Below are 113675 nucleotides of genomic sequence, written 5' to 3' on the forward strand. Positions count from 1 at the left end.
CAATATGGGGTTTAAACAGGTACTTAAGACCTGAATACATAGGGTTTTAAGAGCAAACCCGGGGAACTGAAACATCTAAGTACCCGGAGGAAAGGAAATCAATTGATACTCCCCTAGTAGCGGCGAGCGAACGGGGACCAGCCGAGCCAGATAAGTGACTAGAACACGTTGGGAAGCGTGGCCATAGCGGGTGACAGCCCCGTATAGGAAGCTTTGATGGACGTATTAAGTAGGGCGGAACACGTGAAATTCTGTCTGAAGATCGGAGGACCACCTTCGAAGGCTAAGTACTCCTTGCTGACCGATAGCGAACCAGTACCGTGAGGGAAAGGTGAAAAGCACCCCGACGAGGGGAGTGAAACAGTACCTGAAACCGAACGCCTACAATCAGTCGGAGGATCCTCGAGATCTGACGGCGTACCTTTTGTATAATGGGTCATCGACTTGGTCTTACGAGCAAGCTTAAGCCGTTAGGTGTAGGCGTAGCGAAAGCGAGTCTTAATAGGGCGCATGAGTTCGTGGGATCAGACCCGAAACCGAGTGATCTAGGCATGGCCAGGTTGAAGGTAAGGTAACACTTACTGGAGGACCGAACCCACATCCGTTGAAAAGGATCGGGATGAGCTGTGCCTAGGGGTGAAAGGCCAATCAAACTCGGAGATAGCTGGTTCTCTGCGAAATCTATTTAGGTAGAGCGTCATCCGAATACCCCGGGGGGTAGAGCACTGGATGGGTAATGGGGCCCCACAGGCTTACTGATCCTAACCAAACTCCGAATACCCGGGAGTACTAGATGGCAGACACACTGCGGATGCTAACGTCCGTAGTGGAGAGGGAAACAACCCTGACCTACGACTAAGGCCCCCAATTCATGGCTAAGTGGGAAAGCAGGTGGGACGACCAAAACAACCAGGAGGTTGGCTTAGAAGCAGCCATCCTTTAAAGATAGCGTAACAGCTCACTGGTCTAAATAAGTTGTCCTGCGGCGAAGATGTAACGGGGCTCAAGCCATGAGCCGAAGTCTAGGGATGCGTAAGCATCGGTAGCAGAGCGTAGTGTGACATAGAACTCATCCGTATTTGCATCTGTGCTGTGTAAGCAGTTGGATGTAATGACGGATTGAGTTCTTTCGATGAAGCCGGGGCGTGAGCCATCCGGTGGAGAGATCACTAGTGAGAATGATGACATGAGTAGCGACAAAGAGTGTGAGAGACACTCTCGCCGAAAGTCCAAGGGTTCCTGCTTAAAGCTAATCTGAGCAGGGTAAGCCGGCCCCTAAGCCGAGGCCGAAAGGCGTAGGCGATGGGAACTAGGTTAATATTCCTAGGCCAGGAGGATGTGACGGATCACAGGTGTAGTTCAATCTTATCGGATTGATTGGGCTGCTGAGTGGTTCCTGGAAATAGCCCTCCATCAGACCGTACCCTAAACCGACACAGGTGGACTGGTAGAGCATACCAAGGCGCTTGAGAGAACGATGTTGAAGGAACTCGGCAAAATACCTCCGTAAGTTCGCGAGAAGGAGGCCCGGTTCCTAGGCAACTAGGGGCTGGGGGCACAAACCAGGGGGTGGCGACTGTTTATTAAAAACACAGGGCTCTGCGAAGTCGCAAGACGACGTATAGGGTCTGACGCCTGCCCGGTGCCTGAAGGTTAAAAGGAGAGGTGAGAGCCTTGAATTGAAGCCCAGGTAAACGGCGGCCGTAACTATAACGGTCCTAAGGTAGCGAAATTCCTTGTCGGGTAAGTTCCGACCTGCACGAATGGCGTAACGACTTCTCCGCTGTCTCCAACATCGACTCAGCGAAATTGAATTGCCTGTCAAGATGCAGGCTTCCCGCGGTTAGACGGAAAGACCCCGTGCACCTTTACTACAGCTTCGCACTGGCATCAGGATTGTGATGTGCAGGATAGGTGGTAGGCTTTGAAGCGGAAACGCAAGTATCCGTGGAGCCTCCCTTGAGATACCACCCTTCGCACTCTTGATGTCTAACCGCGGTCCGTTATCCGGATCCGGGACCCTGCGTGGCGGGTAGTTTGACTGGGGCGGTCGCCTCCTAAAGCGTAACGGAGGCGCGCGAAGGTTGGCTCAGAGCGGTCGGAAATCGCTCGTTGAGTGCAATGGCAGAAGCCAGCCTGACTGCGAGACTGACAAGTCGAGCAGAGTCGAAAGACGGCCATAGTGATCCGGTGGTCCCGAGTGGAAGGGCCATCGCTCAACGGATAAAAGGTACGCCGGGGATAACAGGCTGATACCGCCCAAGAGTCCATATCGACGGCAGTGTTTGGCACCTCGATGTCGGCTCATCTCATCCTGGGGCTGGAGCAGGTCCCAAGGGTACGGCTGTTCGCCGTTTAAAGAGGTACGTGAGCTGGGTTTAGAACGTCGTGAGACAGTTCGGTCCCTATCTGCCGTGGGTGTAGGAGACTTGAGAGGAGTTGCCCCTAGTACGAGAGGACCGGGGTGAACGATCCACTGGTGGACCAGTTGTCGTGCCAACGGCAGTGCTGGGTAGCTATGATCGGACAGGATAACCGCTGAAGGCATCTAAGCGGGAAGCCCCCCTCAAAACAAGGTCTCCCTGAGGGCCGTGGAAGACCACCACGTCAATAGGCCGGAGATGTAAGCGCAGTAATGCGTTCAGTTGACCGGTACTAATCGCCCGATAGGCTTGATTTGATCCAGTAACAGAAAGACAAATCAAAACCAGAAGCATACACCGACCTTGACTAAGGATAGCCTCGCAGCGCCAAGCCGCGATGTTGATTGAAAACACAACCGAGTGGCAACGCACATACGCTAACTGCCACCTCGTCGCTTTCTTGCACAGCAAGAAAGTCAACATGGGCTTTTCCTCGGTTTGGTGGTCATAGCGCAAGTGAAACACCCGGTCCCATCCCGAACCCGGAAGTTAAGCACTGCCGCGCCAATGGTACTTGGGCTTAAGCCCCGGGAGAGTAGGTCACCGCCAAACCTAGCAAAAGCCCACAGTCTCTCTAACGATGAAACAAATCTGACTCTGACGCGGGATGGAGCAGCCCGGTAGCTCGTCAGGCTCATAACCTGAAGGTCGCAGGTTCAAATCCTGCTCCCGCAACCAGCGTCAGAAAATCCAAACAGCCCGTCCAGACTACAATTGATCCAACAGATCAATTGCTTAACGTCCTCACCTCGTCAGGCTCATAACCTGAAGGTCACAGGTTCAAATCCTCTCCCAAATCCACTTGGGTCGAACAAAGTGTCGAACAAGCCGCCCCAGGGCGGCTTTGTTCGTTCTGGGGTGCTCCCAAAAGTGTTTTGGGAAGTTACATTGTTGCTGTAAACTGAAAGAATGTTTTGCCCATCAAGTGGCAGGAAAATTGTTAATCCAGTGAGGGTGCTACGACCGGGGTTAGCGGACTAGAGTATAGCTTTCAAAAACCCCTTCTTTTTTAGGTTATTTCCCGCCCTCACCAATTGATAGCGGGGTTTGAGAGGCACGATATGCCCGACGAACTCGATAAATGGTTGGAATTACACAGCCTTGGTCACTACGCAGAGGCTTTCAAAAAGCAAGATGTTCGCGTATCTGATCTTCCTATTCTAACGAAGAACGATCTGATTGAGATCGGCCTTCCGATTGGGCCGCGTAGGCGAATGCTAGCCGCTATCTCGCAGATGACGCACCCGGAAACAATGGCAACCAAGGCTCCCGAACTTCGCCATCTTACGTTGATGTTTTCTGATCTTGTTGGTTCTACTCAACTTTCTGAGGAGCTTGATATCGAGTCATATAGAGATCTTCTAAACGACTACCAATCACTTTGTTCACAAGCGATAGATACTCATTATGGCCATTTGGCTCAGTTTCAAGGCGACGGTGTCGTCGCCTACTTTGGTTATCCCAAGGCAGAAGAGGACGACGCGGAGAGAGCTGTACTTGCTGGAATTGAAATCTGCCGGAAATTGGCTAAACCCGAGTTTCAAGGCCGAGAACCGATGCAGGCGCGAATAGGTATCGCAACCGGCAATGTCGTAGTTGAGGCTCGTGGTGGACATGGGCTTGCGTTAAGTGATGTCCCAAACCTAGCCGCGCGTATCCAGGCTGTAGCTGAACCAGGTACAGTTGCAGTAAGCAGCGAGACCAAAGATCTGCTTGGTCGAAATTTCGATTGTAAACCACTTGGGTCCTATGAATTCAAAGGCTTCTCCGAACCAATCGGTATTTGGCGGGTGCATGGTGTAAACGAGGCAGAATTACGCTTTGTGGCTAGGCAGCGTGGCAGTCTCGCGCAGATGGTTGGGCGCAGATCTGAGCTCCTTCAACTCAAAAAGTGTTGGAACGATGTGCGTGTGGAAGGCACCAAAGTGGTCTCGATTTGCGGCGAAGCGGGAATCGGGAAGTCAAGGATTGTTGAGGCATTCAATGAAACGGTTTCAACAAATGACAGGCTAAGACTGAACTTTCAGTGTCTGCCAAATCACTCTGGAAGCGTCTTTTTTCCCGTGACTCAGGCGATCGCCCAAGCCGCAGGAATTGCGAGAAAAGACACAGAGGCTCAAAGCCTTGTTAAGCTGCAACACCTGCTGTCCAAGTGGACCGATGATCAAAAAGCGGCGCTTCCGGTCGTTGCGCATTTCCTCTCGATCTCGCTACCAACATTGCCAGAACAACCCTCTACACCACCGGAACAATTGAAAGAACAGTTTTTGGAAGTCTTCGTGGCGGCCATACAAAGGCTAGCAGATAAAAAACCACTTGTGTTGTTGTTTGAAGATTTGCATTGGGTTGATCCGTCTTCTGAGGAGCTTATTGGCTTTATGATTGAGCATCTCAAAAGCGCCCCGGTCCTGATACTATGCACTTACCGTCCTGATTACGAACCTCTTTGGGCTGGCCATGCAAATGTCACTTCAATCACGTTGGCTCGACTTGGGGATGGCCAATCCAGGCAAATGCTAGGAAGTCTGGCGGGGTCATTCAGCATTTCTTCGGAACTCCAAGCTCGAATCATTGCCAAGACGGGCGGTGTACCTCTTTTTTTGGAAGAAATGGTGCGCATGGTTGAGCATAGGTTGACGACAACGAACTCAGACCAAGCTCAGAACGAAGCTCTCTCTTTGCCATCAACTCTCAAGGATCTTTTGACCGCGCTGATTGATAACTTAGTTGTTCCCCGAGACTTTGTTTCTGTTTGTGCTGCGATAGGTCGGACGATTTTTCCAGAAATGCTTGCTGCAGTTTCCAGCCTTTCGGAACAAGTGGTCAAGGCGCGTCTTGATCAACTGACAAATGCAAAGGTACTTGTTAGACATGCAGAAGGTGAAGGCATTTATTACATCTTCCGACATGCTCTGATTCAGGATGCTGCGTACGAACTTCTATTGCCTAGCCGTGCACGTGCTTTGCATAGAACTATTGCCGACGTTATTGCACAACAGTACCCGGAAATTGCGAGCAAAACACCTGAACAATTAGCTCGACATTACTCGCTGTCTGGAACACCAGATTTGGCACGCCATACATGGAAAGAAGCAGCCGAACGCGCTGCGCAACAATCTGCGACTGCTGAAGTTATATGCAATTTGAATGAAGCGATTTCGGAAAATACCAAGATTGACGACGCTATTGATCGAGATTCGCAGGAGCTTGCTCTACGCCGACGTCTTAACGTTGCATTGAACACTCATGCATTTGGCTCCAAAGAGGTTCGCAGCAATCGTGACCGGCTAAATCAATTGCTCAACGAAACGGACGCCAGTTTGCGCGACAGGTTTCTTGCACTAGTGGTCCAATATGGCTCGTTGTTGATGCTGGGTGATACAACCAGCGCTTTAAAGCTGTGTAAGGATATGGAGCGCATAGCAGAACTGACGGACGATTTGACCCTCAAGGCAATCTGGGCTCATAGCACAGGAATGTCCCATTTCATGTTGGGTGATTTTGACAAGGCGCTAGGTTTTTTTGATGTTGCATTAGAATTAAGAAACAGCATCGTCTCAGATAGTATACTAGAATACTATGCTGCTGATATTCGGTCTGTAGATACGGCGATGCGTGTTTGGGCTGTAGCCGTTCAAACAGGTGAATGTTTGACCCTAGCAAAAACGATGGCGTTAGTCGAAAAAGAACCGCACGAGTTCTCCAAATGCTATGCCTTGGGGGTGATGGCTGCGGCGCATCAATTTGCTGGTAATGTCGAGGCAACCCGCCATCTCAGCGAAATTGGAATGAAAATTAGTGAAGAACGCGAATTTCAATACTGGCGAGCGTGGTGCGAGATCTTGAATGGCTGGGCTAAAGCACGTTCTGGATATCCAGTCGTTGGGGCTGACCAAATAAAAGTTGGAATAGACAACTATCTTGCTACTGGATCGACTCAAATGACACTTTACGCGCGAACGCTGCTAGCCGATGCCTTTTGTGTGGCAGATGATTTCGAATCTGGATTTAGCACACTTGAAGCCATCCGCTCAGACCCGCTCGCGCAATCGATCCGGTACCAGTGTACTTTGATAGATCAAGTTGAAACTAAAATAAAAAACCGGCAACGTCGTTCCATTATAGCGGGTTCGTTGGATCAAAGTCAGCAAGAGAAAGATGGGCATTAGCATCTCGAGTATTAAGTAATAGAAGTTTCCTGAAATACTTCTCGTGCCCGATTCCATATGAGAATCATATCGTTTGTGTTACACATATAGAGTTCTCTGACAGTTGATTTTCTATGATTTAATTAGGAGTGAGAAAGATGCCGATTAGTCAAATTTCGAAATTTCTGGGTGTTTCCGCATTCGTGTTTGGCACTTTTGCCACGGCGGTCTCATCACAGGAAAGTTCGGGCGAAACGATGGTCTCGCGTAACGTATTTGCGATAATTGAAGGATTGGACAAAGAACAAAGCCTCAGCTCGTTTACCATTGAAGTGGACAGGGAACGTCAACCGCTGGATATTGCCGCCCTCGCTCAGGACGTGGTGGACGGTAAATTAGATTACCGTAGCGATGATTTTGCTCAGATCTTAGTGGACGCCAAAGACAATGAACTGATTGGGAGTGATTTGGGTGCATTGGTCGATGCATACCAGGATGGTGGCATGCATGCCGTGGCGGCAGAGCAAGTGATTGCGTTTGTGCAGGGTGGCGCCGATTGCGTTGCGAACGGAGGCGTTCTTGCTTCGGATCGACCGCGTCTGATCCGAAGTGAGATGGACCTTCATTTCAATGTTGGGCCATTGCCAGATGGAAGCAATTTCGGAAGGGGTCAGTTCGATGTCAGCTCAATTAAGGTGTTGTTGTGCGTTGTTGCGAACGCACCGGAAAACAGCTACCCAATTATTGTTGACAGGCGGTGGGTGTTTAACGTCGGTGATGAAGCACTTATCGAGCAAACTGATGTTGAGTTTCCTCCGAATTCTGGAAAGATTTACCCGTTCAACCTCAAAGCCAGTGGTGTTGGTATTGAGCTGGTTTCTTATTACGTATCGGGCGTTCGGCAACCGAGAACAAATATTCTCTATAAGAAGTCTCCCAACTCGTGCATCGACATATTTTTTAACGTTGCACCAGTTGCCGACCAGCCTGTAATGATTTCCAAGCCTGGTGATCTTGTGTTTTGCGCAGGCGGAGCTTGTGGTGGCAAGCCTCCGAAATTAGACGCGACACACTAGAGGCTGATGGAACTCGGAACGCAACTTGGCATCGATGCGCGGGCCTACAAAGTGGTGGGTTATGAACACCGAGACCACCCGAGGCGGCGTGTCTGAAATTCAAAGCGTCGCTGATCTTGGCGCATCTTTGGAAAGCTTTTGCTTTGTTGCGTTCTCCAATTATCAGTCCCGTCGGTAGCGAAAACTCAGTTTGCCTATCACCTAAACTCGTCAGGGCGAAGTGCTGCTACGGCGAATAAGCTGAACCGCCTCAGACCCCTCGCTGCGAGCGAAGCGGCTTTTTGCGTCAGCAATAGCTACGTCTGCAAAAGACTAATATGTCCGATGCGTCGACGTTGGAGTGTCAATCGGCATTGAATAATGACCCCCCATCGGCGTCCAAATTTGACCCCCCTTGGAGCTAAGAGGGGCGTTGAGGGGGTCGTGTTTAGGTTGATTCAGGAGGGGGTGGACAGCAGGTCAAACCGAAAAGAGAGCGTAGCTCGACTGAAGGTTTGACCTGCTGTCTGTTTTGAATTTATTCCCCGATTTCGAGGTTAGTCGCGGTGGTTAATTCGCCAGCTTTCGTTCCCGGTTTCGATGATATCGCAATGGTGTGTCAGTCGATCCAGGAGAGCAGTGGTCATTTTGGCATCTGTGAACACACTCGGCCATTCAGCAAATGCGAGGTTGGTTGTTAGCAGAATAGACGTTCGCTCGTACAGTTTGCTGATGAGATGGAAGAGTAATCGTCCACCAGACTCTGCGAACGGCAGATAACCGAGTTCGTCTATAATCACGAGGTCGACGCGGATCAGCTGCTCGCTGAGCCGCCCGGCGTTGCCTTCGCGATGTTCAGCCTCCAGCTTGTTCGCGAGATCCACAGCGCTGAAGAACCTGACCCGCCGGCGGTTATTGACCGCGTGGCCCCCGATCGCTGTTGCGAGATGCGTTTTGCCCGATCCGGTTCCACCGACCAGCACGCCATTCCTGGCCTGGTCCATAAAATCGCCGTCATGAAGATTGCGCACGACTTCCTCGTTGACGGGGCTGACCGTGAAGTCGAACTCAGGTAAGGACTTGCAGACCGGGAACTTTGCGGCACCCATCTGATACCGGATCGAGCGCGCAGTCTTTTCGGCCAGTTCGGCCGTGAGGAGTTCGGCCACGACCTGTTGGGGCCGCCAGTTGTTTTTGGCTGCGGCCTGCATCACTTCGTCAAAGCAGTTGACGATGCCTGGCAACTTCAGTTGACGGGCAAGTTCGAGAATTTCCTTACGCAGTTGCATGGGAGCCTCCAAGCCTGTCATAGCGAGCGCAATCCGCGATCGGTGCCATTTTCAGCTGCAGGTGGGCAGGCGGCTCAATCGCCTTTGGCGGCGGGGGATTGGTGCGCCGAGAGACAATGTTCAGGATCGCATCGGCCTTGCGCAGGCCAGATTTTAGAGCTTCTTCGCAGGCAGCCTCGACCACATCAATGTCGTGCTGGTAAGCAGCGAAAAGAATATCGGCAAGTTGCCGGTCTCCGTCGGATGTGCCCCGCAGATGGGTCCAGATCTGCGTCATTGCCGGTGGTAGGTCCCAGTCACGGAACGGTGCTCCATTGCGCAGAGCGCCAGGCTTGCGCTTGAGGACGGGCACATAGTGCCAAGGGTTGAAGATCGTTTTTCCTCGGCCGAAGCACCGTTCGTGCTCTCCGACAATCTCACCGTCTTGGCGCAGGACAATCCGCGTGGCGTAGACCTGCAACTGGACCTGACGTCCAACAGCTCTTGCCTCAACGCTGTATTTGTTTCTTTCGAAGTTGATCAGGCAGGTTCGGCTCACGGCGACCGTCTTTTCACGGAACCCGACGAAGGGCTTCTGCAGATGCGTCAGCAGCGGCTTTTCCTGCTGGAACTCCTCCCAGACCGTCACCTCCAGGTTTTCCGGATGCCGCAGTTCTTTTGCGCGTTTGATCGCGTCTTTTTGCAGCCGGGCATTCAATTCATCGAAGTCGGCCACCTCCAGACGCGGTGTAAAACTATAGGCGCGGCTCTCCTTGACCAGATTCTCAACCTGACCCTTCTCCCAACCGGCCGCGCGCGTACAGGCGATCGGGTTCACCAGATGATGAGAACACATCCGGGAGAATGCCTTGTTGAACTTTCTTTCCTTGCCCGACAGGATCGCATCGACGGCGGTCGTCATGTTATCGTAGATCCCGTTGATGCAGCCTCCACCAAAGAATTTGAAGGCCTCGTCGTGGGCATCAAAGACCATCTCCTGCGTCTCGCGCGGATAGGCAATGGAGAATGGCATGCGGCTATGGCAAAGTTTGAAATGGGCAACCTTCACGGTCGTGAGTGCACCGTCCATCAAAACCGTCTCCACACTCCAGTCGAACTGGTACGCCTCCCCAGGATCAAAGATCAGCGGGATGAACGCCTGCGCCTGTTGTCGGCCGTGCGCAATGCGCCAATTCTTTGTGTAGCGTCGAACACTGTCATACCCGCCGCCAAAACCATCATCGGAGAGTTCCTTCCAGATTTTGGTCATCCGCTTGCGGTGTTTCTTCGGAAGCGCCTCGTTCTCCTCAAGCGTTTCATCCAGACGCGCGCGCCAAGGCCCGAGCACCGGGTATGGCTGCGATTTGCGCTCATATTTGAACTCCGTCACTCCCGATCGGATTATCTTTCGAACCGTTGCACGGCTCAAATTGAGCGAACGGCAAATTTCCTTGATGCTCTTTTTTTCGATCAGGTGTAAGCGACGCACTTTTCTAATAGTTTCCACGCAAATCATCCCGCTTGCCTCTCCATCGACTGCTCAATGAAAAGGATGTCTACAACCATAGGGAGGGGTCAAATTTGGACGCCGATTTCCCCGCTTAGGGGGTCAAAATTGCACGCTTTTCTACAGCCAAGGGTTGAAGATCGTTTTTCCTCGGGCGACCTACATTCTTATGAGTGGGCACTTGCCGGTATAGAAGCAGACGAGGAAGCCGCTATCAACGCAATCGGATTGGCGCTGCAAGACAGACAAAAGATGTCGGTCGACAGACAGCCACTTATTCGCGCTTTAGCCGAGGCCGGTGAATCGCAGGTAAGATTCAAGCCTCAGATCATTCAGATATTCTCGGAAGCCTTGGAGTTGGACGCGGACCTAGCCCTGCAGATTGCAATTGCTACGCGGCAATGGGGGAGTACTCAGTTAAACCAGCAGTTTGAGGCTTTGCTTGCCCGGGCTGAAACAGATCCGGCCACTCAGTTTGCCCTCAACCTGGCTTTGGGGACCGGTGTGGCATCTGACTAAGCTGCGTTCGAACGGTGTTTGTGTTGCTTGGGTTTCGAACAACAAGGAAAGCTTGAACAGTTTGGCGAAGGGCCGGAGCAAAGTGCGACAATACAGATCGAACTGGCGGCGATGGACGTTCAAATTAAGACTGAAGCACGCTTTCCAAAAAAATTTCAAAGAAAGCAGAGACCTATGATATAGGTAAATTCTAATATGTTGTTCGCATGGGTGCCCGAAGGTACCTGACTTAATTTTTTGTATAGGGAGGTGAATATGTTTCGGCTATCCGTCTGTTTGGTTTCGCTTGTGTTGGCACCAGCAAGCGTACTGTCTGACGCGGTTCCAAGCGAAGAGGCCGCAGAAGGCTTGTTCCAGGACCAACCGTATTCACCTTACGCCAACCGAAGTTTCCCTGAACGTCCACTTTGGGGGGATACGCATCTTCACACGGGGCTATCGCTGGATGCCGGTGCGTTTGGCAACACATTGCTGCCCGATGAGGCCTGGCGCTTTGCCAAGGGAGAGCAAGTCATCTCGTCCACAGGTCAACCGGTCCGGCTGTCAAGACCGTTAGATTGGATGGTCCTGACGGACCATACTGACCTGATGGGCTTTGCCCCGGACCTTCAGGCCGGTAAGCCGGGCGTTCTGTCTGATCCCAAAGGCTTGGAATGGTACGAAGGCTACAAGGCCGGAGGAGAAGAGGCTGGAAAAACGGCCTTTGATATCATCACCAATTTTTCGCAGATGACTTTGCCCGAGGTACTTTTGGAATCCTACAGCCCGGGCGCGGACGCGTTTGCGTTTACGTGGGAACATATTGTTCTCGCCGCTGAGCGGCACAATGACCCCGGCGAGTTCACGGCCTTCATCGGGTTCGAATGGACCTCGGTCCCGAAGGGGTTCAACCTGCACCGGAACGTCATGCTGCGGGATGGCCCCATCCGGGCGCTTCAGATGGTGCCCCCGGTCACGCAACCGCCCTATGGCGATACGGACCCCAAGTCGCTCTATGCGTGGTTGGAGGAATATCAGGAAAAAACCGGTGGCCGGGCTGTGGCCTTTGCCCACAACGGCAACCTGTCGAATGGTTGGATGTTCCCGACAGAAGATACCTATCACGGCGGCAAGGTCGACGAGGACTACGTCGCAGCCCGTGCGAAATGGGAGCCACACTATGAGGTCACGCAAATCAAGGGTGACGGCGAAGCGCACCCCTTCCTCAGCCCCGATGACGAATTTGCAGATTACGAAAACTGGGACGTAGGCAATCTTGATATCACCGAGTTGAAAACCGATGACATGCTGGCGGGAGAATACGCCCGCGAAGCTCTGAAGCGCGGTTTGATGCTGGAAGAAAAGTTTGGCGTGAACCCCTACAAGTTCGGAATGGGAGGGGCCACAGACAGCCATACCTCTTTGGCTACTGCAGAGGAGGACAACTTCTTCGGCAAGTCCGTCAGTGTCGAGCCTTCGGCTTCAAGGATCAAGCATCCGTTCATTGCCTGTCGCTAACACGCGATATGTCCGGTGTATGTAACATGCGATCTGTCCGGTTCTATTCTGTCTCTGAGAGGAGGCGTTATGAACCGAGCAGAAGTGTTACAGGAAGTTCGACTGATGAAGTTTGAAGATGTGTATTCGCGGCGAAGCGCGAACAAGCTGACGCAAGAACAGGCGGCTGAGATACTGGGTGTATCCGTGCGCACCGTCAGGCGTTGGGAGGATCGATTTGAGGCGGATGGTGCAGAAGGTCTGTACGACCGTCGGCTTGGCAAACTGGCCAACAATCGTGTTGCCACGGATAAGGTCATGGAGATGCTTGAACTGTTTGATACCAAGTACTGGGATTACACGCCGAAGCATTTCCACGAGAAGCTGGTGGCCCACCATGGTTTCACACAGAGCTACAACTGGGTGCGGCTTACACTGCAGCGCCACGGCCGGGTTCAGGCAGCACCCCGACGAGGTGCCCATCGGCGCAAGCGGCCCCGCCGTCCGATGGTTGGCATGATGTTGCATCAGGACGGCTCCAGCCATGAATGGGTTCCGGGTCAGTGGTGGGATCTGATCGTCACCATGGACGATGCCACCAACCGGGTTTATTCGGCATTCTTTGTCGAGGAAGAAGGGACGATGAGCAGTTTTCAGGGGCTGACAGAGGTGATCGAGGCGCAAGGTCTGTTTTGCTCGCTCTATGCCGATCGGGGCTCTCATTACTGGCATACGCCCGAAGCGGGCGGCAAAGTGGACAAGGACAATCTGACCCAGGTCGGGCGCGCCTTGCAGCAACTCGGCATTGAGCTGATCCCGGCCTATTCACCGCAGGCCCGTGGACGGTCTGAACGCATGTTTGGCACGTTCCAGAACCGATTGCCGCAGGAACTGCGGTCCCATGGGATCACAACCATTGAAGAGGCCAATCAGTTCCTGAAAGAGGTCTATCTTCCCGAACACAATGCCCTGTTTGCAAAGGAGCCGGAGGATACGACCTCGGCCTTCGTGCCGTTTACAGGCAATGTGCGCGACACCCTGTGTGTGCAGGAAGACCGCGTCGTCGGCAACGACAATACGGTGCGCTACAAGGGCCTGGTCATGCAGATCGCGGCAGACAGGCACCGTCATCATTTCGTCAAGGCGAAGGTCAGGGTCCACGAATACCCCGATGGTCAACTGGTCATCTTCCACGGCCCGAGATGCATTGGCCGCTACCAGCCTGACGGATCACCCATCACACAGGAGGATAGCAAACACAAAGTCGCGTGACCCGCTTCGACGTGGCGCGAACGCGGTGGCCCAAATCTACGGTCGCCTACGGCTCCCTCCGAATTGGGCCACCGCGCAATCAACTGAAGCGGACAATTGGCATGTTACCTACACCGGACAATTCAGAATGTTCTCGACATGCCCTTGTAGGCACTAGCCTCATCGGTATAGAGTGTTGCTCCTTCGACGGCATGCTCGTTCACAAACCCCTGCAAGGTCTCTTTGTCTGTGCTCTCTACCACTTTGGCAACAACCTGACCCGTTTCGCGATCCCTGATACCAGCAACAGCAGCCTTGCCAACAGCGCCACGTCCAGCCTTGAGTTTCTTCTTCGCGTGTTTGTTGCCTTCCTTGCCGCCTATGTAGGTTTCATCTGCTTCGACTGGGCCATTAAACCAAGGCATGTTTGCCTCCATTGCAGCCCGAAGACGATGCAGCATGAACCACGCGGACTTCTGCGTAACACCAAGCTCACGGTGCAACTTCATCGAAGATACGCCCTTAAGGTTAGTTGTGAACAAGTAAATACCAATGGCCCATGTGCGATATGGTAGCCGGGTATTCTCAAGGATCGTGCCGACCCGAACCGTAAACATGGGTTTTTTGGAGCACTCACGACACCTGTGCGTCATGCTTGGATGCCTGATGCCTGACTGCACGTTGAAAGAACCGCAATGCGGGCAAAACGGACCATCTGGCCAATGTAGTTCCTCAATCCACTTACGCGACTTTTCTTCATTACCGAACATTGCAGCAACCTGTAGGAAGGTCAGGCCCTTGCGGTTTGATTTTCCCGGTGCTTTTGTCATTTTTACACTCCTGAATGTTATTAAAATGTAACAAATGCGTCGGAGTCCGTCAATCATAAATGTTACTTAAGTATATAATTCCCTTTTCGCACACCTGCTTCAGAAACTCGGTGTACCGAGTTTCCGAGTCCGGCAGAGTGCTCAGATCAACGATCTCCATCTTTCGCCTACGACCTGCGGCTTATCTTGAAGTCCGGTGGTGTGGCCGGACTTGCAATTTACCTAGAGTGGAACCCAACTTACCTCACGGCAATCAGGACATCACATAATTCAAAACATGACAAGTCAATGCAGGAAATGTTGTCGCTAACACGCGATATGTCCGGTGTATGTAACATGCGATCTGTCCGGTTCTATTCTGTCTCTGAGAGGAGGCGTTATGAACCGAGCAGAAGTGTTACAGGAAGTTCGACTGATGAAGTTTGAAGATGTGTATTCGCGGCGAAGCGCGAACAAGCTGACGCAAGAACAGGCGGCTGAGATACTGGGTGTATCCGTGCGCACCGTCAGGCGTTGGGAGGATCGATTTGAGGCGGATGGTGCAGAAGGTCTGTACGACCGTCGGCTTGGCAAACTGGCCAACAATCGTGTTGCCACGGATAAAGTCATGGAGATGCTTGAACTGTTTGATACCAAGTACTGGGATTACACGCCGAAGCATTTCCACGAGAAGCTGGTGGCCCACCATGGTTTCACACAGAGCTACAACTGGGTGCGGCTTACACTGCAGCGCCACGGCCGGGTTCAGGCAGCACCCCGACGAGGTGCCCATCGGCGCAAGCGGCCCCGCCGTCCGATGGTTGGCATGATGTTGCATCAGGACGGCTCCAGCCATGAATGGGTTCCGGGTCAGTGGTGGGATCTGATCGTCACCATGGACGATGCCACCAACCGGGTTTATTCGGCATTCTTTGTCGAGGAAGAAGGGACGATGAGCAGTTTTCAGGGGCTGACAGAGGTGATCGAGGCGCAAGGTCTGTTTTGCTCGCTCTATGCCGATCGGGGCTCTCATTACTGGCATACGCCCGAAGCGGGCGGCAAAGTGGACAAGGACAATCTGACCCAGGTCGGGCGCGCCTTGCAGCAACTCGGCATTGAGCTGATCCCGGCCTATTCACCGCAGGCCCGTGGACGGTCTGAACGCATGTTTGGCACGTTCCAGAACCGATTGCCGCAGGAACTGCGGTCCCATGGGATCACAACCATTGAAGAGGCCAATCAGTTCCTGAAAGAGGTCTATCTTCCCGAACACAATGCCCTGTTTGCAAAGGAGCCGGAGGATACGACCTCGGCCTTCGTGCCGTTTACAGGCAATGTGCGCGACACCCTGTGTGTGCAGGAAGACCGCGTCGTCGGCAACGACAATACGGTGCGCTACAAGGGCCTGGTCATGCAGATCGCGGCAGACAGGCACCGTCATCATTTCGTCAAGGCGAAGGTCAGGGTCCACGAATACCCCGATGGTCAACTGGTCATCTTCCACGGCCCGAGATGCATTGGCCGCTACCAGCCTGACGGATCACCCATCACACAGGAGGATAGCAAACACAAAGTCGCGTGACCCGCTTCGACGTGGCGCGAACGCGGTGGCCCAAATCTACGGTCGCCTACGGCTCCCTCCGAATTGGGCCACCGCGCAATCAACTGAAGCGGACAATTGGCATGTTACCTACACCGGACAATTCAGAATGTTCTCGACAGCATCCGTTCATTGCCAATGATCTTGGCGAAATCCCCGGCGATCTGCTTGTGGCGTCTGGATACACAGCCGTCTGGGCGACCGAAAACACGCGCGCTGCGATTTTTGACGCGTTCAAGCGCCGCGAGACATATGCCACAACCGGCCCCCGGATTGGTCTACGGTTCTTTGGCGGATGGGATTTCAGTGACGCCGATGTGGAGACCCGCTTCCTCGCGGATGTTGGCTATACCAAAGGTGTCCCAATGGGGTCGGACCTGCGTCCGCGCGAAGGGGATGGGGCTCCTTCCTTCCTGATCGCAGCGCTGCGTGACCCGGTTGGTGCCAATCTGGATCGCGTGCAGGTGGTCAAAGGTTGGTTGGATGCCGACGGCGCCATGCAGGAAAAAGTCTATGATGCAGCGTGGTCGGACGATCGCGTAGCGGACGGGAATGGTAAGATCCCTGCGGTTGGAAATACGGTCGACGTTGATACCGCCAGCTGGACCAATACAATCGGCACGGCGGAACTGGTCACCGTTTGGTCCGATCCAGATTTCGACCCGAATGAGCGTGCCTTCTACTACGTCCGGGCGATAGAAATCCCCACCCCGCGCTGGATCCTGTATGACAAACTGCGGTTCGGGGCCGAATTGCCCGAAGACGCGATCCTAACACATCAGGAGCGCGCCTATTCCTCGCCGATTTGGTACACGCCGTCCGAGTGAACTATCTTGACAACACTGCCGACCGCCGGAGTCTGGAATATCACTCCGGCGGTTCTCTTGTGCCTCACCGCAGGTCGGGCCTAGATTTGTGTGCAAACCGCTTCCAAAATCGACAGTCAGAACCTGAGTGCATTTCCTGCAGGAGCCTTCATGCGTTTGCTAAAAGAACCGCTGTTCCATTTCTTCCTGATCGGAGCGGCCATATTCATCTGGTTCCACATCATATCTCCGGAATCCGAAGCCGCCGTAGACCTTGAGCGGATAGAAATCACAGAGCAGGACGTCACGCTGCTATCTGACCAGTTCGAAGCCCGCTGGAAACGCCCACCCAACACAGCCGAGCTGCAAGCCTTGGTCGACGCCTCAATCCGGGAAGAGGTTCTGGTGCGAGAGGCGAAGAAGCTTGGTCTTGATCGTGGTGACACAGTCATCCGATCCCGACTCAGTCAAAAGATGGGCTTTCTGACCGAAGCCATTGCCGCATCGGTTGTTCCGGAAGACGAAGTGTTGGAGGCGTTTCGTCAGCAAAATCTGGATCAATACGCGACACCTCACAAGATTGCTTTCACTCAAGTCTTTCTGGGCGAAAACCCCGCTGATGGCGAAGTAGAACAGGCCCTGGACGCGTTGCGTGCGCAGCAAGAACCGGCTGATCTCAGCAGATCGACCCTTTTGCCCGCCTCGATGCCGCTGTCAGCTACACGGGTTGTCGACTCGGTTTACGGAAATGGGTTCTCGGATGGTTTGACCCACTTTGCGAAAGGGGAATGGGCCGGTCCGGTTCTGTCCGGCTACGGTGTTCATCTGGTCAAGGTCCTTGAGATTGAACCCAGCCAGAACCCGCCATTGGAAGAGATTCGCGAGGTTGTTTTGCGCGACTGGCTGCGCGCGACAAGCGAGGATTTGGCGCAGGCGCAATATGAAACACTGGCCCAAGGCTATGAAATCATCGTTCCGAATGTTGCGGAGCTGTCTGAATGAAGGCTGCACTTTGTTTTTCCTGACTTCCGACATTTTTTCGTATAAGTCATTGATATTATTATGCCTTGGTTGCCAAAAGGCACTACACGGACTTTTTTCGCCAGCGATTGTTTCGGAGTGTTGAGGGAGCTCAGGCTTTGGTCTGGCCAGTTTTTCGGGTGCGCCCGGGGGGTATCTTGAAAGGGGCTTCGTTCCAGGTCAGGCCGACGCAGGTGAGGATGCGTCTGGCATCGACCGTGGCATGGCTTGGCATGCCGTAGCGGTCAGGGGTGCCTTTGTGGCGCAGGATCGAGAGCTGCAATGCGTTCAACTCGTTGCGGATACGAGCCGGGCTCATCGGGTGTCCGAGCAGGTCCAGATGCTTGCGCAGGTGCTGCAGGCAGCAGAAGGCCATGTAGCAGATGGCGATATGGGCCCGGACCCGACGCGGCGACCAGTGATAGATGGGCCGGATTTTCAGATCGTGCTTGTTGGTGCGGAAGCAGGCTTCGATCTCCCACAACTGGTGATAGCGGGCAATGACGTCCTGTGCCTCCAGTTCGTCCGCACCATGAACAACAATGGCATGCAGCCCGTCCCATTGTGCCGCTGCCTTGATCTTTGCATCATCCAGCGTGACGTCCCCGCTGTCGGGGAAGGCCAGGAAGCGGCCATATCCCCGGCTGCTGAAGCTGCCGGGTTTGCGAGAGCGCTTGAGCTTCTTGTGCAGCTTTTCGATTGCCTTGTCGCGCTTGTGGGCATCATTGCGTGCCCGGGTGGGTGACCAGGTCACAATGACCCGCGCTCCCTCCTGGTCGATCACCTTGTACCAGCCCTTCTCGGTTGCCTCTTCAGAACCGTGTCCAGCCCAAGGCTGGCGTCCCTCCGGGCTCAAAATGTTCGCCTTCACGGCGGCCGGGGCGGACTTCATGCGATAGCCGAGGATGTAGGGCAGACCCTTGTTCTGCAACATCTGCTGGTTGTCCTTGCTGAGCATGGCGGCATCGGCCACGAACGTGACCCTGGCCACGTCGAAGCGTCCCTCCAACGCCTTCAGCGCAGCTTCCAGCGTATGACCTTCCCAGGTGTTTCCCGGGAAGAGTTCATAGCCCACAGGCAGCCCATCGGAGGTGACGATCAGCGCCAGCATGACCTGAGCGCGGTGATGCTTGCCATCCTTGCTGAAGCCCTTGGCCAGAAGATGATCCTGCTCGACCCCGTCCGCATCCTCGGCCGGGTCCTCGCGCTCGGTGTCAAAGGCCAGGGTCGTGCAATCGTAGAACAGCACGGTCACTGGCCCGCCCAGCAACTTCTCTGCCGCCGCGTGAGAGGTTTTGCAAATCCCGTCTATCACCGGCGTATTGATGTAATCCATGCTCCGATAGACCACGTCCAGATTGAGCGTGATGCCTGCCTGGTTCTCCAACGCCTCCACGGTCGCGCGCTTGCTCTCGGGCTGTGCGATCCGCGCCATAACCAGCTCTTTCACAATGCGATTGGCACTTTTACGCGCCGCCCCCAGAAGGGCCCCCCAACCCAGTTGGTCATACATCGTCCCCATGACATCCCGCAGACCCAGAGAGACCCGCGCCTCCTCACGGCACTCGGCAAGATCAACGCCAAGCTTGTCCGGCCGCGGAGCGCGGCGCACCAGCGCCTGCAGATCGGCATATTCCGTGGGCGTGAACAGTTCCATTTGCGGCGAGCGATCAATGCGTAATTGCTCCATCAAGCGGCCCGCCAGACGCTTGATATCCTCAATCTCGCTGTCGTTATGGGCCACACCCACATGGCGCAGGATCTTCTGGCGTACCTTGGAGCCGGTGCGGACGGATTCAACGATCTGGATCCGTGTGCGGTTGAGCTTTGCGTCATGTTTGGTGCGGATGAACATGGGCGAAGAGGTTAGCCATCTGAAGGCCCATGTCAATACTTTTTATAATAATGGGGCACTACAACGCGCCTCTGAGCAACCACACCTGAAAACAAACCAAAAACCCAGTCAGATCAACAAAAAGGTCGGAAGTCAGGAGGCGCAATATGAAACACTGGCCCAAGGCTATGAAATCATCGTTCCGAATGTTGCGGAGCTGTCTGAATGAAGGCTGCACTTTGTTTTTTGGTCTTGCTGCTGTTTTCATTCACGGCAGACAGGGCAACCGCGCATGCGCTTGATCCCGGATATCTGGAAATACGCCAAATCGCATCAGAGAGTTGGAGCGTTCATTGGCGCAAACCGGATGTGAATGGCCGGCCAATGGCGATTGACGCCGTTTTGCCCGACGTCTGCGCCCCGGCCCGTGGACCAGACCCGGTGGCCGGGAACAGGGCATGGGTCTCGTCGTGGATTGCAGAATGCAGCGCGGACATTGCCGGTCAGCCCATCGCGATTGAGGGCTTGGAGACCCAAAACAACGATGTTCTGGTGCGCCTGCATCCGTTGCAGTCAGAACCGCTGACCCTTCGTTTCACGCCGGATGCTGCCGTCCAGACCATACCGGTGGCACAGTCAACATGGTCCGTACTGGCCGCGTATTCCGTCTTGGGGTTCGAGCATATCCTGGAAGGCTGGGACCATCTTCTGTTCGTCCTTGCGCTGTTCATTCTGGTCCGTGATCGCTGGCGGCTGTTCGGGGCCGTCACCGCGTTTACCCTGGCGCACTCGATCACTTTGGCGCTTGCAACCTTTGGCGTTCTGAACGTTCCTGGGCCACCGGTCGAAGCCGTCATTGCGCTCTCGATCGTTTTTCTGGCGATGGAGATTGCAAAGGATGGCGAAGGCAGATTCCGACTGTCAAAGGAGAAACCATGGATCGTCTGCTTCGGCTTCGGGCTTTTGCACGGGCTGGGCTTTGCCGGGGCTCTGGCAGATATTGGTCTGCCTGCCAACGACATTCCTGCGGCCCTGCTGGCGTTCAACCTTGGCGTTGAAGCCGGGCAGCTGTGTTTCATTGGGGCTTTGGCCCTTGTGGTTGCAGTATGGCGGCAGGTTGCGTTGCCACTGGGCCAAAAGGCCACGATCGTTGCTGCCTATGGCATTGGTTCCGTGTCGATGTATTGGTTGATTGAGCGCACGGCCGGATTTTGACGCCAGGCCCTGCCTTCGGATAATGAACGCGTCTCTGCTTTTGATGACAGCTTCGCGACCTACGTCCAAAACGTGTTTCGTCAAAAAGAAAAAACAACCGGTAAAATGACGGAATCATCCGTTAAATCGTCAATTTAGTCCCTGCGAAATGACGATGTTCTCCGCCACTCTGGATTGAAAACCAGACTGAGGAGGCGCGTTATGGGCTGGAATATTTGCATCGTAGGGGCTGGAAAGATCGGGCAGATGATTGCCACGCTGTTGAAAGGGTCGCCAAACTACAGCGTCACGGTTGCGGATCATGATCTCAAGGCCTTGGGCGATATTGCTAAATTGGGCGTGGCGACCAAGCAGATTGATGCCTCGGATATTGAAGGCCTGGCGCAAGGGTTGAAGACGTTTGACGCGGTGATCTCGGCGGCTCCGTTCTTTTTGACACCGAATATCGCGAAAGCTGCTCAGCGGGCCGGGGCGCATTATTTTGACCTGACCGAAGATGTGGCCGCAACCAATGCCGTGCGTGATTTGGCAGAAGACAGCAAGACCGCATTCATGCCCCAATGCGGGTTGGCACCCGGCTTTGTCGGCATCGCGGGGGCGTCCTTGGCGGCCGAGTTTGATGAGATTGACAGCCTGCATATGCGGGTCGGGGCCTTGCCTCTCTTTCCGACCAACGCGTTGAAATACAACCTGACCTGGTCGACCGATGGACTGATCAACGAATACTGCAACCCGTGCGATGCCATCGTGAACAGCAAACGGGTGAAGACCGCTCCGTTGGAGGACTATGAGGTTCTGGGCCATGACGGGGTGGAGTATGAGTGCTTCAACACCTCAGGCGGCCTTGGCACCCTGCCCGAAACCCTTGAGGGCAAGGCGCGGGCGGTGTCCTACCGCTCGATCCGATATCCGGGTCATTGCGACATCCTGAAACTGCTTTTGAACGATCTGGGGCTGGGGCAGCGCCGTGATCTTCTGAAAGAGATTTTTGAGGCCGCCCTTCCGCGCACTGATCAGGATGTTGTACTTGTCTATTGCACTGCCAAGGGCAAGATCGATGGTGCCCTGCGCGAAAAATCCCTGATCAACAAAAGCTTCGCACGTAAGATCAATGGACAGGTCTGGAGCGCCATTCAGGTCACCACAGCCGCAGGCGTTCTGGGTGTGGTTGATCTGATGCGTACGGGCGTTCTGCCCTCGACCGGCTTTGTCCGGCAGGAGCAGGTGAAGCTGTCCGATTTCCTCAATACCGAATTTGGCCGGCTCTACCGGGCGGGCGACGTAACCCCACAGAACAAGGCGGCGTAAAAGATGAAAGACGTTGTGATGACTGCAGAAACCACTCTGGCAAACCTCGACCTGACCGCGGCGGAGCTGACAGGTGGTACGTTGGCGGTACGGTCTCCGATCGACGGGCGCACCCTGGCCGACGTGCATGAAACACCGGCCTCTGACATGGAGGCTATCCTGGCCAACGCCAAAACCGCCTTCAAAGCGTGGCGCACCGTGCCCGCCCCACGGCGGGGGGAACTGATCCGCCTGCTGGGTGAGGAATTGCGCGCCGCCAAGGATGATCTGGGCGCCTTGGTCAGCTGGGAGGCGGGCAAGATCACCTCGGAAGGGCTGGGCGAAGTGCAAGAGATGATCGATATCTGCGACTTTGCCGTTGGCCTGTCGCGGCAGCTTTACGGTCTGACTATTGCCTCGGAGCGTCCCGGCCACCGGATGATGGAGACGTGGCATCCGGCAGGTCCGGTTGGCGTGATCTCGGCCTTCAATTTCCCGGTTGCGGTCTGGTCGTGGAACGCGGCGCTGGCGCTTGTTTGCGGCGATCCGGTGATCTGGAAACCGTCTGAAAAGACACCGCTGACCGCGATGGCTTGCCAGAAGATCTTTGAACGTGCCTTGACCCGTTTCGGGGATGCGCCAGACAATCTGCTGCAAACGCTGATTGGCGGCGCTACTCTGGGTGAGGCCCTGGTGGCCAGCGAAGACGTACCAGTCATCTCAGCCACCGGCTCGACGCGCATGGGCCGTGCGGTTGCACCGATTGTGGCGGCGCGGTTCGGCAAGTGCATTCTGGAGCTTGGCGGCAACAACGCGATGATTGTCGGCCCGTCGGCCGATCTGGAAATGGCGGTGCGGGCGATTGTCTTCTCGGCCGTTGGAACGGCGGGTCAGCGCTGCACGACACTGCGTCGCCTGATCGTCCACAACTCGATCAAGGATGAGCTGGTCGCGCGTCTGAAGAAAGCCTATGCCGGATTGCCCATTGGTGATCCGATGGCCGAGGGCACTTTGATCGGCCCACTGGTCGACGAGGCGTCGGGCGCGGCGATGACAGCGGCGCTGAAGGCGGCTGAAGCCGAAGGTGGCGTGGTCTTTGGTGGAAAGCGCGTCACCGACGGCGTTCCGGGTGGCGTTTATATGGAGCCCGCCATTGTTGAGATGCCCGGCCAGACAGCAACGGTTAAAGCGGAAACCTTCGCGCCGATCCTCTATGTTATGGGCTATGACGATTTCGACGATGCCATCGAGCTTCAGAACGGTGTGCCGCAGGGCCTGTCTTCGTGCGTCTTCACCCTGAACATGCGTGAGGCCGAGCAGTTCCTGACAGCCGCCGGATCGGATTGCGGTATCGCCAACGTCAATATCGGCCCGTCCGGCGCCGAGATCGGTGGCGCTTTCGGTGGTGAAAAAGAAACCGGCGGCGGGCGCGAAAGCGGCTCGGACGCTTGGAAAACCTATATGCGCCGTCAGACCAACACGGTGAACTATTCGGCAGAGCTGCCGCTGGCGCAGGGTGTAAAGTTCGACATCTGAACGCTCGTCCGGCGGCGGGGTCACGCCGCCGGGCCATCAATCTGAAAACAGATAGTCCAGCTGCATGATGGATTGGGCTGTCTCGGTTTTCACCCCAAGGAACTTGGTGATTGCGGCCTCATTCTCGGCCCGATCCGATGTCTCGCGCAGGCGCAGATAGCCATCAATCCCGGCTTTACGGATTTCCTCGGACTCGTGTGCCAGATCATTGCGCAGGGTTGGCAACAGGCGCGCGACGGTTTCGGTCGGGCTATTTTCACCCGCCAGGCCGACACGGCGCGCATGGCCGATCAGGTAGTCGTCGGAATACTGACACTCGATCTCCAACACATGGGTCTTGGCGGCGTCACCGCAGAAATCCTGAATGGCGTCCAGATTGGCCGGATCAAGGCACAGCGCCAGTTGGTTCGATCCGAAATGATCAAATAGCATGCGCACAACAGCCCGCCTGTGGCGTGAGCGTTTGGTCAGGGTCGTCTCGATCCCGCCCAGATCCGGCAGCGGAGTGTCCTGCTCGTTGAACAGATATTCGACGCAAGGAATGCCGGTGACCGAAGCGATCTGATCCACCAGCCGCTTTGCCACATGCCACTTCTTGCAGACGATCAGAAACAGCTCTCGTTCCGGGCCCAGCGTATTCCCGGCCTCCCAGAACCGTTGACCGAACCGGCGGCCTACACGTCCGCGCCCCGCAAGGAAGGCATAGAGGTTGCGCCCCTCATCCGAGATCGGGAAATCGACACCAGTGCTGGCGTAGAGGGTTCCGAGACGCTCTTTCAGCTCTTGCGCTTCGGGGCTGATCTTGCGGGCAAACAGGTAATTCTGCCCCAGCAACATGTCGAAGTGATCATTGTAGAAGGTCACCGGCATGCCGTAGTCCGAGAACATAAGGAAGGTTAGCGTGCGGTTTTCGATTTCGTCTTTTGGGATCAGGTGCCGGACGAGCGTCTGAAAGAAAGTCTCGTCCGGGATCCAGGTAGAGGAGAAGAACCGGACCACATCGCGCCGCTGTTTCAGGAAATCCAGAATCATCTCGACCGTGCGGCGGCGCAGGCACCACCACTGGCTGCCGATCATCACCTGGATATCGTCGGGGATGTCGCGTGTGACGTTGAAGCGCTTCTGCAACTCATAAGCGGTATAGAATCGCTTGGGCTGCGTGCGTTCGTTGAAGTAATGGCGGTAAATCAGCCGGTCTTCTTTCATGCCGGTCTTGATCCAGTTGCTGGTAAAAAAGTCGTGGCTTTCGATGAAATCCGTGTCGTGTTCGTCCAGAAAGTTATGGGCGTATTCTGCTGTTTTGATGGCCATGCAATCGCCCGACAACATGTAGAAATGTGTGGCACGGGGAAAGGCGCTTTCGGCCGCTTGCAGGGCGTGCAGAGTGGCCTGCACCAAAGACCACTCGCCCCAGCCGCATTTGATGCGTTTGGCGGAGAAGGTGACGTTCGGGTTGTCCTTCAGTGCTGCACGAATGCGGTCATAGTCCGATGCCTTGGCCCGCGCATCGAAATGGATTGCCATATAGTCGCCAGCGGCGGTCAATTGCTCAGCCTGCGCGATGATCGCGTCGGGGTCCTTGTGACACAGCAATATGTAGGCAATCTTCGCCATGTGGGTCCGCTATTTCCGTTTCTGCCCGTTTGCACTCGTGATACTGAGGATGAGCGATTGAATAAACCGAATAGTTTTGGTTCTTTGCTTGTAAAACGACTTGCGCGTAACAAGTTCCGAGATTTTGAGGAGGCATAGCAGATGGGGTTCCCCGGCACCTGGATGACCGAGAGCGAAAGCATGGTTTACCGTGTTGTGCCGAAATGTGCCTGCTCGACCATTGGCCAGATCATGTACTATTCCGACCACGGCCAGTTCTTTGATGGCGACATTCATGATGCCAAGGATGGGATGCACAAATGGGCCTTTGACCATAGTCAGGGCATGATCTCGGCCAATGTGCGCAATCATGGGTCTTATGCGTTCACCTGTGTGCGCAATCCCTACACGCGGATCCTCAGCTCATTCTTCGACAAAATCTGTGGCATTCAGCGCAACGGCAAGCGGTACCGGGGCAAGCTGGTACCGACGCTGGTCTATAACTACGGGATCGAGGTTGGCGGCGACGATGGAAAGGGTGAGTTCGACCAGATCGCCAGTTTCCGCCGCTTCCTTCTGTTTGCGCGGGATACGATCCGGTGGCGCAGGCCGATGGACCCGGATATCCACTGGTCGGCCATGTCGGGGCATGTGTCGACCTTTGTGGTCAATGGCGGGCGCTACGACAACATTTTCTGGACCGAGAAGTTCAACGACGGGATGCAGCATGTTCTGGACCATATCGAAACCGCGCATCCCGTGACCCTATCCGAGATACCGAGGTTCAACGAATCCGAAGGCCACGGACCCAAGCGCGCTCACTCGGTCGAGGACTATTTCGACGATCTTTCGATGCATCTAGTCTATGAGATCTACAAACAGGATTTTGAGCTGTTCAAATACGATTTCGAAAACCCCGCAAACAAGATGCCGGTGGGTGAGATCGACTTGGATGAAATCCACGCGAAACTCGGGTCGTAGCCCTAGCTGATTTGGGGTAGGGGAATGCTCCCGCCCATCGTCAATCTCTCTGACGAGACATCTCCTCTGGTTGGGCCCGGCGCCACGCTTTGCGTGGCGCCGGGCCCAAGTCCGAACGGGGTATCGGCGTAGTCGATGGCTCGGAACGGGCGCGGGAGTATTTGGGATTGTTTCATTGGTCAACGAGGCGTCGATTCCCAGCCTAAAAGAAGTTGGGGGTCCCTCGACGTTCCGTTCGTGGGCGATGAGCTGACGCCCAGTTTCCGTATTCTGAATAGGCCCCAAGACGTGTCGGCCGCGTGAGTGTATCCCGAAGAGGGCAGTCCGATTGTGGGATTGCTCCATCCACCTCAAAAAAGGCCCCATCCGCCAGGCGGGTGGGGCCTTTGGATTTCGCTCCCGAAGACGTTACAGCTCGCGCACGGCACCTTTTGCTGCGCTGGTGGTCAGCTTGGCATAAGCTTTCAGCGCAGTGGACACTTTGCGTTTACGCGCTGCTGCCGGGGCCCAGCCTTTTTCGTCCTGAACCTTCCGCCGTTCGGCCAGATCCTCATCCGAGACCGCCAGATGGATCGAGCGGGCAGGAATGTCGATTTCGATCTTGTCGCCGGTCTGCACCAAGCCGATAACGCCACCTTCAGCCGCCTCAGGCGAGACGTGACCAATTGACAGACCCGATGTACCGCCCGAGAAACGGCCGTCAGTCAAAAGGGCGCATGCTTTGCCCAGACCTTTGGATTTCAGGTATGAAGTCGGGTACAGCATCTCCTGCATGCCCGGCCCGCCGCGCGGACCTTCATAGCGGATGACCACCACATCGCCCTCTTTCACCTTGCCGGTCAGGATGTCGCTGACCGCCTGATCCTGGCTTTCGCAGACGTATGCCGTACCGGTGAATTTCAGGATGTTCTCATCCACACCCGCGGTTTTGACTATACACCCGTCACGGGCAATATTTCCGAACAGAACCGCAAGACCACCGTCCTGGCTGAACGCGTGTTCCTTGGAGCGGATGACGCCGCCTTCGCGGTCGGTGTCCAGCTCTTTATAGCGGTTCGACTGGCTGAAGGCCTGCGTGGTGCGAACCCCGCCGGGGGCCGCTTTGAACAGCTCCTGCGCTTTCGGGTTGTTCGCAACTTTGATGTCCCAGTTGGCGATGGCCTCGCCCATGGTAGCTGAGTGCACGGTGCTGCAGTCTTCGTGCAGCAGCCCGGCGCGGCTCAGCTCTCCGAGGATCGAGAAGATCCCGCCTGCGCGGTGGACGTCCTCCATATGCACGTTCTCGGTGTTGGGCGCGACCTTGCACAGACACGGCACATTGCGGCTAAGGCGGTCCATGTCGGACATGTCGAAATCGACACCGCCCTCATAAGCGATGGCCAGCAGGTGCAGAACAGTGTTGGTCGATCCGCCCATCGCAATATCCAGCGACATCGCGTTCTCGAACGCATCAAAGGTGGCGATTTCGCGGGGCAGGAAGCCCTTCTCGTCCAGATCGTAGTGCCGTTTGGTGATCTCGACGATGCGGCGACCGGCTTCTAGGAATAGCTCTTTGCGGTCCGAATGGGTGGCAAGGGTTGAGCCATTGCCCGGCAGGGCCAGACCCAGGGCCTCAGCCAGACAGTTCATCGAGTTCGCCGTGAACATGCCCGAGCAGGAGCCGCAGGTGGGGCAGGCGTTTTCCTCGATGTGTTTGACCTGTTCGTCGGTGTACTTGTCGTCTGCTGCGGCAACCATCGCGTCGACCAGATCGATCTTCTTCACGTCCAGATCGGCGATGTCGATCTTGCCGGCCTCCATCGGACCGCCCGAGACGAAGATCGCCGGGATGTTCAGGCGCATCGCGGCCATCAGCATGCCGGGGGTGATCTTGTCGCAGTTCGAGATGCAGACCATCGCGTCGGCGCAGTGCGCGTTGACCATGTATTCCACCGAATCCGCGATCACCTCACGCGAGGGCAACGAATAGAGCATGCCGTCGTGACCCATGGCGATGCCGTCATCCACCGCGATGGTATTGAACTCTTTGGCGACACCACCAGCGGCCTCAACCTCGCGCGCAACCATCTGGCCCAGATCTTTCAGGTGGACGTGGCCGGGCACAAATTGGGTGAACGAGTTGACGATGGCGATGATCGGTTTGCCGAAATCGTCATCCTGCATACCGGTGGCGCGCCACAGGCCGCGGGCACCGGCCATGTTGCGGCCATGGGTAGAAGTTCTGGATCGGTACATTGGCATGATGCTGTTTCCCTTTTGCCCCGGTTGCGATATGCGGGGTGCATACGTTATAGCGCACGTACCACATGTGCGTTATAACGCACAACACAAATCGTTGGGCGCGGATATGGAATCGGACGAAATTACGCTGAAACTAAAGGAAGTGCGGGCGGCGTCGGGCCTCAGCCTGTCCAAAGTGGCCGAGTTGACGGGTGTCAGCAAAGCCATGCTGGGCCAGATCGAGCGTGGCGAATCAAGCCCCACCATCGCGACTCTGTGGAAAATCGCCAAGGGGTTTCAGGTTCCGCTGAGCGCCCTGATCGGGACTTCGGACGCACGCGCTCGGGGCGTGTTCCGGACCGTGACCTTTCCGGGCAGCATTCAGGTCAAGATCGTCTTTCCCTTCGATCCCGCCCTTGGGGCCGAGACCTTCCATGTCGAACTGGCCGCCAATCAAAGCCACGAATCCCCGGCCCACGCCGCCGGGGTGACCGAGGAGGTCTTCGTGTTGAACGGCGCACTAGAGGTTTTGCAGGATGGCAAATGGGTCGCCCTAAAAGCCGGTGAGGGGCTGCGCTTTGCCGCCGATCTGCCGCATGGGTATCGCGCTGGGCCAGATGGGGCGGCCTTTCTGAACATGCATCACTATTTTCAACCGGCCGAGCTGGCCTCGGTCGGGTAGCCCGGTCTTTCAGGATAATTTGCAATGACGGACGTGCTGAACAGCCTGACTATCGTGGATGCCGTGGGATCAGCCGGCGCGCTTATCGTGGTAGCGGCCTATTTTGCGACGCAGATGCGGATGATGAATTCCGACGATCTGGCCTTTCCGGTGATCAATCTGCTGGGGTCGGTGCTGATCGCCTACTCTCTGCTGCATAACTTTAATCTGGCTTCGATGCTGATCGAGGGGTTCTGGATTGTCATCAGCGTGATCGGGATAATTCAGTATTTCCGGCTGAAACGGCGTGCGGAATAGCGCTAACTCGGCTTGAATACGGCCCTTTGCGCGTATAGGGAAAACCCAACCGCGCTTAGGGGAGGCTTTGATGCAAGTCGATCCCAAAACCCTCGTTTCTACCGACTGGCTTGCCGCCCATCTAAAGGACCCGGATCTGCGGATTCTGGATGGATCGTGGTACTTGCCTGCGCAGAACCGTGATGCCAAGGCGGAATATGACGCGGCACATATCCCCGGCGCCCGGTTCTTCGATATCGATGACATTTCAGACCACCGTTCGGACCTGCCGCATATGGCCCCTCCAGTCGAGAAATTCATGTCGCGCCTGCGCGCTATGGGAGTAGGCGATGGCCATCAAGTGGTGGTCTATGACGGGGCCGGGCTGATGTCGGCCGCGCGTGTCTGGTGGCTGTTCCGGCTGATGGGGCAAGAGAATGTCGCCGTTCTTGATGGTGGTCTACCGAAATGGCAGGCCGAGGGGCGCGAGGTCGAAGACCTGCCGCCCGTGATCCGCGATCGCCATATGACGGTGCGGGTGCAGAACCATCTGGTGCGGGACGTGACTCAGGTCTCGGCGGCTGCCAAGCTGGCCGATCATGAGATCATCGACGCCCGCTCGGCCCCGCGTTTCGAGGGCACCGAGGCCGAGCCGCGCGAAGGTTTGCGCTCGGGCCACATCCCGGGATCGCGCAACGTGCCCTTTGGCCAATTGCTGAACAAGAACGGCACGATGAAATCGCCCGAGGATTGCCGCGCCGTGTTCGAGGCCGCAGGCGTGGACCTGTCGAAACCTGCGATCACCTCCTGTGGGTCGGGCGTGACGGCAGCGATCCTCAGCCTTGCGCTGGAGCGCATGGGCAAGAAAGACCACTCGCTTTATGACGGGTCATGGGCCGAATGGGGAGCCTTCCCAACCCTGGCCGTCGCAACCGGAGAGAACTGATGTTCGAGAACCTCAAGCCACAGCCAGCCGACAAGATCCTGGCGCTGATGCAGATGTACCGCGAAGACCCGCGCGATCAGAAGATTGATCTGGGCGTAGGCGTCTACAAGAACGCCGAGGGCGTGACCCCGGTGATGCGCGCCGTCAAGGCCGCCGAAAAGCGCATTCTCGAAGAGCAGGAAACCAAAGCCTATACCGGTCTGGCCGGTGATCCGGCCTATGCCGATGCGATGATCGGCCTGATCCTCGGCGACGCAGTACCGCGCGCCAATATTGCCGCCGTTGCGACCCCGGGTGGCACCGGTGCCTGCCGTCAGGCGTTCGAGATGATCCGCATGGCCAACCCCGAGGCCCGCGTTTTCGTGTCGAACCCGACATGGCCGAACCACCTGTCGATCCTGAACTATCTGGGCATGGAGACTGTCCAGTATCGCTACTTCGACGGCGAAACCCGTGGCGTCGATTTCGATGGCATGATCCAGGACCTGAAAACTGCCAAGGCGGGCGATGTGGTTCTGCTGCATGGTTGCTGCCACAACCCCACCGGCGCGAACCTCAACCTGGTGCAGTGGCAAGAGGTCGTGAGCCTGATTAACGAGCTTGGCCTCATGGCGATGATCGACATCGCCTATCAGGGTTTTGGCGACGGTCTTGAAGAAGACGCGCAGGCAACCCGTCTGGTGGCCTCGTCGGTCAAGCGCTGCCTGATCGCAGCGTCCTGCTCGAAGAACTTCGGCGTGTACCGTGAGCGTACCGGCCTGCTGATGGCGATCAGCGATGATGCGGCGCAAACCTCGCTGAACCAGTCGACACTGGCCTTCCTGAACCGCCAGAACTACTCGTTCCCGCCGGATCACGGCGCGCGCGTTGTAACCACGATCCTGACCGATGACGCCCTGCGTGCCGATTGGCAGGCCGAACTGGAAGAGGTCCGCCTGTCCATGCTGGGCCTGCGCCAGCAACTGGCGGATGAGCTGCAGCGCCTGACAGGGTCGGATCGGTTCAGCTTTGTCGCCCAACACCGTGGTATGTTCTCACGTCTGGGTGCTGCGCCCGAGCTGGTGGAGAAACTACGTGCGGACCACGGGATCTACATGGTCGGCGACAGCCGGTTGAACATCGCGGGTCTAAACGCGACAACTGTGCCTATTCTGGCAAAAGCGATCGTGGATGTAGGCTGCTAAGGCATCCTTTGGAAATCAAGAAAGCCGCGAAATTCGCGGCTTTTTTGCTTTGACGGTTAAGACTTGATCCAAGCCCACGCCTTATCAAGTTCGTCGGTGGTAAAGTGCTTTTCACCGATGTCGAGCATAGCGGCAAATTTCGCGTCGATCTCGACCAGGTGACCCAAGAACACGCTGTCAGCGACAATCGCCAGCTTACCAAGTTTCTTCACATTCTTGATGATCCATTTCAGATCAGTCATTGCGGCCTCAAATGTGGCAGAGACACCTTTGTCAACGACCACGAGCACTCTGATCTTGGCGTGATCTTTTAGTATGTCTTCGGCTTTTTCGATCAATTCACGTTCCTGCGTGATGTCGATTTTGCCGGAAATTTCTAGACCGAGGATATTGCCCTCGCTTTGGTCCAGCACCTTGTACATAACTCTCTCCCGATCTGATGTACGTCTTTGCGACCGTTGATTGGTCGGCTGTGTTCAGTGTTCAGCCATATACCAGAGTTGAGGGTGCAAGGGATCAACCAAAAGTAAAATGGCCCGGCATTGCGCCGAGCCATTCCAATGGTTTTATGAGTGGCACTTACCCTTTCGAGAACTCGGGGTAAGCTTCCATGCCCAGTTCCGCCATGTCGAGGCCGTTGATCTCGTCCTCTTCGCTGACGCGGATGCCAAGGATGGCTTTGAGGATGGTCCACAGGATCAGTGCGCCGACAAAGGTGAACACACCGTAGGCCGCGATACCCAGCAACTGGGTGCCCAGAGAGGCCTCGCCGTAGAAGATGACGGCGATGGTGCCCCAGATACCTGCGAACAGGTGAACCGGGATTGCGCCGACAACGTCGTCCAGCTTGAACTTGTCCAGCAGCGGGACAGTGAAGACCACGATGATACCGCCAACTGCACCGATCCACAGCGCACCGAACAGGGTCGGGGCCAGAGGTTCAGCGGTGATCGATACCAGACCGGCAAGCGCGCCGTTCAGGACCATGGTCAGGTCAGGCTTTTTGTACAGCAGTTGGGTCAGGATCAGGGCTGTAACAGCACCCGAAGCGGCGGCCATGTTGGTGTTGGCAAAGATGCGCGATACGTCCGTTACGTCACCCACGGTGCCCATCGCCAGCTGCGAGCCGCCGTTGAAGCCGAACCAACCCAGCCACAGGATGAACGTACCCAAAGTTGCCAGCGCCAGGTTCGAACCGGGCATCGGGTGCACTTTGCCGTCCTTGTACTTGCCGATACGCGGACCCAGAACGATCACGCCTGCCAGGGCTGCCCAGCCACCGACCGAGTGTACGACGGTCGAACCAGCGAAATCCGAGAAGCCAGCTTCAGACAACCAGCCGCCGCCCCACTGCCAGGAACCCGAGATCGGGTACAGGATACCGGTCAGCACGACCACGAAGATCAGGAAGGGGAACAGCTTGATCCGCTCGGCCACGGCACCCGACACGATGGACGCGGTTGCAGCAACAAAGACCAGCTGGAAGAAGAAGTCCGACCCGATCGAGGCATAGTCCAAAGCAGCCTCGGCAGGGTCAACACCAACCGGGTCCAGCACGGTTGGGCCACCGATGGCGAAGAAGCCGTTGAAGTCGCCCGGATACATCGTGTTGAAGCCAACCAGCCAGTACATGATTGCGGCGATGGAGAACAGCGCCACGTTCTTGATCATCTGCATGGCCACGTTCTTGGAACGCACCAGACCGCCTTCCAGCATGGCAAAGCCTGCCGCCATGAAGAAGACTAGGAAGCCCGCCATCAGGAACAGCAGGGTGGTGAAGATATACTGGGTGTGCAGCGCAGCTTCGCCTTCGGCGGCAGCCTCTTGCGCCAGACCCATCTGCGGCAGCGCGACAATCGCGGCAGCAGGGATGAGAGATTTCATCAGGTTCATAGTCAGTCCTCGAATGATAGTGAGTGTGGGCGCCTTACAGCGCCTCTTCGTTCGTTTCCCCAGTCCGCACGCGCATGGCCTGCTCGACATCGAGGACGAAAATCTTGCCGTCACCGATCTTGCCGGTCTTGGCGGTGTTGGTGATGGTCTCAACGATCTGATCGGCCATCGTTGCAGGTACCACGATCTCGAGTTTGATCTTGGGTACGAAGTTCACGGCGTATTCCGCGCCACGGTAGATTTCGGTGTGACCGGATTGCGAGCCGAAGCCCTTGATTTCGGTCACCATCATGCCGCGTACGCCCGCTTCGGTCAGTGCCTCGCGCACCTCCTCGAGCTTGAACGGCTTGATTGTCGCAATGATCAGTTTCACGTCTGTCCCCTCTACTACTCCGGATCGGGCCGGCTTGTTTGCACGTGCAGAAAAAGAGCGCGTGTCGGGGCGTTAAGGAACGATTCCCCGACGTGAAACCGGCTGAAAATGACGCAATATTGCACAATTTTTGCACAAACAGTGCTTGATGATTAAAAAATAGGCGAAAATGCGAAGGGTAGTTCCGGAAAATCGGACCTCAACATAGGCGGGACGTCAGGGTATGGTGAGGCAAAAGTATAAACGGGCAGAGTTTGAGCATGTCTGAGTCCAAGCGCCGCAAACCGACACTGGTCGCGGATAAAAGATACCCTTCGAAGGCACGCAAACCTTCGACGACCAAGCGGGCTGCCAAGCCTGCGGGCAAGAAGTCGACCGCCCGAAAAACCACGACCCGCAAGACGGCACGGAAGAAAACGCGCAAGCGGTCGGGCGGCAATGGTGGTGGCTTTTTCCGTCGTCTGTTCCGCTGGATCTGGCGTCTGGTCTGGGGCGTGACATGGCGCGTTGGGGCCGTGGTCGCCATGCTGATCGCGCTTGCGGTCGGGGTGGTCTATACCTCGCTGCCCGATGTCGATGCCTTGCTGGACGGTCGCGCTCGCGGGTCGGTGACGATGTTGGACCGTGATGGCAAGGTCTTTGCCTGGCGCGGGGACCAGTTTGGCGGGGTGATCACCGCCGATACCGTCTCTCCCCATCTCAAAAACGCGGTCATCGCGACCGAGGATAAACGGTTCTACCGCCATTTTGGCGTCAGCCCGCGCGGTGTGGCCAGTGCGGTTCGTATCAACCTGAGCGAAGGGCGCGGTCCGCTCTCGGGCCATGGCGGCTCGACCATCACACAGCAGACGGCCAAGCTGCTGTGTCTGGGTGTGCCTTATGACCCAGCCGAATGGGAGTCGGAGGCCGCCTATGAAGCGGATTGCCGTCAGGGCTCGCTCTGGCGCAAAGGCAAAGAGGCGATTTATGCGCTGGCGATGGAGGTGAAATACTCCAAGGATGAAATCCTGACGATCTACTTGAACCGCGCGTTTCTGGGAGCAGGCGCACGTGGATTCGAAGCGGCCAGCCAGCGCTATTTCGGAAAATCCGCGGCCGAAGTCTCTCCGGCAGAAGCCGCAATGCTGGCCGGTCTCCTAGTGGCCCCATCGCGCTATGCGCCGACGAACAACCTGCAGCGCTCGCAGGATCGGGCGCGACTTGTGGTTGGGCTGATGGAGGCGCAGGGCTACCTGTCCGGCGCACAGGCCAGTGAGGCGCGTGCCCGTCCCGCGCAACTCTCCGAAGCCGCTGCTGCCCGTGCAGGCGGCTATTTCGCCGATTGGGTCATGGCCAGCGGACCCGAGTTCTTCACCCGTAACACCACCGAGGATGTGGTGATCCGTACAACATTGGATCCGCGCATCCAGACCTCGGCGGAAGAGGCGCTGCAATTCATCTTTCAGGAGAAGGTCCGGGAAGGCTCCAAGGCGCAGGCCGCGATTGTCGTGATGTCGGCAGATGGGGCGGTGCGCGCCATGGTCGGTGGCCGCAAGACCCGCGTCTCAGGCGCGTTTAACCGCGCGACACAGGCGCTGCGGCAGACCGGGTCGTCGTTCAAGCCTTTTGTCTACGCTACTGCGTTGGAGCTTGGGTATTCGCCCTATGATACGGTGATGGATGAGCCCTACTGCGTGAACATCCCCGGATCGGGTCAATGGTGCCCCAAGAACTACACCAACAAATACTACGGGCAGGTCACGCTCGCGGATGCGCTCAAGAACTCTCTGAACATCCCCGCGGTGAAAGTGGCCGAGATTTCGGGCCTCGACAATGTGCGCACCGTCGCCACCGGTTTCGGGATCGCCAGCGATCTGGCGCAAGGCCCCGCGCTGGCGCTGGGCGCCTCAGAGAGCACGCTGATCGAGATGACGGGCGCCTATGCGGGTATTCTGAACGGCGGCTCGTCGGTTGAACCCTACGGCCTGACCGAGTTGAAGCTGCTGGGCGATGAAACCCCGGTGATGGTGACGACTACAGGGATTGGTGAGCGGGTGATCAATGACAAAGCCGCCAAGGAACTGATCTGGATGATGGAGCGTGTTGTGTCCGAGGGCACAGGTGGCCGTGCCCAGCTGCCGGGGTGGCAGGTTGCGGGCAAGACCGGAACAACGCAGGCAGCGCGGGATGCGTGGTTCATCGGGTTCACGGCCGACTACGTGGCCGGTGTCTGGATGGGATACGACGACAACACACCCCTGTCTGGCGTCACCGGAGGCGGGTTGCCGGCCGAGATCTGGAAAGAGACGATGCTGCGTGTGACCGAAGGGATGACGCCCACGCCTCTGCCGATGATCGCGCCAGAGCCACCGGTGCAGGTCGCGCAACCTCAGCCCCGCCGCACACAGGGTGGAGGGTTTGAGCGCGCCATCAACAACTTGATCCGGGATATCTTCGGCGGGAACTAACGCGTCGCGGTCCAAACACAAAAAAGGCGACACACTAGGTGCCGCCTTGTTCAATTCAAACGGAACGAGGATCAGACGCTGGCGTCCAGCGCGGCCAGGATCGCATCGCCCATTTCCGAGGTCGAAACCGGGGTCACACCTTCATCGGCCAACAGGTCTGCGGTGCGAACACCGTCGGCCAGCACTTTCTCGATCGCGGCTTCCAGACGGTCGGCCTCGGCCCCCTGATCAAAGCTGTAGCGCAGCGCCATGGCAAAGCTGAGGATACATGCGATCGGGTTGGCTTTGCCTTCACCCGCGATATCCGGGGCCGAACCGTGGACCGGCTCGTACATCGCCTTGGGACGGCCATTCTCCATCGGAGCACCCAGCGACGCCGACGGCAGCATGCCCAGCGAGCCTGTCAGCATGGCGGCACAGTCCGACAGGATGTCGCCGAACAGGTTGTCGGTCACGATCACGTCGAACTGTTTGGGCGCGCGCACCAGCTGCATCGCGCCGTTATCGGCATACATGTGGGAGACTTCGACCTCGGGGTAATCCTTGGCGACCTCGTTCACGACTTCGCGCCACAGAATGCCCGATTCCATGACATTGGCTTTTTCCATCGAGCACAGCTTCTTGTTCCGGCGCATCGCCAGTTCAAAGGCCGAGCGCGCAGCGCGTTCGATCTCGGATTCGGTATAGCGCTGGGTATTGACGCCCACGCGCTCATTGCCTTCTTCGAAGATGCCGCGCGGCTCGCCGAAATAGATGCCCGAGGTCAGCTCGCGCACGATCATGATATCCAGACCGGCCACAACATCGGTTTTCAGCGACGAGAAATCCGCCAGCGCATCAAAGCACTGGGCCGGGCGCAGGTTGGAATAGAGGTCCATTTCCTTGCGCAGGCGCAGCAAGCCACGTTCGGGCTTCAGGCTGAAGTCCAGATCGTCGTATTTCGGGCCTCCAACAGCGCCCAGCAGAACCGCGTCTACCTCTTGGGCTTTGGCCATGGTCTCATCCGACAGGGGTTTGCCATGGGCGTCATAGGCCGCACCGCCGACCAGATCCTCGCTCACGTCAAAGTGAAGGCCGCGATTGGTGTCGAACCATGAGATGATTCTGCGCACTTCGGCCATAACTTCCGGGCCAATTCCGTCTCCGGGCAGGATGAGGAGCGAGGGGTTGGACATCGACAGTCTCCTTGCGTTTTGTCGCAAAGGGCCTAGCGTCTGCGCCGCACCGGGTCAATGAGACGATCCGGATGAATCACGAGGAAAACACATGTTGATACCGGGAAATCCCGTTCCAGGCCTAAAAATTGAAACAGTCGGGCACGGGGTGTTCGATCTTGAGGCCGACAAAGGTGAAAACGGAACGCTGGTGATCCAGTATCGCGGCCTGCACTGCCCGATCTGTATCAAGCAGATGACCGAGGTCGAAGCGGCGCTGGATGGTTTTGCCGCGCTGGGCGTCGAGGTCATCATGATCACAACAGATACTGCCGACCGCGCGGCCGAGGCTGCTGAAAAGGCCGGTGTGTCCCGTCTGCGTGTCGGGCACAGCCTGCCGCTGGCCGCCGCGCGAGAGGATTGGGGTCTGAACATCTCAACCGCACGTGAAGGCAGTGCCGAGCCCGCTTTCTTTGCCGAGCCGGGGCATTTCTATATCGCTACGGACCGGACGCTGTACTACGCGTGGCAGCAGACAACGCCATTTGGACGTCCGGCGATGGCGGATATTGTTGGTGGTCTGAAATTCACCCTCGGCAACAACTATCCAGCGCGTGGTACCTATACAGGCCCGCTCTAGGCCTTATGGAAACGTGATATCAACCCACACCAGCCGGTGACGGCTGGCGCGCTGGGCGGTCTCGCGCATCGGGTCCTCAGGCTTGGGCCAGAACACGCCCGAGTTAACAACCTGCAGGTCGGCTGAGGGCAGGGCATAGTCCACCCTCAGCTCTCCGACAGCTTTCCAGTTTACAGTTGCGTCGTCACCCTCTGCGGTTTTGGGCTGGGGGTCTTGCAGGCGGGGGTCGGAGAGAAGCGCGGCGATGGTCTCGGTGCGTCCGTCGCTCTTGCCGGGGTCCAGATTGGCGTCGCCTGCGATGACAAAAGGGCCATCCGGAACGGGGCCAAGCCGCCCGTCCAGCAGCAGGGACCAGAACCGGATCTCATCGCGATTGCGCAGGCCATTGCGGTCCTCTGGCCCGTCGAAGACCGGTGGAGTGGCGTGAAAGGTCATCAGGTTCAGGCGACCAAAAGGCGTGTTGACGAGAACCACCCAATGCCCGGTGGAGGACAGCCTCTGCACCGCTTGCGCCTGCGCTGACGGGTAGGGTACGCCATTCACGACCGGCAGTTCAGCGCCGGGAAGCTCAGACCACAAGAGAGGCGCAAAATCCTGCGTCTCGTCCTGTTCGATCTCATAACGGGACAGAACGGCCAGCCCGCCATGACCCGTGAACAAGCCCCAACCCTGCGAGTCGCCCGGCCCTTGAGTGCGTCCGTCTCCGTCCAGATCCAGACCGCTGTCTATCCCGGTATTGGGCTGCGCGGCAAAATGATGTGGATAATCCAGCCCCGCCGCGCGCAGCGCATCGGCCAAAGCGGTCAGTGCCAGGCCATCCATATCCCAGTCGATCCCCTGCAACGCTAGAATGTCAGGCTGGACGGCCACCAAGACATCAACAACGGCCTGAACCTGTGCGTCATCGCGTTGAATATCACGCAGCAGCAACCCGGGGCCTTTGCGGCTCAGTTCGGTGTTATAGGTGGCAACGCGCACGGTCTCTGCCTGTGCGGCCAGAGGCAGCATCAGCAGGATCAGGGTACGGATCATGCGGTCTGAGTGGACTCGGTCGTGGAATAGGCGCGGCGTTTTTCGACGATCAGCCCGGCAATTCGCAGGGTCGCCATACCGCGCATGATCATACTTGCGGGCAGGAAGGCCCAAGCGCACATGGTCCAGATCAGGGTCTGAGGGTTGCTTAGTGAGATCGGGAGCAAGATATTTGTCAGTAGCTTCATCACTGCCGGGATCAAGAAGGGCAACAGAATGCCGATGCAGATGTTCAGGCGCCCATCGCGCTGCAGGCGTGTTACCACGTCACCGCCCTTGGTCGGGTCGAACAGAGGCAGGTTTGTCCACACATTGAACGCCCCGTTTCCAGTCGGCCAGCCGCGCAGTTTCACAGCATAGGCGAAGCTTGCGATGGTCACCAATGCGGCCATGTAGGCGATGCTGGCAGCGACACGCACAAGCTCAACCAGCGGCTGGGCAGCATCTGCGGGCAGCATCAAAACGATCAACCGAACCGGCGAATAGGGAAAATCGACTACATTCGCGACGGACAAGCCCATCGCGTAGGAAAAGCGGGTCATCTCAGTCGGCGCATAGGCGTTTTTGCAGATCAGCGTCAGGAACGTGACCATCGACATCAGGCCAACGAACCGCAAACGGTTCACCGGCGGCGCATCACGGAATTCGATAAAGCTGGGGAAGGCCGAGTTATATTCGGCAAAGGTCAGGATGAACGCGAGGATCGCGAGGAAGACAATGACCTCGGTCCCGTTCGTCGATGAAACTGGCAGGTACAACGCGGGGGTCAACATCATAACGGCGACCAAAATCCCACGTATCGCCGCCCCTGTCGTGCGTGCAATCACTATCCGAACCCTTTTTCAAAGGGAATTATATACTTAAGTAACATTTATGATTGACGGACTCCGACGCATTTGTTACATTTTAATAACATTCAGGAGTGTAAAAATGACAAAAGCACCGGGAAAATCAAACCGCAAGGGCCTGACCTTCCTACAGGTTGCTGCAATGTTCGGTAATGAAGAAAAGTCGCGTAAGTGGATTGAGGAACTACATTGGCCAGATGGTCCGTTTTGCCCGCATTGCGGTTCTTTCAACGTGCAGTCAGGCATCAGGCATCCAAGCATGACGCACAGGTGTCGTGAGTGCTCCAAAAAACCCATGTTTACGGTTCGGGTCGGCACGATCCTTGAGAATACCCGGCTACCATATCGCACATGGGCCATTGGTATTTACTTGTTCACAACTAACCTTAAGGGCGTATCTTCGATGAAGTTGCACCGTGAGCTTGGTGTTACGCAGAAGTCCGCGTGGTTCATGCTGCATCGTCTTCGGGCTGCAATGGAGGCAAACATGCCTTGGTTTAATGGCCCAGTCGAAGCAGATGAAACCTACATAGGCGGCAAGGAAGGCAACAAACACGCGAAGAAGAAACTCAAGGCTGGACGTGGCGCTGTTGGCAAGGCTGCTGTTGCTGGTATCAGGGATCGCGAAACGGGTCAGGTTGTTGCCAAAGTGGTAGAGAGCACAGACAAAGAGACCTTGCAGGGGTTTGTGAACGAGCATGCCGTCGAAGGAGCAACACTCTATACCGATGAGGCTAGTGCCTACAAGGGCATTGACAGGCCGCATGAGGTGGTAAAGCACTCAGTGGGTGAATATGTCCGCGATCAGGCGCACACCAACGGGCTGGAAAGCTTTTGGGCTCCTATGAAGCGGGGTTATAATGGCGTCTATCACAAGATGTCGCCCAAGCATCTGCAACGCTATGTGGACGAGTTTCAGCACCGTCACAACAACAGGCCAAAGGATACAATCGACCAAATGGGCGGCGTTGTGCATGGGATGGCTGGAAAGAACCTGCCTTACAAGAAGCTAATCGAGGATAACGGATTGAATAGCGGAGCGCGGTCATGAGCGTCGGAACTTCGCAAAGTACTGCCGGGGTATTTTCCAACACGCGCACGGTGACCGTGCCAAAGCTGGTGCTTCCCGATGTCCTTAAGCCCAACACGCGCCTTAAGATGGACGGTCTTGAGTTCCTTTCCGCTATACCTGCGGACGCAGTTCCAGTCGCATTCTTCGATCCCCAATACCGTGGCGTGCTTGAAAAGCTGGCATATGGGAACGAAGGCAAAGTTCGTGGAAAACGCCGCAGCGCCCTACAGCAAATGCCGGAGGAGGCCATCGCCAATTTTATTCGCGGAATAGATCGTACGCTTATCCCATCAGGCCATCTCTTTTTATGGGTGGATAAGTTTCACCTTTGCCAAGGTATTCACCCGTGGCTGGACGGAACGAGGCTGGACATTGTGGATCTTTTAACGTGGAACAAGGGTACATTTGGTATGGGCTATCGCACTCGGCGCAGAGGAGAATACTGCATAGTACTACAGAAACAGCCGCGTAAGGCAAAAGGCGTGTGGAAAATACATAACATTCCAGATGTAATTCAAGAACAAGTATCCCAGCGGGATCACCCACATTCCAAACCAATAGACATACAAGGTCAACTCATGGCCGCCGTGAGCCACGAAGGCGATTTTGTAATTGATCCGGCTGCCGGGTCGTTTTCGGTTCTGCAAGCGGCACGAAACCATGGCCGCACCTTCCTTGGTTGCGACTTGAACGGTTAGATTATGGCACGATTACGGGATGCCAAACCAAAGAACACATCTGGTTCTTACGCCCGGTTGTTTGGGAATGAAGCGTTAGGTGAATTGGCCAGCAAGATACAGTCAGCTGTAATCTCATCGGGGTCAGAACTGGAATCGATGATCGTGGAAGCTGTTCCCAACATCCCTAATCTGGACACCTTTTTGGAACAAGAAATCATGCCTGAGGGCGTGTTGCTTGCCCGAAAACGTGAAATTAAACGAAGTCGGACCTTGGATTTTTCGGGATCAGAGCCTGACTTTATGGTTTTCAAGCGCCGAAAAGGCGAGCAAAACTGCCATATAGTTGAGTTGAAGGACGGTCATGTGTTCGACACAAAAAAAGCTAGCGCAGAGAGGCAGTCAATGCACGGGTTCATTCAACGCAACGCCCAGCATATTCAATATCGGTTCCAGGCACACTTTTGTGCTTTCAATCAAGAAGACAAGCAAGCGATCTGGGAAGGATTCAAGAAGAGAATTTCAATCGATGAGGCAATGACAGGTCGGGAGTTTTGTGATTTGTTGGAAATTGATTACGACAGTATTGTGCGGGCGCGTCAGGCCGACGGCCCCGACAACGTAGAGTTTTTGTTGACCGAACTGGCTAAAATTGAACCAATCCAAACCCGCTTGCGAGAACTTCTCGGCTAAAACCAATGTATTCAATTTAGGAATTCGCATGACAAACCAACGTTACAATGCAGACCTGCCTGAACCCGCCGATCTGCACATCAGATCGAACAAATATCAACCGACCAAGGCTGAGTTGGAAGAAGAAATCGACATGCCTGAAATGTCATTGGATGAAATCAGGGCTGCATTCATGCGGCCAATGAGTATCAAGAAGCCTGATTAAAGAGAGCGCAGAGTGCTAAAATACCTTGCGCGGTTTTCGTTTTTATCGCGTCAATATGCGACAGTCCACTATAAAAATGTTACTTAAGTATATAATTCCCATATGAATGCGCTTGCTGTCCTCCGGCGACCACTCGGCGGCACGGGTCAAAGGCGCAAAGACAGCGCCGTTCTCCACATCCTTGCCCAGATCCCAAGGGCGCTGTTTGTTGCGCTCGCGGATCTGAAGATCGCGACGGGTCATATCCAGCGCGCATCCATAGCCATATACCGCTTCCCACGCCTCTGCAGGGGTGGCGCGGAACACGGGGCGACCGATGGCGACGGCCAGCTCCATTTCATGATGGTAGTTTTCGGTGCCCGGCGGGTACGGCACGCTGGCTCCGGTCAGAACGGCGTTTTCGGGCGACTTGGTGAAGTAGAACGGTGCCTCACGATCTACCTCGTGGCCCATTTCAGCGGCATGCGCCGCATAGTTGCGCCCAACGCAGAAAATCCGACCGATGGGATAGGTTGCCTGTTCGCCGACCACGGGGATCGAGATTGGTTCGGGTAGTGAAAACAGATGCGGCATGGCGATCCCCTGAATGTTGCGCCGCGCAGCTTATCGTCTGGCACGCAACTGGCAAGCCGTCGCGATGCGCCGGTTCACGCCGACATTTGCGGCGAGTTCAGGCGCAAAGCCGCCCAATTTCTACAGCGGCGCATCTGGGCGTATGAATCCCTTGGAAACAGGTAAAATCGGGCTAGATCGCCTATTAGATTTTAGAATTGATGGCACCCCCACCACCTGCCCGGCACAGAAGTTCTGCCGGAAAGATCAATACGACTGAAGTGACCTGAAGATACCTCTTGCGGACGGCTAAACATGTCGGCATTGGGACGTGAACGTATCGGAGACGGCAGGCGAAGACGCCCATCCCCCTGGGATTTTCGTCCGTGTTAGACCCTGTTTCCTGACTTCCGACATTTTTTCGTATAAGTCATTGATATTATTATGCCTTGGTTGCCAAAAGGCACTACACGGACTTTTTTCGCCAGCGATTGTTTCGGAGTGTTGAGGGAGCTCAGGCTTTGGTCTGGCCAGTTTTTCGGGTGCGCCCGGGGGGTATCTTGAAAGGGGCTTCGTTCCAGGTCAGGCCGACGCAGGTGAGGATGCGTCTGGCATCGACCGTGGCATGGCTTGGCATGCCGTAGCGGTCAGGGGTGCCTTTGTGGCGCAGGATCGAGAGCTGCAATGCGTTCAACTCGTTGCGGATACGAGCCGGGCTCATCGGGTGTCCGAGCAGGTCCAGATGCTTGCGCAGGTGCTGCAGGCAGCAGAAGGCCATGTAGCAGATGGCGATATGGGCCCGGACCCGACGCGGCGACCAGTGATAGATGGGCCGGATTTTCAGATCGTGCTTGTTGGTGCGGAAGCAGGCTTCGATCTCCCACAACTGGTGATAGCGGGCAATGACGTCCTGTGCCTCCAGTTCGTCCGCACCATGAACAACAATGGCATGCAGCCCGTCCCATTGTGCCGCTGCCTTGATCTTTGCATCATCCAGCGTGACGTCCCCGCTGTCGGGGAAGGCCAGGAAGCGGCCATATCCCCGGCTGCTGAAGCTGCCGGGTTTGCGAGAGCGCTTGAGCTTCTTGTGCAGCTTTTCGATTGCCTTGTCGCGCTTGTGGGCATCATTGCGTGCCCGGGTGGGTGACCAGGTCACAATGACCCGCGCTCCCTCCTGGTCGATCACCTTGTACCAGCCCTTCTCGGTTGCCTCTTCAGAACCGTGTCCAGCCCAAGGCTGGCGTCCCTCCGGGCTCAAAATGTTCGCCTTCACGGCGGCCGGGGCGGACTTCATGCGATAGCCGAGGATGTAGGGCAGACCCTTGTTCTGCAACATCTGCTGGTTGTCCTTGCTGAGCATGGCGGCATCGGCCACGAACGTGACCCTGGCCACGTCGAAGCGTCCCTCCAACGCCTTCAGCGCAGCTTCCAGCGTATGACCTTCCCAGGTGTTTCCCGGGAAGAGTTCATAGCCCACAGGCAGCCCATCGGAGGTGACGATCAGCGCCAGCATGACCTGAGCGCGGTGATGCTTGCCATCCTTGCTGAAGCCCTTGGCCAGAAGATGATCCTGCTCGACCCCGTCCGCATCCTCGGCCGGGTCCTCGCGCTCGGTGTCAAAGGCCAGGGTCGTGCAATCGTAGAACAGCACGGTCACTGGCCCGCCCAGCAACTTCTCTGCCGCCGCGTGAGAGGTTTTGCAAATCCCGTCTATCACCGGCGTATTGATGTAATCCATGCTCCGATAGACCACGTCCAGATTGAGCGTGATGCCTGCCTGGTTCTCCAACGCCTCCACGGTCGCGCGCTTGCTCTCGGGCTGTGCGATCCGCGCCATAACCAGCTCTTTCACAATGCGATTGGCACTTTTACGCGCCGCCCCCAGAAGGGCCCCCCAACCCAGTTGGTCATACATCGTCCCCATGACATCCCGCAGACCCAGAGAGACCCGCGCCTCCTCACGGCACTCGGCAAGATCAACGCCAAGCTTGTCCGGCCGCGGAGCGCGGCGCACCAGCGCCTGCAGATCGGCATATTCCGTGGGCGTGAACAGTTCCATTTGCGGCGAGCGATCAATGCGTAATTGCTCCATCAAGCGGCCCGCCAGACGCTTGATATCCTCAATCTCGCTGTCGTTATGGGCCACACCCACATGGCGCAGGATCTTCTGGCGTACCTTGGAGCCGGTGCGGACGGATTCAACGATCTGGATCCGTGTGCGGTTGAGCTTTGCGTCATGTTTGGTGCGGATGAACATGGGCGAAGAGGTTAGCCATCTGAAGGCCCATGGCAATACTTTTTATAATAATGGGGCACTACAACGCGCCTCTGAGCAACCACACCTGAAAACAAACCAAAAACCCAGTCAGATCAACAAAAAGGTCGGAAGTCAGGAGGTAAAATCGGGCTAGATCGCCTATTAGATTTTAGAATTGATGGCACCCCCACCACCTGCCCGGCACAGAAGTTCTGCCGGAAAGATCAATACGACTGAAGTGACCTGAAGATACCTCTTGCGGACGGCTAAACATGTCGGCATTGGGACGTGAACGTATCGGAGACGGCAGGCGAAGACGCCCATCCCCCTGGGATTTTCGTCCGTGTTAGACCCTGTTTCAGGGCAGACGCGCCCTCCGACACGTGGGCCGGGCCGTCGGGTAAGACGACACGCAACGGCCTTGGGCCAGGCACAGAATCCAACCCGGGTCTGGCCACCCCGCCGGAGAATTCCCCCTACCTGCTCCGGCGGGGTTTTAGCTCAGCGGCTCACTCTTTGAAGTTTTTCAGCTCGTTGAGGATATCAAGAAGCGTTTCATGCTTTTCAGGACCAAGATGCGCGCGCATGCGATCGGCCTGTTGAACAATCCCCGTCAGATTGTCCTGAATGATCTGTTCCCCCTTCGCGGTGATCTCGACAATCTGACGACGCCGATCTTTGGGGGTGACAGCGGCGCTTGATCAGGCCCTTGTCTTCCAGTTTTTGCAGGATGCGCGTCAGGCTGGGCAATAACAGGCAGGCCCGTTCCGAGATATCAGTCGGTTCGCTTGCACCTTCTTCTTTCAGCAAGCGCAGCACGCGCCACTGCTGCTCGGTCACCCCGGCATCAATCAGCAGTTTGCGAATAGGACCCATCACCCGTTCACGGGCGCGCAACAACGCGATGGGAAGGGATCGCGACACCAAGGGGAGTTGATCGGACATGCTGAATCATCGCCGAAAAAGCGGCAAGTCTCAAGTCGCCCCGAGAGATAAGGTTTGTAAAATACTGATAAGTAAAAGTTTAAAGCCAAATCCGGTAAGCTACACCCGCATCGCCTCGGCAGCTTTTGCATATCCACCCGAAGCACCATCCACGAAATGAACATGATCGTCCCGCATGGCTGAGGGGACGAAGCAGGTCATCATCGCCTCATCCTGTACATGCAGGCCGTAGCGGATTTTGCCGCGACCGCGGGCTTCATCCAGCATACACTGGAGGCGGTCCAACGTGGCAGGGTCACAGTCCAGTGTCATTTTGAGGCCATCGTCGAATTTGCGGTAGTCCGCATTTTGGCTGACCATGCGCCGATAGTGGCCGGGTTCGAACTGCCCCAGCCGCTTGCCCGTCAGAAACAACAGGGCGATCAACAGGTTCTGCCCGAGCAGTTTGAGTTTTTGCGCAAACAGATTGCCCCCTGCGCGCGAGACATGAGCATCCAGCCCAACATCCGGCGGCGGCCATGTCATCGGAGGACCGTTTTCCGGAACCGGATGCCCCGAACGATCCAGTTCGGCGGCCATGGTGACAACAGATTGCGCCAGATCCGCAAAATCCCGCTCTGTCGCCTGGGCCGTCGGCTGCACCACGACCGAAACGATCTGACCATGCTGCGCAGGACTGTTGGACCAGCGGCAGGACAGGCCGGTCAGGTTTGGCTGCGCGCTGGGCGCCGCGGGGTCGACTGAATAGTGACCGGATTTCATCTGCGCCTCGGCCCAAGCCAGGCCTCCGCCCGAGAACATGGCATAGTCCACCCCGGTGGATGGGGCATAGCGAGCCACCCTCAGGTCTTTTCCAGCCTTGCGCAACTCGGCCACTGGAACCAAGGCCGCGCGCAACGGCATCTCAAACTCTTCTTCGGCCCAGCGCCGCAGGGTTGCCAACGCTCCAGCCGCGATATCCACCGCACTGGGGGGCACGGCAAAGCCAGCCCCATCGCCACCAAAGACATAAGGAAAAGGTTTGCTTTCCAAAGCGTTGATCATAGCTGAGATCACCGCAGCACCGACCATGTTGACGGTTTTGTACCGTCCCTGGGCGATCTGCGCGGTCGAATCCACGATGTCGGCAACACCCACAACCCAATCGTCCGGAACTGAGGCAAACTGCGCCGGGTCCGACAGAAGGGTAAAATCGCGCCAAAGCGGCAGGGACTCGTAAAAATCTGAATGGAGGTCTTTCATCGTCCCCCCTTTGTTCCAATTGGAGGTTAAGCTAGCCCGAATGTGATCGCTGTCCTCCCCTTGCAACATAGTACACGTGCTTGTGCGTTTTGCCACGGCGTGCCAATCAGGGCGGTGGAAATGCGCAGGAAAGGGCCGTTCATGCAGGCAGGTTTGGTTGTACTATGTCTGGCTTATGTCCTGAGCCAGTTTTTTCGCGCGTTCCTTGCCGTTCTCAGCCTTGATCTGGCGCGTGATATCGGCGCCTCGCCCGAAGATCTGGCCTTCGCCTCGGGCCTGTGGTTTCTCGTCTTTGCCGCGATGCAGCTGCCGGTGGGCTGGGCGCTGGATCGCATTGGACCGCGGCTCAGCGCATCCGTCTTGCTGCTGATCGGCGGTGCCGGAGGGGCGCTTGTTTTTGCCGCCGCCACCAGCCCGCTGCATGTCAGCATCGCGATGGCTCTGATCGGCGTTGGCTGTTCGCCGGTTCTGATGGCGTCGTATTTCATCTTTGCGCGCGAGTTCCCTCCGGCCCGGTTCGCGACACTTGCGGCGCTGATGCTCGGAGTGGGCTCGGTCGGCAATCTAGTCGCCTCGTACCCCACCGCGCTTGCGGTCGAGATGATGGGCTGGCGCGCCACGATGGTTGGGTTGGCGGTCTTGTCCGCCGCAATCGCCTTGGGCATCTGGTTCAGCGTGCGTGATCCGAAAAAGGTCGAGACCGGCCACAGAGGATCTTTACTGGATCTGCTGAAAGAGCCTGCCTTGTGGCTCATCCTGCCGTTGATGCTGGTCGCTTACGCCCCGGCGGCGGCACTGCGCGGGCTTTGGGCGGGGCCATATCTGAACGACGTGTTCAACCTGACCACAACGCAGATCGGCACGGCCACGCTGGTCATGGGAACCGCGATGATCGCGGGAACTTTTGTTTATGGCCCGCTGGACCGTCTTCTGGGCACCCGCAAATGGGTGATTGTCGGTGGCAATGTCCTCTGTGCAGCTGCGCTTGGCCTTTTGTGCCTGTGGGTCGATAGCGCTGTCTGGGTGTCGGTCGTGATGTTGTCGCTGATCGGATTTCTGGGCGCGAGCTTCCCAGTCATAATGGCCCATGGTCGCGCCTTCATCCCGCCGCATCTGACCGGGCGCGGCGTGACTTTGCTGAACCTTTTCGGCATCGGCGGCGTAGAGCTTGCGCAATTTGCCACCGGGCAAATTCACGCCGCCTATGCGGGCTCAAGCCCCACGGCCCCCTACACGGCGATATTCGGCTTTTTCGCGGTGACCCTTGCCATTGGATGCGTGATCTATCTATTCAGCCGGGATAGCGTCGACTGACGCACCGATCAGGAGAGCCCGTTGAAAGACCCCGTCGTCATTGCCCCCAATCTCAAACGCAGGCTTTCGGGCGTGACGGCAACGATTGCGCGGCTGGTCCCTTTGCAGGTGCGACAGATCGACATCGCCGCCACCGGGCCGGGGCTGCCCGCCGACATTCCGTATATCCCGCTGGGCCGCCTGCCCTTCCTGTCCCGTCGAACGCTGCGGGTCTGGCACGCGCGCCGCAATACCGAGATGCTGCTGGGCCTGATCCTGCGCAATGTGTTCCGGTTGAAGCTGAAACTGCTGTTCACAAGCGCCTCGCAACGGGCACATACGGGTTATACGAAATGGCTGATCGACAAGATGGATGCGATTGTCGCGACTTCGCGCAAGACCGCGGGCTATCTGGAACGAGACGCACAGGTGATCATGCATGGCATCAACCTGGACGACTTTACCCCGCCTGAGGACAAAGCTGCCCTTCGCGCACGGCTAGGGCTACCAGATGGCCTTTTGCTAGGCTGCTACGGGCGCATCCGCCATCAGAAAGGCACGGATGCTTTCGTCGACGCAATGATTGATCTTTGTGCCCGGTCCAAAGATGTCTCAGGCATCGTCATGGGCCGCGCGACGGAAAAACACATGGGTTTTCTGGCCGAGCAAAAAGATAAGGTCGCCAAGGCGGGCCTACCGGACCGTATCCTCTTCATGCCCGAGGTGACGGTCGACCAGATTGCCGAATGGTATCAGGTACTGGACCTGTTCATCGCCCCCCAACGGTGGGAGGGCTTCGGCCTCACCCCGCTTGAGGCGATGGCCTGTGGCGTGCCCGTTGTCGCAACCGACGTCGGCGCGTTTTCCGAGATCGTGACCAACCCGTCTCTGGGCCGGGTGGTGACCCCCGGTGACATCCCAGCACTGGCCAATGCGGCCGCAGAAATGCTGGAAAACCGTGATTCCCTGTCTCAGGCCGGACAGGCCGCCCGCACCCATGTCGAGCAGAATTTCGATATCCGCGGCGAAGCACAGACCCTCGTGGCCCTCTACAAGCGCCTGCTGAGCGCGTGAAGCACCTCAAATCGGCGTCATTCGTTAAAATACATTGCGAAAGCTCTTTTGTCCCGACGGCAACGCGGCTATGAACGCGCGTCCTTAACTTTGGAGACATGAAATGGGCTATCGCGTCGTCGTCGTCGGCGCCACAGGTAATGTGGGCCGCGAAATGCTGAACATCCTGGCGGAACGCCAGTTCCCCGTGGACGAAATTGCTGTGCTGGCAAGCCGTCGTTCGCTGGGTACTGAGGTGACTTTTGGCGACAAGACACTCACGACCAAAGACCTGGATACCTTTGATTTCACCGGATGGGATATGGCCCTGTTCGCGGTAGGCTCTGCCGCGACTAAGGATTATGCGCCCAAGGCTGCTGCGGCGGGCTGCGTTGTGATCGACAACTCGTCGCTCTATCGCTACGACCCCGAGATCCCGCTGATCGTACCCGAGTGCAACCCGCAGGCGATCCACGACTACAAAAACAAGAACATCATCGCCAACCCCAACTGCTCGACCGCGCAGATGGTCGTCGCGCTGAAGCCGCTGCATGACCGCGCCAAGATCAAACGCGTTGTTGTCTCGACCTACCAGTCGGTGTCCGGTGCAGGCAAAGAGGGCATGGACGAGCTTTGGGAACAGACCAAGGCCGTTTACAACCCGATCAACGAGGTTGAGCCGAAGAAATTCCAGAAACAGATCGCGTTCAACGTCATCCCTCAGATCGACGTCTTCATGGAAGACGGCTCGACCAAGGAAGAGTGGAAGATGGTTGTCGAGACCAAGAAGATCGTCGATCCGTCGATCAAGGTCACGGCCACCTGCGTTCGCGTGCCCGTGTTCGTTGGCCACTCCGAGGCCGTGAACATCGAGTTCGAGGAATTCCTCGACGAGGATGAAGCGCGAGATATCCTGCGCGAAGCGCCGGGTATCATGGTGATCGACAAGCGTGAGGCCGGCGGCTACGTCTCTCCAACCGAATGCGTAGGCGATTTCGCAACCTTCATCAGCCGCATCCGTCAGGATTCGACCGTTGAAAACGGGATCAACCTGTGGTGCGTCTCGGACAACTTGCGCAAGGGTGCCGCCCTGAACGCAGTCCAGATTGCCGAGCTTCTGGGTCGTGAGGTTCTGAAAAAGGGCTGATCCCTGACCTGATATTCTTCGCAAGGGGCCGTTTCGTCAGAAGCGGCCCTTTTTCTTTGCGTGTGCTCAGCCATGATCCCGTTCAATACAAAGGACAGACACAACAATCCGTGCTAAGTTGCGTTCATAGCCTTAAGAAAACCATCCAAAGGGTTTCACTATGCGCATTTTCTCTGTTCCTTTTATAGTACTCGCCGCTCTTTCTCCGCTGTCCGCGACATCACAAGAGATCGCCGATACGATCTATTCCGGCGGTCCCATTCTGACGATCAATGATGAGCAGCCCTCGGCCGAGGCCGTGGCGGTCCGGGATGGCCGCATTCTGGCGGTTGGATCGCTCGCCGATATGGCCGCTCATCAAGGCGATGGGACCACAGTATTCGATCTTGCAGGCCGAGCAATGTTGCCTGGATTTGTCGACAGCCACGGGCACGTTGTGATGGGCGGGCTGCAAGCCTTGTCGGCCAACATGCTGGCACCTCCGGACGGAGAGGTGACAGACATCGCCAGCCTGCAGGCCACTCTGACAGCCTGGGCCGAGGCAAATGCCGAAGCCGTGGAAAACGCGAACATGATCATTGGCTTTGGGTATGACAATGCGCAACTCGCCGAGCTGCAGCATCCCACGCGCCAGGATCTGGACGCGGTTTCCACCACCATACCCGTCGTGATCATCCACCAATCCGGACATTTGGGTGTGGGCAACTCAAAGGCACTGGAAATGGCGGGCATCACTGCCGAATCCGAAGCACCGCCGGGCGGCGTTATCCAGCGGGATGAAAACGGCGAACCTAACGGAGTACTAGAAGAATACGCGTTTTTCGCTTTGTTAGTGCCTCTTCTTGGTGATCTGGGCGAAGACGGTCTGGCTGAATTTGCTCGAGCCGGCAGCGCGCTTTGGGCGCGGTTCGGATACACCACCGGGCAAGAGGGCCGGTCATCCGGCGAGATCGTCGAGGTGCTGAAAAAGGTTGGAGCCGATGGCGAACTGCCCATTGACGTGGTTGCCTTTCCCGACGTTCTGGAGGCACAAGACTACATCGGCAGCAATGTCTCAGAGGATTATACGAACAGGATCCGCGTGGGCGGCTGCAAGCTGACCATTGATGGCTCACCCCAGGGTTTCACGGCGCTGCGCGACCGTCCCTACTACGATCCGGTTGGCTCTTACCCCGCAGGCTATGCCGGCTATTCTGCGATCACGATGGAGCAACTTCAGGGCGCTGTGAACTGGTGCTATGAGAACGGCATTCAGATCCTGGTGCACTCCAATGGCGAAGGCGCATCGGATATGCTGATCGCCGCTCTGGAAGAAGCTCAAATGAAATACGGCGACCCCGGAAACCGCCCGGTCCTGATCCATGGCCAGTTTCTGCGCGAGGATCAGGTCGCCAGTTTCAAGCGCTTGGGTGTATTCCCGTCGGTCTTTCCTATGCATACATTCTATTGGGGAGACTGGCATCGCGACCATACCGTCGGCCCGATCAACGGTGAGAATATCTCGCCGACCGGATGGATACGAGAGCGTGAAATGATGTTCGGAACGCATCACGATGCGCCGGTGGCCTTGCCCGACAGCATGCGCGTTCTGGCCGCGACAGTGACGCGACGTACCCGGTCAGGCGACATACTTGGCCCACATCAACGTGTCGATGTTATGACCGCCCTCAAGGCCATGACGATTTGGCCCGCATGGCAGCATTTCGAAGAGGATCACAAGGGTTCAATCGAAGTTGTGTAGAAAAGCGTGCAATTTTGACCCCCTAAGCGGGGAAATCGGCGTCCAAATTTGACCCCTCCCTATGGTTGTAGACATCCTTTTCATTGGGGAATTATATACTTAAGTAACATTTATGATTGACGGACTCCGACGCATTTGTTACATTTTAATAACATTCAGGAGTGTAAAAATGACAAAAGCACCGGGAAAATCAAACCGCAAGGGCCTGACCTTCCTACAGGTTGCTGCAATGTTCGGTAATGAAGAAAAGTCGCGTAAGTGGATTGAGGAACTACATTGGCCAGATGGTCCGTTTTGCCCGCATTGCGGTTCTTTCAACGTGCAGTCAGGCATCAGGCATCCAAGCATGACGCACAGGTGTCGTGAGTGCTCCAAAAAACCCATGTTTACGGTTCGGGTCGGCACGATCCTTGAGAATACCCGGCTACCATATCGCACATGGGCCATTGGTATTTACTTGTTCACAACTAACCTTAAGGGCGTATCTTCGATGAAGTTGCACCGTGAGCTTGGTGTTACGCAGAAGTCCGCGTGGTTCATGCTGCATCGTCTTCGGGCTGCAATGGAGGCAAACATGCCTTGGTTTAATGGCCCAGTCGAAGCAGATGAAACCTACATAGGCGGCAAGGAAGGCAACAAACACGCGAAGAAGAAACTCAAGGCTGGACGTGGCGCTGTTGGCAAGGCTGCTGTTGCTGGTATCAGGGATCGCGAAACGGGTCAGGTTGTTGCCAAAGTGGTAGAGAGCACAGACAAAGAGACCTTGCAGGGGTTTGTGAACGAGCATGCCGTCGAAGGAGCAACACTCTATACCGATGAGGCTAGTGCCTACAAGGGCATTGACAGGCCGCATGAGGTGGTAAAGCACTCAGTGGGTGAATATGTCCGCGATCAGGCGCACACCAACGGGCTGGAAAGCTTTTGGGCTCCTATGAAGCGGGGTTATAATGGCGTCTATCACAAGATGTCGCCCAAGCATCTGCAACGCTATGTGGACGAGTTTCAGCACCGTCACAACAACAGGCCAAAGGATACAATCGACCAAATGGGCGGCGTTGTGCATGGGATGGCTGGAAAGAACCTGCCTTACAAGAAGCTAATCGAGGATAACGGATTGAATAGCGGAGCGCGGTCATGAGCGTCGGAACTTCGCAAAGTACTGCCGGGGTATTTTCCAACACGCGCACGGTGACCGTGCCAAAGCTGGTGCTTCCCGATGTCCTTAAGCCCAACACGCGCCTTAAGATGGACGGTCTTGAGTTCCTTTCCGCTATACCTGCGGACGCAGTTCCAGTCGCATTCTTCGATCCCCAATACCGTGGCGTGCTTGAAAAGCTGGCATATGGGAACGAAGGCAAAGTTCGTGGAAAACGCCGCAGCGCCCTACAGCAAATGCCGGAGGAGGCCATCGCCAATTTTATTCGCGGAATAGATCGTACGCTTATCCCATCAGGCCATCTCTTTTTATGGGTGGATAAGTTTCACCTTTGCCAAGGTATTCACCCGTGGCTGGACGGAACGAGGCTGGACATTGTGGATCTTTTAACGTGGAACAAGGGTACATTTGGTATGGGCTATCGCACTCGGCGCAGAGGAGAATACTGCATAGTACTACAGAAACAGCCGCGTAAGGCAAAAGGCGTGTGGAAAATACATAACATTCCAGATGTAATTCAAGAACAAGTATCCCAGCGGGATCACCCACATTCCAAACCAATAGACATACAAGGTCAACTCATGGCCGCCGTGAGCCACGAAGGCGATTTTGTAATTGATCCGGCTGCCGGGTCGTTTTCGGTTCTGCAAGCGGCACGAAACCATGGCCGCACCTTCCTTGGTTGCGACTTGAACGGTTAGATTATGGCACGATTACGGGATGCCAAACCAAAGAACACATCTGGTTCTTACGCCCGGTTGTTTGGGAATGAAGCGTTAGGTGAATTGGCCAGCAAGATACAGTCAGCTGTAATCTCATCGGGGTCAGAACTGGAATCGATGATCGTGGAAGCTGTTCCCAACATCCCTAATCTGGACACCTTTTTGGAACAAGAAATCATGCCTGAGGGCGTGTTGCTTGCCCGAAAACGTGAAATTAAACGAAGTCGGACCTTGGATTTTTCGGGATCAGAGCCTGACTTTATGGTTTTCAAGCGCCGAAAAGGCGAGCAAAACTGCCATATAGTTGAGTTGAAGGACGGTCATGTGTTCGACACAAAAAAAGCTAGCGCAGAGAGGCAGTCAATGCACGGGTTCATTCAACGCAACGCCCAGCATATTCAATATCGGTTCCAGGCACACTTTTGTGCTTTCAATCAAGAAGACAAGCAAGCGATCTGGGAAGGATTCAAGAAGAGAATTTCAATCGATGAGGCAATGACAGGTCGGGAGTTTTGTGATTTGTTGGAAATTGATTACGACAGTATTGTGCGGGCGCGTCAGGCCGACGGCCCCGACAACGTAGAGTTTTTGTTGACCGAACTGGCTAAAATTGAACCAATCCAAACCCGCTTGCGAGAACTTCTCGGCTAAAACCAATGTATTCAATTTAGGAATTCGCATGACAAACCAACGTTACAATGCAGACCTGCCTGAACCCGCCGATCTGCACATCAGATCGAACAAATATCAACCGACCAAGGCTGAGTTGGAAGAAGAAATCGACATGCCTGAAATGTCATTGGATGAAATCAGGGCTGCATTCATGCGGCCAATGAGTATCAAGAAGCCTGATTAAAGAGAGCGCAGAGTGCTAAAATACCTTGCGCGGTTTTCGTTTTTATCGCGTCAATATGCGACAGTCCACTATAAAAATGTTACTTAAGTATATAATTCCCATTCATATGAGCGTCAACGCCGAGGTCCGGCAGGACGCTACTTTGCATGAATTGATCTGGAAAATTGATGAGATCATCTGCCACCTGTCCGGTTTCTATCACCTGCGCCCCGGCGACGTGATCCTGACGGGCACCCCAGCCGGGGTAGGGCCGGTTGGTGCAGGGGATGAAATTGAAGGTGGGATAGACGGGTTGGAACCCATTCACCTGACCCTGACGGGCGCAGAATAGAGCCTATTTAGGCTCTTTCAGCCAGTCCTTGGCAAATTCGACCGTATCGAGACCGGCAAATCGGCGCACTCTGTCCAACTCGGAATCCAGTCGTCGCGTGCGCGCATCCGACCACCGTATCGCGCGCTCCGGCCACAGGGCTTTTACACGCAGAATACCTTCATCGCGATGGGCTTTCATGTCGATCCGGCCAATCAGCTTGTCGCCTTCCAGCAGCGGGAAAACATAGTAGCCATAGGTCCGCTTGGGCTCGGGCACGAAGACCTCGATCCGGTAGTGAAAACCAAACAACCGCTCGGCCCGGTTCCGGTCTCTCAACATAGGGTCAAACGGACTGAGAACCCGGATGCGGCCTGTTGGTGCGGGCAGATCGCTCAGACCATCGGTCAGATCGGGGCGGGTAAACAGTTTGCGCATGCGCCCATCGACACAAGCAACCTCGACCTCCTCCAATGCGCCAGATTGCAACCTTTGGGCGCACCACGCCTTAGCCTCAGCCGCGCTGACCGTGTCCCAGAACGCGGCCAACTCACCCGAAGTGGCAAAGCCAAGCCTGTCCAGCGCCGCATTGCACAGCCAATCAACTGTCGCCTCGGCGTCACAGATTAGCTGACCGGGGCAGAGATGCGTTTCGATCACCCGCTCGGTCAGATCATAGCGTTTCTGAAACCCCTCACGCCCGACAACTGTCAGCGCGCCAGAGCGCCACAGATATTCGAGCGCGGTCTTGGATGGGTGCCAATCCCACCACCCGCCAGAGCCCTTCTTTTCATTCTTCCCCACATCGGACGAGGACACTGGCCCATGGTCGCGAATGTGGTTCAGAACCGTTTCGAACTGCTGCTCAAACCCATCCCGACGCCAGTTCTTGTACCGCGATTTCAGCAGATCCGCATCGCGCTGGAACCGCAGATGCCAATGCGCGTAATACTCCATCGGTATGACGGCGGCATCGTGGGTCCAGTGTTCGAACAACGCCCGGTCCCGTTCATACAAGCGTTTGAGGTTCCCACTGCGATAGCTGGGCCTACGCGAGAACAGGATCATGTCATGCGCGCGCGCCACGGTATTGATGCTGTCGAGTTGAACGAAGCCCAGCCTCTGGATCAGATCCAGCAAATCGGTGCCCTTGGAGCCGCCCGAAGGCGGTTCAGCCAGCGCATGGCGATCCATGAAGATCGCCCGCGCCGTGCGGTTGTCCGGCTGTTTCAGCGCCACGATATCAGCGCCGTTTCAGCGTATCCCCAAAGTTGACCTTGGGGGTCAGAGTCATGCGGGTCTCGATCTCGGCATTTGGATCGTCAAGCTGCGTGGCAATGATCTTGGCCGCTTGCTGTCCGATCTCAAGCCGGCAGGCATCCATCGTCGCCAGTTTGCGGGGCAGGCCCTGCAGCAGTTCAACATTGTTGAAACCCGCCAAGCCGATCTGACCGGGAATGTCGATGCCTTGCTCTAGCAGATACAACAGCCCCCCGGCGCCGATCATGTCATTGGAATAATATAGGAAATCCAGATCAGGTGAGCGTTCCAGCATGGCTTGCGTCATCTCGCGCCCCTTGGCCAGAGCCGAGCCGCCCGAATAGAATTCCCGATCCTCGATCTCGATCCCGTGCTTGCCCATAACCTCGGTAAAGCCTTCGAAGCGCTTCCGCGCCCGGTGGTCCAACGGCATCTTGGTGCCCATGAAGCCGATATGTTCATAGCCCGCTTTCAGGATCGCCTGCGCCATTTCGCGCCCGGCGCGACGATGAGAGATCCCGACCATTGCATCAACCGGTTTGCCATCGGTATCCATGATCTCGACCACCGGAATTCCGGCCGAATCCAGCATCGCCCGCGCCGCGTCAGTATGTTCCAGACCGGCAATGATCACCCCCGAGGGGCGCCACGAGAGCATCTCATACAGCACCTTTTCCTCTTTCTCAGGCAGGTAGTCGGTGACGCCGACTACAGGCTGCAGATCGGTGTCCTCCAATACCTGATTGATGCCGGTCAGAACCTCTGGAAAGACCATGTTGGACAGGGATGGAATGATAACCGCCACCAGATTGACCCGGCTAGAGGCCAGCGCGCCTGCGATCTTGTTGGGCACATAGCCCAGTTCTTTCGCGGCGGCCAAAACGCGGGTGCGCGTCGCATCCGACACATCGCCCCGATTGCGCAGGACCCGGCTGACCGTCATCTCGGATACCCCAGAGGCCTCAGAGACATCGCGAAGGGTAAGCGGGCGTTTTGTTTCTGTGTTCACGGAGGGCACCTGCGTTGTTGTTTTATCTGATGCTAGCGTAAACACCCTGCAGTTTACAACTGTTCAGCACGCCCACAGCAAACCCACAGTAAACCCCATGACAAGCCGAAAAAACAAAGGTAGAGAGGGCTTTGCACGGCCCCGTGGCTCAACTGGATAGAGCAGCCCCCTCCTAAGGGGCAGGTTGCAGGTTCGAATCCTGCCGGGGTCGCCAAAAACACCCGAAAAATATGGCTTATTTTCAGCTTGTTGTGCAGAAGCGTGCAGAAACGCGCGTTTCGTTTTCCGCCTAATTCTCCGAAAACGACCGAAATCTCGTACAAAACCTGTACAAAATTCGCACGTCCGTGCGGCTTTTGGGGCCATCCTATGAGCTGGCGGGTGGCGAATGCGTGTGCGGAACGGAAGTTCGGGAGTGCGACGCGCAAGCAGATCATCATGTTCTTGGCAGACAAGGCATCTGACGATGGCTCTGGCATCTGGTGTTCGAAGGGGACCATCCAGCGGCACACGGAGCTTGGTGAGACCACTGTCAAACGAACGATCCGAGACTTCCTGAAGGAAGGTATCCTGATCGAGACCGGCGCGCGCGGATGCAAGAATGGATTCACCGTAGTTTACAGGATCGATCTCGCCCGGATTGAGGCGCTGGAACTGACGGCTGAACCCGAGATTGAGACGGGGGCCACAGTGGACCCCGTCCAGACCGGACCCGGAACGGGGGCCACTGTGGCCGGGGTACCGGGGCCACCACGGCCCCCAAACCATCCTAAAACCATCCATAAACCTCCTACGCGCGAGCGCGTGGCGGCGGTGGATGAAGTGGCTGAGAAGATATTGGCTGCTTATCCGTCCGACCGGTTGCGCGGAAAGACTGAGTGCCTTGGGCGGATCAAGGATATCCTGGGCGCCGGGACAGAGGCCGAAGACCTGTTGCAGGCCGTGAAGGCCTACGCGACTGAAAGCGCGGGCTTCACCCGCTCCAAGGTTTGTTTCTCCGACAACTGGTTCAAGTCGGGGCGCTGGCGTGCCTACGTAGAGGACATCGTCAAAGGCCGAGAAGCCTCGAAGGCGAAGGAAGCCGAGATGCTGGCAGGCTTGGCGAATTGGGTCACGGACAAGCATCCACTTTGCCGCCACATCACACCCGGCCAGATCGACGCGCTCTTGGCCGCAGACCTGGTGACACAGGCGCAAATTCAGGCGGCGGGCCTTAGATCATGACCGCAACCGATCCCACCGAAGTGCAAACAGCAAGGCGACCCGTGTCATACGCTGGCGCGGATGACATGGGACCTTGCGAGGGGCGGCAAGCCTCCCCTTCGAACCCCACCGGCGCGGGCAAAGCCCCCGCCAAAGAGGCGCTGACCGAGACCTTCGTCTTCCGCTGCACTGCCTCCGAGAAGGCCCAGCTGCGCGCCAAGGCCGAGGCCGCTGGACTGCCTGCCTCGACCCTTCTACGCGAGGCGCTTGGCCTCACCGAAGCCCGTCGTCGCAAGCCGGTGCCGCACGTCGATCCGGCGTTTGTGCTCGCTGTCGGACGCATCGGTGGCAACCTCAACCAGATCGCGCGCTGGCTGAACCACGCCATGAAGGTCGGGCGCACCGACCTCGACACGCTGACCGTTGCGCGCCGCCTTGTGGTGATCGAACGCCAGCTTACCGCGCTCCTCGATGAGGCGCGGCGGTGCTGATCAAGTTCTTCCCCAACGGCAAAGGTGCGGGCGCGGGGCCGGTCGGGTACCTCGTGGCCGAGCGCGTTCTGGCCTATGACGGCAACCGCGACCTGATCCGCGATGCTGACGGCCAGCCCAAGACCGTCACCCGCGACCCGCTGCCGGAGGTCCTGCGTGGCAATCCCGAGCGCACCGAAGCCCTGATCGACGCCAGCCGCCATCAATGGACCTATCGCGCGGGCGTCATCAGCTTTGCCGACAGCGACGACCCGACCGAGGACCAGCAGGTCGAAGTCATGGACCAGTTCGAGCGGCTGGCCTTCGCGGGGCTGGACCCCGAGCAATATGAGGTGCTCTGGGTCCGCCATCGCCACGAAGGCCGGGTCGAGCTTCACTTCTGCACGCCGCGCCTGGAACTGACGACGGGCAAGAGCCTCAACATCGCACCGCCGGGCTACCAAGACTCCTTTGACAGCCTGCGGGACTTGATGAACCAGCGACACGGCTGGGCCGATCCGATGGATGTGGACCGCACTCAGGAAGTCCGCGATACCATCGAGGCCCCGACCCGCGCCCAGGGCCGGGACGAGCTGCACGCCTGGATTCAGGATCAGATCGACCTTGGCCTGATCACCGACCGCGCATCCATGATCGACGCCCTCACAGAAGCGGGCTTCGACCTGCCACGCACCGGCAAGGCCTACATCACCGCCCGTGATCCCGACAGCGGCGAACGCTGGCGGCTGAAAGGAGAGATTTTCCATGAAGACTGGCAAGCCGACCCGGCTGAGCGAGAAACTGAACGCGGAACTAGACGAGATCAGGCAGGAACACGTCGCCTCGATCTCCTCCCAGCTCAAGAGCTTCAGGATCGATTTGAAGAGCATTGTGGGCGCCGCGCAGCATACCATCGCGAGCGATACGCGCCGCTTTCAGACCGAGACAGCGAGCCTGTTCGAGACGCGGCTGAGATCGATCCGCCTCTGGTTGACGATTTCACCCTGGCTGATTGCGGCGATGCTGCTGACGGGGATCGTCTCGATGATGGCCGCGAGCTTCTTCTGGACGGTGCATCTGACGCGCTCGGAACTGACCGAGATGGGCCTGACGCGGATCCAGCGGCCCGAGGGGACTTGGCTGATCCTGGACCCGTCGAAAACGCGGCTCAGGACCTGCACAATGGGCGAGCGGCACGTCACCTGCATACGGATCGAGGAGGACTAGATGACCCAACTGACAGCCTTGGAACGCGACTTGCTCGCCTGCGTCGAGCGGTTGGTGACGGCCTCAGAGGCCTCCGCGAAGGACTTGACCGCCTTGGAGACACGCTCGACCGGCAGGATCGAGAAGGAACTGGCTGGTTTGAAAGACTGCGTGACCTTGCTCATTCGTTCACAAGCCGCATCCATGAAGGCCTTGAACGGATTGCTGAACGACGAGGCGAGCTACAAAGCGCTGGACGAGAACTTGCAGCAGAGCTTGACTTTAGCGAGGGCCGCCGCAGAGAGATTGAGGGACAGCTAGACAGCCAGGAGGCGCATGCGGAAATGGGGTTAAGGCATTGAAGTGATGGCAATCGGTTCGATGCCCGAGACATCGATTTTTCTGGCCGCCAATGCCAGATCATAGTTTGTCTGCAAGTTCATCCAGTACATCGCCGTTGTGTCAAATGCTCGCGCAAGGCGCAGCGCCGTGTCCGGGGTTATCTCTGAAGTCCCATTTATCAACTGTTCCATCTTGGACCTGGGCAGTCCTAGATGATCAGCAATGGCCCTTGGCCCAATTTGGAGCGGCTCGAGATAAAGACGCTAGATGACCTCGCCTGGATGAACTTCGTTCTCAAGAATTGTCACGTTGCTTTCCCTACTCAGGGCATCATGCGTCTTGGAGAGCCTTCGCGCACTCGTCGACTACGTATTCGGGGACGCTCTCGAATTTATGTGGGTTGAGCTGCATAACGTATTCATTTTCAATATGATAAGACTCGTTGATAAACTTCGAGATCACATCATCCTGATGCTTGCCTTTGATGACACGGAACAACTGAATCTTCTCGTAGCCGACGTCAGTCTCGGCGAACTTCTGCTTCATTGCTGCAGCGTCGTTCACTTGCGCAACCAACGCATCGTAGTTGAAGGCTGGTAGCATTTTTTGGACTTCCGATTCCGCCGCGGCTTTTTCTTCTTCGCTCATGTCCCGGTTTTCCAAGGCGGTTGCAATGGTTGGTACAGGTCGGCCTTTGAACAGACTAGCCAGCAGGTTGTAGGCATGGCCGACATCGTCGATTATCTCGTAGTGCCTTCGGAGATAGATCGCTTTGACGATGGCATCCGACGCGCCGTCCATGATATCGATGCAGATTTTGGCAAAGGTGCGGATGTCTTCGCCAGCTATGGGGGTTTCCTTCAAAATCCCATTTCTGCAGGAAAGAAAGGTCGCAGTAGGCTTCGGATCTTGAAATTTGTGAGACAGACTCTTGATCACGTCGATGGCCGGTTCAATGTCATGGGTCAACATCAAGGTCGTTCGGTTGCGAAGGCTTCCTTTGCCTCGAAATAGTTGGTGCAAAATCGCAAATTTCTTGTTCTTGTCGAAAGATGAGATCGGATCGTCAAGGATTACGATGTCGGGATCTTCGCTTAAGACCTGGTGCATAAAGAGCACCAACGCAAAAGCATTCTTTTCCCCGTAACTCAAGTGGTTAGTAGCCGCTTCAACGAAATCCGAAAGATCATCGTGCTCCAGCTTCATCTTGTATGAGTCCGACTCTGAGATGATCTTCACCGAATATTTGTAGCCTGCCGATCTCAAGAACCCATTGATACTGTCTTGGTTCTCTTCAATCGTCTTCTTGATCTTGGCCTTGTGTTTGTTGATTTGCCCTTTCAGGCTTCCAACTTGCTCGATCAAACTGTTCAGTTGCGCATTGATTGGATCGGTCACCGCCCTTGATGGCTCCGAATCCAGTTTGTCGATCAAGCCAAGCTCGATCTTTAGGAGCGGCAACTTCTTGTCGATTTCGTCGACGTCTCGCAACGAGTAGAACGAGATATTCCTTAGCCCTTCCAACTGTTGGATAAGCGCCTCAATGCTGTTTTTTAGGTCATTCAGATAACTTATCTGAATAGCAGTGAGTTCCGTTTTGGCCTTGGTAATTTGGCTGAGGTTTTCTTGGCATGCGGGGCTGAAGTACGCGCCAAGCCGTTCAATAACTTCCTTCAGATTGTTGAGGTGATTGATTGCAGTGGGGTCGTACTCTTTCGCAACAGCAAGAGCAGTTTCCTTCTGTTCGGGCTTCTCTAAGGACGTCGCGCAGTAAGGACAGGTGTCGCCGAGGTCCAAGAACTCTTTCCCTTTGATCTGCCAGCCAATCCATTTTGATGGATTTTTGCTTGTCACAAATGTTTCGAATGGAAGCAGGGTATCCGGAATATTATCAATTTTGTTGCCGGAACCGAATGCCTTATGGACTTTACTAGACTTCGCAATAGAGCCGTCTTTGTTCGGCTTTCCAAAAGCGTCCCTCAAATCCTTGAGGTCTTTGATCATTTGTTCGATTTCAGGCCGATCAGCGAACGCCTTCTTGATGCCCGCAAACAGCTTCTCAATTTCTGACATCGCTGTGTCGTATTCAGGCGTTTTTATGAAGATATCAAAGCTGTTCTTGACGACCTCGTCTTGCTGGAAAACGAATAGGTTCACATACTCTTCGTCAAAAACTAAGGCTGATGAGATAGCATCAATACCTGAGACGCTTGGCTGGCCTGCTCCCTTCTTACCTCGCAACTTGAATGGGGCGAGATCAGCTAGCGAGCCATCTTGCTTAGCCTGACTGACGATGGCCTTGGCAATGGTGCTTTTTCCAATCCCATTGGGACCATATTTGATGTTGAGGCGGCCCTCAGTCACAAGAATGTTTGCGGTGTCGATGCTGTTACAGTTTTCAATTGTGACTTCAAAGTTGGCCATTGGTTTCCTCAAGCAATTCACAGCGTACCGTAACTGACCTAGGCGGGTCATTAAAGGACCTGGTGCATTTGAAGCCAGCTATCGACCAAAAGCAGCTCAAGTTTGTTTGACCCTGAGTTGCTGCGAGCTGTCGAGAACATTCTGAATTGTCCGGTGTAGGTAACATGCCAATTGTCCGCTTCAGTTGATTGCGCGGTGGCCCAATTCGGAGGGAGCCGTAGGCGACCGTAGATTTGGGCCACCGCGTTCGCGCCACGTCGAAGCGGGTCACGCGACTTTGTGTTTGCTATCCTCCTGTGTGATGGGTGATCCGTCAGGCTGGTAGCGGCCAATGCATCTCGGGCCGTGGAAGATGACCAGTTGACCATCGGGGTATTCGTGGACCCTGACCTTCGCCTTGACGAAATGATGACGGTGCCTGTCTGCCGCGATCTGCATGACCAGGCCCTTGTAGCGCACCGTATTGTCGTTGCCGACGACGCGGTCTTCCTGCACACACAGGGTGTCGCGCACATTGCCTGTAAACGGCACGAAGGCCGAGGTCGTATCCTCCGGCTCCTTTGCAAACAGGGCATTGTGTTCGGGAAGATAGACCTCTTTCAGGAACTGATTGGCCTCTTCAATGGTTGTGATCCCATGGGACCGCAGTTCCTGCGGCAATCGGTTCTGGAACGTGCCAAACATGCGTTCAGACCGTCCACGGGCCTGCGGTGAATAGGCCGGGATCAGCTCAATGCCGAGTTGCTGCAAGGCGCGCCCGACCTGGGTCAGATTGTCCTTGTCCACTTTGCCGCCCGCTTCGGGCGTATGCCAGTAATGAGAGCCCCGATCGGCATAGAGCGAGCAAAACAGACCTTGCGCCTCGATCACCTCTGTCAGCCCCTGAAAACTGCTCATCGTCCCTTCTTCCTCGACAAAGAATGCCGAATAAACCCGGTTGGTGGCATCGTCCATGGTGACGATCAGATCCCACCACTGACCCGGAACCCATTCATGGCTGGAGCCGTCCTGATGCAACATCATGCCAACCATCGGACGGCGGGGCCGCTTGCGCCGATGGGCACCTCGTCGGGGTGCTGCCTGAACCCGGCCGTGGCGCTGCAGTGTAAGCCGCACCCAGTTGTAGCTCTGTGTGAAACCATGGTGGGCCACCAGCTTCTCGTGGAAATGCTTCGGCGTGTAATCCCAGTACTTGGTATCAAACAGTTCAAGCATCTCCATGACCTTATCCGTGGCAACACGATTGTTGGCCAGTTTGCCAAGCCGACGGTCGTACAGACCTTCTGCACCATCCGCCTCAAATCGATCCTCCCAACGCCTGACGGTGCGCACGGATACACCCAGTATCTCAGCCGCCTGTTCTTGCGTCAGCTTGTTCGCGCTTCGCCGCGAATACACATCTTCAAACTTCATCAGTCGAACTTCCTGTAACACTTCTGCTCGGTTCATAACGCCTCCTCTCAGAGACAGAATAGAACCGGACAGATCGCATGTTACATACACCGGACATATCGCGTGTTAGCGACACTGAGTTGCTGCGAGCTTGTGAAGCGTCGCTGCGGGCTTTAGCATGTTCGTGGGCCCGTAGGACAAAATTGACATTTGTTCCTTATTTGTTCTACTAGAAGAAGCTCACGGCAGGAGGCGCTTATGTACGACAACGTGCACATACCATGGGAAATCTCTGAAGAACGCCGTATGCGCTACGCGACTTCTTCCAGAGAGGCTCAAGCAGCACGAAAGCAAGCAAACAAGCTGGCCGAGGCAAGCCCAGATAGTGAGCTTTCTCTAACGTACGATCCCAATGACGACATGGCAAAACTCCCATCGAATGGCCAAAGAACTCTTTCTTTGTTCAGTGGCGGTGGCGGGTTTGATCTTGGTTTTGATCGAGCAGGCTTCGAGCATTTTGCTTCTTACGAATTGCTTTCGTTCGCTGGAGTCACTCTTGGCCAGAACCGACCAGGTTGGAAAGTGCATTCCGGTGAAGATGGTGACGTGAGAAGTGCCGATTGGCGTGAGTACAAAGGTCAGATCGATGTGGTTCATGGTGGGCCGCCATGCCAACCGTTTTCAATCGCGGGTAGGCGAGAGGGTAGCCAGGATCATCGAGACATGTTCCCAGAGTTTATTCGGGCTGTTGACGAAATACGGCCTAAGGCCTTTGTCGCAGAAAATGTTCTAGGTTTTCTATCAGCGAGGTTTAAGGACTACCGAGAGAAAGTCATTACCAAGCTTTCCAAGAACTATCATGTAACAGTTTTCGTCCTTTCTTCAGCGGATTTCGGTGTTCCGCAGGTCCGCAAACGTGTTTTCATAGTCGGGGCGGCGAAGCGACTAAGAAAGAAATTTGACCCAGCTAAAATAGAGGGTAGCGGAGTTCAGCGTGGAGTTCGTGAGGCTCTTGGGTTGCGGGATATTGGGGTAGATGGATTTGCACCAACACTTAGATGCACGCTGACTGGCCCAAGGCAAACAACTTCGATTGCCAACAGCACTGCCTCCGTCGTCAAGTGGACGGAGTTTGGTATCTGGCCGCATGGGGTATCACCAGATCGTTCGATCGCCGACGCATTTCCTACAAAAAACCAGACGTATCGTTTGTGCGTGGAAGAGTGCCAGATACTTCAAGGTTTCCCTCTAGATTGGCAGTTTCATGGTGCGGTCTACCAGCGGCTAGGCCTGATTGGAAACTCCGTCTGCCCACCGGTCGCATACGCTGTGGCGCGAGGAATATACGATCAACTCTTGAGAGATTGAGAGACTAGCGCACGCAAGGTTGAGGCGTGCTCATCTGTGATTTTGGGGAATCTCTCAAGCACTTGCTTTGGTATGTGCGGATTGTTCAAAGTGCTACCACGTTCGATGACGTAGACACATCTGAGCTTGAGGATTTCAAGCATTCGTGATGGTGAGTAGCCCTGATTGAGGTCAAAGAGGTCTCTGTATTCTGCTATCTTAAGCTGCTTCTTGTGCAGCGCTTGAGCGTCTTCCAGTGAGTAGACTTCCTTTTCACCGACCAAGGCGTACATGTCTTGCGCAGTTAAGTTCTTGGCGGCTAGCTGAGCCAGTTTGAAATCAACTTCAATGTACTTTCGCTTCTCTTCAATCCACGGAGCCATCATATCTGGCGAAGCATACCTGGTGAATTTAAGCGCGTTTCCACGTGGCGTGTAAAACCCAAAAAGCCAGTGTTTGTTCTGCCACTTGAGAATGTGGTCCATTCCAAAATCTCGAACTGTAGTGACCGAGTCCTTGGTGGTGCTTTTCAGTTCGAACTCAAGGACTTGTCCAGCGATTTCCAAAGTTCCATCTGTGCCGGAACGCGACCTTTCGGTAGGTTGGCTGAGTTGGAACAATTCCAACTGTTCGAGTTCTCTTCGGTCGTCTTGTACAGCCAACTACTTACCGTCCACACTTTCCATTGAGCACTCCATTAAACCCGACTCACGCACTAATCTAGATTGTGTCCGCCCATCACCAAAGATGCCATAGCGAAAGCTACCTCAACGATGAGAAAACTTCATCACCTCGCTGCAGCACTGGCAAGCCGGCGCTCGATCCAACAAACGAAATACGTCATTCATTGGTTAGCATCCGCAGTTTGGTATTGGCGAAATGCAAGGTTAAAACTGCACCAAACAAAATTGGAATGAGTGCGCATACCGCAGCGAAGACGAGGACAAGACAAGCGCCAAGCAGGCCTAGCTCGGGACCAATGTCGAAAAGGCTCAAGTGCACAAACCCAGCAAGGTAGATCACGCTTGCTCCAAGAAAAAGATAATAAATTGGCAACAGGGGGTGAATCACGTTTCGTTCCGCTCGCTCCAATGCAGAACGGCGGATTTGTTTCCAGTTGTCGCTTGGCCTTTGCATTTGCTTACTCCCTTGCGAATTCGATCCAAGTGTGAACTTCGTCATCCGTTACATTCCGACCCTTCAATTGTGACTCGTACCAGCGCGCGGCGATGGCCCCGCGTTTCTCACTTTTTATCTTGATGCCAGCACCATCCAGGTACTGATCGAGCGAGGTCTCGATACTCTTCAGGGCTTCGAAATCGTGACCGGCACGTATGGACTGAGTGCCAAGCAGCAACCAAGCAACGTCGACCTGATATCGTCTGTGCATCTTGATCAGCGCTTCGATTGGGATGCCGCGCTTACCCTTCTCATAGCTGTGATAAGCCCGATGTGAGACGTCAATCGCTTCAGCCATCGCAGCCTGTGAAACGCCAATTTCGCTACGTGAGATGGCTAGGCGTGCACCTACTTCCGCAAATATATCAGCATCTTCTTGCGCCATTCCGACTTCCCAATTGACGAAAGCGCAATTTTGTATAAACATCGCACAAAATGACGCATATTTCCGTTTGAATCCATCTGAGCACGTCAGAAGGTACCAAGCAAGCGATTCCATGCGTACGCATGATTCAACTCAGGTGGATAAGGATGACTGAAATGGCAGAGACCGACAAATCAGACAGCTCGCAAATCCTGGGGCTTGGTAAGACGCCTGCCCAATGGGTCGAGGTTATGTCTGGCATGGGGATCGACATCTCGGAGCGCACGCTGCGCGAACGGGCCAACGATACAGGGGCATTCTACCGACTTGGGCGCACCATGCTGATCACACCCGCGCAGATCGACAAGATTTTTGAAGGAGGCCAGGCATGCCGCTCCAAATCTACAAGAGGGGTCGCTTCTACTGGGCTAAGGGCCGGGTCGAATACAACGGCAGGCCAATCGCAGGCCCATACCGGCGAAGCACTAAGGCATCTACAGAAGCGGGCGCACGGGACTGGATAAACCGCGAAACCGAGCTCCAGATACGTCGCCATGTAGTTGGCGATGAACCGAGCAAGACGTTCTCGGATGCGATCATGCTCTACAACGCCTCCCCCAAGACCGCGAAGCAGTTGATTCCAATTGTCGAAGAGATTGGCGATATGCCTTTGGGTGCGATCTCTGGGGCGCTTTTGAAAGGTCTGGGGCCGAAACTCAAACCAAAGGCATCGACCGACACTTGGTGGCGCGAGATAGTGACGCCAGCGAGTGCGGTGATCAACAACGCGCACGAGTTGGAAGGCACGCCGCTGATCCGGGTGAAGCCCTATGACAAATTCGAGCGCATTGCCCAGGACAAACGGCGAGGGAAAACCAGCCGTGTTGAACGAAAGCCCGCCGATAAGGAATGGATTGAGGCCTTTTGTCGTGCGGCCGATCCGTACAACGCGGCTTTGGTTCGGTTCATGTTCGAGACAGCGGCGCGGATCGATCAGGCTGTCTCAATCGAGCCTGACGATCTGCGGCCCGCCGAGAACAAAGTCCGAGTGAAAGCACAAAAAGGCCACCCCGAAGGCTGGATCACCGTTTCGCCTCAGATGATGGACGAGTTGCTGGCCTTGCCGCCCAAGCGGCCAAAGAACCGCAAGACAGGCAAGTTCATGAAGCCACGCGTGTTCGGCTACGGCAGCTCCACCGGCTACAACACACGCTGGAAGACGATCTGCAAGAGTGCGGGCATCCCATACCTCTCAGCACATCCCGCAGGACGGCATGGCTTCTTCACTGAATTGGTGGTGCGCCAAGGCGTCGATCCGGTCACTGCGGCCAAGGCTGGCCGCTGGTCCGACCCCAATTTGCCCATGCGCATCTATGCCCACGCAGAGACGGATGAGGCCGATGTCAGGGCCCGTTTTCGTACAAACCACGTACAGGCGGACACTGTACAAACATCCAAGAGCAAGAAATCACAGAAGGAATAGCGCTATGAACGGTTCCCTCCTAAGGGGCAGGTTGCAGGTTCGAATCCTGCCGGGGTCGCCACTGCAGATGTCGGAAATACCTTCAATCAACGGCGAAAACCTCATCTTGAGGTCGGTGTTGGCGCCAAGGCATTTTCCTCAAGCAAAGGTTTGAAATCTGGGTTAGAAATCAAACACGATGTCAATGACTGGCATTTCGCAATACACAGGTACCTTCTTGCCCAGCGGACTAGCCCCTGCCGAACTGATCGCAATCCTTGTCGCCGTGACCGACAACCAGCCGCGTGTCATGACCTTGCGGGGGGGTGAGGCGCTGCCATCGGGGCCGTTCGAATCCTCTCATCGCAGCCTACAGAGCAGCCTGCGTGCTTGGATTGAAGCGCAGACCGGCCATCCTGTGGGGTATCTCGAACAGCTTTATACCTTTGCGGACAGGGATCGCGATCCTCGGTCTGGGGATGTAGAAACCTCGCAGCGGATCTCGATCAGCTATCTAGGGCTGGTACGCGAACAGGATGCAGCCGGAGCAGGGCGCCCGTCCTGGCGCAGCTGGTACCGATACTTCCCGTGGGAAGACCATCGCGACAGTATCCCCGAGGAAGTGCCACGTATCGCTGATCGCCTGACGGCTTGGGCTGGGGCAGATCCGCTCAAGGCTCAGCGTGTCGACTATCTGTTCGGTCTGAACGGAAAGACGTGGAACGAGGAACTGGTTCTGCAGCGCTATGAGCTGATGTATGAGGCCGGTCTGGTCGATGTGCCCGAGTTTGGCTTGCCCATGGCGGGCGACAACCGCCGCATCCTTGCCACTGGCATTTCGCGGCTACGGGCCAAGATCAAATACTCTCCGGTCGTGTTCGAGCTAATGCCCGAAAGCTTTACCCTGCTTCAATTGCAGCGCACGGTCGAGGCGCTGTCGGGTCTGCACTTGCACAAACCCAATTTCCGCCGCCAGATCGACCAGCAGGAACTTGTTGAAGAAACAGGCGAAATCTCGAGCGGCACCGGCGGCCGCCCAGCGCGATTGTTCCGGTACCGACCCGCCATTCTTGAGGCCCGCATGCTGTCGGGCGCAAGGCTGCCTCTGTCCAAATCCTGAGTTGCGCTTGACATAATCTCGAATCGAGAATAATCACGGCTCGGATGTACTCGAATCGAGTATAAATGGAGGAGCCAATGAAAGATTTCCGCCTGCCAGAGTTGTACGATCGGGTTAAGCAAATCATTCCGCCAGCTGAATGGATGCAGTACGAAGAGGATCTGGAAGCCATCCTCGACCTGAAGCGGCAGAAGAATGCCGTCATCCTTGCGCACAATTACCAAACGCCCGAGATCTTTCACGGCGTGGCCGATATCGTAGGCGACAGCCTTGCCCTGGCGCGCGAAGCCGTTGAGGTCGACGCCGATGTTATCGTGCTGGCTGGCGTGCATTTCATGGCTGAAACCGCGAAGCTGCTGAACCCTGAAAAAACCGTGCTGATTCCGGATACGAGGGCGGGATGTTCGCTGGCAGATTCCATCACGCCCGAAGATATCGCACTGTTGCGCGAAGCCCATCCGGGTGTGCCGGTGATCACCTATGTTAACACGTCGGCGGCGGTGAAGGCTGCCTCAGATATCTGCTGCACCTCGGGCAACGCGGTTAAAGTGGTGGAGTCCCTCGGGGTGCCGCGTGTGTTGATGATACCGGATGAGTACCTTGCCAAGAACGTCGCCAAAGAAACCGATGTCGAACTGATGCATGGCACGGGCATTGCGAGGTGCATGAGCTGTTCTCCCCGGACGACATTCGGGCGATGCGCGAGGCATGGCCGGGTGTCACGGTGCTGGCCCACCCGGAATGTCCGCCCGAGGTCGTGGCCGAGGCGGATTTCTCAGGCTCTACCGCTGTGATGTCGGACTTCGTCGGCGAAAAGAAACCTGCAAGGGTTTGTCTGCTGACCGAATGCTCCATGAGCGACAATGTGGCGTTGAATCACCCAGACGTGGAATTCGTGCGTCCGTGCAATTTGTGCCCGCATATGAAGCGCATCAGTTTGGGCAATATCCGAAAAGCGCTGGAATTGGGTCGCCACGAAGTCACCGTCGATCCCGCCATCGCCGACGATGCGCGCCGTTCGGTCGAGCGGATGCTGGCCGTGAAATGATCCGGCTTGAGGGGCTCCATGACCGGATCGCCATCATCGGTGGCGGCATCGCAGGGCTGGTGGCTGCACTGGAACTGGCGCCGCAGCCTGTGGTGCTGATCACTCGCGCCGGGCTGGGGCAGGAATGCTCAAGCGCTTGGGCGCAAGGGGGGATTGCTGCCGCGCTGGGCGCAGATGACGATCCGACCCGGCATCTGGCTGATACGCTGCGGGCCGGAGATGGACTGTGCGATGCAACTGTCGCCTCGGGGATCCTGTCAGAGGCCGCCGAGGCGATCGCAATGCTTGAGCGATACGGCGTTCGCTTTGACAGGGCGCAGGATGGCACTTTTGCCCTGGCGCGCGAGGCTGCGCATTCCCGCCGCCGCATTCTGCATATCGGCGGTGACCGCACCGGGGCCGAGATCATGTCCGCTCTGACCCGCGCGGTGCAGCATTGCCCCTCGATCACCTGCTTATCGGGCGTCGAGGCCCGACGGCTTGTGACCGCCGATGGGTGCGTGGCCGGTATTCATCTGCAAGCGATGGGTCAAGCGGCCGTATTGCGGACAGCTCGGGTCATTATGGCGACAGGTGGGTGCGGGGGTCTGTTCGGCGCCAGCACCAACCCGTCCGGCAATTTCGGGCAAGGGCTGGTGATGGCCGCACGCGTTGGCGCAGCTCTGCGCGATATGGAATTCGTGCAATTTCACCCGACCGCACTTGATACCGCCCAAGCACCTTTGGCCCTGATCAGCGAGGCGGTGCGGGGAGAGGGGGCAACTCTGATCGATCAGAAAGGCAAGCGGTTTATGGCGCATATCGCGAATGCCGATCTGGCCCCGCGCGATGTGGTGGCCCGCGCCGTGCATCACGTCATCGCAGGCGGAGGGCGCGCGTTTCTTGACGCCCGCGCCGCGCTGGGTGCGGGCTTTGCCAAACGTTTCCCCGGCATTCAGGCCCTGTGCGCAGCCCAAGGCATCGACCCTGCTCGCGACCCGATTCCGATACGCCCGGCTGCGCACTACCACATGGGTGGCATTGCCGTTGACCAGACCGGCCAGAGCACGCTGCCCGGGTTGTGGGCCATCGGTGAATGTGCAGCGACCGGCTTGCACGGGGCCAATCGCCTTGCCAGCAATTCTCTGCTTGAGGCTGCTGTGATGGCGCGTCGCGCCGCCAGCGATGTTGCCGCCAGCACGATGCGCGCCCGGTCCTTTGTTCCCAACCCCGCTGCATTGCCTGATCCCGATCCCGGCGCTGTCCGGCCGATAATGTCGCAGCATCTGGGTGTGATCCGCCATGGCGCTGGGCTGCGGAACGCGATCTCGAACCTGTTGCCGCATGTTCGGTCATGCGAGCCTGCCTCGGACCCGGCCCTGGTGGCGCTTGCAATCGCGGTTTTTGCCGAAAAGCGCCGGGGCTCCTGCGGCGGGCACTATCGTAGCGACTTCCCTGTTCCAGAGACCAATCCGCGATCAAACCTGATGAACCTGACCGAAATCCTGTCGCATGCGGGTTCGGTCGACCAAGAGCCCCAGCTGAGGACAGCCTGACCCATGACTGCCATGCCCCTTTCCCCGTTGCCGCGCACGATGCTCGAGCCGATGATCCGGTGCGCTCTGGATGAAGATCTCGGCCTGGCGGGCGATGTCACTTCTGCCGCCGTCATTCCGCCAGATCACCGATCCGAAGTCGTCGCGAGCGCCCGTCAACCCGGTTGCATCGCCGGTCTGGACTGTGCCGAACTGGCCTGCGCCTTGGTTGATCCGGCCATCACGGTGACTCGTCACGTCAAGGACGGAGACCCTGTTGCAATCGGCACTGAAATCGCAACATTCCAAGGGCCGTCCCGCAGCCTGTTGATCGCTGAACGGACCGTGCTCAATTTCATCGGTCATCTCTCGGGCATTGCCAGTGTAACCGCTGATCTGGTGCGCCGTGTCGAAGGCACACGTGCCTCGATCGCTTGTACCCGCAAAACAACCCCGGGTCTGCGCGCGCTGGAAAAATATGCCGTGCGCGCTGGCGGAGGCATGAATCACCGCTATTCCCTAAGCGACGCGGTGCTCATCAAGGACAACCACATCGCCATTGCCGGAGGCGTCGGCCCAGCGCTGACCAGCGCGAAACAAACGGTCGGCCATATGGTCAAGATCGAGATCGAGGTCGATACGCTCGCGCAGTTGGAGCAGGTTTTGGAAATTGGTGCAGATGCTGTGCTGCTCGACAATATGACCCCGGCCACCTTGCGCGAAGCAGTGGGTATGATTGATGGGAGAGCCATTGCCGAAGCCTCCGGCGGGATCACACCCGACAGCGTGGGCGCTGTCGCTGAAACCGGGGTTGATCTGATTTCCATGGGCTGGATCACCCACAGCGCTCCCTGCCTTGATATCGGTCTGGATTTCGTCGCAAGTCACCCCTGAAAACACTGGCCGCAGAATACTGGACACTGCGGCCTTCGCCGGCCCAGAGGGTAAGCGTCCACGATATTTGGAATACAACAAGTCATAGAGTCGAGGGTTTAGTCGATCTGACTAGATCTAATCTCGTCTCAATAAGGGAGCGCGGTCATCCTCAGAATATGCTTACCCAGTAGGTCTACGTCTTGGACGCGTAAGTGATACCAGTGTTCATCCAGTTGCTGAGCAGTTCTTTGCGCTCGGGACTTTGCGACCGCCGCTGATCTTGTCCGTAGCGAGAACGATGTTTTTCCGGTGGTATAGTGGTGATCGAGGTCCTTTGGGACCTGCCCTAGGAAGTAGAAGACCCCATCTTTCACAAATGAGAAGGGAACGGTTTTGCTCTCCAGCATGTACTACGCCCTTGGTCGGTTCCATTTAAAGTTTAAGGAAAACAGTAGCTTACTTGTCGGGAGTGGTGCCCCGGGGGCTGCTGGGTTTTTCCCTCAGCTCCCGTTACAGGCACTTTCTGAGGACCTCAAGCGGGTAACCTGTCCCGTAGGAATGGCCTACACCATCTGTACGCCAACCTCCGATCTGATCGTCCACGTCTGCTGGACACTCTACGGCTCTCAGACGATCCCGCATTGAGTGCCTGAAACCGTGCATGGTGTATCCCGCTGGGACAAGCTCCTTCATCCACTTGTTCAAGGCGGCACTAGCCGCATTGGCATTTGTGGTATCGGACCTGTTGTATCTTGGGAATGCGAACTGAGACGAGCCAGCTTCTTTGAGTGTGCGCTGCGCTGCCCATCTAGCGTTTCCTTCAAGTGGTACATCACGTTCACTGTCCTGCGTCTTCAAACGACGCCATGGATGGCGGCGAACGCGAACTGAAAGAGAACCATCGTCCGCACACATGAAGTCCTCTTTTCCCAGCCCAGCAGCCTCTGCAAGCCGCATACCTGTGTCTGAAACCAAAGCCACCAACCAACGCAAGTCGTCATCAAGTTCCCTGCATTTCGCCTGAACGGTCACTATCGCTTCTCTAGGCAATGGGTTGCGGCCAGAGACCCCAGCAGAGCGGTCGTAGTAAACTCCAGAGAAAGGGTTGTGCAGCGAATGCCCCTGCTCACTCGCTGCGAAGTTGGTAACGGCTCTGACTGTACCGAAAATCCTTGTGAGGCTGCCCCCGCGAGACCACGCGCGATGAGTGTGTCGCGGATCTTGTTCGCGTCCGCTTTGGTATAGGCTTGGAGGTGTTTGTCGCCACAGGCATCAATCACGTAGCCACACGCTGTCTGAGCGCCTCGGTGAAAAGTCAAGGGGCGTCCTTGGCCCTTCTGTGTAAGACAAATCTCGACTGCCTCAGACAACAGTACAGAGGCAGCAGAAGTCTCGTTCAGAACAACTGGTGTTACGGCCGAGTTGGCTGCGCCAAGACGCAATATGTGCTTTCCAGGCAGTTCTGTATCCTGCGACCTCAGGTGAAACCAATACTCATCCAGTTGATCAGCCGCTCTTCTTGCTCTCGTCGCCGCCACGTTTGCCGCGTGAGTACGCAAAGAAAATGCGATCCGAGAAGACGAGTAGTAGCGGCAAAGCTCCTTGGGGATGCGGCGACTGAAGTAAAAAACACCCTCTTTCACGAAGGTGTACTTGGGTGAAATGGTCTCTGACATGGTCTACGGCTCCAACCTGCTGTTAAAAGCTGGAGTGAAACCAAGGGTTTGCCTGAGGAAGTGGTGCCCGGGGGCGGAATCGAACCACCGACACGAGGATTTTCAATCCACTGCTCTACCCCTGAGCTACCCGGGCACGGGAATGGCAATAGCCATTGGGTGGAGGCCTTCTATGACTTGCACCAAGCAGTGTCCAGAGGCTTTTTGACATTTTTTCAGTGCGGACGGTGGGGGATGTCTTCGGGTTCGGAAATCGCGTCCTCGATATCCTCTTCGCGCTGCGAGGGCACGGCGTAGGATCCGTTTAGCCACTTTGCCAGATCCAGATCCGCACAGCGTTTGGAACAGAAAGGACGGTATTTGGAAGCCGTCTTTTCCTGACAGATCGGGCAAGTCATTCCAGCACCTCACTCAAAGGGATGCGCCCACGTTTGCGTTGTAGCTCGAAATGGCCCAACGGTGTCCAACCTGCCAGCGTCGTTTCGATCCCATCCGCCTTGAACGCGGTGCGTAGGGCTTGCTCCAGACCATGACGGTCTTTCTTGGGCATCGGAGCCATGTCGATCGTGATTTGCCCGCCCAGACCGCGCACCCTCAGGGCGCGTGGAAGGGTCTTGGCGCAGGCGAAATTGGCTTTTGTACCGGCTGCGAGCGACGTGTCGGTGCCGGTATTCACATCCACCGCAATAAGCGCGCGGGTGGGTTCGATGTATAGATGCCCTCCGCCCGGCAGAGGCTCGGCAATGCCGCGGGCAATGTCCAGAGCGTCCAGAACGCCGTGATGTTCGAAACCACCGGCCTCGGTCACAACATCCGCCGGGTCGGTCCAGTCTCGCCAGGCCAGGATATGAGGGCCGTCACCCTCGGCCAAGGTTTCAGGCTCGGTGCCCGGATCGTTCAGGACCTGTTCGGCCTGCGTCAGCATGGCACCGATGTCTTCGGCGATGTCATCCGCGTCCGCACCAACGCAGCATGACCGCAGAATCAGGCCATAGGCGCTGTCGCCCATGACCTCGTGGGCGATTTCCAGCAGGCGGTCGCGCTCATCCTCATCTTTGATGCCGCGCGAGATGTTCAGGCCCGGAGCCTCGGGCGTGACAATCGCATAGCGGCTTTTGAACAGAACGCGGTCGGTGACCGGAACGGCTTTGCCGGGTTCAGCGAAACCTGTCACCTGCACCAGCAGAAGCGCTCCGGGTGCGAGGCCCTTGACCTGACGCAGAAAGGCGGGCCCATCCGGTGTGGTGAGGAACATGCCGCCTTGGCCTTTGACCGGGCGATCCGCGCGGGCGCGGTAGATCGTGCCGGGGGGTGGTGCGTCTCCGGCGATCAGAAAATCGTCGAGCTTGCCGTCGACCATCAGCGCGGCTGCTTCGCGGCCTTCAAAATGGTCCAGAACGATTGTGCGGCCTTTCATGGCACCTCTCTGTACAATGGGTAGCCGATTGCCTGCAAAAGTGCGGCGGTCTCGGACAACGGCAGACCCACGATGCCGGTGAACGATCCGGAAATCCAGGGAATGAACGCCCCGGCCGGGCCTTGGATGGCATAACCACCCGCCTTGCCCTGCCAGTCATCCGTCGCAAGATAGGCGTTCACCTCGACATCCGACAAGCGTTTCATCTTGACCTGTGAGACCACGTCGCGCTGCAACACCCGATCTCCGCAGCACACCGCGACCGATGTCACGACCCGGTGCCGACGCCCGGACAGAGCATGCAGGAACTCGGCCGCTTCGCCTGCGTTTTCGGGTTTGCCCAGAATGCGACGCCCCAGCGCCACCGTGGTATCTGCGCACAAGACAATATCTGCACTATCCGCCTGAACTGCCTGCGCTTTTTCGCGCGCAATACGGCTGCAATAGGGAACCGGAAGCTCGCCCTTCAAAGGCGTTTCGTCTATGTCAGGAGGGCGCACGGCATCGGGCTGCACGCCAAGCTGCGCCAGCAGGTCCAGCCGCCTTGGGCTGCCCGATCCGAGGATAAACGCCATAAGGTAGGGCGTTACTTGAAGCGGTAGTTGATCCGACCCTTGGTCAGATCGTAAGGGGTCATCTCGACCTGAACTTTGTCGCCGGCCAGAACACGGATGCGGTTCTTGCGCATCTTGCCTGCCGTATGTGCGATGATCTCATGGCCGTTTTCCAGCTCGACCCGAAACGTCGCATTAGGCAGGAGTTCCTTCACGACACCGGGAAATTCGAGCGTATCTTCCTTGGCCATGTTGTCTCCATCATTACGTTGCACTCGCAGAATCTGCGAGGATGTGCGCTTAAATGAGCCTATTTTTCCCTTATTTCAAGGGCGGAATCACTAAAGCGCGGAGAATGTGACAGATTCGACTCGGGGGGATTGCTCGTCCCAGTGGGTGCGATTCAGGACATGCCCGTCGGCGCGGACATCGGCGATGGCGCTCAGGTCGATATCGGCATAAGACCAGCCTGGTTGGTTCAACACCCCTTCGGCCAGAACGCCTGTCTGTGGAAAGCCCTTGTCAGGTGGGCCAAAAATACCGCCCGTCCCGGTGTTCATATCCACGGCTTCCGACCAGTCATTGTTCCCCACCAAGGACGCCATGACCGTAACGTATTGATTTTCCAAGGCACGCGACATCGCCCCAATGCGCACGCGCCAATATCCGGACAGCGCTTCGGTGCAGGAGGGGACAAGGATCAGATCCGCATCGCTCAGGGCGCGGCCTAGCAGGGGGAATTCGCTGTCATAGCAGATCAGTACGCCGATCTTGCCCAATGCCGTGTCGAACAGCTTGAGGGGGCCACCGGGGGCGATGTCCCATTGTTCGCGCTCGAACCGGGTCATAATCTGCTTGTCCTGATGGTCCTGACGGCCATCCGGCGCATAAAGTTCAGCCCGGTTCACCGGACGCCCTGCACCTGTTGCGACTGGGGCCGAAGCCCCTAGGATGTACGTCTTGTATTCCTTCGCCAAGCGCTGGTGCAGGTTCTGCACATCTTCCATCCGGTCCGAGACCGCCTGAATCGACCGCTCCAGATCGCCTGCCACGTCGGCCCCGTCCAGCGTCGACAGCTCCATTGCGCCGTATTCGGGAAAGACCAGCAACTCGGCCCCGTTTCCGGCGGCCTGCGCCACCCAGGCGTTCAGCTTGTCCTCATACTGCGCCCAACTGTCGAGCCAATTAAGGTCGTAGGCGGCGGTGGCGACTCTCATCGATCTGTCCTTCGATACTGATTTGTCGGGACACTAAGTGACGATGGCCGGGCGTGTACAGGCCCAACCTTTCGGTCGGACTAAACGACGACAAAGTGAATTGGAGGTCTCAGGCTCATGTGGTTTATTCGAACCCGGAGGGCAATATGCAAAAACCTGAAAGCTTCGAGAAGTTCTATTTCGCCAAGGTCGGCATGGGCGAGGCCTGCGGCTGCGCTGAACGTGTCATTGACGTCTATGAGTTCAATCGCAAACGCGGCGCCCAGAGCAAAGACAGCTTGGTCCCGAAAAAGCGCAAGACCAGGTCACTCCGCGGCTGGGCCGTCAAATACGGTTTGATCAGTCGAAGGCGTCAAGGTTGAGAACTTTGCCTCGCCTGTCTTTCAAGACTTCCTCAGAACTTTGCTGCAGTTCAAGCCTGCGTTGATTGGGTATGGCACCGGAGACTGCCGGCAAGGCTCATGCTGACAAATCACGGATCCAAAACTGCAATGGCTTGAGCGTCTCGCCCTCGTCCCCGACATCTTTCCACGAGAATTGAGCAATGGCTCCGGGCAATGGTTCATAGCCGCGGGATTTCCAGAACGTATCAAGCGGGCGATAGGTTGCAGGCCGCATGGGGTGATCTGCCGGGCGTTGGACGCTGCAGAAAGCGCATTTGGTGAAACCCTGCGCGCGGGCATGGGCCTCGCGTTGGTCGAAGAATTTGTGACCGACGCCTTGGCCTCGGTAGTCGGACAGAAGGACGGATTCGGCACAGTAGAAGATCTGTGACAGGTCCAGACCTGTGCCTTGAAACGCGGCGGCGAAATCGTCAGCGTGGTCGGTCAATGGCGCGCCCGTCGAGGCTCCGATCAGGCGGCCATTGTCGAAGGCGCCGACAACGATGGCATTGTCGCTGTCGCGATAGGATTGCAGGTAGCTGCGCTCGTATTCGAGGTCGCCATCATAGAGGTAAGGCCAGGCCCGAAACACCTCGATCCGCAGGCGCGCGACGTCGTCCAGAGCGGCCTCAAGCGCCGCTCCGGTCAGGGGCCGGACGGATGTGACCTCAGCCATTCGAGACCTGTTTGGTCCAGTCCGCAAGGTTGTAGAAGGTGGTGACGCGGGTGATCTTGCCGTCATGCAGGTCAAAGAACGAGCCTGCGGGCAGGCGGTAGGTCTGGCCATGCGCTTCGGGCAGGCCCTCGTCGGTTTCCAGATAGGTGCCGTTGACGATGAACTCGGCCGCGGCGCGGGTGCCACCTTGGGCATCGAACACCACGATATCGGTCAGGTTCTCTTTGTAGCAGCGGTTCATATGGGCACAGAAAGCTGCGAATTTCTCTTTGCCGACTCGAATTTGGCCTTCGTTCACATGATGGGCCACGTCATTGGACAGACAGGCCAGCATGCCATCGACATCGCCGGCGTTGAAGGCGTTGAAATAGGTCTTCACGGTCTGGTTCATGGGTCACTCCGTTGGTTCGCCCCAGCGGTCTTTCAGATGCTTGATGATCTGATCGCGGGTCTGTCGGTAGTGATGTAGCTTTGATTCCCGTGTCTCGCCCATCCCGGTAGGGTCCATTATTGGCCAATAATCGACATCGAGGTGGAAAATCCGCGTCAGCTCTAGCGCCCGCCGCTGACTGGCCGGGGACAAAGCGACGATCAGATCGAACGAGCTGAGGTCGTCGCCCCATTCCTGCATCTCGTCAAAGGATCGGGTGCGGTGGCGGGACAGCTCAACGCCCATTTCCTGACAGACCGCGATACAGAAGCCGTCAATGTCCAGATCGTTGCGGACGCCAGCGGACTGCACATAGGTGCCGGTGCCGTAGAACTTTTTCATGATGCCTTCGGCCATCGGAGACCGAACCGAGTTGTGGTCGCAACAGAACAGAATGGACTGCGGCAGAGGCGTCACCCGTTAGCCTCCGAAATGTAGCACGCAGATCAGCGTGAACAGGCGTCGGGCGGTGTCGGTGTCTACGTCGGCCTTGCCTTCCAGCCGTTCCTGCAGAACCCGGCTGCCTTCGTTGTGAATGCCGCGCCGGGCCATGTCGATGGTTTCGATCTGGCTGGGCGGCAGAGATTTGACCGCGTCGAAATAGCTTTGGCAGATCTGGAAATAGTCTTTTACCACCTGCCGGAACGGCCCGAGGGACAGGTGGAACTCGGCCGCTTTCTGGCTGTCTTCGGTGCTGATATCAAACACCAGTCGCTTGTCGCGGATCGAAAGCTGCAGGTGATAGGGGCCGTCGGGAATGGCGCGATCATCCCGCTGAGGCAGGTCAAAGCTGTTCTCCTCAAGCAGATCATAGATGGCGACCTTGCGCTCCTGCTCGATCTCGGGGGTCGGCGGGGGCAGGTTCCGGTCATCCAGTTCGATATGCGAGATACGGGTCATTTTAACGGTCACATCCTTCACGTCTGCTCAGACCTATAACAATGGATTTCAATGGGCAACGCACAGAAACGCTACAAGCTGGCGATCGTTGCGTCCCATCAGCCGTTAAGCCGGTTCAGACGTGCGGTGACGGACAAACCATGCGCCTCGAGGCTTTCCGATTGCGCCAATGTCTCAGCCGCGGGTCCGATGGCGCGCAGCGCTTCGGGGGTCATCTGGCTGAGGGTGGTGCGCTTGAGGAAGTCCATCACGCTGAGGCCGGATGAGAACCGCGCCGAACGTGCCGTGGGAAGCACATGGTTGGGGCCGCCGACATAGTCGCCAATGGCTTCGGGCGTGTATTGGCCAAGGAAAATCGCGCCTGCGTGGATGGTCTTCTCGCTCAGCGTCACCGGGTCTGCCACGCAGAGTTCCAAATGTTCCGGCGCGATGCGGTTCGACAGCGCGGCGGCCTCATTCAGATCGCGCACGGTGATGATCGCACCAAAGTCGCGCCAACTGGCGCCGGCGATGGCGCGGCGTTGCAGGGTCTCAAGGCGTTTTTCAACGGCCTGCGCCACGGCCTGACCGAACCCGGCATCATCCGTGATCAGGATCGACTGCGCGCTTTCATCATGTTCGGCCTGGCTGAGCAGGTCCAACGCGATCCAGTCGGGCTCATTGTCTTTGTCGGCAATCACGAGGATTTCCGAGGGGCCCGCGATCATGTCGATCCCGACCTTGCCGAACACCCGACGTTTGGCTGCGGCGACAAAGGCATTACCCGGGCCGGTGATCTTGTCGACCGGAGCGATCGTGTCGGTGCCATAAGCCAGCGCGGCGACGGCCTGCGCGCCTCCGATACGGTAGATCTCATCTACACCGGACAGTTGCGCGGCCAGCAGGACCAGCGGGTTCGCCTGCCCGTCGGGCGTGGGTACGACGATGGCCAACCGTTCAACCCCTGCCACCTTGGCCGGGATCGCATTCATCAGAACGGATGAGGGGTAGGAGGCCAAACCGCCCGGCACGTAGAGACCCGCCGCCGAGACAGCCGACCAGCGCCAGCCCAAAGTCGCGCCGGTCTCATCAGTCCACTGGTGATCCTCAGGCATCTGCTTTTCGTGATAGGCGCGGATACGCTCTGCGGCCAGTTCCAGCGCCGCGCGGTCTTCCGGGGTCACCTGTGCGACGGCTTCGGCAATTTCGTCAGCCGAAAAGGCCAGTGTCTCAGGCGTCAGTTCCAGGCGGTCGAATTTCGCGGTCAGCTCGATCACCGCCGCATCGCCACGGCTGCGGACATCGTCGATGATCCCGGCCACCACCGCATCCACATCCGGGCTGTCTTCGCGCTTGGCCGATAGAAGCGTTTGAAAGGCGGCTTCAAACTCGGGCGAGGTGGTGTCGAGGAAAACGGGCATGATCTGGCACTCCGGAGCGTTTCACGGGGACATATCGCCCGTTAGGGTTGGTCTCAACCCTTCTCGGCCGGGTGCAGCGATTTGCGCAGGGGGAATTGGGTCATCCCATGCCACTCTTCCACATCGCCTGCCGAAACCCAGCCATATCTGAGGTAGAAGGCCCGCGCTGTGTGGGTTGCATCAAGATAGGCCTGCGCACAGCCCTGATCCGCTAGCTCCTGCTCCAGCCGGGCCAGCAGGGCCCGTCCGATACCACGCCGCACATGGCCGGGATCGACATAAAGCAGTGAGATCATCGAGCCGTGGCGCAGCCCTCCGACGGCCACGATCTGTCCGTCCAACTCAGCCACCCAGATATCCGATCCGCTTTGTATCCAGCCGCGAACGGTCTGCGGGTCTTTATTGGATGTCCACAGCGCCACAAGTTCGGGGTCTTTGTGGTGATCCGCCGCGCAGAGATGGGTGATCGAGCGGATCAACACCTGGCTGATCTGGAACACATCGAAAACGGTCGCACGGCGCAGCTCCAGACCCGAGGCGGGTCCAGAGAAGGCCTGCGATATGCCGCGTTTATTCTGGATGATGCGGTGCCTGGCCCGAGGGAGCCTGATAGGGGCGCGTCACGTCTTTCAGGGTGGCTTCAATTGCCTCGACCGTCAGGCGGATCGCGCCGTCACCCGCAAGGGTCAACAGGATCTGTCCCGCGCCGTCCTCGCCCGCCTCGAAATCGACCGAGAGCAAGGACATCACCATATCCGTGTCGCGGCGGTCGATCCCCTGACTGGCAACAGACAGCACCGAGTCGAACACCAGAACCGACTGCACACGTTCAAAAGGTCGGTCGCGGCGAGTGGCGGCATCCTTGTCCTCCCACCGGAAGCGGTTCAGCAACAGCCCGAAACGGCGCTGCGAGGGCTGCCATTTCATCTCGGTCACCGGGAACACCGCATCCTGTGCAAGCGATGAGATCACCTGTAGGTCATCACCGTCTTCGGCGCCCAGATTCAGTGGCGCCTCGCGGCCGTCTTCAAAACTTGCGTCTGTCATTCGCCCTTGATCCGTTCGATTTTGGCACCCACGCCTTCCAGCTTGCGCACCACATGCTCATATCCGCGGTCCAGATGATAGACCCGGCTGACAGTTGTTTCGCCTTCTGCCGCCAGACCCGCCAGTATCAACGAGACCGAAGCCCGCAAGTCCGTCGCCATCACTGGCGCTCCTTTGAGGTTTTCAACACCGGTAACAGTCGCCGTTCCGCCATGCACTTCGATATTCGCGCCCATGCGTATCAGTTCGGGCGCGTGCATGAAGCGATTTTCGAAAATACGCTCCTCCAGAACCGAGGTCCCTTCGGCCGTACACATCAGCGCCATCATCTGCGCCTGCAGGTCGGTCGGAAAGCCCGGGAAAGGCTCGGTGACCACGTCCACGGCCCGCACGCGGCCATTCTTGCGCGCAACTTTCAGGCCCTTTTCGGTTTCCGAAACGCTGACGCCTGCGGCTTCGAGTTTTTCCACGAAGGAACTGACCAGCGACATGCGCCCGCCCAGCAGTTCTACCTCGCCACCACAGATCGCAGGGGCCAGCATATAGGTTCCCAACTCAATCCGGTCTGTCACCACCTGATGGGTGGCACCATGCAGGCGGTCGACGCCCTGAATTTCGATCGTCGAGGTCCCTTCGCCCGAGATCTGAGCGCCCATCTTGCGCAAACACTCCACCAGATCGACAATCTCGGGCTCGCGCGCTGCGTTCTTCAGAACAGTGGTGCCTTTGGCCAGGGTTGCAGCCATGACGATGTTCTCGGTCGCCCCGACCGAGGCAAAGCGCATCTCGTGCACCGCGCCCTTCAGCCCGCCCGGAGCCTTGGCGTGCAGATACCCGTCTTTCAGTTCGATCTCGGCACCCAGAGCCTCAAGCCCTTCGACATGCAAATCCATCGGCCGCGCGCCAATGGCGCAGCCACCCGGCAGCGACACGACCGCCTGCCGGAATCGCGCCAGCAACGGCCCCAGCACAAGATTCGAGGCCCGCATCTTTCGCACGATGTCATAATCCGCCGTCTGACTGGTCAGGTTATGGCTGGACATCGCGATGACCTGCCCGTCCTGCAGCGCGGACACCTCAGCCCCCAGCGATTGCAGCAGCGCTGTCATGGTCTTGATGTCGCTGAGGCGTGGCGCGTTGGTCAGCGTCAGCGGTTCTTCGCTGAGAAGAGTCGCGGGCATCAGCGTCAGGCACGCATTCTTGGCCCCCGCAATCGGCATCTGACCGTTCAGCGGGCCGTTGCCCGTCACCAGAATCGAATCCATCTGCTCTTATCCCTTGTCCTTGTCGGCTTTGTCATCCGAGGCCGCCCGCGCCTTGGCCTGCGCCTTGCGCCGTGCCATGTTGGCCTTGAGCGCCGCTTTCAGCCGCTCTTCCCGCGCATCACCGGATTTGCCGTGTTTTTTAGGTGTATCTTTGTCTGCCATGGTCTTTCTCTACAGGAGGCGAAAAAAACCGTCCAGACACCCTTGCGCCGCGTTTCGTTTGAGTCTAATCACCCGCCCACGATGCTGCTGTAGCTCAGAGGTAGAGCACTCCCTTGGTAAGGGAGAGGTCGAGAGTTCAATTCTCTCCAGCAGCACCATATAATCACCTTTGTTTTTATGGTTCCCCTTGTGTTTAAGGGTGTGACGCCGCGGTGTCTGGTACATGGAGGTGGTACATTTAAGCGAGAGAAGATAATGCCGAACCCTGTCCTACGAGGTAACGGGACCTATTACCTGTGGGTTGCGGCTCCTCCAGACGTTGCGAAAAAAGCAAAGGGGACGTTCGTGACTATGCCCATCGGCGACGCCACAACGCGAGCCAAGTTCAACACTCATGCCAAAGCGTCTCTGAGGACGAAAGAACTGACGGAAGCGCGGAAGCGGTTCCCCGCTGCATTGGCCGCATTTGAAGCCCATTGGGACAGCTTGAGGAGAGGCCAATAGAGTTGAGCCACAAACAGGCACTGGCGCTTGCTGGCGAGGTGCGGGCAGCGTTTGTGGCGGTCTTCGACGAAAACCCCGGTGAACCCCAGATGAGGCAGGACGTTTCGAGACGGAACGCGTTGGCTCAGAAAGGGCTGGTCAACGAGCTGCAGGTGGAAATCGACGACCCACTGAAGACACAAGCAACACTCGAGGCGAAGTTCGGAGGGCTAGTTGATGCGGTTCTCGGCAAGCGTCACCCGAGCATCACTTCAGCTTCGCGCATGAAATTACTGGGCCACTTGTCAACTGAAATGAACGAAGCGGCAGCAGTCAATGAGGCGAGGGCGTTTGGCGATTACTTCAGACATTGGCCAGGCGGCGAATACCCTGAATACGTTGAGCCGAAGGCACAAGAAAGAGAAAATGAAAATGTCGATACCAGCAAAACCCTAGGGTCAGGACCCATTGATTTCCGCTTGGCCGCGTAAGCCCCGGAAACGCTCTATAACTGTTGGAAGCGGTGGAGCGACAAAGGCATCTTCGCCCGGATGATGGCCTGTCTGGCTGCCGAACACGGTGAAGAGAAGACTGTGATGGTCGATGCCAACGACCTCAAGGCGCACCGTACCGCAAGCAGTTTGGACGTCAAAAAAGGGGGCGTGGACGCCTGATTCACTGCCCGGCAGGCGCATCCGGAGGATGCTGTCGAGAGGGGTCGCACTAAGGGCGGCATGAATACCAAGTTGCATGCCATCTGCGACAGCCGGGGACGTCCGCTCAACCTGTTCATCACCGCCGGTCAGGTCAGCGATTACATTGGTGCGCGGGCACTGCTAAGCGGCCTGCCGGATGTCGATTGGCTGCTCGGGGATCGTGGCTATGACGCCGATTGGTTCCGGGAAGCGTTGAAAGACAAAGGGATACGCGCCTGCATCCCTGGCCGGAAGCAGCGGAAGAAACCGGTAAAGTTCGACAAGCGTCGTTACAAACGGCACAACCGGATCGAGATCATGTTCGGCAGGTTGAAGGATTGGCGGCTTGTGGCAACCCGCTACGACAGGTGCCCGAAGGTCTTCCTGTCAGCAATCGCCCTCGCAGCACTCGTTATCTATTGGCTATGAGGCCTGAACCTAGTCTGGACCGCCCAATCCAAACCGACCAGCCGCAACAAAATCTGCAAGAACCCGATCGTTGGCCGGAGCGGCATCCTAAACAAAATCTTCAGGGTAAGGCGGGCCTGGATCGCGGCATCGCTGTACGGCACAGGTTTAAATTGCCGTTTTTATTTTGGCATGGCCATGGCAAATTTAATGGCATATCTATACGCCTATGTCGCCTCGCAGTCTTCGTAAATCCTTGCATTCGTTCGTCGCTAAACGAAAGAACCGTTCACTTCGCCAGAGGGGAGAGGAGATCCTGCGTGCGCGAGGGGAAGACCCCATGGTTATTGTCATGGTTGACGGTGGGCTTTGCTCGGCGATCACGAAGTACGTGTTGGGCGAATGTTTCAGGAAGGCCTTCGGCATGGTCATAAAGTACGATCTGATGTGGTTCGAGACCAACGGCATGGATTGCTCCAACAAGAGCAGCCGCCTGTTCACCCTGACTACGCTGTTTCCAAATATCAAAATGGACGCCGCCACGCAGGACGAGATCGATTTCTACAAGCGACATTTCTACTACAATAATCCGAAACCCTACTGGTACGACCCTGCCATCTTTGATCACCCACAGCCGCTGTATTTCGATGGTTACGCAGAACACTGGAAGTACGTGGCCGACGTCGAAGACAAGGTGCTTTCAGAACTGCGCTTCAAGGACCTTGAGTTGAACGAGGCCAACCGGGATGTGCTGTCGGATATTCATAAGGCACCCATGTCGATCGCGGTCCATGTGCGTCGTGGGGACTACTTAAGCATCGGCATGGCGATGCTTGGCGAGGATTACTACAGAACTGCCATCGATCAGATCGTCTCAGCCTCGGGTCAGGATAAGGCGAAGGTCTTCTTCTTCTCTGACGACATCGACTGGGTGCGCAGTCACCTGGCGCCGAAACTGCCGCCACACATCGAATGGCGCTGCATCGATGTGAACAATACCGAGGCCGGACACTTGGACCTTCTGCTGATCTCGGAATGCGATCACCAGGTGAGCTCGAATTCCAGCTTCGGGTATTGGGGCGGCCTGCTGAACGACAACGACAAAAAGACAGTGATTGTTCCGATGCGCTGGCTGCCAGGTCAGACACGCGGCCCGGAGCTGGCCGGTTGCGACACCGCGCATGACTACCCTGGCTTCCAGAAGCTCGAGAACGTCCCCGGCGCCAGAGAGGTTCGCCCGTTCGATGAGGCCTTGCAAAGCCGAAAGGGCCACGGCGTGCCTCAGGCTGAGACCGGAGTTATGGCTGGTGCAGCGCGTCGGAAACATCCATAGTGGCGACTGCGACCGCAGCGCCACCACAAGCTCCAAAAGGATCATGACCAAATCGTCTGTTGCCCAAGTGGCCGGGCCCAACCTGAGACTCAGGCTAATTACGCCCGCTGATGCCCCCTATGTGTACGCTCTGCGTACGAACCCGCACTACAATAGGCACCTGTCCCCGGTCACGGGTACGGTTGCGGATCAGCGACAATGGATCGAAGGCTACAAGGCCGAGGAGGCCCAGTGTCGGCAGCTTTATTACGTGATCGAGCGTCACGACGGCACCCGCTGCGGGTTGGTACGCCTGTATAAAATCGAAAAAGACCGATTCACCTGGGGCAGCTGGATCCTCGACGCCAACAAACCCAGGAAGGCCGCGCTGGAAAGCGCCTTCTTGTCATTTGGCATCGGCTTCGACCATCTAGGCCTCGGCATAGCCAAGGTTGATGTCCGGGTGGAAAACACCCACGCCGAGGCGTTCTATCGCCGTCTCGGCATGATCGAGACCAATAGGACCGCGCAAGACATCTTCTTTGACTATCCGCGCAAACTGTTCGAAGAGTTACGCGTCACATATTTACAACTTCTCAAAGGGTGACCTTTCCATGACACGAATTTCCGCGCACCAAGGCAGCGCCCGGATCATCGACCTTCCACAAATCCATGATCCCCGTGGCGACCTGACCTTCGTGGAAGGGGGTAACCATCTGCCGTTCGACATTGCTCGGGTCTATTACCTTTACAACGTACCCGTCGACTCCGAACGTGGCGGCCATGCACACCGCGATCTTGAACAGGTCATCTTTGCGCTGTCCGGCAGTTTCCGCATTAAGATCGACGACGGAGAAACCAAGACCGAATTCTGGCTGCGTGACCCGCGCAAAGGGCTTTACGTCAACCGGATGATCTGGCGCGAAATGGATGCCTTCAGTCAAGGCGCAGTCTGCATGGTGCTTGCCTCGCATGTCTATGATGAGTCCGACTATTTCCGGGACTACAATGAATTTCAGAACGCGCTGCGTGGAGGGGTCGAATGATCCCTTTCCTCGATCTGGGCGCGGCCTACCGCGAGCTGAAGCAACAAATCGACGACGCTGTGGCGCGAGTGCTAGACAGTGGTTTCTACATCCTCGGTCCCGAGGTCGAGGCCTTCGAGGCAGAATGGGCCGCCTATTGCGGCAGCAAGTTCGCCGTGGGGCTGGCCAACGGACTAGACGCTCTGACACTGGCCCTGCGTGCGCTGGACATCGGGCCGGGCGACGAGGTTATCGTGCCTTCGAACACCTATATCGCCACCTGGCTTGCCGTCTCTGGTGTTGGTGCAATACCGGTTCCGGTCGAACCTGACCCGGCCACCCACAATATCGATCCGACCCTTATCGAAGCGGCCATCACCCTGCGTACCCGCGCTGTGCTTCCGGTGCACCTTTACGGCCAGCCTGCCGACCTAGATTCTATCCTCGAGATTGCGGGCCGCCACGGGCTTCGGGTGATCGAAGATGCGGCGCAGGCGCATGGTGCGGCCTACAAGGGGCAGCGGCTTGGCGGGCATGGCGATATTGTCTGCTGGAGCTTCTATCCGGGCAAAAACCTTGGGGCACTTGGGGATGCCGGGGCGGTGACGACCAACGACGCAGACCTGGCCGCCCGGGTGGCGATACTGCGTAACTACGGCTCTCACGAGAAATACGTCAACGAAGAGCCCGGCGTAAATTCACGCCTCGATCCCGTGCAGGCGGCTGTTCTGCGGGTAAAGTTGAAGGCGCTGGACGATTGGACCGAACGGCGCCGCACGATCGCCGTCGACTATCTCAAGGGGTTGAAGGGCAGCAGCCTGATCCTGCCGCATGTGCCCGATTGGGCGGACCCTGTCTGGCACCTTTTTGTTGTCCGCACCAAAATGCGCGCTGAGATGCAGGCGCATCTGGCCGAGGCCAAGGTCGGGACGCTCATCCATTATCCGATCCCGCCGCACATGCAGGGCGCCTATGCGGATCTGTGCCTCAAAGCCGAGGCTTTCCCGATTGCCCGCCGTCTGGCACAAGAAGTGCTGAGCTTGCCAATGGGGCCTCAACTGGATAGATCACTCGTTAAAAACCGAGTCATACCCGAGATCCTGCGCGCCTGCTGACATGGGCGCTGGACGGTCAATCGCTTCAATTGAACGTCCCGTTCATGACGAGGCCGAAAAGCGAGAACTGAATGTCTCATTTGTGTTCTGTATTATGCGTCTCCTACAACCATGCGAGATTTGCTGCGGCGGGTCTGCAATCGATCTACGAACAAACCTATCGCAATATCGAAATCATCGTCCTGGACGATGGATCACCGGATAATTCGGTCGAAGTGATTGAGGCCGCACTGGCTAAGAGCCCCTTTCCGACCACTTTCATAAAGCAGGAAAATTCCGGCAATGTGCCGGCGAACTTCAACAAGGTTCTGGACGCAGCGTCGGGCGAATTTGTCACAATGATGTCGTTGGATGACCTCCTGATGCCGGACTGTATCAAAGATGCGGTCGAGGTTTTGTCGAAAGCTCGGAACATCGTCTTCGCAGCCAATACCGGTCACTACGAGATCGACGAAAACGGCCACCGGATTACGGATGCCATTCACCTTCCGCTTCCTGCGAACCACCCCGAAACGGCTCAGGACCTGATTGAGCTGGAGTATAGGAGCCTTGGCTCCTTCTACATCCAAGGTCAGGTGTTCCGCCGCGACGCCCTCATGGCTGTGGGCGGTTTTGATGACACGATGACCGGGGACGACATAGTTCTGCGGACGCGCCTGTTTCAGCACATGGTGCGACACCCCGAGTTGACCTTTTCGCTGGGGAACAAGATCGTTCTCTCCTACCGCAAACACGGAAATAATCTGCACCAGAACGCCTTCCGGCAGATCAAAACAATCGTGCAGTGGGGGGAAAAGTACTTCCCGGGCCGCGCTTACCCCGACCTGTTTTTCAGGTGGCTCGAACACTTTATCGAGCAGAGCATCAGGCAAGATCGGCCCGAAGATATCCGGAAAGCTTCGGATCTTAGCCCGCAGGTCGCGCAGTTCATTCAAAGTTACCAGAAAACGTGGACTTATCGCCGTCGCAACACTAAGCGGAAAATCCGAAAGTTGTTCGGCGCTTAGGTTCCGATCTCATAGTCAGTCGATATCGGTGAAAAAAGCTCCCGACTACATCTAGTGTTTGCGCCGGTTTATCACCGCGCCCGGTGAGTGCGGCGATTATTCGGGCTATTGGCGCACAGTTTCAGGTCGTGCCCTTGTGGGCAGACAAAAACGTCGCGCTCTGCGTCATGCGTGAAGGCCTCGTGGATCTGGTCGGGATACTGGCAAAGGGAATGCCCCTTTGGCTTATGGCCCACACAGTTGAAGGGAATCGTGGTCCCAGTGGGACCGCGCAAGCCCCGGAAACGCCCAATAACCGTTGGAAGCGGTGGAGGTGAGTGGCAAACGCCACTGGTTCGAATGCCGCCACGAACAAGGCATCTTCGCCCGGATGATGGCCTGTCTGGCTGCCGAACACGGTGAAGACAAGACTGTGATGGTCGATGCCAACGACCTCAAGGCGCACCGTACCGCAAGCAGTTTGGACGTCAAAAAAGGGGGCGTGGACGCCTGATTCACTGCCCGGCAGGCGCATCCGGAGGATGCTGCCGAGAGGGGTCGCACCAAGGGCGGCATGAATACCAAGTTGCATGCCATCTGCGACAGCCGGGGACGTCCGCTCAACCTGTTCATCACCGCCGGTCAGGTCAGCGATTACATTGATGCGCGGGCACTGCTAAGCGGCGTGCCGGATGTCGATTGGCTGCTCGGGGATCGTGGCTATGACGCCGATTGGTTCCGGGAAGCGTTGAAAGACAAAGGGATACGCGCCTGCATCCCTGGCCGGAAGCAGCGGAAGAAACCGGTAAAGTTCGACAAGCGTCGTTACAAACGGCACAACCGGATCGAGATCATGTTCGGCAGGTTGAAGGATTGGCGGCGTATGGCAACCCGCTACGACAGGTACCCGAAGGTCTTCCTGTCAGCAATCGCCCTCGCAGCACTCGTTATCTATTGGCTATGAGTCCTGACCCTGGGTTTGAGGCTTTGCCCGAGCTTCGTTGGAGAAACCCGGGCAGACGTAGGTCAAAGCGATAGTGTTTTGACACGATCGCGCAGTTGGAATTTCTGGATCTTGCCGGTTGAGGTCTTGGGAAGCGTCTCAAAAACAACTGCTTTTGGGGCTTTGAACCCGGCCAGATGATCGCGACAGAAAGCGATGATGTCCTCGGCGCTTGCCTCGGCCCCATCGCGTAATTCGATAAAGGCGCAGGGGACCTCGCCCCATTTCTCATGTGGCATTGCGACCACGGCGGCGGCCTGAACCGCGTCATGGCGATACAGCACCGCTTCGACCTCGACGGATGAGATGTTTTCGCCGCCCGAGATGATCACGTCCTTCAGCCGGTCGCGGATCTGGATGTAGCCGTTTTCATGCATCACAGCTCCATCGCCGGACCAGAACCAGCCGTCCTCGAAGGCGTTTGAGCTAGCCTCGACGTCTTTGTAATACCCGGCCATGACCGTGTTGCCCCGAATGGCGATCTCACCTTGTGTGGCACCATCGCGCGGCACCGGCGCGCCGTTGTCGCGGTCGATGACTGTGACCTCTTCGACCATCGGGAAGGCGATGCCCTGCTGCGCTTGCAATTCAGCCTGTTCCGCAGGGCTGAGATCGTTCCACTCCTCCTGCCAGAGGCATTGCGAGATGTGGCCGTAAGTCTCGGTCAGGCCATAGACCTGCATGACGTCAAACCCCATCGCGCGGGTCTTTTCCAAGACCGAAGGGGGCGGAGGCGCGCCTGCGGTTAGAACACGGATTGCGGGATCAAAGGGGGCAGCGTCGCTTTCGGCCTCGGCCAGCATTTGCAGCACGATGGGGGCGGCACCGAAATGGGTCACACCATGTGTGCGGATCGCCTCTAGAATACGGTCTGCGGCGGGGACGCGTGTAAAGACAACCGTCCCTCCGAGCATCGCCATCAACCAGGGATGGCCCCAGCCGTTGCAATGGAACATCGGCACGACGGACAGATAAACCGGATAGGGCGGCATCTGCCATGCTGTGCCCGTACCCAACGCCATCAGGTAAGCGCCGCGGTGGTGATAGACGACACCCTTGGGGCGGCCCGAGGTGCCCGAGGTGTAGTTGAGTGCAATCGCGTCCCACTCATCATCAGGCAGATCGACTGGCAGGGGCGGGGCTGTGGTCAGCGCCTCATAGGTCTGGCCTCCGAGGCTTTCACCAGTGGCGGCGGGATCGGCGATTTCGACCACAGGTATTGTGCGACCCAACAGATCAAAGGCTTTGGACAGAAGCGGCACCAGTTCCCGGTCCACGATCACCAGCTTTGTGTCCGCATGATCCAGAATATAGGCGATGGTTTCGGGCTCGAGCCTTATGTTGAGCGTATTCAGCACCCCTCCGGTCAGAGGCAGGGCAAAATGCAGCTCAAACAGTTCCGGGATGTTTGGGCTGAGGACCGCGACCGTATCACCCTTTTGCACGCCAAGCGCGGCCAACCCACTGGCCACCGCGCGAATACGGGCGGCGGTTTCCGCCCAGCTTCGTCGGATATCACCATAGATAACGGCCGTGCGCGCGCCGTGCAGGGATTCGGCGCGGCGCAGGAAGGACAAAGGTGACAAAGGCACATGGTGTAGAAAAGCGTGCAATTTTGACCCCCTAAGCGGGGAAATCGGCGTCCAAATTTGACCCCTCCCTATGGTTGTAGACATCCTTTTCATTGAGCAGTCGATGGAGAGGCAAGCGGGATGATTTGCGTGGAAACTATTAGAAAAGTGCGTCGCTTACACCTGATCGAAAAAAAGAGCATCAAGGAAATTTGCCGTTCGCTCAATTTGAGCCGTGCAACGGTTCGAAAGATAATCCGATCGGGAGTGACGGAGTTCAAATATGAGCGCAAATCGCAGCCATACCCGGTGCTCGGGCCTTGGCGCGCGCGTCTGGATGAAACGCTTGAGGAGAACGAGGCGCTTCCGAAGAAACACCGCAAGCGGATGACCAAAATCTGGAAGGAACTCTCCGATGATGGTTTTGGCGGCGGGTATGACAGTGTTCGACGCTACACAAAGAATTGGCGCATTGCGCACGGCCGACAACAGGCGCAGGCGTTCATCCCGCTGATCTTTGATCCTGGGGAGGCGTACCAGTTCGACTGGAGTGTGGAGACGGTTTTGATGGACGGTGCACTCACGACCGTGAAGGTTGCCCATTTCAAACTTTGCCATAGCCGCATGCCATTCTCCTATGATGTTTGTCCAGCGGTTTGTCTGGTATTTTTGATCTTGAAGGCTGGGAAGTCCTCGAATATCCAATTGTTTTTCAATGTGTTGTAGATGATGGTCAGGAGCTTTCGAGCGGTGGCGATGATGGCTTTTCCCGACCCGCGCCGCTCCTTGATGCGGCGGTAGAACGTGTTGAGATAGCCGGAATATCGGATGGCGCTGAGCGTGCATTGCACCAGCGTCGTACGCACCAGCTTGTTGCCCTGCTTCGTAATCCTGCCGTGTATTTCAACGCCGTTTGAGGCGGCAACACGCGGCACGATCCCCACATAAGCGGCCAGTTTGTCGGCGGTGGCAAAGTCGTTCACATCGCCAATCCCGGACAGGAAAATCGCAGCGGCCCGCGCTCCAATGCCCTTGATTGAGGTGATTTCCTCAAACCCATCAAGCGCTGCAGCGGTCTCTTCCAGCGCCTTATCCAGCCTGCGGATCGCGGCACTCAACTGCAACGCCTGATCCCGCAGCTCCGTCAGTTCGATCCGTTCGACGTCGCTGAAGCGTTCAATCTCCAAAGCGCGCAACCGTTTGTCCGAGAAACCCGCCTTCTTGAGTTTGATCCCGTGCCGATTGAACATGCCATGGATCTTGTTGAGTACCCTGGTACGCGATTTCACCAACATGTCTCGAGTCTGTGCCAGAGAGGCCAGTTCGGTTTCACCTGCACGTTTCAGGCGTGTCTCGGGGAGCATGTCTTTAGACAGGAACGTCGCCAGAGCGCGCGCATCGTTGCGGTCGGTTTTCTTCACCGATTTGCGGATCACCTGGAACTGGCGTGGGTTCACCACGACGATCCGGCCCACGCAGGGGCGAATTTCTCGGCAGAACCATGCCGAGTTGCCGGTCGCTTCTACCGCCACTTCATCCTCCGCATCCACGCTCAGGCAGAACCGCTCAAGATCAGCCGCCGCGAGTTGAAACGTCTCAAACGCCTCTGAGCCATCCCCACCAATGCGGCAGATCGTGAAGGAATTCGTATGTAAATCGACACCAATAAAGGCCATGTGCTATACTCCCATCGTTGGGAGGCGGAACCCCGGATGGGGCGTGAACGGCCAAACCAAACTCCTATTCGAGGTCAGGGCAACAGCCCACGCCTCAGGATGGTCGTTCGGAAACAGGTGAAGGGTAATCTCCTTTACAGGGTCAAACGCCCTAGATTGCTCATACATCCTGAAACCTATCCGCCTCTCCCAACTCAATAACAGAATCAGGAATTTTGACCGTTCACAGCACATTCATCCCATCTCCATTGCCTATCCGCGCGAGACGCAGGAGATGGTCTTTGATGCCCACGACGAGGCCTTCAAATTCTTTGGTGGAGGCTGCATCAACGGGATCTACGATAACATGACGACCGCCGTCGATGCGATCCTGTCGGGCAAGGAAAGAAAGTTCAACAAGGCATTCTCCCGGATGTGTTCTCATCATCTGGTGAACCCGATCGCCTGTACGCGCGCGGCCGGTTGGGAGAAGGGTCAGGTTGAGAATCTGGTCAAGGAGAGCCGCGCCTATAGTTTTACACCGCGTCTGGAGGTGGCCGACTTCGATGAATTGAATGCCCGGCTGCAAAAAGACGCGATCAAACGCGCAAAAGAACTGCGGCATCCGGAAAACCTGGAGGTGACGGTCTGGGAGGAGTTCCAGCAGGAAAAGCCGCTGCTGACGCATCTGCAGAAGCCCTTCGTCGGGTTCCGTGAAAAGACGGTCGCCGTGAGCCGAACCTGCCTGATCAACTTCGAAAGAAACAAATACAGCGTTGAGGCAAGAGCTGTTGGACGTCAGGTCCAGTTGCAGGTCTACGCCACGCGGATTGTCCTGCGCCAAGACGGTGAGATTGTCGGAGAGCACGAACGGTGCTTCGGCCGAGGAAAAACGATCTTCAACCCTTGGCACTATGTGCCCGTCCTCAAGCGCAAGCCTGGCGCTCTGCGCAATGGAGCACCGTTCCGTGACTGGGACCTACCACCGGCAATGACGCAGATCTGGACCCATCTGCGGGGCACATCCGACGGAGACCGGCAACTTGCCGATATTCTTTTCGCTGCTTACCAGCACGACATTGATGTGGTCGAGGCTGCCTGCGAAGAAGCTCTAAAATCTGGCCTGCGCAAGGCCGATGCGATCCTGAACATTGTCTCTCGGCGCACCAATCCCCCGCCGCCAAAGGCGATTGAGCCGCCTGCCCACCTGCAGCTGAAAATGGCACCGATCGCGGATTGCGCTCGCTATGACAGGCTTGGAGGCTCCCATGCAACTGCGTAAGGAAATTCTCGAACTTGCCCGTCAACTGAAGTTGCCAGGCATCGTCAACTGCTTTGACGAAGTGATGCAGGCCGCAGCCAAAAACAACTGGCGGCCCCAACAGGTCGTGGCCGAACTCCTCACGGCCGAACTGGCCGAAAAGACTGCGCGCTCGATCCGGTATCAGATGGGTGCCGCAAAGTTCCCGGTCTGCAAGTCCTTACCTGAGTTCGACTTCACGGTCAGCCCCGTCAACGAGGAAGTCGTGCGCAATCTTCATGACGGCGATTTTATGGACCAGGCCAGGAATGGCGTGCTGGTCGGTGGAACCGGATCGGGCAAAACGCATCTCGCAACAGCGATCGGGGGCCACGCGGTCAATAACCGCCGGCGGGTCAGGTTCTTCAGCGCTGTGGATCTCGCGAACAAGCTGGAGGCTGAACATCGCGAAGGCAACGCCGGGCGGCTCAGCGAGCAGCTGATCCGCGTCGACCTCGTGATTATAGACGAACTCGGTTATCTGCCGTTCGCAGAGTCTGGTGGACGATTACTCTTCCATCTCATCAGCAAACTGTACGAGCGAACGTCTATTCTGCTAACAACCAACCTCGCATTTGCTGAATGGCCGAGTGTGTTCACAGATGCCAAAATGACCACTGCTCTCCTGGATCGACTGACACACCATTGCGATATCATCGAAACCGGGAACGAAAGCTGGCGAATTAACCACCGCGACTAACCTCGAAATCGGGGAATAAATTCAAAACAGACAGCAGGTCAAACCTTCAGTCGAGCTACGCTCTCTTTTCGGTTTGACCTGCTGTCCACCCCCTCCTGAATCAACCTAAACACGACCCCCTCAACGCCCCTCTTAGCTCCAAGGGGGGGCAAATTTGGACGCCGATGGGGGGTCATTATTCAATGCCGATGTCGAGAACATTCTGAATTGTCCGGTGTAGGTAACATGCCAATTGTCCGCTTCAGTTGATTGCGCGGTGGCCCAATTCGGAGGGAGCCGTAGGCGACCGTAGATTTGGGCCACCGCGTTCGCGCCACGTCGAAGCGGGTCACGCGACTTTGTGTTTGCTATCCTCCTGTGTGATGGGTGATCCGTCAGGCTGGTAGCGGCCAATGCATCTCGGGCCGTGGAAGATGACCAGTTGACCATCGGGGTATTCGTGGACCCTGACCTTCGCCTTGACGAAATGATGACGGTGCCTGTCTGCCGCGATCTGCATGACCAGGCCCTTGTAGCGCACCGTATTGTCGTTGCCGACGACGCGGTCTTCCTGCACACACAGGGTGTCGCGCACATTGCCTGTAAACGGCACGAAGGCCGAGGTCGTATCCTCCGGCTCCTTTGCAAACAGGGCATTGTGTTCGGGAAGATAGACCTCTTTCAGGAACTGATTGGCCTCTTCAATGGTTGTGATCCCATGGGACCGCAGTTCCTGCGGCAATCGGTTCTGGAACGTGCCAAACATGCGTTCAGACCGTCCACGGGCCTGCGGTGAATAGGCCGGGATCAGCTCAATGCCGAGTTGCTGCAAGGCGCGCCCGACCTGGGTCAGATTGTCCTTGTCCACTTTGCCGCCCGCTTCGGGCGTATGCCAGTAATGAGAGCCCCGATCGGCATAGAGCGAGCAAAACAGACCTTGCGCCTCGATCACCTCTGTCAGCCCCTGAAAACTGCTCATCGTCCCTTCTTCCTCGACAAAGAATGCCGAATAAACCCGGTTGGTGGCATCGTCCATGGTGACGATCAGATCCCACCACTGACCCGGAACCCATTCATGGCTGGAGCCGTCCTGATGCAACATCATGCCAACCATCGGACGGCGGGGCCGCTTGCGCCGATGGGCACCTCGTCGGGGTGCTGCCTGAACCCGGCCGTGGCGCTGCAGTGTAAGCCGCACCCAGTTGTAGCTCTGTGTGAAACCATGGTGGGCCACCAGCTTCTCGTGGAAATGCTTCGGCGTGTAATCCCAGTACTTGGTATCAAACAGTTCAAGCATCTCCATGACCTTATCCGTGGCAACACGATTGTTGGCCAGTTTGCCAAGCCGACGGTCGTACAGACCTTCTGCACCATCCGCCTCAAATCGATCCTCCCAACGCCTGACGGTGCGCACGGATACACCCAGTATCTCAGCCGCCTGTTCTTGCGTCAGCTTGTTCGCGCTTCGCCGCGAATACACATCTTCAAACTTCATCAGTCGAACTTCCTGTAACACTTCTGCTCGGTTCATAACGCCTCCTCTCAGAGACAGAATAGAACCGGACAGATCGCATGTTACATACACCGGACATATCGCGTGTTAGCGACAGTCATTATTCAATGCCGATTGACAACATGGTTGGCCCGTGTCTTCTGAAGAGCTTCGAAATGGTGACGCATCCGGGTCCCGCCTGTCTTAGCTGTTGGGCCGCACGCGGGCGGCGGTTTTGTTGGCAAAGGCTTCCAACCGTTCGCGGGCGGCGGGCTGGGTGTTCACCACGCCTCCGACCACGGCTTCGGCATAAGCTGCATCCATGCCGGACATGTTGTTCAAATGGCTGATCGCCGAACAGATTGCAAAATTGGTCAAAGGCAGGTTCTGCGCGATTTGGTCTGCCAGTTCCATTGCCTTGGCCATGCTGCCACCGTCTTCGGTGATGTACTGCGCCAGTCCAAGATCGACAGCCTCTTGCCCCTGGTAGACGCGACCGGTCAGGATCATGTCGATCATGCGATATTTGCCGATCATGTCCGAGACGCGGATGGTTGCGCCTCCACCCGTGAAAATTCCGCGCTGACCCTCGGGCAAAGCGAAATAGGTGCCGGGGTCGATGACGCGGATATGGGCGGCGCTGGCAAGCTCCAGCCCTCCGCCAACCACCGCGCCTTTCAGGGCGGCGATGATCGGCACGCCACCATATTCCATCTTGTTGAACGCCTCATGCCAGCGCAGGCAGACATGCATGAAGTCATCGGGGCTGCGGTCGGCTTTCCAGTGTTCCACCAGATCCAGACCTGCGCAGAAGTGATCGCCCTCGCCGGTAAGCACGACAGCCCGCACGCCAGCCATACGCGCGCCGCTGAAAAAGCGGATCAGTTCCTCAATCGTCGCTACATCCAATGCATTGCGCTTGGTCGGTCGGTTCAGGGTCACGACATAGAGGCCGTTGTCACGCTCGGAAATCGCGAGGTTTTCGTAAGTGGCGGGGTTCACGACGTCATTCATGAGTCATATCCTTTTAAAGGCGTTATTCGGGGAAGGCCGCGTCAAGCAGGCTGCGCGCGCCGTGCAGGATGCGGGTGTGTTCGGCACTGCATTCGGGCAGGATGTGCTGGGCAAAGAACAGCGCGGTGGCGATCTTCTGGGTCATAAACTGTGTGTTCTGCCCGTTGTTCAACGCTGCCTGCGCCGGAGGGACACCTTTTGCCAGTTTCCAACCCGCGGCAAGCGTACCGGCCAACATCAGGAACGGGACCGAGCCCGCAAAAGCCGCGTCGATATCTTTGCGGCTGTTTTCCAATAGCCATTCCAAGGCGGCTTCATACGTGCCGCGTGCCTGCGCAAGGCTTGCGCCGATGGCTTGCGCGGTGGCATCGCCTTCTGCCAGCTCGGCTTCGGTCGCTACGATGCGGGCGGCGAACCGGCGGGCGGTCTCGCCCCCGTCGCGCATGACTTTACGGCCCAGTAGGTCGTTGGCCTGAATGGCGGTGGTGCCCTCGTAAATCGGCAGAATGCGAGCGTCGCGATAGTGCTGAGCGGCTCCGGTTTCTTCGATAAAGCCCATGCCGCCATGGATTTGAACGCCCAGAGAGGCGACCTCGACCGCGCGTTCCGAGCAGAAGCCCTTGACCAGCGGAACCAGGAACTCGGCCAGAGAGGCCATGTCCGGATCATCCTGATGGTGTGCGATGTCCAGCAGCCCGGCTGTGGCCGCCGCCATGGCGCGCCCGCCTTCTGTAAGGCTGCGCATCCGCATCAACATGCGGCGCACGTCGGGGTGTTCGATGATCGCCACCGCGTCCTTTAGCTGTCCATTCACAGGGCGGCTCTGGACCCGGTCCCGCGCATAAGCCAAGGCGCGCTGATAGGCGCGTTCTGATGTCGCGATGCCCTGAACACCAACCGAAAAGCGCGCGGCGTTCATCATGATGAACATATATTCCAGTCCGCGGTTTTCCTCACCGATTAGGAAGCCCGTGGCGTCCTTGTATTCCAGAACCGCCGTCGGGCTGGCGCGCACGCCTAGTTTGTGTTCGATGCTGACACAGTTCACCGAATTCTCGGCCCCGACCGAGCCATCCTTTGCCACCATCTTCTGCGGGACAATAAACAGGCTCAGCCCCTTCGGTCCGGCTGGCGCGTCAGGGGTGCGGGCCAGAACCAGATGAATGATGTTCTCAGTCAGGTCATGCGCGCCATATGTGATGAAGATTTTGGTGCCGGAAACGCCATAGCTACCATCTTCGCGCTGCACCGCCTTGGTCGAGACACGACCCAGATCGCTGCCCGCTTGGGGTTCGGTCAGGTTCATCGTGCCCGACCAGCGCCCAGCAATTAAAGGCTCTAAATAGGTGGCTTTTTGCGCGTCCGAGCCCGTAAGCAGCAGCGCCTCGATCGCACCGTCAGTCAGCAAGGGGCACAGGCCAAAGCTCATGTCGGCAGCGTTCAGCATCTCGACTGCCGCCGCGCCAACCGTGCGCGGCAGGCCCATGCCGCCAAATTCAGGCGGGTGTGTAAGGGCCTGCCAGCTCATCTCGACAAATTGCGCATAGGCCTGTGCGTCCCCTTCGGGCATCGTCACGCGGCCGTTGTCAAACTGTGCGCCCAAAGTGTCTCCGATATGGGATAGGGGCGCGATCTGTTCGCTGCAGAACCGGGCATATCCCTCTAGCGCAGCGCCGATATCGGTCAGGTCGAAACCCGAGTATGCGTCCAGAGTGGACACTGTTTCCCAATGGGACAGGTGTTCGATACAGAACATCAGATCCTGCACGGGTGGCTGATAAGACATGCCAGATTTCCCCGATGGTAATTGTGGTTTCACGTCATTTATCTGCCGTGTACCTTGCCGAAAAGCTCATTTATTGCCAAGTTAATATCCGATATTGCCAAACTGGGGGCGATCATGGTCAGCAATGACCCCATCTCACTTACAACCGTTTCTGCCGGTTTCATCCAGGATTGGCTTGAGGCGCTGAGGGTGTGTTGCAATGCAGATCAGATGCGGTTTCTGCTGAGCCGTTCGGGCCTGTACGCCAGTGCGTCAGAGCCTGCACAGCGCGTGACGCTTCAGGAAATCGCCCGCCTGTACCAGCTGGCCGCGCCTGAGACCGGAGACGAAATGATGGGCCTCTGGAGCCGTCCCATTCGGCCACGTGCCCTGCAGCACCTTGTGACTGTCCTGAGGGAAGCAAGCAGCCTGACCTCGGCGCTGTATCGTTTCTCGACATTCTGGAATTTGTTGCTGGATGATTTCCACCTGGACCTTCGCACCGGACCGGACGAGGCTGAACTTTCGCTCATACCGTATCGGCAGGACACGGCAGCCCAACGCTTCGGCCATATGCTGATCCTGAAACTTGCACATGGGCTGCTGTCATGGCTGAGCGGATCGGAAACGCCGGTAACAGCCGTTCGCTTTGCCTTTGCGCGGCCCGGTTTTGCGGCGGACTATGCGGTTGTCTTCCCCTGCGCGGTGACATTCGATGCCCCACAGACCAGCATTCTGTTCGATCCGCGCCGCTTTGATCCCCCGATCACGCGCAGCCCGGCTGAGGCATCCCTTTTTCTGGAGCGCGCACCGATCGACTGGATTTTCACAAACTCGCGCGCACACACGAACAGCCTGCAGGTCCGTGCGTTTCTATATCGGACGTCCTGGAAAAGCAGTCAGCTTCCCGATGCGGCCCTTGCGCTGAAGATGACACCTCGGACCCTGAACCGGCGTCTCAAGAACGAGGGCACCTCATTTCAGGACATCAAGGACGCCCTGCGCCGCGATATTGCGATCCGCGCCCTGCAGCAAAGCGGCGACAGTATCGAGCAGATTGCGTTCGACACGGGGTTCTCTGCCCCGGCGAATTTTCACCGCGCGTTCCGGAAATGGACCAACCGCAGCCCGGGTTCGTATCGCGCACAGGATCGCGCGGTCTGACCGTCGCGGCGCTTGCATGTCTCTGTCATATTGAGCCTTTATGGGTCGTTGAACAGCAGTGGTTCGGGGTGTCTGCCCAAGGGTTGGCTTTTGTATTGAAAGGGGAATGAATGTCATCGGATGAGGATACCGGCATCGGCTTCATCGAAAACCGGCCGTTTGATGAGATCAGCGTCGGAGATACGGCCGAGCTGTCCCGCACCCTGACCGCGCAGGATATCGACGCCTTTGCAGCGGTCTCGGGCGATGTGAACCCGGCCCATGTGGATGAGGCCTTCGCGCAGGAGGATATCTTTCACAAGGTGGTCGCACATGGCATGTGGGGAGGTGCACTGATATCCAATGTGTTGGGCACGCAATTGCCAGGGCCGGGGACGATTTATCTGGATCAGACCCTTAAATTCCTCGAACCCGTAGGTATCGGCGATACGGTCACTGTGCGCGTCACCGTGACCGAAAAGCAGCCCGAGAAGAAGCACGTCACTCTGGATTGCCTCTGTACGACTGGCGATGGCAAGCCTGTCATCACCGGACAGGCCGTTGTGATCGCGCCAGACAAAAAAGTCAAAAGACCCCGAATGGCGATGCCGGATTTGGTTTTGCATCACCGGGGCGCCTCCTATGACCGATTGCTGAGCGCGGCTCAGAAAATGGACCCATTGCTCACAGCCGTGGTCCATCCCTGTGATGAAAGCGCGTTGGAGGGGGCGCTCTCGGCCCGGGATTTAGGTTTGTTAGAGCTTGTTTTGGTCGGCCCGCGCAGCCAAATTCTACATGCGGCGGATGCGGCCAGGTTGGATATCGGCGGGCTCGAGATCATTGATACACCGCACAGCCATGCCTCGGCCGAACGGGCGGTGCATCTGGCGCGGGATGGTCGTGTGAAGGCCCTGATGAAGGGCGCGTTGCACACGGATGAGGTCATGTCCGCCGTTGTCTCTAAGGCCAATGGTTTGCGCAGCGAACGCCGAATGAGCCATGTCTATGTCATGGATGTGCCGACCTACTCCAAACCGCTTCTGATCACCGATGCGGCCATCAACATAGCGCCCGATCTGCAGACCAAGGCGGACATGGTTCAGAATGCCATTGATCTGGCGCGCGCCATCGGGATCGAAACGCCAAAAGTAGCGATCCTGTCAGCGGTAGAGACCATTACACCCCGGCTGCAATCCACGGTCGAGGCTGGTGCCTTGTGCAAAATGGCGGATCGCGGGCAGATCACGGGTGGTCTGCTCGATGGCCCTCTGGCCTTTGACAACGCCGTGTCGATGCGCGCGGTCACGACCAAGGGCATCAAATCCGAAGTGGCGGGGCAGGCCGATATACTGGTCGCGCCGGACCTTGAGGCCGGCAACATGATTGCCAAGCAGCTCATGTATCTGGCCGGAGCCGAGGCCGCAGGGATTGTTTTGGGCGCGCAGGTTCCGATCATGCTGACCAGCCGCGCCGATGATCGCCGCACTCGCATCGCCTCGGCGGCGATTGCGGTGCTGTATGATCATTCGGTGCGGTGAATGGTCTACTACGTCGCGGGTTCGGGAAACCGGGCCCGTGTGCGGTTGGCGAAGGTAACCAGTGACAACATCACCGGTACCTCGACTAGCACACCCACCACCGTTGCAAGCGCCGCGCCGGAGTTTAGGCCGAACAGGCTGATGGCGACCGCTACGGCCAGCTCGAAAAAGTTCGAGGTACCGATCATGGCGCAAGGGGCGGCGATGCGGTGCGGAACCTTCAGGGCATAGGCGGCCCCATAGGCCAGAGCGAAGATGCCATAGCTTTGGATCAGGATCGGCACGGCGATCAAAACAATGACCATCGGCTTGGCCAGGATCGTCTCTCCCTGAAGGCCAAAAAGGATCACCACCGTTGCGATCAGACCCATGATCGACCACGGTTTGACACGGGCGGAGAAGGCGTCGATGGCCTCCTGCGAGCCCAGCCGCTTGCGGGTGATCAAACCAGCAATCAGCGGCAAAACCACATAGAGGACAGTTGCCAGAACAAGCGTTTGCCATGGGACCGAGATATCGGTGACCCCCAGCAAGAAGGCCACAATGGGCGCAAAAGCCACCACCATGATCAGGTCATTTACTGAGACCTGCACCAAAGTATAGGTCGCATCGCCTTTGGTCAGTTGTGACCAGACAAACACCATCGCGGTGCAGGGTGCGGCCCCCAACAGGATCAGACCCGCGGTGTATTGTGCAGCATCTTCCGGCTGAATCCACGGGGCGAAGACATAGTCGAAGAACAATACTGCCAGTAGAGCCATGGTGAAGGGTTTGATCAGCCAGTTGACCGCCAGCGTGACGATCAGGCCTTTGGGTTGCCGGGCCACGCCCGCGACCGCTTTGAAATCGACGCCGACCATCATCGGATAGACCATGGCCCAGATCAGCAGGGCCACGACCAGGTTGACGCTGGCCACCTCGGCCCCGGCGATCAGGCCGACCAGACCAGGCGCGGCCAGTCCGATCAGCACGCCGCCGACCATGGCGAGGGCGACCCAGATGGTCAGATAGCGCTCGAAGATGCTCATGAATATGCCTCAGTTGTTTGGTCGGTCAGCTTGCCCGAAGTGAGCGCCGCAAGGGCCACCATGACAGCCGCTGTGCCCAGCACAAGGGGCAGGCCGCCGACCTGATAGGTAAAGCCGGAAAGGACGGTGCCCAAAAGGCGGCCTGTCGCGTTGGCCATGTAGTAGAACCCGACGTCCATCGTGACCCGCTCGGACTTGGTGAAGGCGAGGATTAGATAGGAATGCAGGGATGAGTTGACGGCAAAGATTGCTCCGAACACCAGAAGACCCATAACCAGCGTGATTGTCAGCCATGTCTCCGGCCCGGAAGACAGAAAAACCGCCAGTGTTAGAGCCGCAGGAACGCAGAACAGCATTGCGGCCCAGCTGCGTGCAGCGCGGATCAAATCGCCCTCGGACCGGTCTGAGGCCCGCAGGATTTTGGGCGCGTTGGCCTGAATGACGCCATAGAGGATGATCCAGAACGCCATGAAGGTGCCGATCATGAAAAAGGCGGCGCGATTGCCCTCTTCCGTACCATCCGAGAGGACGGCGTAGAAATAGATTGGGATGCCGACCACGAACCAAACGTCGCGGGCACCAAACAGAAAGACCCGCGCGGCGGACAGCCAATTGACGTTGGCAGATTTCGAAAAGACCTCAGAGAACTTCGCGCCCTTGCGCCCCTTGGGCAGGCCGGGGGGCATAAAGCGGATGACAGCGAACAGGATCACCGCCAGAACGACTGCCATCACAATGATTGCCGCCTGAAAGCCCAGCGTTGCCAGCATCGCCGCGCCCAACAGGAAGCCTAGCCCTTTCACGGCGTTCTTTGATCCGGTCAGCACCGCCACCCAGTGAAACAGCCCACCGCCCTCGGTTGGGGCCAACAGCTTCACCGCGGATTTTGAGGACATCTTGGCCAGATCCTTGGCCACTCCGCTTGCGCCTTGCACGATCATGACGAAGGCCACAGATGCGCCAATCGCCCAATTAGGGTCTAGTTGCGTCAACGCTAGCAGCGCCACCACCTGCAACCCAAGCCCGGCATAGAGCGTTGAGGTCAAGCCAAACCGCGCCGCGATCCAGCCCGCTGCCAGGTTCGTCACCATTCCGGCGATTTCATAGAGAACAAACAGATAGGCCAGCTGCACCGGCGAGAAGCCCAGCGTATGAAAGTGCAACAGCACCAGCATCCGCAAGGCCCCATCGGTCAGCATAAAGGCCCAATAGGCCGCCGTGACCGCGATTTAGGCCGACAGCCCCTCGGGCCGGTCGGTCACAGCGAGGCCCCAACCATCAGCGCCACATCGACCAGGCGGTGGGCATAGCCCATCTCATTGTCATACCAGGCATAAATTTTCACCTGCGTCCCGTTCACAACCATTGTCGACGGCGCATCGACGATCGAGGAGCGTTCGTCATTGGTGTAGTCGGTCGACACCAGCGGCCGGGTCTCATAGCCCAGAATGCCGTTCAACTCACCTTCGGCCGCGGCTTTGAAGAAGGTGTTGACCTCTTCGACGGTGGTCTCACGCTCAACCTCGAACACGCAGTCGGTCAGTGAGGCGTTAAGTAGCGGCACGCGCACCGCATGGCCGTTCAAACGCCCTTTGAGTTCGGGGTAGATCAGCGTGATCGCCGTGGCCGAGCCGGTTGTGGTCGGGATCAGCGAGTTCAACGCCGAGCGCGCCCGGCGCAAATCCTTGGCGGGACGGTCGACGATAGTCTGCGTGTTGGTCACGTCATGGATTGTGGTCATCGAGCCGTGGCGGATCCCAGATTCTCGTGGATCACCTTAACTACAGGCGCCAGACAGTTCGTGGTGCAGGAGGCTGCGGTCACGATCTGATGGGCGGCCGGATCGTAGACGTCGTCATTTACACCCATCACGATATTGGCGGTCGGGCCGTCCTTGACCGGAGCCGAGACAACAACCTTCTTCACGCCCGCCTCGAAATAGGGGGCAAGCTTGGCCTCGGTCTTGAAGACACCGGTGCAGTCGATCACCACATCGACGCCATCCAAGGGCAGGGCACTCAGGTCCTTGGTGCCGATGAAGGGCAGACGGGTGCCGTTGATGGTGACGCTGTTCTCATCATGCGCGAAAGTGGCGTTCCAGCGGCCATGAACCGTGTCGAATTCCAACAGATGCGCGTGCATCTCGGCGTCTCCGACCGCGTCATTCCTGACTTCCGACCTTTTTGTTGATCTGACTGGGTTTTTGGTTTGTTTTCAGGTGTGGTTGCTCAGAGGCGCGTTGTAGTGCCCCATTATTATAAAAAGTATTGACATGGGCCTTCAGATGGCTAACCTCTTCGCCCATGTTCATCCGCACCAAACATGACGCAAAGCTCAACCGCACACGGATCCAGATCGTTGAATCCGTCCGCACCGGCTCCAAGGTACGCCAGAAGATCCTGCGCCATGTGGGTGTGGCCCATAACGACAGCGAGATTGAGGATATCAAGCGTCTGGCGGGCCGCTTGATGGAGCAATTACGCATTGATCGCTCGCCGCAAATGGAACTGTTCACGCCCACGGAATATGCCGATCTGCAGGCGCTGGTGCGCCGCGCTCCGCGGCCGGACAAGCTTGGCGTTGATCTTGCCGAGTGCCGTGAGGAGGCGCGGGTCTCTCTGGGTCTGCGGGATGTCATGGGGACGATGTATGACCAACTGGGTTGGGGGGCCCTTCTGGGGGCGGCGCGTAAAAGTGCCAATCGCATTGTGAAAGAGCTGGTTATGGCGCGGATCGCACAGCCCGAGAGCAAGCGCGCGACCGTGGAGGCGTTGGAGAACCAGGCAGGCATCACGCTCAATCTGGACGTGGTCTATCGGAGCATGGATTACATCAATACGCCGGTGATAGACGGGATTTGCAAAACCTCTCACGCGGCGGCAGAGAAGTTGCTGGGCGGGCCAGTGACCGTGCTGTTCTACGATTGCACGACCCTGGCCTTTGACACCGAGCGCGAGGACCCGGCCGAGGATGCGGACGGGGTCGAGCAGGATCATCTTCTGGCCAAGGGCTTCAGCAAGGATGGCAAGCATCACCGCGCTCAGGTCATGCTGGCGCTGATCGTCACCTCCGATGGGCTGCCTGTGGGCTATGAACTCTTCCCGGGAAACACCTGGGAAGGTCATACGCTGGAAGCTGCGCTGAAGGCGTTGGAGGGACGCTTCGACGTGGCCAGGGTCACGTTCGTGGCCGATGCCGCCATGCTCAGCAAGGACAACCAGCAGATGTTGCAGAACAAGGGTCTGCCCTACATCCTCGGCTATCGCATGAAGTCCGCCCCGGCCGCCGTGAAGGCGAACATTTTGAGCCCGGAGGGACGCCAGCCTTGGGCTGGACACGGTTCTGAAGAGGCAACCGAGAAGGGCTGGTACAAGGTGATCGACCAGGAGGGAGCGCGGGTCATTGTGACCTGGTCACCCACCCGGGCACGCAATGATGCCCACAAGCGCGACAAGGCAATCGAAAAGCTGCACAAGAAGCTCAAGCGCTCTCGCAAACCCGGCAGCTTCAGCAGCCGGGGATATGGCCGCTTCCTGGCCTTCCCCGACAGCGGGGACGTCACGCTGGATGATGCAAAGATCAAGGCAGCGGCACAATGGGACGGGCTGCATGCCATTGTTGTTCATGGTGCGGACGAACTGGAGGCACAGGACGTCATTGCCCGCTATCACCAGTTGTGGGAGATCGAAGCCTGCTTCCGCACCAACAAGCACGATCTGAAAATCCGGCCCATCTATCACTGGTCGCCGCGTCGGGTCCGGGCCCATATCGCCATCTGCTACATGGCCTTCTGCTGCCTGCAGCACCTGCGCAAGCATCTGGACCTGCTCGGACACCCGATGAGCCCGGCTCGTATCCGCAACGAGTTGAACGCATTGCAGCTCTCGATCCTGCGCCACAAAGGCACCCCTGACCGCTACGGCATGCCAAGCCATGCCACGGTCGATGCCAGACGCATCCTCACCTGCGTCGGCCTGACCTGGAACGAAGCCCCTTTCAAGATACCCCCCGGGCGCACCCGAAAAACTGGCCAGACCAAAGCCTGAGCTCCCTCAACACTCCGAAACAATCGCTGGCGAAAAAAGTCCGTGTAGTGCCTTTTGGCAACCAAGGCATAATAATATCAATGACTTATACGAAAAAATGTCGGAAGTCAGGAGGAGGCTGCGGTCACGATCTGATGGGCGGCCGGATCGTAGACGTCGTCATTTACACCCATCACGATATTGGCGGTCGGGCCGTCCTTGACCGGAGCCGAGACAACAACCTTCTTCACGCCCGCCTCGAAATAGGGGGCAAGCTTGGCCTCGGTCTTGAAGACACCGGTGCAGTCGATCACCACATCGACGCCATCCAAGGGCAGGGCACTCAGGTCCTTGGTGCCGATGAAGGGCAGACGGGTGCCGTTGATGGTGACGCTGTTCTCATCATGCGCGAAAGTGGCGTTCCAGCGGCCATGAACCGTGTCGAATTCCAACAGATGCGCGTGCATCTCGGCGTCTCCGACCGCGTCATTGATCCAGGCGATCTTGGCCCCTTTCTCCAACAGCGGTTTCAGGGCCAGCTTTCCCATCCGGCCCAAGCCATTCACAGCATATGTGGTCATTTCAGTCTCCGACAGAGGTTCTGCCGATGTCATCGACAGCAGATTGTAGGGTGATCCGGTCAAGGCTTTCGACCGGCAAGGAGGTGAACGCCTCAATCCGACGCTTCAGCGCGCCATAGGCGTTTTGAAAGGCGAGGCTTTTCTCGGCATCGGTTCCGGTGGCTTTTACCGGGTCCTCCATGCCCCAATGGCCGCTGATCGGTTGGCCTTCCCAGGCCGGGCACTCTTCGTTCGCGGCTTGATTGCAAACTGTAAAAACAAAATCCATTTCCGGCGCACCGTCGGCCGCAAATTCCGACATATGCTTGGAGCGCAGGACCGAGGTATCGTGCCCCTTGTCCTGCAGCACTTGCACGGCAAAGGGGTTCAACTGTGACGCGGGCTGCGTTCCGGCTGAGTAGACAGTGAACCTGTCATCCCCCAACTCGCGCAGCAGGGTTTCGGCAAAGATCGAGCGGGCGGAATTGCCCACGCATAGAAACAGGACGTTGAACTTGCGGTCAGTCATGTCTTCATTTCCCTGTGTGAAAGGCATGCAGATATCGGGACGACCCCGGCAGCAATCGACGACCAGAAAATCCAGCATTCCCTGAACTTTAGCCATGTCGACGGAATAAAGCAGAGACGTGCCAGAGCGTTCCTGTGTCACCAGCCCGGACCTTTGCAGCGCATTCAGATAGTTCGACATGGTGCTGGGTTTGATATCCAGCTCCGAGGCCAGCTCACCCGCTGGCACGGTGTCAGGAAACCGTCGCATTAACATGCGAAAGACTGTGATGCGTTGCGGATGCCCCAGAATGGCCAGCTGATCGGTGATTTCCTCTATCATATTTCATGAATTATTGAAATATATGTTGGTGGTCAACCGCGAAACCCGTTGTGTCACAGAACTTTCATGAAACCCCAGCGCGCTGATCCGGGCTTGCAGGCGCAGACCTGACGAATTAAAGAGGCCTTCGCATCCTTCCGAATTCAGTTTCGGAAGACCAACGGTGCCGCTGTAGCTCAGCTGGTAGAGCACGTCATTCGTAATTAGCGGGTCCCCGCGAGAATGGCTTGCGAAACCAAAGAGTTCGCGGCAAAGGAGTAGAACTAGTAGGGCCATAGTAGGGTCCTGAAAGCCGCTGTAGCTCAGCTGGTAGAGCACGTCATTCGTAATGATGGGGTCGGGGGTTCGAGTCCCTTCAGCGGCACCAGTTCTTCTCTAAAAATTATTCTTAATCAGAAACTTAAGGCGCCATTGAGGCGTTGCGATCGGCCTGAGGTGCTCGTGTTATTAGTCGGCCGCCCTAAACACTCTTGTGCGATGGTAGGCGGGCGGACGAAGGGCGTATGCAGGCGTTCCACGCGGCATCCTGGCGCGAACGTGCTGATCTGGTTGAAGCCTTCGAAGATGACCGTCTGCGCGAACTGGGGCGACGCATCGTTTTTCTTGAACAGCCGGAGGTGCTGCGGCCCGAACTTCGCGACGGGCTTGAGACCTGGCTGCACAATCGGCGGCACGGACGAGAAGGCGTGCAGGCTGGGCGAACGGTCCATGGCGCCCTGTCCGAGCTGCAGGAAAGCGCGCCATCTGATCCGGGTGCGCAAGCGGCGGTTTCCGACATCCGCAACTGGCTTGAAAATATGGCCTCTAGTGAATGACGGCCCTAGTTTGTAGTCTTTGAGGAATATGAACCGTGCCTCCGGTGCCAAATTAAACCCGCCAAACCAAATAAAGCAGGCGCCGAGGTAGATTCACATCGGCGCCGGACTTCTTCTGGCCAGAATTTGAGGTCAGAATGGAAATTCTGTCTCGAGCTTCCGGTTTTTTGTACCGGTCGCTTCATGGTGATCTAGTACTTCGACGCGGTATAGCAGCGACCCTGAAGGCCCTGGGCTGCTGCGCAACGTTCGACCATTTACGATACGGTCCTTATGCTTGCGCAACAGACGACCAATACTCTTTGTATTGAATTGACCGTTCCGCGTCATCGACGTCAAAGCCTGGTAAAGCTCGCTAATTTGAGGTGACTTGTTTGTTTCTGCCAGATTGCCAATGTCGGCCAAGCCGACCTCCCTTTCACCCAGCGCTGCAATCCATAGCTCGAGCAGACTCGACAGTTCAGATTTCAATGGGTCGTCCACCTTGTTGCGCTCAACCGTGATCGCCGGGTCAGGCAAGCCCAACCAGATGACTGCGTCACGAACTAGATTCCATTCATTGAAAGAACCCAGCGGCTTGGACTGCTTTGGACGACCAGCGGCGATGAATGCACGAAGAATCGTCAGGCCCGCCGACACAATTTCGCTCCGGTTTTCGGAGGCCTCTGTGCGCGGGTCGAAATCGTACTCAGCTTGTTCCGGGTTCTCCGTACGCGGATCAAGGCGGCACACCAGTATGCGACGCGCCATATCGCCTGCGACAACAAGATTGTTGCCCGTAGCCATGAAAAGGGCGTTGGTCGGAACCTTTGCCAACTCTGACTTGCCCAGGATGCGTGCGCCCCAGGTTTCGGTTGTCAACACACCGCACAACGTATCCCCGCTGATCGGGCGCTCGCAGTTGTCGAGCACCACGATTGGGTCCCCGGCAATGAGTACGGTAGAAATACGTTTTTCATCTTCTTCGTCAGATTTTCCCTGAGATATGAGCGTTGGAATGTGCCCGGTCGCAATGATGCCAATCGTCTGTGCTATGTAAGTCTTTCCACTGCCTGCTGTCGGCGCATCGACCGCAAACATAGGAGCCGTATAAAGGGACCGGCGGATAAGTGCGGTCAAAGCGGCAGTGACCAAAACGCTCTTGGAGATATCGTCTGCAAACGGGAAATCCCGAAACGGACGCAAGAGCACGGCCAATGCCTCGACGGCTTGATCGCGCGATGGCGCTTCAGGAACTGGTGCATACTCAATGCCCTGAGGGTCGTAAAGAAGGCCGGACTCGAAGTCGAAACCAGGTTCTTGGAGGATTGATCCATCCGAGCGCAACGTTGGCGTCGCGATAATACCGTTGAGCACCGGTACGCGCCACTCGCCTACCCGCGCAAGGTAGGCGGAAGCATGTTCGAAAGGTGGGTTTATTGGCTTGGTCGCTTCTTTGGTTGCCTTTTCCCAGTTCGCTGATCGTGCAAATTGCTCCCTTAGCCATGGCGGCACAATCCGTGTCAGCAGCAGTGCACCACCGGGACGCTCAACACCGTCTTCACTTATTTGTTTCGGGATTTTGCTGACGCGTACCAGTTGGTTTCCGCGCTGGTACACACCCGCGTTGCCCGAAATGAGCGCCTCCTCCGCTTTGTCGACTTCATACGGTAAATTTCCTTGCTCGACCAAAATAATTGGTTTGCCATTCGATCGCTTAACCGAACTCTTGGCGGTATCAACGTTCAACTGCAGCCATTCGCGAAGTTTTGTCTCCAAGTCTAAAATATCAAGGCGTTTACAAAGCTCAGGCAGACCCCAGACGGGTTCATCCGCTTCGATTTTCTGGCGCGTAGAGAGCGCTCTTCCACCCCGTTTAGCAGATTCCTCATCACCTGCTAGCGTTGCAACTGCAGGTATCAGAGCATCGATATCATCGTCTTCAAG

106 protein-coding genes, 5 tRNA genes, 2 rRNA genes and 9 pseudogenes (2 of these 122 running past the window's edge) are annotated in these 113675 nt (G+C 57.0%); 67 read left to right on the forward strand and 55 right to left on the reverse strand.

What is annotated here, in order from left to right; all coding sequences use genetic code 11:
- The 5 genes from ACOERD_RS23265 to ACOERD_RS23285 form a co-directional block, all read left to right on the forward strand.
- A 23S ribosomal RNA gene (locus ACOERD_RS23265) occupies window positions 1-2680 on the forward strand (it extends 184 nt beyond the left edge of the window).
- 180 nt (window positions 2681-2860) lie between these two features.
- Window positions 2861-2975: ribosomal RNA gene (gene rrf, locus ACOERD_RS23270) — 5S ribosomal RNA — on the forward strand.
- 49 nt (window positions 2976-3024) lie between these two features.
- A tRNA-Met gene (locus tag ACOERD_RS23275) sits at window positions 3025-3101 on the forward strand.
- A 383-nt stretch (window positions 3102-3484) separates the two neighbouring features.
- Complete coding sequence (locus ACOERD_RS23280; RefSeq protein WP_419740638.1) at window positions 3485-6592, forward strand: AAA family ATPase; 3108 nt, start codon at window positions 3485-3487, stop codon at window positions 6590-6592.
- 137 nt (window positions 6593-6729) lie between these two features.
- Window positions 6730-7647 carry a hypothetical protein gene (locus tag ACOERD_RS23285; RefSeq protein WP_419740639.1) on the forward strand — a complete coding sequence of 306 codons (918 nt, stop codon included), beginning with the start codon at window positions 6730-6732 and terminating at the stop codon, window positions 7645-7647.
- Between the two features lie 536 nt (window positions 7648-8183).
- Here the strand turns inward: ACOERD_RS23285 and istB (ACOERD_RS23290) are convergent.
- The gene (istB, locus tag ACOERD_RS23290) at window positions 8184-8915 is read right to left on the reverse strand and encodes an IS21-like element helper ATPase IstB (protein WP_419737606.1); all 732 of its coding nucleotides are present in this window, start codon (window positions 8913-8915) and stop codon (window positions 8184-8186) included.
- The gene (gene istA / locus ACOERD_RS23295) at window positions 8902-10410 is read right to left on the reverse strand and encodes an IS21 family transposase (protein ID WP_419737605.1); all 1509 of its coding nucleotides are present in this window, start codon (window positions 10408-10410) and stop codon (window positions 8902-8904) included. Before istA ends, istB (ACOERD_RS23290) begins: the two co-directional genes overlap by 14 nt.
- A 99-nt stretch (window positions 10411-10509) precedes the next feature.
- On the opposite strand from istA, the gene ACOERD_RS23300 reads away from it, so the two are divergent.
- From ACOERD_RS23300 to ACOERD_RS23310, 3 genes are all read left to right on the forward strand, one after another.
- The gene (locus ACOERD_RS23300; RefSeq protein WP_419740640.1) at window positions 10510-10920 is read left to right on the forward strand and encodes a hypothetical protein; all 411 of its coding nucleotides are present in this window, start codon (window positions 10510-10512) and stop codon (window positions 10918-10920) included.
- 255 nt (window positions 10921-11175) lie between these two features.
- On the forward strand, window positions 11176-12417 hold the full coding sequence (locus ACOERD_RS23305) for a DUF3604 domain-containing protein (RefSeq protein WP_419740641.1): 1242 nt from the start codon (window positions 11176-11178) through the stop codon (window positions 12415-12417).
- A 69-nt stretch (window positions 12418-12486) separates the two neighbouring features.
- On the forward strand, window positions 12487-13668 hold the full coding sequence (locus ACOERD_RS23310) for an ISNCY family transposase (RefSeq protein WP_419737631.1): 1182 nt from the start codon (window positions 12487-12489) through the stop codon (window positions 13666-13668).
- A 122-nt stretch (window positions 13669-13790) separates the two neighbouring features.
- Here ACOERD_RS23310 and ACOERD_RS23315 read toward each other — a convergent pair whose 3' ends face one another.
- On the reverse strand, window positions 13791-14477 hold the full coding sequence (locus tag ACOERD_RS23315) for an IS1595 family transposase (RefSeq protein ID WP_419739902.1): 687 nt from the start codon (window positions 14475-14477) through the stop codon (window positions 13791-13793).
- A gap of 379 nt (window positions 14478-14856) precedes the next feature.
- Between ACOERD_RS23315 and ACOERD_RS23320 the strand changes: the two genes are divergently transcribed.
- The 3 genes from ACOERD_RS23320 (at window position 14857) to ACOERD_RS23330 (ending at window position 17864) form a co-directional block, all read left to right on the forward strand.
- Window positions 14857-16038 (forward strand): ISNCY family transposase, encoded by a 1182-nt coding sequence (locus ACOERD_RS23320; RefSeq protein WP_419737631.1) that lies wholly within the window; start codon window positions 14857-14859, stop codon window positions 16036-16038.
- Window positions 16039-16139: 101 nt separating this feature from the next.
- Window positions 16140-16883: a DUF3604 domain-containing protein gene (locus ACOERD_RS23325; protein WP_419740642.1), complete on the forward strand. Its 744-nt coding sequence runs from the start codon at window positions 16140-16142 to the stop codon at window positions 16881-16883.
- A gap of 150 nt (window positions 16884-17033) precedes the next feature.
- Window positions 17034-17864, forward strand: coding sequence for a peptidyl-prolyl cis-trans isomerase (locus ACOERD_RS23330; protein WP_419740643.1), 831 nt, complete (start codon window positions 17034-17036; stop codon window positions 17862-17864).
- A 130-nt stretch (window positions 17865-17994) separates the two neighbouring features.
- On the opposite strand, the gene ACOERD_RS23335 is transcribed toward ACOERD_RS23330, so the two are convergent.
- On the reverse strand, window positions 17995-19737 hold the full coding sequence (locus ACOERD_RS23335) for an IS1634 family transposase (RefSeq protein WP_419737624.1): 1743 nt from the start codon (window positions 19735-19737) through the stop codon (window positions 17995-17997).
- Between ACOERD_RS23335 and ACOERD_RS23340 the strand changes: the two genes are divergently transcribed.
- The 4 genes from ACOERD_RS23340 to ACOERD_RS23355 all read left to right on the forward strand — a co-directional run bounded on the left by ACOERD_RS23340 (window position 19730) and on the right by ACOERD_RS23355 (window position 23754).
- A complete protein-coding gene (locus tag ACOERD_RS23340) occupies window positions 19730-19945 on the forward strand; it encodes a hypothetical protein (RefSeq protein WP_419740644.1) in 216 nt (71 codons plus the stop codon). The two genes, ACOERD_RS23335 and ACOERD_RS23340, sit on opposite strands and share 8 nt — an antisense overlap.
- 296 nt (window positions 19946-20241) lie before the next feature.
- A complete protein-coding gene (locus tag ACOERD_RS23345; RefSeq protein ID WP_419740645.1) occupies window positions 20242-20931 on the forward strand; it encodes a HupE/UreJ family protein in 690 nt (229 codons plus the stop codon).
- 201 nt (window positions 20932-21132) lie between these two features.
- Window positions 21133-22239, forward strand: coding sequence for a saccharopine dehydrogenase family protein (locus ACOERD_RS23350; protein ID WP_419740646.1), 1107 nt, complete (start codon window positions 21133-21135; stop codon window positions 22237-22239).
- A gap of 18 nt (window positions 22240-22257) precedes the next feature.
- Window positions 22258-23754, forward strand: coding sequence for an aldehyde dehydrogenase family protein (locus tag ACOERD_RS23355; RefSeq protein WP_419740834.1), 1497 nt, complete (start codon window positions 22258-22260; stop codon window positions 23752-23754).
- 36 nt (window positions 23755-23790) lie between these two features.
- Here the strand turns inward: ACOERD_RS23355 and ACOERD_RS23360 are convergent, their stop codons facing one another.
- Window positions 23791-25368, reverse strand: a complete 1578-nt coding sequence (locus ACOERD_RS23360) for a DUF5928 domain-containing protein (RefSeq protein WP_419740647.1) — start codon at window positions 25366-25368, stop codon at window positions 23791-23793.
- Between the two features lie 141 nt (window positions 25369-25509).
- On the opposite strand from ACOERD_RS23360, the gene ACOERD_RS23365 reads away from it, so the two are divergent.
- Window positions 25510-26328 carry a sulfotransferase family protein gene (locus ACOERD_RS23365; RefSeq protein ID WP_419740648.1) on the forward strand — a complete coding sequence of 273 codons (819 nt, stop codon included), beginning with the start codon at window positions 25510-25512 and terminating at the stop codon, window positions 26326-26328.
- A 408-nt stretch (window positions 26329-26736) separates the two neighbouring features.
- Here the strand turns inward: ACOERD_RS23365 and ilvD are convergent, their stop codons facing one another.
- A complete protein-coding gene (gene ilvD / locus ACOERD_RS23370; RefSeq protein ID WP_170555175.1) occupies window positions 26737-28569 on the reverse strand; it encodes a dihydroxy-acid dehydratase in 1833 nt (610 codons plus the stop codon).
- Window positions 28570-28675: 106 nt separating this feature from the next.
- Here ilvD and ACOERD_RS23375 point away from each other — a divergent pair, with 106 nt between their 5' ends.
- From ACOERD_RS23375 to ACOERD_RS23390, 4 genes are all read left to right on the forward strand, one after another.
- Window positions 28676-29230, forward strand: a complete 555-nt coding sequence (locus tag ACOERD_RS23375) for a helix-turn-helix domain-containing protein (RefSeq protein ID WP_419740649.1) — start codon at window positions 28676-28678, stop codon at window positions 29228-29230.
- 24 nt (window positions 29231-29254) lie between these two features.
- Window positions 29255-29527: a CBU_0592 family membrane protein gene (locus ACOERD_RS23380; RefSeq protein WP_419740650.1), complete on the forward strand. Its 273-nt coding sequence runs from the start codon at window positions 29255-29257 to the stop codon at window positions 29525-29527.
- A 70-nt stretch (window positions 29528-29597) separates the two neighbouring features.
- Window positions 29598-30452, forward strand: coding sequence for a 3-mercaptopyruvate sulfurtransferase (sseA, locus tag ACOERD_RS23385; protein ID WP_419740651.1), 855 nt, complete (start codon window positions 29598-29600; stop codon window positions 30450-30452).
- Window positions 30452-31636, forward strand: coding sequence for an aromatic amino acid transaminase (locus ACOERD_RS23390; RefSeq protein ID WP_419740652.1), 1185 nt, complete (start codon window positions 30452-30454; stop codon window positions 31634-31636). Before sseA ends, ACOERD_RS23390 begins: the two co-directional genes overlap by 1 nt.
- Before the next feature lie 56 nt (window positions 31637-31692).
- On the opposite strand, the gene ACOERD_RS23395 is transcribed toward ACOERD_RS23390, so the two are convergent.
- The 3 genes from ACOERD_RS23395 to ACOERD_RS23405 form a co-directional block, all read right to left on the reverse strand.
- The gene (locus ACOERD_RS23395; protein WP_419740653.1) at window positions 31693-32058 is read right to left on the reverse strand and encodes an STAS/SEC14 domain-containing protein; all 366 of its coding nucleotides are present in this window, start codon (window positions 32056-32058) and stop codon (window positions 31693-31695) included.
- A gap of 157 nt (window positions 32059-32215) precedes the next feature.
- Window positions 32216-33529: an ammonium transporter gene (locus tag ACOERD_RS23400; RefSeq protein WP_419740654.1), complete on the reverse strand. Its 1314-nt coding sequence runs from the start codon at window positions 33527-33529 to the stop codon at window positions 32216-32218.
- Window positions 33530-33563: 34 nt separating this feature from the next.
- Window positions 33564-33902, reverse strand: a complete 339-nt coding sequence (locus ACOERD_RS23405; protein ID WP_170379789.1) for a P-II family nitrogen regulator — start codon at window positions 33900-33902, stop codon at window positions 33564-33566.
- Between the two features lie 260 nt (window positions 33903-34162).
- Here ACOERD_RS23405 and ACOERD_RS23410 point away from each other — a divergent pair, with 260 nt between their 5' ends.
- Entirely contained in the window at window positions 34163-36349 is a 2187-nt protein-coding gene (locus tag ACOERD_RS23410) for a transglycosylase domain-containing protein (RefSeq protein WP_419740655.1), read from the forward strand.
- A gap of 71 nt (window positions 36350-36420) precedes the next feature.
- Here the strand turns inward: ACOERD_RS23410 and leuB are convergent, their stop codons facing one another.
- On the reverse strand, window positions 36421-37524 hold the full coding sequence (gene leuB / locus ACOERD_RS23415; RefSeq protein ID WP_419740656.1) for a 3-isopropylmalate dehydrogenase: 1104 nt from the start codon (window positions 37522-37524) through the stop codon (window positions 36421-36423).
- A gap of 91 nt (window positions 37525-37615) precedes the next feature.
- Here leuB and ACOERD_RS23420 point away from each other — a divergent pair, with 91 nt between their 5' ends.
- Window positions 37616-38143, forward strand: coding sequence for a redoxin domain-containing protein (locus ACOERD_RS23420; protein WP_419740657.1), 528 nt, complete (start codon window positions 37616-37618; stop codon window positions 38141-38143).
- Between the two features lie 3 nt (window positions 38144-38146).
- On the opposite strand, the gene ACOERD_RS23425 is transcribed toward ACOERD_RS23420, so the two are convergent.
- Window positions 38147-39175, reverse strand: coding sequence for an endonuclease/exonuclease/phosphatase family protein (locus tag ACOERD_RS23425; RefSeq protein ID WP_419740658.1), 1029 nt, complete (start codon window positions 39173-39175; stop codon window positions 38147-38149).
- Complete coding sequence (locus ACOERD_RS23430; protein ID WP_419740659.1) at window positions 39172-39951, reverse strand: hypothetical protein; 780 nt, start codon at window positions 39949-39951, stop codon at window positions 39172-39174. The genes ACOERD_RS23425 and ACOERD_RS23430 overlap by 4 nt, the downstream gene beginning before the upstream one ends.
- A 154-nt stretch (window positions 39952-40105) precedes the next feature.
- On the opposite strand from ACOERD_RS23430, the gene ACOERD_RS23435 reads away from it, so the two are divergent.
- Genes ACOERD_RS23435 through ACOERD_RS23450 form a run of 4 tightly spaced genes read left to right on the forward strand, consistent with a single transcriptional unit; the run spans window position 40106 to window position 42670 of the window.
- Window positions 40106-41074 carry an IS1595 family transposase gene (locus ACOERD_RS23435; protein WP_419737678.1) on the forward strand — a complete coding sequence of 323 codons (969 nt, stop codon included), beginning with the start codon at window positions 40106-40108 and terminating at the stop codon, window positions 41072-41074.
- Window positions 41071-41793 (forward strand): DNA methyltransferase, encoded by a 723-nt coding sequence (locus ACOERD_RS23440; RefSeq protein ID WP_419737677.1) that lies wholly within the window; start codon window positions 41071-41073, stop codon window positions 41791-41793. Before ACOERD_RS23435 ends, ACOERD_RS23440 begins: the two co-directional genes overlap by 4 nt.
- A gap of 3 nt (window positions 41794-41796) precedes the next feature.
- Window positions 41797-42465 (forward strand): hypothetical protein, encoded by a 669-nt coding sequence (locus ACOERD_RS23445; protein WP_419737676.1) that lies wholly within the window; start codon window positions 41797-41799, stop codon window positions 42463-42465.
- Between the two features lie 28 nt (window positions 42466-42493).
- Window positions 42494-42670, forward strand: coding sequence for a hypothetical protein (locus tag ACOERD_RS23450; RefSeq protein WP_419737675.1), 177 nt, complete (start codon window positions 42494-42496; stop codon window positions 42668-42670).
- 93 nt (window positions 42671-42763) lie between these two features.
- On the opposite strand, the pseudogene ACOERD_RS23455 reads toward ACOERD_RS23450, so the two are convergent.
- Window positions 42764-43243 (reverse strand): annotated as a pseudogene (locus ACOERD_RS23455) (fumarylacetoacetate hydrolase family protein); the annotation flags it as partial.
- A gap of 13 nt (window positions 43244-43256) precedes the next feature.
- Here ACOERD_RS23455 and ACOERD_RS23460 point away from each other — a divergent pair.
- The gene (locus ACOERD_RS23460; RefSeq protein ID WP_419740660.1) at window positions 43257-43502 is read left to right on the forward strand and encodes a hypothetical protein; all 246 of its coding nucleotides are present in this window, start codon (window positions 43257-43259) and stop codon (window positions 43500-43502) included.
- Window positions 43503-43736: 234 nt separating this feature from the next.
- On the opposite strand, the gene ACOERD_RS23465 is transcribed toward ACOERD_RS23460, so the two are convergent.
- On the reverse strand, window positions 43737-45479 hold the full coding sequence (locus ACOERD_RS23465; protein ID WP_419737624.1) for an IS1634 family transposase: 1743 nt from the start codon (window positions 45477-45479) through the stop codon (window positions 43737-43739).
- Here ACOERD_RS23465 and ACOERD_RS23470 point away from each other — a divergent pair.
- Entirely contained in the window at window positions 45472-45633 is a 162-nt protein-coding gene (locus tag ACOERD_RS23470; RefSeq protein ID WP_419740661.1) for a hypothetical protein, read from the forward strand. The genes ACOERD_RS23465 and ACOERD_RS23470 overlap by 8 nt on opposite strands.
- Before the next feature lie 410 nt (window positions 45634-46043).
- Here ACOERD_RS23470 and ACOERD_RS23475 read toward each other — a convergent pair whose 3' ends face one another.
- Both ACOERD_RS23475 and ACOERD_RS23480 read right to left on the reverse strand, forming a co-directional pair.
- A complete protein-coding gene (locus ACOERD_RS23475) occupies window positions 46044-46424 on the reverse strand; it encodes a MarR family transcriptional regulator (protein WP_419740662.1) in 381 nt (126 codons plus the stop codon).
- A 99-nt stretch (window positions 46425-46523) separates the two neighbouring features.
- Window positions 46524-47666 carry a DUF3095 domain-containing protein gene (locus ACOERD_RS23480; RefSeq protein ID WP_419740663.1) on the reverse strand — a complete coding sequence of 381 codons (1143 nt, stop codon included), beginning with the start codon at window positions 47664-47666 and terminating at the stop codon, window positions 46524-46526.
- Window positions 47667-47807: 141 nt separating this feature from the next.
- Here ACOERD_RS23480 and ACOERD_RS23485 point away from each other — a divergent pair, with 141 nt between their 5' ends.
- The 9 genes and pseudogenes from ACOERD_RS23485 to ACOERD_RS23525 all read left to right on the forward strand — a co-directional run.
- Window positions 47808-48980, forward strand: a complete 1173-nt coding sequence (locus ACOERD_RS23485) for an MFS transporter (RefSeq protein ID WP_419740664.1) — start codon at window positions 47808-47810, stop codon at window positions 48978-48980.
- 21 nt (window positions 48981-49001) lie between these two features.
- The gene (locus ACOERD_RS23490) at window positions 49002-50033 is read left to right on the forward strand and encodes a glycosyltransferase family 4 protein (protein ID WP_419740665.1); all 1032 of its coding nucleotides are present in this window, start codon (window positions 49002-49004) and stop codon (window positions 50031-50033) included.
- Between the two features lie 103 nt (window positions 50034-50136).
- Window positions 50137-51159, forward strand: a complete 1023-nt coding sequence (locus tag ACOERD_RS23495; RefSeq protein WP_170380274.1) for an aspartate-semialdehyde dehydrogenase — start codon at window positions 50137-50139, stop codon at window positions 51157-51159.
- A gap of 160 nt (window positions 51160-51319) precedes the next feature.
- Window positions 51320-52900, forward strand: a complete 1581-nt coding sequence (locus tag ACOERD_RS23500) for an amidohydrolase (protein ID WP_419740666.1) — start codon at window positions 51320-51322, stop codon at window positions 52898-52900.
- 169 nt (window positions 52901-53069) lie between these two features.
- Window positions 53070-54038: an IS1595 family transposase gene (locus ACOERD_RS23505; protein ID WP_419737678.1), complete on the forward strand. Its 969-nt coding sequence runs from the start codon at window positions 53070-53072 to the stop codon at window positions 54036-54038.
- Complete coding sequence (locus ACOERD_RS23510) at window positions 54035-54757, forward strand: DNA methyltransferase (protein WP_419737677.1); 723 nt, start codon at window positions 54035-54037, stop codon at window positions 54755-54757. Before ACOERD_RS23505 ends, ACOERD_RS23510 begins: the two co-directional genes overlap by 4 nt.
- A gap of 3 nt (window positions 54758-54760) precedes the next feature.
- Window positions 54761-55429: a hypothetical protein gene (locus tag ACOERD_RS23515; RefSeq protein WP_419737676.1), complete on the forward strand. Its 669-nt coding sequence runs from the start codon at window positions 54761-54763 to the stop codon at window positions 55427-55429.
- 28 nt (window positions 55430-55457) lie between these two features.
- A complete protein-coding gene (locus tag ACOERD_RS23520; RefSeq protein WP_419737675.1) occupies window positions 55458-55634 on the forward strand; it encodes a hypothetical protein in 177 nt (58 codons plus the stop codon).
- A gap of 100 nt (window positions 55635-55734) precedes the next feature.
- A pseudogene (locus ACOERD_RS23525) lies at window positions 55735-55965 on the forward strand (fumarylacetoacetate hydrolase family protein); the annotation flags it as partial.
- A 3-nt stretch (window positions 55966-55968) separates the two neighbouring features.
- Here ACOERD_RS23525 and ACOERD_RS23530 read toward each other — a convergent pair.
- Both ACOERD_RS23530 and ACOERD_RS23535 read right to left on the reverse strand, forming a co-directional pair.
- Window positions 55969-57183, reverse strand: a complete 1215-nt coding sequence (locus ACOERD_RS23530; protein ID WP_419740667.1) for a winged helix-turn-helix domain-containing protein — start codon at window positions 57181-57183, stop codon at window positions 55969-55971.
- Window positions 57184-57187: 4 nt separating this feature from the next.
- On the reverse strand, window positions 57188-58213 hold the full coding sequence (locus tag ACOERD_RS23535; RefSeq protein ID WP_419740668.1) for a LacI family DNA-binding transcriptional regulator: 1026 nt from the start codon (window positions 58211-58213) through the stop codon (window positions 57188-57190).
- Between the two features lie 137 nt (window positions 58214-58350).
- On the opposite strand from ACOERD_RS23535, the gene ACOERD_RS23540 reads away from it, so the two are divergent.
- The 4 genes from ACOERD_RS23540 to ACOERD_RS23555 all read left to right on the forward strand — a co-directional run bounded on the left by ACOERD_RS23540 (window position 58351) and on the right by ACOERD_RS23555 (window position 61454).
- Window positions 58351-58427, forward strand: a tRNA-Arg gene (locus ACOERD_RS23540).
- A gap of 224 nt (window positions 58428-58651) precedes the next feature.
- Window positions 58652-59437: a hypothetical protein gene (locus tag ACOERD_RS23545; protein ID WP_419740669.1), complete on the forward strand. Its 786-nt coding sequence runs from the start codon at window positions 58652-58654 to the stop codon at window positions 59435-59437.
- Entirely contained in the window at window positions 59434-59907 is a 474-nt protein-coding gene (locus tag ACOERD_RS23550) for a plasmid mobilization protein (RefSeq protein ID WP_419740670.1), read from the forward strand. Before ACOERD_RS23545 ends, ACOERD_RS23550 begins: the two co-directional genes overlap by 4 nt.
- A complete protein-coding gene (locus tag ACOERD_RS23555; protein WP_419740671.1) occupies window positions 59901-61454 on the forward strand; it encodes a relaxase/mobilization nuclease domain-containing protein in 1554 nt (517 codons plus the stop codon). The genes ACOERD_RS23550 and ACOERD_RS23555 overlap by 7 nt, the downstream gene beginning before the upstream one ends.
- Here the strand turns inward: ACOERD_RS23555 and ACOERD_RS23560 are convergent.
- The 3 genes and pseudogenes from ACOERD_RS23560 to ACOERD_RS23570 all read right to left on the reverse strand — a co-directional run.
- A pseudogene (locus ACOERD_RS23560) lies at window positions 61443-61679 on the reverse strand (HigA family addiction module antitoxin); the annotation flags it as partial. The gene ACOERD_RS23555 and the pseudogene ACOERD_RS23560 overlap by 12 nt on opposite strands.
- An 85-nt stretch (window positions 61680-61764) precedes the next feature.
- Complete coding sequence (locus ACOERD_RS23565; protein WP_419740672.1) at window positions 61765-63858, reverse strand: AAA family ATPase; 2094 nt, start codon at window positions 63856-63858, stop codon at window positions 61765-61767.
- A 267-nt stretch (window positions 63859-64125) separates the two neighbouring features.
- The gene (locus ACOERD_RS23570; protein ID WP_419737631.1) at window positions 64126-65307 is read right to left on the reverse strand and encodes an ISNCY family transposase; all 1182 of its coding nucleotides are present in this window, start codon (window positions 65305-65307) and stop codon (window positions 64126-64128) included.
- A 201-nt stretch (window positions 65308-65508) separates the two neighbouring features.
- Here ACOERD_RS23570 and ACOERD_RS23575 point away from each other — a divergent pair, with 201 nt between their 5' ends.
- Window positions 65509-66618, forward strand: coding sequence for a DNA cytosine methyltransferase (locus ACOERD_RS23575; protein ID WP_419740673.1), 1110 nt, complete (start codon window positions 65509-65511; stop codon window positions 66616-66618).
- Here the strand turns inward: ACOERD_RS23575 and ACOERD_RS23580 are convergent.
- From ACOERD_RS23580 to ACOERD_RS23590, 3 genes are all read right to left on the reverse strand, one after another.
- The gene (locus ACOERD_RS23580) at window positions 66600-67259 is read right to left on the reverse strand and encodes a hypothetical protein (RefSeq protein WP_419740674.1); all 660 of its coding nucleotides are present in this window, start codon (window positions 67257-67259) and stop codon (window positions 66600-66602) included. The two genes, ACOERD_RS23575 and ACOERD_RS23580, sit on opposite strands and share 19 nt — an antisense overlap.
- Before the next feature lie 178 nt (window positions 67260-67437).
- On the reverse strand, window positions 67438-67779 hold the full coding sequence (locus ACOERD_RS23585; RefSeq protein ID WP_419740675.1) for a hypothetical protein: 342 nt from the start codon (window positions 67777-67779) through the stop codon (window positions 67438-67440).
- Window positions 67739-68161, reverse strand: a complete 423-nt coding sequence (locus tag ACOERD_RS23590; RefSeq protein ID WP_419740676.1) for a helix-turn-helix domain-containing protein — start codon at window positions 68159-68161, stop codon at window positions 67739-67741. Before ACOERD_RS23590 ends, ACOERD_RS23585 begins: the two co-directional genes overlap by 41 nt.
- 155 nt (window positions 68162-68316) lie before the next feature.
- Between ACOERD_RS23590 and ACOERD_RS23595 the strand changes: the two genes are divergently transcribed.
- The 6 genes and pseudogenes from ACOERD_RS23595 (at window position 68317) to nadC (ending at window position 74178) form a co-directional block, all read left to right on the forward strand.
- Complete coding sequence (locus ACOERD_RS23595; protein ID WP_419740677.1) at window positions 68317-68664, forward strand: hypothetical protein; 348 nt, start codon at window positions 68317-68319, stop codon at window positions 68662-68664.
- Window positions 68665-68738: 74 nt separating this feature from the next.
- The gene (locus ACOERD_RS23600; protein ID WP_419740678.1) at window positions 68739-69623 is read left to right on the forward strand and encodes a tyrosine-type recombinase/integrase; all 885 of its coding nucleotides are present in this window, start codon (window positions 68739-68741) and stop codon (window positions 69621-69623) included.
- A gap of 217 nt (window positions 69624-69840) precedes the next feature.
- Window positions 69841-70722 (forward strand): NrtR DNA-binding winged helix domain-containing protein, encoded by an 882-nt coding sequence (locus ACOERD_RS23605; RefSeq protein WP_170661073.1) that lies wholly within the window; start codon window positions 69841-69843, stop codon window positions 70720-70722.
- Between the two features lie 143 nt (window positions 70723-70865).
- Window positions 70866-71770, forward strand: a pseudogene (gene nadA, locus ACOERD_RS23610) (quinolinate synthase NadA).
- On the forward strand, window positions 71767-73305 hold the full coding sequence (locus tag ACOERD_RS23615; protein WP_419740679.1) for an L-aspartate oxidase: 1539 nt from the start codon (window positions 71767-71769) through the stop codon (window positions 73303-73305). The pseudogene nadA and the gene ACOERD_RS23615 overlap by 4 nt, the downstream one beginning before the upstream one ends.
- A 3-nt stretch (window positions 73306-73308) precedes the next feature.
- Complete coding sequence (gene nadC, locus ACOERD_RS23620) at window positions 73309-74178, forward strand: carboxylating nicotinate-nucleotide diphosphorylase (RefSeq protein WP_419740680.1); 870 nt, start codon at window positions 73309-73311, stop codon at window positions 74176-74178.
- A gap of 128 nt (window positions 74179-74306) precedes the next feature.
- On the opposite strand, the gene ACOERD_RS23625 is transcribed toward nadC, so the two are convergent.
- The 9 genes from ACOERD_RS23625 to ACOERD_RS23665 form a co-directional block, all read right to left on the reverse strand.
- Window positions 74307-74567: a DUF6538 domain-containing protein gene (locus ACOERD_RS23625; RefSeq protein ID WP_419740681.1), complete on the reverse strand. Its 261-nt coding sequence runs from the start codon at window positions 74565-74567 to the stop codon at window positions 74307-74309.
- A gap of 103 nt (window positions 74568-74670) precedes the next feature.
- Window positions 74671-75117 carry a tyrosine-type recombinase/integrase gene (locus ACOERD_RS23630; protein WP_419740835.1) on the reverse strand — a complete coding sequence of 149 codons (447 nt, stop codon included), beginning with the start codon at window positions 75115-75117 and terminating at the stop codon, window positions 74671-74673.
- Between the two features lie 74 nt (window positions 75118-75191).
- A complete protein-coding gene (locus tag ACOERD_RS23635; RefSeq protein WP_419740682.1) occupies window positions 75192-75836 on the reverse strand; it encodes a DUF6538 domain-containing protein in 645 nt (214 codons plus the stop codon).
- 61 nt (window positions 75837-75897) lie between these two features.
- Window positions 75898-75972, reverse strand: a tRNA-Phe gene (locus ACOERD_RS23640).
- Between the two features lie 79 nt (window positions 75973-76051).
- Window positions 76052-76234 carry a DNA gyrase inhibitor YacG gene (locus tag ACOERD_RS23645; RefSeq protein WP_419740683.1) on the reverse strand — a complete coding sequence of 61 codons (183 nt, stop codon included), beginning with the start codon at window positions 76232-76234 and terminating at the stop codon, window positions 76052-76054.
- The gene (locus tag ACOERD_RS23650) at window positions 76231-77253 is read right to left on the reverse strand and encodes a ribonuclease E/G (RefSeq protein WP_419740684.1); all 1023 of its coding nucleotides are present in this window, start codon (window positions 77251-77253) and stop codon (window positions 76231-76233) included. Before ACOERD_RS23650 ends, ACOERD_RS23645 begins: the two co-directional genes overlap by 4 nt.
- Window positions 77250-77828 (reverse strand): Maf family protein, encoded by a 579-nt coding sequence (locus tag ACOERD_RS23655; RefSeq protein WP_419740685.1) that lies wholly within the window; start codon window positions 77826-77828, stop codon window positions 77250-77252. Before ACOERD_RS23655 ends, ACOERD_RS23650 begins: the two co-directional genes overlap by 4 nt.
- Window positions 77829-77839: 11 nt before the next feature.
- On the reverse strand, window positions 77840-78058 hold the full coding sequence (gene infA / locus ACOERD_RS23660) for a translation initiation factor IF-1 (RefSeq protein WP_005978431.1): 219 nt from the start codon (window positions 78056-78058) through the stop codon (window positions 77840-77842).
- 90 nt (window positions 78059-78148) lie between these two features.
- On the reverse strand, window positions 78149-79024 hold the full coding sequence (locus tag ACOERD_RS23665) for a carbon-nitrogen hydrolase family protein (RefSeq protein ID WP_419740686.1): 876 nt from the start codon (window positions 79022-79024) through the stop codon (window positions 78149-78151).
- Between the two features lie 146 nt (window positions 79025-79170).
- On the opposite strand from ACOERD_RS23665, the gene ACOERD_RS23670 reads away from it, so the two are divergent.
- On the forward strand, window positions 79171-79386 hold the full coding sequence (locus ACOERD_RS23670) for a hypothetical protein (protein WP_419740687.1): 216 nt from the start codon (window positions 79171-79173) through the stop codon (window positions 79384-79386).
- A gap of 97 nt (window positions 79387-79483) precedes the next feature.
- On the opposite strand, the gene ACOERD_RS23675 is transcribed toward ACOERD_RS23670, so the two are convergent.
- The 9 genes from ACOERD_RS23675 to ACOERD_RS23715 all read right to left on the reverse strand — a co-directional run bounded on the left by ACOERD_RS23675 (window position 79484) and on the right by ACOERD_RS23715 (window position 85287).
- A complete protein-coding gene (locus tag ACOERD_RS23675; protein WP_419740688.1) occupies window positions 79484-80083 on the reverse strand; it encodes a GNAT family N-acetyltransferase in 600 nt (199 codons plus the stop codon).
- A complete protein-coding gene (locus ACOERD_RS23680; protein ID WP_419740689.1) occupies window positions 80076-80474 on the reverse strand; it encodes a ketosteroid isomerase-related protein in 399 nt (132 codons plus the stop codon). Before ACOERD_RS23680 ends, ACOERD_RS23675 begins: the two co-directional genes overlap by 8 nt.
- Window positions 80475-80477: 3 nt before the next feature.
- Window positions 80478-80930, reverse strand: coding sequence for a low molecular weight phosphatase family protein (locus ACOERD_RS23685; RefSeq protein ID WP_170379877.1), 453 nt, complete (start codon window positions 80928-80930; stop codon window positions 80478-80480).
- A gap of 3 nt (window positions 80931-80933) precedes the next feature.
- Entirely contained in the window at window positions 80934-81413 is a 480-nt protein-coding gene (locus tag ACOERD_RS23690; protein WP_170379879.1) for a UPF0262 family protein, read from the reverse strand.
- Window positions 81414-81511: 98 nt separating this feature from the next.
- The gene (gene hisD, locus ACOERD_RS23695) at window positions 81512-82813 is read right to left on the reverse strand and encodes a histidinol dehydrogenase (protein WP_419740690.1); all 1302 of its coding nucleotides are present in this window, start codon (window positions 82811-82813) and stop codon (window positions 81512-81514) included.
- Window positions 82814-82866: 53 nt separating this feature from the next.
- Window positions 82867-83313, reverse strand: a complete 447-nt coding sequence (locus ACOERD_RS23700) for a GNAT family N-acetyltransferase (RefSeq protein WP_419740691.1) — start codon at window positions 83311-83313, stop codon at window positions 82867-82869.
- 70 nt (window positions 83314-83383) lie between these two features.
- Window positions 83384-83860 carry a DUF2948 family protein gene (locus tag ACOERD_RS23705; protein WP_170470878.1) on the reverse strand — a complete coding sequence of 159 codons (477 nt, stop codon included), beginning with the start codon at window positions 83858-83860 and terminating at the stop codon, window positions 83384-83386.
- Window positions 83857-85125 carry a UDP-N-acetylglucosamine 1-carboxyvinyltransferase gene (murA, locus tag ACOERD_RS23710; protein ID WP_419740692.1) on the reverse strand — a complete coding sequence of 423 codons (1269 nt, stop codon included), beginning with the start codon at window positions 85123-85125 and terminating at the stop codon, window positions 83857-83859. Before murA ends, ACOERD_RS23705 begins: the two co-directional genes overlap by 4 nt.
- Before the next feature lie 6 nt (window positions 85126-85131).
- On the reverse strand, window positions 85132-85287 hold the full coding sequence (locus ACOERD_RS23715; protein ID WP_419740693.1) for a hypothetical protein: 156 nt from the start codon (window positions 85285-85287) through the stop codon (window positions 85132-85134).
- 83 nt (window positions 85288-85370) lie between these two features.
- On the opposite strand from ACOERD_RS23715, the gene ACOERD_RS23720 reads away from it, so the two are divergent.
- From ACOERD_RS23720 to ACOERD_RS23735, 4 genes and pseudogenes are all read left to right on the forward strand, one after another.
- A tRNA-Thr gene (locus ACOERD_RS23720) sits at window positions 85371-85445 on the forward strand.
- Between the two features lie 97 nt (window positions 85446-85542).
- Window positions 85543-85791 (forward strand): DUF6538 domain-containing protein, encoded by a 249-nt coding sequence (locus ACOERD_RS23725; protein ID WP_419740694.1) that lies wholly within the window; start codon window positions 85543-85545, stop codon window positions 85789-85791.
- 2 nt (window positions 85792-85793) lie between these two features.
- Complete coding sequence (locus tag ACOERD_RS23730) at window positions 85794-86261, forward strand: hypothetical protein (protein WP_419740695.1); 468 nt, start codon at window positions 85794-85796, stop codon at window positions 86259-86261.
- A gap of 6 nt (window positions 86262-86267) precedes the next feature.
- Window positions 86268-86894: pseudogene (locus ACOERD_RS23735) on the forward strand (IS5 family transposase); the annotation flags it as partial.
- 17 nt (window positions 86895-86911) lie between these two features.
- Here ACOERD_RS23735 and ACOERD_RS23740 read toward each other — a convergent pair.
- Window positions 86912-87031 (reverse strand): annotated as a pseudogene (locus ACOERD_RS23740) (transposase); the annotation flags it as partial.
- Window positions 87032-87213: 182 nt separating this feature from the next.
- Between ACOERD_RS23740 and ACOERD_RS23745 the strand changes: the two are divergent.
- From ACOERD_RS23745 to ACOERD_RS23770, 6 genes and pseudogenes are all read left to right on the forward strand, one after another.
- Window positions 87214-88206, forward strand: coding sequence for an alpha-1,2-fucosyltransferase (locus tag ACOERD_RS23745; protein WP_419740696.1), 993 nt, complete (start codon window positions 87214-87216; stop codon window positions 88204-88206).
- Window positions 88181-88792 (forward strand): GNAT family N-acetyltransferase, encoded by a 612-nt coding sequence (locus ACOERD_RS23750; RefSeq protein ID WP_419740697.1) that lies wholly within the window; start codon window positions 88181-88183, stop codon window positions 88790-88792. Before ACOERD_RS23745 ends, ACOERD_RS23750 begins: the two co-directional genes overlap by 26 nt.
- Before the next feature lie 7 nt (window positions 88793-88799).
- The gene (locus tag ACOERD_RS23755) at window positions 88800-89231 is read left to right on the forward strand and encodes a sugar 3,4-ketoisomerase (RefSeq protein ID WP_419740698.1); all 432 of its coding nucleotides are present in this window, start codon (window positions 88800-88802) and stop codon (window positions 89229-89231) included.
- On the forward strand, window positions 89228-90325 hold the full coding sequence (locus ACOERD_RS23760; protein WP_419740699.1) for a DegT/DnrJ/EryC1/StrS family aminotransferase: 1098 nt from the start codon (window positions 89228-89230) through the stop codon (window positions 90323-90325). Before ACOERD_RS23755 ends, ACOERD_RS23760 begins: the two co-directional genes overlap by 4 nt.
- A gap of 71 nt (window positions 90326-90396) precedes the next feature.
- Window positions 90397-91332 (forward strand): glycosyltransferase family A protein, encoded by a 936-nt coding sequence (locus ACOERD_RS23765; RefSeq protein ID WP_170539206.1) that lies wholly within the window; start codon window positions 90397-90399, stop codon window positions 91330-91332.
- A 349-nt stretch (window positions 91333-91681) separates the two neighbouring features.
- Window positions 91682-92275 (forward strand): annotated as a pseudogene (locus ACOERD_RS23770) (IS5 family transposase); the annotation flags it as partial.
- A gap of 62 nt (window positions 92276-92337) precedes the next feature.
- Here the strand turns inward: ACOERD_RS23770 and ACOERD_RS23775 are convergent.
- Window positions 92338-93927 (reverse strand): AMP-binding protein, encoded by a 1590-nt coding sequence (locus tag ACOERD_RS23775; RefSeq protein ID WP_419740700.1) that lies wholly within the window; start codon window positions 93925-93927, stop codon window positions 92338-92340.
- Window positions 93928-94026: 99 nt separating this feature from the next.
- On the opposite strand from ACOERD_RS23775, the gene ACOERD_RS23780 reads away from it, so the two are divergent.
- On the forward strand, window positions 94027-94611 hold the full coding sequence (locus tag ACOERD_RS23780; RefSeq protein ID WP_419740701.1) for a hypothetical protein: 585 nt from the start codon (window positions 94027-94029) through the stop codon (window positions 94609-94611).
- Here ACOERD_RS23780 and ACOERD_RS23785 read toward each other — a convergent pair.
- The gene (locus ACOERD_RS23785; protein ID WP_419738393.1) at window positions 94521-95561 is read right to left on the reverse strand and encodes an IS110 family transposase; all 1041 of its coding nucleotides are present in this window, start codon (window positions 95559-95561) and stop codon (window positions 94521-94523) included. The genes ACOERD_RS23780 and ACOERD_RS23785 overlap by 91 nt on opposite strands.
- Before the next feature lie 274 nt (window positions 95562-95835).
- On the opposite strand from ACOERD_RS23785, the gene ACOERD_RS23790 reads away from it, so the two are divergent.
- Window positions 95836-96822 carry a Mu transposase domain-containing protein gene (locus tag ACOERD_RS23790; RefSeq protein ID WP_419740702.1) on the forward strand — a complete coding sequence of 329 codons (987 nt, stop codon included), beginning with the start codon at window positions 95836-95838 and terminating at the stop codon, window positions 96820-96822.
- Window positions 96809-97540: an IS21-like element helper ATPase IstB gene (istB, locus tag ACOERD_RS23795; RefSeq protein WP_419737606.1), complete on the forward strand. Its 732-nt coding sequence runs from the start codon at window positions 96809-96811 to the stop codon at window positions 97538-97540. Before ACOERD_RS23790 ends, istB (ACOERD_RS23795) begins: the two co-directional genes overlap by 14 nt.
- Window positions 97541-97868: 328 nt before the next feature.
- Here the strand turns inward: istB (ACOERD_RS23795) and ACOERD_RS23800 are convergent, their stop codons facing one another.
- The 3 genes from ACOERD_RS23800 to ACOERD_RS23810 all read right to left on the reverse strand — a co-directional run bounded on the left by ACOERD_RS23800 (window position 97869) and on the right by ACOERD_RS23810 (window position 101811).
- Window positions 97869-99050, reverse strand: coding sequence for an ISNCY family transposase (locus tag ACOERD_RS23800; RefSeq protein WP_419737631.1), 1182 nt, complete (start codon window positions 99048-99050; stop codon window positions 97869-97871).
- A 165-nt stretch (window positions 99051-99215) separates the two neighbouring features.
- Complete coding sequence (gene dmdD / locus ACOERD_RS23805; RefSeq protein ID WP_170462976.1) at window positions 99216-100025, reverse strand: methylthioacryloyl-CoA hydratase; 810 nt, start codon at window positions 100023-100025, stop codon at window positions 99216-99218.
- 22 nt (window positions 100026-100047) lie between these two features.
- A complete protein-coding gene (locus ACOERD_RS23810; RefSeq protein ID WP_419740703.1) occupies window positions 100048-101811 on the reverse strand; it encodes an acyl-CoA dehydrogenase in 1764 nt (587 codons plus the stop codon).
- Window positions 101812-101832: 21 nt separating this feature from the next.
- Between ACOERD_RS23810 and ACOERD_RS23815 the strand changes: the two genes are divergently transcribed.
- Both ACOERD_RS23815 and ACOERD_RS23820 read left to right on the forward strand, forming a co-directional pair.
- The gene (locus tag ACOERD_RS23815; protein WP_419740704.1) at window positions 101833-102954 is read left to right on the forward strand and encodes an AraC family transcriptional regulator ligand-binding domain-containing protein; all 1122 of its coding nucleotides are present in this window, start codon (window positions 101833-101835) and stop codon (window positions 102952-102954) included.
- A 110-nt stretch (window positions 102955-103064) separates the two neighbouring features.
- Window positions 103065-104471 (forward strand): bifunctional enoyl-CoA hydratase/phosphate acetyltransferase, encoded by a 1407-nt coding sequence (locus ACOERD_RS23820; protein ID WP_419740705.1) that lies wholly within the window; start codon window positions 103065-103067, stop codon window positions 104469-104471.
- Between the two features lie 8 nt (window positions 104472-104479).
- Here the strand turns inward: ACOERD_RS23820 and arsB are convergent, their stop codons facing one another.
- The 4 genes and pseudogenes from arsB to ACOERD_RS23840 form a co-directional block, all read right to left on the reverse strand.
- Window positions 104480-105499 (reverse strand): ACR3 family arsenite efflux transporter, encoded by a 1020-nt coding sequence (gene arsB, locus ACOERD_RS23825; RefSeq protein ID WP_419740706.1) that lies wholly within the window; start codon window positions 105497-105499, stop codon window positions 104480-104482.
- Window positions 105496-106728: an organoarsenical effux MFS transporter ArsJ gene (gene arsJ, locus ACOERD_RS23830; protein WP_419740836.1), complete on the reverse strand. Its 1233-nt coding sequence runs from the start codon at window positions 106726-106728 to the stop codon at window positions 105496-105498. Before arsJ ends, arsB begins: the two co-directional genes overlap by 4 nt.
- A 29-nt stretch (window positions 106729-106757) precedes the next feature.
- Window positions 106758-107665 (reverse strand): annotated as a pseudogene (locus tag ACOERD_RS23835) (ArsJ-associated glyceraldehyde-3-phosphate dehydrogenase); the annotation flags it as partial.
- Entirely contained in the window at window positions 107661-107810 is a 150-nt protein-coding gene (locus ACOERD_RS23840) for a hypothetical protein (RefSeq protein ID WP_419737963.1), read from the reverse strand. The pseudogene ACOERD_RS23835 and the gene ACOERD_RS23840, both read right to left, overlap by 5 nt.
- Here ACOERD_RS23840 and ACOERD_RS23845 point away from each other — a divergent pair.
- Window positions 107803-109545, forward strand: coding sequence for an IS1634 family transposase (locus ACOERD_RS23845; protein ID WP_419737624.1), 1743 nt, complete (start codon window positions 107803-107805; stop codon window positions 109543-109545). The genes ACOERD_RS23840 and ACOERD_RS23845 overlap by 8 nt on opposite strands.
- A gap of 113 nt (window positions 109546-109658) precedes the next feature.
- Here the strand turns inward: ACOERD_RS23845 and ACOERD_RS23850 are convergent.
- Together ACOERD_RS23850 and ACOERD_RS23855 are read right to left on the reverse strand one after the other, a co-directional pair.
- Window positions 109659-110105: pseudogene (locus tag ACOERD_RS23850) on the reverse strand (glyceraldehyde 3-phosphate dehydrogenase NAD-binding domain-containing protein); the annotation flags it as partial.
- 1 nt (window position 110106) lies between these two features.
- Window positions 110107-110934 carry a helix-turn-helix domain-containing protein gene (locus ACOERD_RS23855; protein WP_419740707.1) on the reverse strand — a complete coding sequence of 276 codons (828 nt, stop codon included), beginning with the start codon at window positions 110932-110934 and terminating at the stop codon, window positions 110107-110109.
- Between the two features lie 291 nt (window positions 110935-111225).
- Between ACOERD_RS23855 and ACOERD_RS23860 the strand changes: the two genes are divergently transcribed.
- A tRNA-Thr gene (locus tag ACOERD_RS23860) sits at window positions 111226-111301 on the forward strand.
- A gap of 136 nt (window positions 111302-111437) precedes the next feature.
- The gene (locus ACOERD_RS23865; protein ID WP_419740708.1) at window positions 111438-111749 is read left to right on the forward strand and encodes a hypothetical protein; all 312 of its coding nucleotides are present in this window, start codon (window positions 111438-111440) and stop codon (window positions 111747-111749) included.
- Between the two features lie 132 nt (window positions 111750-111881).
- Here the strand turns inward: ACOERD_RS23865 and ACOERD_RS23870 are convergent, their stop codons facing one another.
- Window positions 111882-113675 carry the 3' portion of a bifunctional DNA primase/polymerase gene (locus tag ACOERD_RS23870; RefSeq protein WP_419740709.1) on the reverse strand. 564 nt of this gene lie beyond the right edge of the window, so the window shows 1794 of its 2358 coding nt (coding positions 565-2358); its start codon lies off the right edge, out of view; its stop codon occupies window positions 111882-111884.

It is taken from the genome of Ruegeria sp. (assembly GCF_965199275.1).
Classification (GTDB): Bacteria; Pseudomonadota; Alphaproteobacteria; order Rhodobacterales; family Rhodobacteraceae; genus Ruegeria.

Coding starts and splice junctions, on each gene's coding strand:
- ilvD (WP_170555175.1), bottom strand. CDS start 28,569: ATGCCAATGTACCGATCCAGAACTTCTACCCATGGCCGCAACATGGCC.
- ACOERD_RS23725 (WP_419740694.1), top strand. CDS start 85,543: ATGCCGAACCCTGTCCTACGAGGTAACGGGACCTATTACCTGTGGGTT.
- ACOERD_RS23460 (WP_419740660.1), top strand. CDS start 43,257: ATGTTGCGCCGCGCAGCTTATCGTCTGGCACGCAACTGGCAAGCCGTC.
- hisD (WP_419740690.1), bottom strand. CDS start 82,813: ATGCCCGTTTTCCTCGACACCACCTCGCCCGAGTTTGAAGCCGCCTTT.
- ACOERD_RS23840 (WP_419737963.1), bottom strand. CDS start 107,810: ATGAACATGGGCGAAGAGGTTAGCCATCTGAAGGCCCATGTCAATACT.
- ACOERD_RS23470 (WP_419740661.1), top strand. CDS start 45,472: ATGAACATGGGCGAAGAGGTTAGCCATCTGAAGGCCCATGGCAATACT.
- ACOERD_RS23570 (WP_419737631.1), bottom strand. CDS start 65,307: ATGAACCGAGCAGAAGTGTTACAGGAAGTTCGACTGATGAAGTTTGAA.
- ACOERD_RS23520 (WP_419737675.1), top strand. CDS start 55,458: ATGACAAACCAACGTTACAATGCAGACCTGCCTGAACCCGCCGATCTG.
- ACOERD_RS23650 (WP_419740684.1), bottom strand. CDS start 77,253: ATGAAAGGCCGCACAATCGTTCTGGACCATTTTGAAGGCCGCGAAGCA.
- ACOERD_RS23480 (WP_419740663.1), bottom strand. CDS start 47,666: ATGAAAGACCTCCATTCAGATTTTTACGAGTCCCTGCCGCTTTGGCGC.
- nadC (WP_419740680.1), top strand. CDS start 73,309: ATGACTGCCATGCCCCTTTCCCCGTTGCCGCGCACGATGCTCGAGCCG.
- ACOERD_RS23515 (WP_419737676.1), top strand. CDS start 54,761: ATGGCACGATTACGGGATGCCAAACCAAAGAACACATCTGGTTCTTAC.
- ACOERD_RS23335 (WP_419737624.1), bottom strand. CDS start 19,737: ATGTTCATCCGCACCAAACATGACGCAAAGCTCAACCGCACACGGATC.
- ACOERD_RS23325 (WP_419740642.1), top strand. CDS start 16,140: ATGTTACCTACACCGGACAATTCAGAATGTTCTCGACAGCATCCGTTC.
- ACOERD_RS23445 (WP_419737676.1), top strand. CDS start 41,797: ATGGCACGATTACGGGATGCCAAACCAAAGAACACATCTGGTTCTTAC.
- ACOERD_RS23330 (WP_419740643.1), top strand. CDS start 17,034: ATGCGTTTGCTAAAAGAACCGCTGTTCCATTTCTTCCTGATCGGAGCG.
- leuB (WP_419740656.1), bottom strand. CDS start 37,524: ATGTCCAACCCCTCGCTCCTCATCCTGCCCGGAGACGGAATTGGCCCG.
- ACOERD_RS23475 (WP_419740662.1), bottom strand. CDS start 46,424: ATGTCCGATCAACTCCCCTTGGTGTCGCGATCCCTTCCCATCGCGTTG.
- ACOERD_RS23590 (WP_419740676.1), bottom strand. CDS start 68,161: ATGGCGCAAGAAGATGCTGATATATTTGCGGAAGTAGGTGCACGCCTA.
- ACOERD_RS23545 (WP_419740669.1), top strand. CDS start 58,652: ATGTTCTTGGCAGACAAGGCATCTGACGATGGCTCTGGCATCTGGTGT.
- ACOERD_RS23810 (WP_419740703.1), bottom strand. CDS start 101,811: ATGTCTTATCAGCCACCCGTGCAGGATCTGATGTTCTGTATCGAACAC.
- ACOERD_RS23755 (WP_419740698.1), top strand. CDS start 88,800: ATGACACGAATTTCCGCGCACCAAGGCAGCGCCCGGATCATCGACCTT.
- ACOERD_RS23865 (WP_419740708.1), top strand. CDS start 111,438: ATGCAGGCGTTCCACGCGGCATCCTGGCGCGAACGTGCTGATCTGGTT.
- ACOERD_RS23680 (WP_419740689.1), bottom strand. CDS start 80,474: ATGAACCAGACCGTGAAGACCTATTTCAACGCCTTCAACGCCGGCGAT.
- ACOERD_RS23495 (WP_170380274.1), top strand. CDS start 50,137: ATGGGCTATCGCGTCGTCGTCGTCGGCGCCACAGGTAATGTGGGCCGC.
- ACOERD_RS23350 (WP_419740646.1), top strand. CDS start 21,133: ATGGGCTGGAATATTTGCATCGTAGGGGCTGGAAAGATCGGGCAGATG.
- ACOERD_RS23845 (WP_419737624.1), top strand. CDS start 107,803: ATGTTCATCCGCACCAAACATGACGCAAAGCTCAACCGCACACGGATC.
- ACOERD_RS23505 (WP_419737678.1), top strand. CDS start 53,070: ATGACAAAAGCACCGGGAAAATCAAACCGCAAGGGCCTGACCTTCCTA.
- ACOERD_RS23375 (WP_419740649.1), top strand. CDS start 28,676: ATGGAATCGGACGAAATTACGCTGAAACTAAAGGAAGTGCGGGCGGCG.
- ACOERD_RS23440 (WP_419737677.1), top strand. CDS start 41,071: ATGAGCGTCGGAACTTCGCAAAGTACTGCCGGGGTATTTTCCAACACG.
- ACOERD_RS23285 (WP_419740639.1), top strand. CDS start 6,730: ATGCCGATTAGTCAAATTTCGAAATTTCTGGGTGTTTCCGCATTCGTG.
- ACOERD_RS23395 (WP_419740653.1), bottom strand. CDS start 32,058: ATGTACAAGGTGCTGGACCAAAGCGAGGGCAATATCCTCGGTCTAGAA.
- ACOERD_RS23355 (WP_419740834.1), top strand. CDS start 22,258: ATGACTGCAGAAACCACTCTGGCAAACCTCGACCTGACCGCGGCGGAG.
- ACOERD_RS23635 (WP_419740682.1), bottom strand. CDS start 75,836: ATGTCAGAGACCATTTCACCCAAGTACACCTTCGTGAAAGAGGGTGTT.
- ACOERD_RS23800 (WP_419737631.1), bottom strand. CDS start 99,050: ATGAACCGAGCAGAAGTGTTACAGGAAGTTCGACTGATGAAGTTTGAA.
- istB (WP_419737606.1), top strand. CDS start 96,809: ATGCAACTGCGTAAGGAAATTCTCGAACTTGCCCGTCAACTGAAGTTG.
- ACOERD_RS23765 (WP_170539206.1), top strand. CDS start 90,397: ATGTCTCATTTGTGTTCTGTATTATGCGTCTCCTACAACCATGCGAGA.
- ACOERD_RS23790 (WP_419740702.1), top strand. CDS start 95,836: ATGGTCTTTGATGCCCACGACGAGGCCTTCAAATTCTTTGGTGGAGGC.
- istA (WP_419737605.1), bottom strand. CDS start 10,410: ATGATTTGCGTGGAAACTATTAGAAAAGTGCGTCGCTTACACCTGATC.
- ACOERD_RS23315 (WP_419739902.1), bottom strand. CDS start 14,477: ATGACAAAAGCACCGGGAAAATCAAACCGCAAGGGCCTGACCTTCCTA.
- ACOERD_RS23420 (WP_419740657.1), top strand. CDS start 37,616: ATGTTGATACCGGGAAATCCCGTTCCAGGCCTAAAAATTGAAACAGTC.
- ACOERD_RS23380 (WP_419740650.1), top strand. CDS start 29,255: ATGACGGACGTGCTGAACAGCCTGACTATCGTGGATGCCGTGGGATCA.
- ACOERD_RS23780 (WP_419740701.1), top strand. CDS start 94,027: ATGATTTGCGTGGAAACTATTAGAAAAGTGCGTCGCTTACACCTGATC.
- ACOERD_RS23675 (WP_419740688.1), bottom strand. CDS start 80,083: ATGGCTGAGGTCACATCCGTCCGGCCCCTGACCGGAGCGGCGCTTGAG.
- ACOERD_RS23390 (WP_419740652.1), top strand. CDS start 30,452: ATGTTCGAGAACCTCAAGCCACAGCCAGCCGACAAGATCCTGGCGCTG.
- ACOERD_RS23690 (WP_170379879.1), bottom strand. CDS start 81,413: ATGACCCGTATCTCGCATATCGAACTGGATGACCGGAACCTGCCCCCG.
- ACOERD_RS23820 (WP_419740705.1), top strand. CDS start 103,065: ATGTCATCGGATGAGGATACCGGCATCGGCTTCATCGAAAACCGGCCG.
- ACOERD_RS23615 (WP_419740679.1), top strand. CDS start 71,767: ATGATCCGGCTTGAGGGGCTCCATGACCGGATCGCCATCATCGGTGGC.
- ACOERD_RS23410 (WP_419740655.1), top strand. CDS start 34,163: ATGTCTGAGTCCAAGCGCCGCAAACCGACACTGGTCGCGGATAAAAGA.
- infA (WP_005978431.1), bottom strand. CDS start 78,058: ATGGCCAAGGAAGATACGCTCGAATTTCCCGGTGTCGTGAAGGAACTC.
- sseA (WP_419740651.1), top strand. CDS start 29,598: ATGCAAGTCGATCCCAAAACCCTCGTTTCTACCGACTGGCTTGCCGCC.
- ACOERD_RS23630 (WP_419740835.1), bottom strand. CDS start 75,117: ATGCGGCTTGCAGAGGCTGCTGGGCTGGGAAAAGAGGACTTCATGTGT.
- arsB (WP_419740706.1), bottom strand. CDS start 105,499: ATGAGCATCTTCGAGCGCTATCTGACCATCTGGGTCGCCCTCGCCATG.
- ACOERD_RS23320 (WP_419737631.1), top strand. CDS start 14,857: ATGAACCGAGCAGAAGTGTTACAGGAAGTTCGACTGATGAAGTTTGAA.
- ACOERD_RS23785 (WP_419738393.1), bottom strand. CDS start 95,561: ATGGCCTTTATTGGTGTCGATTTACATACGAATTCCTTCACGATCTGC.
- dmdD (WP_170462976.1), bottom strand. CDS start 100,025: ATGAATGACGTCGTGAACCCCGCCACTTACGAAAACCTCGCGATTTCC.
- ACOERD_RS23340 (WP_419740644.1), top strand. CDS start 19,730: ATGAACATGGGCGAAGAGGTTAGCCATCTGAAGGCCCATGTCAATACT.
- ACOERD_RS23310 (WP_419737631.1), top strand. CDS start 12,487: ATGAACCGAGCAGAAGTGTTACAGGAAGTTCGACTGATGAAGTTTGAA.
- ACOERD_RS23600 (WP_419740678.1), top strand. CDS start 68,739: ATGCTCTACAACGCCTCCCCCAAGACCGCGAAGCAGTTGATTCCAATT.
- ACOERD_RS23855 (WP_419740707.1), bottom strand. CDS start 110,934: ATGATAGAGGAAATCACCGATCAGCTGGCCATTCTGGGGCATCCGCAA.
- ACOERD_RS23430 (WP_419740659.1), bottom strand. CDS start 39,951: ATGATGTTGACCCCCGCGTTGTACCTGCCAGTTTCATCGACGAACGGG.
- ACOERD_RS23645 (WP_419740683.1), bottom strand. CDS start 76,234: ATGACTTGCCCGATCTGTCAGGAAAAGACGGCTTCCAAATACCGTCCT.
- ACOERD_RS23500 (WP_419740666.1), top strand. CDS start 51,320: ATGCGCATTTTCTCTGTTCCTTTTATAGTACTCGCCGCTCTTTCTCCG.
- ACOERD_RS23365 (WP_419740648.1), top strand. CDS start 25,510: ATGGGGTTCCCCGGCACCTGGATGACCGAGAGCGAAAGCATGGTTTAC.
- ACOERD_RS23585 (WP_419740675.1), bottom strand. CDS start 67,779: ATGACGAAGTTCACACTTGGATCGAATTCGCAAGGGAGTAAGCAAATG.
- ACOERD_RS23510 (WP_419737677.1), top strand. CDS start 54,035: ATGAGCGTCGGAACTTCGCAAAGTACTGCCGGGGTATTTTCCAACACG.
- murA (WP_419740692.1), bottom strand. CDS start 85,125: ATGGATTCGATTCTGGTGACGGGCAACGGCCCGCTGAACGGTCAGATG.
- ACOERD_RS23550 (WP_419740670.1), top strand. CDS start 59,434: ATGACCGCAACCGATCCCACCGAAGTGCAAACAGCAAGGCGACCCGTG.
- ACOERD_RS23745 (WP_419740696.1), top strand. CDS start 87,214: ATGGTTATTGTCATGGTTGACGGTGGGCTTTGCTCGGCGATCACGAAG.
- ACOERD_RS23665 (WP_419740686.1), bottom strand. CDS start 79,024: ATGAGAGTCGCCACCGCCGCCTACGACCTTAATTGGCTCGACAGTTGG.
- ACOERD_RS23280 (WP_419740638.1), top strand. CDS start 3,485: ATGCCCGACGAACTCGATAAATGGTTGGAATTACACAGCCTTGGTCAC.
- ACOERD_RS23595 (WP_419740677.1), top strand. CDS start 68,317: ATGGCAGAGACCGACAAATCAGACAGCTCGCAAATCCTGGGGCTTGGT.
- ACOERD_RS23625 (WP_419740681.1), bottom strand. CDS start 74,567: ATGCTGGAGAGCAAAACCGTTCCCTTCTCATTTGTGAAAGATGGGGTC.
- ACOERD_RS23435 (WP_419737678.1), top strand. CDS start 40,106: ATGACAAAAGCACCGGGAAAATCAAACCGCAAGGGCCTGACCTTCCTA.
- ACOERD_RS23465 (WP_419737624.1), bottom strand. CDS start 45,479: ATGTTCATCCGCACCAAACATGACGCAAAGCTCAACCGCACACGGATC.
- ACOERD_RS23450 (WP_419737675.1), top strand. CDS start 42,494: ATGACAAACCAACGTTACAATGCAGACCTGCCTGAACCCGCCGATCTG.
- ACOERD_RS23760 (WP_419740699.1), top strand. CDS start 89,228: ATGATCCCTTTCCTCGATCTGGGCGCGGCCTACCGCGAGCTGAAGCAA.
- ACOERD_RS23655 (WP_419740685.1), bottom strand. CDS start 77,828: ATGGCGTTTATCCTCGGATCGGGCAGCCCAAGGCGGCTGGACCTGCTG.
- ACOERD_RS23715 (WP_419740693.1), bottom strand. CDS start 85,287: ATGGCAGACAAAGATACACCTAAAAAACACGGCAAATCCGGTGATGCG.
- ACOERD_RS23425 (WP_419740658.1), bottom strand. CDS start 39,175: ATGATCCGTACCCTGATCCTGCTGATGCTGCCTCTGGCCGCACAGGCA.
- ACOERD_RS23360 (WP_419740647.1), bottom strand. CDS start 25,368: ATGGCGAAGATTGCCTACATATTGCTGTGTCACAAGGACCCCGACGCG.
- istB (WP_419737606.1), bottom strand. CDS start 8,915: ATGCAACTGCGTAAGGAAATTCTCGAACTTGCCCGTCAACTGAAGTTG.
- ACOERD_RS23305 (WP_419740641.1), top strand. CDS start 11,176: ATGTTTCGGCTATCCGTCTGTTTGGTTTCGCTTGTGTTGGCACCAGCA.
- ACOERD_RS23575 (WP_419740673.1), top strand. CDS start 65,509: ATGTACGACAACGTGCACATACCATGGGAAATCTCTGAAGAACGCCGT.
- ACOERD_RS23705 (WP_170470878.1), bottom strand. CDS start 83,860: ATGACAGACGCAAGTTTTGAAGACGGCCGCGAGGCGCCACTGAATCTG.
- ACOERD_RS23670 (WP_419740687.1), top strand. CDS start 79,171: ATGCAAAAACCTGAAAGCTTCGAGAAGTTCTATTTCGCCAAGGTCGGC.
- ACOERD_RS23485 (WP_419740664.1), top strand. CDS start 47,808: ATGCAGGCAGGTTTGGTTGTACTATGTCTGGCTTATGTCCTGAGCCAG.
- ACOERD_RS23565 (WP_419740672.1), bottom strand. CDS start 63,858: ATGGCCAACTTTGAAGTCACAATTGAAAACTGTAACAGCATCGACACC.
- ACOERD_RS23400 (WP_419740654.1), bottom strand. CDS start 33,529: ATGAACCTGATGAAATCTCTCATCCCTGCTGCCGCGATTGTCGCGCTG.